Genomic DNA, 115,343 nt, shown 5'->3' with positions numbered 1-115,343 from the left:
TCAGCATCCACTCGCGGGAGGAGCAGCTCGCGGAGGCGTTGGGCGCCGTCGGCCCCGTGATCGCGGTGGGCAGACCCGGGGAGCCGCTGCCGCGGCTGGGCTCGGCGCGGTTCTACCTGCCGCTCGACGACTGGCAGCCGACGGTGCTGCGGCTGATGGAACTGTCCCAACTCATCGTGCTGCGTTTAGGGTTGGGCGACGGGCTGTGGTGGGAGGTCCAGCAGGCCCGCGACACCCAGCCCGCGCGCAAGCTCGTCCTGCTGACGCCGGGCGGACTGTCGCGGCAGGCCGAACGGCTGGAGCTGGCCGAACGGTTGGACGAACACCTGCCGACCTCGTCCCGGCTGGCCGAGGTGGCCGGGGGAGATCCCTGGACCGGCGCCGTCATCACCTTCGACCCCGAGTGGACGCCCCGGGTGCACCCGGTGGGGCCCGTGCCCCGTGCCGAGCTCCCGCGGGGCGCGCTGGTGCGCCGCGCGGCCCGCGCCGTGAAGGCCGGCTTCGTGTCGATGACCATGTTCACGCCCGCGCACCACCTGGCCCGCACCGTCAAGGACGCCCTGGCGGCCGTGGGGGTCCGCAGACGGACGATGGCCTGGCGGGCCACCTTCGCCACGCAGACGTCGTTATGGAAAGGGTTCGCGTTGGTCACGGTCCTGGCCCTGCTGGGCTGGCTCGTGGGCCGGGCGCTGCAACTCCTCGGTATCAGTTAGTGCCGTTCCGTTGCCACCATCCCGCATGACATCCCAGGAAACCGGGGATACAACAAGGCAGCGGCCAAGAGCATCCCGGTCCCACGCAATACACGGCGGGTCGACAATCTTCGGGGGAAGATCATGGACGGTCCACAGCAAGGCATGCCGACAAACGCGAGCCCGCTCGCCGCGGAGCGGCCCAGAGCAGTGACCGGGGCGGCCACCGTCGTGACGGTACTGATCTCGTTGGTGCTCGTGAATCAGGTATTGGTCACGGTGGGCAACTGGCGCATCTACTTCCTCGTCCATGACTACCTGGCCGGGAGGGCGACGGCCGCGGACCTGCTGGCCGCCGACTCCGATGTCCTCGCGAAGCTGGGGTCGTTCTGGGCGTGGGTGCTGATGGGGGGCGCGGCTGGCATCGCGTGGCTCGTCTGGCTGTGGCGGGCCCGGATCAACTCCGAGCTGATGAGCGGTGCCGCCGCGCACCGCCGGGCCCGGGGCTGGGTGGTGGGCAGCTGGACGGTCCCGGTAGCCAACCTGTGGATCCCGTACCAGGTCGTGTCGGACGTCTGGCGGGCCAGTGCCCCCCGGCGGCCCGTCCCCGTCACTCTGGTCAGCGCCTGGTGGGCGCTGTTCATGGTCGCCAACATCGTCGTCAGGCCGATCCAATGGCGCATGTCCTCGAAGTTCGACAGCGAGCAGGACGTGCTGTCCAACGCGAACGTGTCCACCCTGCTCACGGCGCTCTACGTGGTGGCCGGCCTGCTTATCATCCTCATCGTCAGGCGCGTCACCGCGTGGCAAACCCACAGGCATGCCCAGAACGCGGTGTGAGGGAACGGGGCGCGCACCGCTGCGAACGCGGCGGCGCGGGCGCCTCATGGCCGTCGCCCGCCGGTCGCGGTCCTGGCCTGTACGAGCGCACGGTGACAAAACTACGGGGGAAATGCCAGCATGGCCGGAATCAGTGACTCGTTGTGGAACGAGGACATCGGCGCGGAGAACTTCCGCGACCCGGCCTCGACTTATCACGCCGCGGTCTTCGAGCAGTACAAGCTGTGCGTGGAAATGGCCGACCGGGTCAGCTCCCGGCGCAACCTCGCCAACACCTTCTTCCTGACCCTCCACAGCACGCTGCTCGTCTTCCTCAGCACCTGGCTGTCCCAGGAGCACCACCGCGGGACTCCGGTCGCACTCGCGCTCGCAGCCCTGCTGGTCCTGCTGGGCATGTGCGCCACCTGGTGGATCACCGTCCGTTCCTACCAGCAGTTGAACAAAGGCAAGTTCGAGGTGATCGGAGCGTTTGAGGAGCGCTTGCCGGCCCGCGCCTTCGTGGCCGCCGAATGGCGTGCCCTCGGCGAGGGGCGGGACTGGCGCGTCTATCTCCCGCTCAACCGTGTCGAACGCTGGATCCCTCTCCTCTTCGCTGTGGCCTACTTTCTGGGCTTCGCCGCCGTCGCGCTGTGACGGCGGCGGCATCTGCTGCCGCCCACTCTCACCGCCACCGGAGCGGGTTAGGGTGAAGGGCAAATCGCCTCGGCTGGAAGCGGGTTGTCACATGGTCACCATCGCCGTCACCGGGCACATGGACCTGGTTGACGAGGCAGTCGGTCGGATCCGCACGGACCTCCGTGAGCTACTGGCCGACCTGCGTGACGACGCGCTGGTGGGGTGCTCGTGCTTGGCCCGTGGTGCCGACACGCTCTTCGCCGAGGAGATCCTCTCGCTCGGAGGCCGACTGTCGGCGATCATCCCGTCCCGGGACTACCGGGAAGCGGTGGTCCGCCCCGCAGACCTCGCCGAGTTCGACGCTCTGCTCGACGCCGCCGCCGAAGTGGTGGTCCTGCCATATGAGCACGCGGGCCACGCCGCCTACGAAGCGGCCAATCGCCGACTTCTCCAGGGCGCGGACCACCTCGTCGCCGTTTGGGACGGCAGCGCCCCCACAAGTCGTGGCGGCGGTACGGCAGACACCGTGGCCGCGGCCCGCCTGGCCGGGTTGGCCGTCGACGTCGTGTGGCCTCTTGGCGCGTTCAGGTCCGGCACCTGACACCTGTGCCCAGTTCGGGGCCGCCAGCAGTACGACACGGCGCTGGTCACAGCTGGCTGACATCCGGTCTGGTCGAGCGCGGCGGTGAGTGACCCAGAGGGCCTCCCGTCATTCCTCCTGGACGTCGTCATCGTCCAGCTCGACAAAGCCATGTGCGCGATGTGGTGGCCGGCCTCGGCGAGGCTCTCCGAGACCGCTTCGGTGAACGAGACGATCGCCTCGTTGTGCCGGCTCGGCACCCAGACCACCGAGGTCAGCCATGCGAGCGTCTCCCCCTCCAACGGCCGTCACACCAGTCCGCCCACAAGCTGTGCAGCCGACGCCTCGTTGAGGTGGATGCCGCGCCCCGCGAGCACCAGCCCGTGCACGACGTTGGGGTTGCGTGCGTGCCTGATCGATCCGGGCAGGAATCCCTCGTCCCGGCAGATGGTGAGTATGAGGACCCGGGGCGGCGGATGACGCGGTCCGTTGCGGACCTCGCACCACCGGGCGCACTCCAAACCCAGATCGCACCACAACTGGGCGTTGTGGACCTCGTGTTCGCCCGAGGGCTCCAGCAGCGCGAAAGGGGTGGCCGACCGCAGCAAGTCCAGCAGGGTGCCGCCGCCGGGCTTGCTCACCACAGCGCGTACCGCACGTACCAGATCGAACGACGCGTGGTGCGCACCGCCCCGTACGCAGGCGCAGCCCTGGTACGTGCACTCGCAGGGCAGCCCCCGACGTGAGCACCGCGCTCACCGGCGGCGGCCGCGCAGTCCCGATTCCACGTCCTCCAGGGCCGAGACCAGCTGCGGGCCCACATGGCTCCACGCCCACGCCCGGTCGGTGGCCGAAGCCTGCCGGGGTTCCACCTCCACCAGCATGATCAGGTAGAGATAGGTCCGGTAGAGCGCGAGCCGCAGGCGCACCGAGTCGTCGAACACGGCTTCTCCGCCGGCGCTCGCATAGCCGGTCAGGAAGGGTTTGTCGTCCTCCATGTCGGCGAAGAGCGCCAGCGAGACGAAGTCGGCGACCGGGTCGCCCCAGAACATCCGCTCGCCGTCGATCAGGCCGCTGAGCCGACGGCCGCCGGGCGGCCCCGCGAGCAGCAGATTGCCCTGCCACAGGTCGAAGTGGACCAACGCGGGCCGAGTGACATCGTCCAGTACGTCCGATGCGGCGGCGAGCGTCTCCCGGATCGCGGCGATGGTACGCGGCAGCCGTGCCGCGTACCGCTCCGCGTCGTCCAGGACGGCGCCGGTCATCGCGGTGAACGCCTCCCGCCAGGTGGACGTCAAGGGCCCCAGCGGCTGCGCGGGGTAGCCGAATCCTGGCCCGGTGACCGCGTGCAGGTGCGCCACCAGTCGGCCCAACTCCTCCCGCAGCCGCAGCCGTTCGCACTCCTCCAGGGAGTCGGCGACCTCATGCCAGGGATCCCCGGGGCACGCCGTCATGATCAGGTAGGGGTCGGCGTCGGTCTCGCCGGCGACGACCCGGGGCACGACACCGGCCTCCGCGGCTGTCGCGGCGGATTCGTAGAAGGTGACCTCGCCGGTCAGCAGGGCGCGTTCGTAGGCGAGACCTGGCCCCGAACGCGGCGGCAGCTTGAGTACCCAGTCGCGGCCCTGGTCCAGAGCGATCCGGACAACAGTGTTGTACGTACCGCCGGACAGCGGTGTGTACAGGGCCGTCTCCCTTCCCTGCACACCGGCTCTCCTCAGGACAGCCTCGGCCGCCGCAGCCGTCTCCTCGTACGACGTGCTCAATTTCGCTCCTCCGTGACGGGACCGGAAATCCGTTGTCGTGCTGCCGCCTGGCACTGCTCGATGAGCGCGATACGCGGTTCGCAGGCGCCGAGCTCGGCGCCCCAGCCCTTACCCGCCGCGGCGCAGGCAGCACCGCGAAGGGGAGGGCGCCCTCGTGCCGGGTCATGGCCCGTGTCAGCTCCTGGTCGTGCGCGAGCAGTTCCTCGACGGCGGGCTCGTCCACGAATGCCGCCTCGTCGCCGTCCGGCGCGAGCGGGGGCAGACGGTGGGACTCGAAGTCGAAACCCGCCGTCGCGACGGCTTCCCGGTGCGGCGGAGTCAGAAGTCGGCTCCTTGCCCGCCGCCGGGGCCCGCACCTAGGTTGAATGCGCTTTCATTGCAAAAAGTACCCGACCACCATGACACCGGGCAACGCATCCCCACAACTACGCGCCACCAACCGGCAGGAGAGGCTGAGCATCAGTATCAGCACCCCCACGGTGTACGACGTCGCCGCACGGGCGGGCGTCTCCATCGCGACAGTGTCACGCTTCCACCGGACCCCGGATGCGGTGCGACCCGGAACCCGGGACCGAGTGCAGGCAGCGGTACGCGAGTTGGGCTGCACTGCTCGGGGACCGGAAGCGGGCCACCGTGGCGCGGCCGTTACCTGCCGGGGTCGTCCGCCGGGCCAGCTGCGGCTGCGGCACGCGACAGACGCGGCCCCGGGCGACCCGGCACATGAGGGACTGCGCAGCATGGACTCCCGTGGGCTGCGAGCCGTCGACGGCTCGGTGCGCCCGGCACGGCGGCTGCCGGGCCGACGGCGTACCGATGAGCCGTCCAGGCTGCCTGCGGCCCCGCGCCCACCAGGGCCCCGGCGCCGGGACAGCCACGGGTAGCACCTTCCGCCGCCTTTCGGTCCACGTACGGCGCGCATCGCCGTGGGACAGACTGCCGGGCCGCGATCACGGTCAGCCGGCCCGGCGTCCTGTCCTGATGTCAGTGATCCTGGGGACTCCTGCGCTCCGCCTCTTCCAGGTATTCGGGGCAGTCGGGGTTGTGGCAGGGGGCCGGGCCCCGCACGGGCACGAAGACTCCGAGAGTCTTGTGCCGTCTCATGATGGTGGTGTCCAGGGGCTGCTTGCAGACCGGGCACACAAGCGCCCCCTGGGGACCGGTCTCATGCTCGGTCTTGGTCATTCTTCAACAGTAGGCCGCGTGGTCCCGGATCGTACGAACACGACCTGAACCACCTCCGGGCACACGGAAGCGCCTACCCGGCCGCGGGGACCGTTGGACCGGTCCCCGCTCCGCACGAGCCGCCCCGCGTCCCCTGTTTGCCTGCCTTCCTCCGGACCGACGGGATGCCGGGCCCTCCTCACTCGTCGGGGGCCGGGCTGCCGGCGTCGGCGTCGGACCGAGGCACCGCGATCGAGGCGAGGAAGCCGTCGAGCATGGCGATCTGTACGTCCGCGGGGAACCGGCCGGGGTCGAAGAGAGCCTGGACAACGAGTCCGTGGGTGAACGCGACGGCGGTGGCGGCGAGTTGCTCCGGATCGGCGGTCGCGGGCAGCTCGCCCAGGTCGCGAGCGGCTTCGAGGTGCGGCCGGATCGCCGAGCGCATCCGTGTGTAGCGGTCGGCCTGGTCCGCGCCGAGAGCATCGTCGGCGAGGGCCAGATCCCAGGAGCTGACCCAGATGCGGTTGCGGGCAGTGTCGTCCGCGGTCAGCGGCAGGATGTCCAGCAGCATGACTCCCAGGGCGGCGAGGCCCTCGGCGGGACGTTCACGCCGGGGGCGTTCCGCGGTGCGCTTCTCCAGCAGATCCAGGGCATGCGCGACCAGGGCTCGCTTGGTCGGGAAGTAGTGCATGAGCATGCCGGTCGAGACACCCATGGCGGAGGCGACGGCGCGTAGCGTAAGCCCGCCGAATCCCTTGTCGGCAAGGACGTGCCACACCGCCCGGGACACATCTTCACGGCGGGCTTCACGGTCTCCAGGTGCGGGGGGCATGCTGTTATCTTACATACCTAACGCTCGTTACGTACCTGACCTTGGAAGGTGTCCGTGTTCGCACTGCCACTCGGCGACAACGCACAGCTCCGTCCCCTGGAGCCCTGGCACGTGGAGGAGTTCCTCTCCCATATCGACCGTGCCCGACCCCTGGTGGACCCGTGGATACCCTGGGCGACGCTCAGCACCGATCTCGCCTCCGCCACGGCTGTCCTCCAGCGGTACGCCGACAGGCAGGCTGCGGACACCGCCCGGATCTACGGGATCTGGCTGGACGGCACGCTGGTCGGTGGCGTCATGTTCACCAAGTTCGACGCCGCTTCCGGGGTGTGCGAGATCGGCTGCTGGCTGGAGGCCGACGGGACCGGCCGCGGCCTGGTGACCCGGGCGTGCCGGGCGCTGATCGACTGGGCCTTCGGGGAACGCGGGATGAGCCGGATCGAATGGTGGGTCGCGGCGGGCAATACCCGCAGCATCGAGGCCGCGCGTCGCCTCGGTATGACCCGCGACGGTGTGTTGCGGCAGCACTCTCCGTACCGGGGCGTTCGGCATGACATCGAGATCTGGTCGGTCCTCGCCGAGGAGCGGAGGGTACCCGTGTCCGGCGTCAAGGCCGAGCTCGACCAGTTGATGTGCACCTTCCTCGGCGCGTTCACCAACACCGGCGGCACCCGGCCGAACGTCGACGTCGTCCGTGAGGTGTTCATTCCGCAGGGAACGATCATCCACAACACCGGGGCCGATCCCGTCGTCTACGACCTCGACACATTCATCGAGCCCCGGCAGAAGATGCTCACCGATGGGACGCTGACGGAGTTCTCCGAATGGGAAGTCACCGAGCGGTCCGAAATCTTCGGCTCGATCGCGCACCGGTTCAGCGAGTACCGCAAGTCCGGGTTTCTCGGCGGCGAGTGGTTCGAGGGCTCCGGCCGCAAGACCATTCAGTTCGTCCGGACGCCCGCCGGCTGGAAGATGAGCTCGATGGCCTGGGACGACGGGCAGGAGGCTTCCTGATCCGGCCCGACGGCGGATCGGGAACAGCCGGCTGTCTCCGATCAGCCGGTTTCCGTGTCCCGCTGCGATACGCCGGAACAGTCACACGGGGAGGTACGCCATCGGCCTCCACCCACCTCTGCCGGACCACCGCGACTACCGGCTGTCGGAGAGTTCCCCGGCACGCAACCAGGCGATCCCGTTGCCCGGCATCAACGAGGGGACGACGGACCCGGCCCCGAGCCTCGGCGCCTACCAGTACGGAGCACCGAAGTGGACGGCGGGCGCCCGCCGTTAGCGGACGCGCAACCAGTGGGGCCCGTGCCGGAAGTCCGGCTCGGGCCCCAGGTCTTCTGCCGCCGCGCGGGGCGGGACGGCACGTACTGCAAGTGGTCACGCCGTTCCCGCTGGAGCGGCACGCCGACGCGCTCACGGCGGTCGCCGACGGTTCGGTGATGAAGGCAGTGCTCACGTGCTGACACCTCGCCTCCCGTTACACACCTCCTGACGCACCAGCGTCCGCGGTGCGCCGGTGACGGCCCGACAGCGGCGCACCGGCGCGGTCGGGCCGTCACCGCCGCCCGTGCGCCTGCTCGCAAGGAAGGGCGCCGACTCATCCGGCGAGCCCCCTCAGGGCCTCCTCCGTCGCCCGGTCGTCGGGAAGATAGGCCAGCAGATGGTGGCCCGGCTCGTCGACGGCGGCGAGCTTGACGTACCGCAGCCGCAGATCGCCGGCCACCGGATGCCGGAAATGGCGTACTGCGGGATGGAACGCCGAGGTCTCCCGGCGGCCGTACCAGCGCGCCGCGTCCGGGTCGGCCAGCAGCTCCTCGGCGATCTCCGCATACCGGCTGTCCCCCGGGTGCCGGGCCACCTTCGCCCGGAACTGGCCGAGCAGGCCGCGCGCCTCCGGCTCCCAACTGGCCAGCAGCGTACGGGTCGGTGGCCAGCAGAACACCAGCCACAGCAGGTTGCGCTGCCTGGGCGCCAACCGTGCCAGGTCGGTGAGCAGCGCCGTGTACCCCGAGTTCCAGGCCAGCAGATCCCAGTGCGGATCGAGCACCACGGCCGGGTTCGGCGCCAGCGACTCCACCAGCGACAGCAGGTTCCGCGACACCCACCCCGGCGGCTGCTCGGACGGCGTGGTGTGTTCCACGAACGACATCACGTGCGCGGTCTCGTCCGGGCCGAGGCGCAAGGCCCTCGCCACCGACCGCAGCACCTGCTCGGAGGTACGGACCCGGCCCTGCTCCAGCCATGCGTACCAGGAACTGCTGATCCCGGCCAGCTCCGCAACCTCCCCGCGCCGCAGCCCGGGGGTGCGGCGCCGTGGTGAGTCGGGCAGCCCCACATCAGCGGGCGCCAGCCGCTCGCGGCGAGAGCGCAGAAACGCGCCCAGTTCGCGGGCCGGGCCATTGAGTGCGCCCCCGTTCATCCCCGTCCCCCTCGTGACGCTGATCCACCCCGGGGCCTGGCACTGTGCTCCACAGGGTGTGAGCAAGGGTAATCGGCTGCGGGGCCACTGTGATCGCCCGCAGTGGTGAGCTGGAACTGCCGGCCCGAAAGCACCGGCAGGCACGACATGAGGAGCCCCATGGACACCACCGACTCGGCCCGCACCCCCCTCCCGCCCCCTCCGGCCACCGGCACCCCCGGCCCGACCGCGCCGCCGGTGCCTGCCGCCTCGCTGCGCCTGTTGCGCGCCGCCGGTTTCGCCAGCAATTTCGACCGCTTCTGCATCACCCCGATGCTGCTGCTCATCGGCACCCAGCTGGGCGTCTCGCTGTCCACGGTGATGCTCGCCGCCGGCGGCTACTTTCTCGCCTACGGTCTGATGCAGCCGGTCTGGGGCCTGACGAGCGACCGTATCGGCCGGGTGCGGGTGATGCGGATCTCGCTGACCGGGGGCGCCGTTGCCGCACTCTGCTCGGTGAGCGCACCCGACGTAACCGTGCTGATCGTGGCACGCGCCGCGGCCGGCGCGTTCTTCGCTGCGTCCATCGCCGCATCCATCACGTACATCGGGGACACCGTGCCCGCCCCGGTCCGCCAAGGCCCGCTCAGCGAACTGATGACCGCGTTCGCACTGGGCACCGCTGTGGCCACCATCGTTGCCGGAGCACTGGCGCACTACGTCAGTTGGCGTCTGGCCTTCGCCCTGCCCGGCTTGATCGCAGCGTACCTGGCCGTCGCCCTGCGGCGTCTGCCGGAGCCGCCGCGCCCGGCGCCCGGCGCGCTGTTGGCCCCGTTCAAGGTCGTCCTGCGCTCCCGCTGGCAATGGTATGTCATGGCCGTCGCAATGCTCGAAGGCGCCGTCCTGCTGGGCTTCTTGACGTACATCGCACCGGCCCTGGAGTCCCAGGGCGCCTCGGCGACGCTGGCCGGTGCGGTGTCCGCGCTGTACGGCGTGGGCTCGATGGCCGCGGCGCAGACGGTCAAGCGGCTGGTCGGGCGCTGCACACCGGTACGGCTGATCGTAGTCGGCGGGGTGCAGATGGCGGTGGCGTTCGGCCTCGCCGCGGCCGGCCGGTCTGTGCCCGCGCTGGTGGCGTGCACGCTACTGCTCGGCGGCGGCTGGTCGTTCATGCACTCCACGATCCAGTCCTGGGCCACTGGTCTCTCCCCGGCGGCCCGAGCCACCGGCGTCGCCATGTTCGGTCTGGCTCTCTATGCCGGCAGTGCCCTGGCCAGCGCTGTCGCCGCCGGGCCCGCCGAACACCACGCGTACCAGGGAATGTTCCTGACGGCCGCGGCCCTCACTGTCCCGCTGACGGTCGCCGCCGCTGCGGGCCGCGCCCGCTACCGGGGCTGACCCGGCCCACGGGCGCCATATCCAGGTGACGGTCCCCGCACGAGCCCGACGAGTCCCAGAACCCGTGACCGGGACTGTCGGGGTGTCAGGAGTGGTAGTACACCGAGATCTTGACGGTCATCTCGTGTGTACGGGCCGACGCGCCCTGGCCGGCGCTCCCGATCGGGCCGACCTTCATCGGAGAACCGGCCGGCACCGGTCCCCCGGCCTGCGGCGTGGTCGGCCACTACGGATGGTCGTGGCCGCACGGGCTCTCACCGGTCGGGTCCGCCACGATCACCGGGGCGGCCAACGCGACGCTGCTGACCGGCGACCAGTCCTTCCTGGACCTGGCCCGCACTCCGCTGGACGCGGTGCTGCGGCACGCCGAGCACCGGAGCGCCGGGGAGATGGGCACCCTCGGCGAACACTGGCAGCCGCATCTGCGCGCGATGGGCGGCGGGTGCACACTCATGGTTCCCCAGCTGACCACCGGATCCCCGCAGGTCCTCTATAACGGCGGCCTGGCGCAGTTGCATCTGCGCTACTACGACGCCGGCGAACGGCGGCCCGGGCTGCCCGCGGACGTCGCCGCGCTCGTGTCCGACATCCGGCCCGACCACACCGTGGTGGAGCTGGTCAACCTCGGCAGCACTCCGCGCTCGTTGGTCGTACAGGCTGGTTCGTTCGCCGAACATCTCGTGTGCACCGTTCGCCTGGACGAGGGACCCGTGCAGGACGTCGACGGGCGCTACTGCGGCGTCGAGCTGCCCGGCGCCACACGGGTGCGGCTGACCCCGACCCTGACGTTGCGCGGCGGCCGGCCGACCTACCGGTCCCCGTGGGAGGTGACCCGATGACCGGCTCTGCGGCGCACGGGGCGCCGTCCCGGCTGCCCTTCGATCTGCCGCGGCTCGGGATCGGTACCGCCCCGCTGGGCGGCCTGTTCCAGGAGGTGACCGACCAGGACGCGGCCGCGACGCTGGGTGCCGCGGCCCGGGCGGGCATCACCTACTTCGACACGGCGCCGCGGTACGGCCACGGTCTCGCCGAGGAGCGACTGGGCCGTCTGCTGCCGCCGGCCGGGATCATCGAGCCGGTGATCTCCGCAAAGACCGGATGGCTGCTGCGGCCCGGGCCGGACGGCGCGCCGGGGGACGTGGTGACCGACTGGACGGAGCGCGGGATCCGCACGTCGCTGGAGTCGAGCCTGACACGCCCGCGGCGCTCGTCGGTGGACGTCCTGTACCTGCACGATGCGGACGACCACGCGGAGGTGGTCCGGCGAACGGCCTGTCCGGCGGTGCGTCGGCTGCGGGACGAAGGGCTGGTCCGGGCGATCGGGTTCGGAATGAACCACAGCGGGCCCCTCGCCTCGTACGTGGCGGAGTTCGACGTGGACGTCGCCCTCATAGCCGGCCGGTTCTCCCTGCTCGACCACGACGCGCTGACGACCTTGCTGCCGCTGTGCGTGAAGACCGGCACCGCCGTGGTCGTGGGCGGGGTCCTCAGCACCGGTCTCCTCGCCGCCCCCTTTCCCGGTGCCATGTTCAACTATCGACCGGTACCCGCGGAGGCACTGGCCCGCGCACAGCGGTGCCGCGCGCTCTGCGCCGAGTTCGAGGTCCCGCTCGCCGCAGCCGCGATCCAGTTCCCGTTCCTGCATCCTGCGGTCACCTCGGTCGTCGTCGGCTGCCGGCCCGCGACCGAGGTGACGGCGAATGCCGCGGCATCCCGGTTCCCGATCCCCGATGAGCTGTGGCACCGCCTCGCAGCGGCGGGATTCGTTCCCCCGCAGTTGCTGGGATGACGGCCCGGACAGGGCCCGGACAGGACAGGGCCCGGCCGACGGACGCGCGGCGGCGTCCGGCGTCCGGCGTCCGGCGTCCGGCGTCCGGCGTCCGGCAGCGAACGATTTCCGACATCGCGGTACCCAGCGGGCCTGGGCGGCACGTTCGCACGCCGAGTGGAGGGTCCGCCGATCGGGCGGCGGCCGCCTCGCCGCGTCCGGCTGTCGGGCGGCCCGGGGCCGGGTGCCGGGCCGCCCCGGGCTCGTCGTTGCCTTCACGTCGGTTCTGGTCCTTCATGTCGGCTCCGGTCCTTCACATCAGCTCTGGTCCCCGATCCTGGCGGTCCTGCTGACCCATTGGGACAGGGTGAGCTGCGGGGCCCCGTCCGTGCGGGCCGGACTGCGTCGGCAGGGTGCCATGTGGCGGTGCTCGGCCCGGCCGTCCCCGGAAGTCCCCCTGTGCCGGCCGGCAGTGTCGGCCAGGGCGTCGCGGAGGAGGAGCAGGTGTACGGGCAGGGCCGCACCGCAGTCGTGCCCGTCCCGGTACGTGGAGCCGGATTCCAGCTGGGCTCCCACCGTGCTCGCCTCGTCGGCCGCAGGGGCCTCGAGGCCGTGGTCTTCGGCCGGTCGTTCACCGATCGTGCGGCGCTTCTCGGTTGCAGTGAGCATGGGAGGGTGTCCTTCCTGAGCTGGGATACCGGTCACGCGGTCGTCGAGGCCACGGGGTCGGGCGTGAGTGTCCGGGAGAAGGGGACGCCGGGCCGCCGGGCGGGGGCGTCGAGGCCGCCTTCAGTCCCGCGGCTGCCGTTGGGCGCCGGTGTGTCGCTGTGCCTTCGCAAGGCGCGAGGTCCGGGATCCGGCGGAGTGTGGCCCCGCAACGGGGGCAGCTCCGGAACCGGCGAGGACATCGGGTGGCGACTGCCGCTGCCCTCCGGGAGCAGGCGTCGCTCCGGTGAGAATCCGGGCGGTGATGCCCGGGACGGGCGGCTGCGCACGCGGCGGGAGCGACCGGTCTGCCCGAGGTGCCGTCGCCGTATCGGGGACGGCCACGAACAGAACCGTCCGGCCGCCGAGAACTGCGGCGACGACCGCGGTCGTCGATGTCGATCCGGTGCTGTACCGCTCAACCGGGCAGTGGACTTCGATCATGGCGAAACCTCCGTTCGCCTTCCCACCTTCGCCCAGGAACGGCCCCCGGCGCGTCGTCCCGCCGCAGCGATTCCCGGCTACCACGGCTGCGGTATCCGCCACGACTGCCTACGACTGCGACGACGTGTACATACCGCGCCGACGCCTACAGAGGCTCCTGTGGAGGCCCGGATTCCGTTGCCGGACTGACCAGGCCGCACTGATAGGCGATGACGACGAGCTGGGCCCGGTCGCGGGCCGCCAGCTTGGTCATGGCCCGGTTGACGTGGGTCTTGGCAGTCAGTGGACTGACGAACAGACGTTCTGCGATCTCGTCGTTCGACAGCCCCAGTGCCGCGAGCCCCACGACATCGCGTTCCCGCCGCGTCAGGCACTCCAACCGCTCGTGCACACCCGCCGGGCACGGATCCGGCTGCGCGAGAAAGCGCTTGATCAGCGCACGCGTCGCCGACGGGGACAGCAGTGCCTCGCCGGCGGCGATCGTGCGGACGGCGTCGAGAAGCTCCTCGGGCCGGGCCCCCTTGCCGAGAAAGCCGCTCGCACCGGCGCGCAGAGCCTCGGCGACGTGCTCGTCGTCCTCGAAGGTGGTCAGGATGAGCACCTTCACCGCGGTGAGGTCCTCGGACTCGCTGATGAGCCGTGTGGCGTCGAGGCCGTCCATCTCCGGCATGCGGATGTCCATCAGGACCACATCGGGGCGCTCCGTACGTGTCAGTTCCAGCGCCTCCTCCCCGTTGGATGCCTCCCCCACCGTCTCCATGTCGTCGGTGGAGTCGAACAGCATCTTGAAGGTGCCCCGTAGCAGGGCCTGGTCATCGGCAAGCAGTACGCGAACCGTCATTCCCGTCTCTCCTCGGTGGTTTGCCCATCACCAGGCCGGGACGCAGCGGAAGTTCGGCCGTCACGGTGAATCCGCCCTCCGGGCGCACTCCCGCGTACAGCCGGCCCCCGACCGTGGCAGCACGCTCGCGCATCCCGATCAGCCCGTGCCCCGTTCCCGGACGGGTGTGGTCCCGTCCGGCCCGTCCGTCGTCCTCGACGGTGATCGTCAGCCGCTCGGGGCGGTAGTGCAGGAACAAGCGGGCATGGTCGGCACCGGCGTGCTTGTGCACGTTCGTCAGGGCCTCCTGGACGATGCGGTACGCGGCCAGGTCGACCGTCGGCGCCAGCGGTTCGGCGATGCCCCGCCGGGTATGGCTCACGGTCAGACCGGCGCGCTCGAACGAGGCCAGAAGCGCCGGTACGCGCGCCAGGCCGGGCATCGGGTCACGCGGCGCCACCGGGTCGTCGGACTGCCGCAGCAGCCCCACGGTCACCCGCAGTTCGTCCAGCGCGGACCGACTGGTGTCCCGGATGTCCTCCAAGGCTGCCACGATCTGTTCCGGCCGCCGTTCCACCAGATGGACGGCCACGCCTGCCTGCGCGTTGATCAAGGCGATGTGGTGCGCGACGATGTCGTGCAGCTCGCGCGCGATCCGCACCCGTTCGGCCGCCACCCGTTGCTGCGCCTCCTGCTCACGCGTGCGCTCCGCGTGTTCCGCCCGCTCCTCCACGGCCGCCACATAGGCCCGCCGTGAGCGCAGCCCGTCCCCGACCGCGGCGGGCAGCGCCGTCCACGCCAGCATCGCCGCGTTGTCGGGGGCCAGCCATGCGTGCGGGTCGCACAGCACGGCGACGCCCACCAGAACGGAAGCCGCGAATATTGCCGCGGTCCAGGTGGCACGCCGGTCGGTCAGTGCGGCCACGGTGTAGACCGACACCAGGACCGGGCTGATCACCAGAGGGCTCTCGCGGAATCCGAGCACCTGAAAGGCCACCCCGCAGCCAACCGCGACGACCAGTACGCCGAAAGGGTGTTGCCGGCGCCACACCAGCGCGGAGCAACCGACACCTGCCAGCACCACGGCAGGCCACCGCAAGGAGACCGTGTGCTCGTGCGGTACGACCGAGGAAGCCACGACCGACAACAGGAACAGCGCAGCCAGGCCCAGTGCTTCCATCACACCGATCCGGGGCCGCGTCCATCGCCTCCAACCGCTGATCACCGCCATGCCACCACCGTAGGGTCAACGGCTGCATCGGGCATCGTCGCGCGAGGCGCGGACGCCTCGCCGGGCAGGGGCATCCCGGCCACCGGTCGCTGCCCGTTCGCGAGGCCTCGCCGGCGGAAAGCGGTCCACATCGCGCTGTACGTCCTGCGGCTCCGCCTTCCCAAGGACGAACCCGTTCGGCGACGTGCGATCACTCACATGGGCGCCCTTTGTGCGGCAGCCTCGTTGAAACGTAATATCGGCAGGTCATCGCCGCGACGGGAGACAGGAAGCCGGTGCGAATCCGGCACGGTCCCGCCACTGTGACCGGGGAGTACAACCCTTCGACATGCCCCTGCGCCCTGCGCGGGAAGGCGGGGGGAGCGTCGATCCGGGAGTCAGGACACTGGCCTGTCGCGGGCCCGTTTTGAGGAGCGCGGACTCCCCAGGAGGCTCTACGTGTACTTCGGCATACCCCGCCGCCCCTGTTTCCCCCATGCCCTCCCCCGTCGTGCCCTGCGCACCGTCGCCGCGGTCGTCGCCCTGTCCACCACCCTGCTGATCGCGGGCTGTGGCACGGGCGACGAATCCGCCGGGGACCCGAAGGCCGACGCGTCACCGGTCGAGGGCTTCCCGATCAGCATCGACAACTGCGGCGTGAAGACGACGTACGTCAGACCGCCCTCGCGGGCGGTCACCATCCATCAGCATCCGGCGGAACTGATGCTCGCCCTGGGCCTGAAGGACCGCATGGCCGGCACCGCCTTCCCCGACTCGGACGTCCTGCCCGGGCTGAAGAAGGACTTCGAGGCGATACCCGAACTGGCGAGGAAGGAGCCGTCCTTCGAGACCGTCCTCGACGCGGAGCCGGACTTCGTCTACGGCGGTTACGGCAGCGCGTTCGCGGAGAACGAGGGCCGTTCCCGCAAGGCGTTCGCCGACGCCGGCATCGACACCTACCTCAACCGCGAATCCTGCGGCAAGAAGCAGGTGACGATGAGCGACACCTACGACGAGATCCGCACCGTCGGCAGCATCTTCGGCGTCCCGGACCGCGCCGACAAGCTGGTGGCCGATCTCCGGGGACGCGTCGACAAGGCCACCACGGCGGTCGAGGGCAAGGCCGAAGTGTCCGTCTTCGTGTACGACAGCGGCGACAAGACGGCTTTCACCGCGGGTGGCAAGGGCCTGGGCAGCGAGCTGATCCGGCTGGCCGGCGGCCGGAACGTCTTCGCGGACCTCGACGGCGTCTTCGGAGATGTCTCCTGGGAGCAGGTCGTGGCCCGCAGGCCGGAGGTCATCGCCATCTACGACTACGCGGGTTCCGGAAGTGTCCAGCAGAAGAAGGAGTTCCTGCTCTCGCAGCCCGCACTCGCCGATGTCCCCGCCGTCAAGAACAAGCGGTTCGTGGTGCTGCCGCTGACCGAGACCCTGGTCGGCATCCGGTCGGCGTACGCGGTCGACGGCCTGGCCCGCGGCCTGCATCCCGAGAGCTTCCGGTGACAAGGACGCCCGCGAAGACCGACGCCCCCGACGCGCCGGCGGCTCGGAGCGGGCGCCGCATGAACCGGCCGGGTGGCATCACCCTCGCGCTCACGTCGGCCGTCCTCGCGCTGCTGCTGGTGCTCTCCGCCACGGCCGGCCTGTCCATCGGCTCGGTACACGTGCCGCCCGGCCAGGTGTGGGGCATCGTGACACATGCCCTGGGCGCCGACTGGACGGATCCCGACTGGTCCCGGGCGCGGGAGACGATCGTCCTCGACGTGCGCGCACCGCGCGTGCTGCTCGGGGCCGTGACCGGTGCCGGGCTCGCGGTGGTGGGCACCGCCATGCAGGCCCTGATCCGCAACCCGCTTGCCGAGCCGTACCTCTTGGGCGTCTCCTCCGGAGCCTCTCTCGGCGCGGTCTCGATGATCGTCTTCGGCGCGAGTGTGTTCGGGCCGGTGCCGATGTCGGCCGCCGCGTTCGCCGGTGCCCTGGGCTCGCTGGTGGTGGTGTACGCGACTGCCCGCACCGGCGGACGCATCACCTCGGTGCGGCTCGTGCTGTCCGGCGTGGCGACCGCGGCGGTGCTCACCGCGGTGATGGACCTGCTGCTGCTCACCGCCGGCCGGGGCCACGAGGCCCGCGCGGTGCTCGCCTGGACCCTCGGCGGCCTCGGCGGCGTCAGCTGGGGCACGTTGTGGCTGCCCAGCGCGGCCCTGCTGCTCGGCATCGCCGTCCTCCTGGTGCAGGCACGGCACCTGAACCTGCTGCTGGCGGGTGAAGAGGCCGCCACGACGATGGGACTGGACGTGGCCCGGTTCCGGACCCGCATGTTCATCATGCTGTCCCTCGTCACCGGGGTACTGGTCGCGGCGGCCGGACCAATCGGCTTCGTCGGCCTGATGCTGCCGCACATCGTGCGTCTCTTCGTAGGCGGCGACCACCGTCGTGTGCTGCCGACGGCCGCACTGGGCGGAGCGGTCTTCCTGATCTGGGCCGACATCGCCGCTCGTACCGTCGCCGCGCCCATGGAGATCCCCGTCGGGGTGCTCACGGCGCTGTGCGGTGGTCCCTTCTTCCTCTGGCTCATGCGCCGCGACGCCCGACGGAACACCGACCCAGGAGTGGGATGAGCGCGACCGAACTCACCGTAGACGGCGTCACCCTGACCGCCGGGGCACGCCACCTCGTCCGGAACGTCTCACTGCACGCCCGCCCCGGCGAGGTGATCGGCCTGGTCGGCCCCAACGGCAGCGGCAAGTCCAGCCTCCTGCGCGCCGTCTACCGCGTCCTGCGCCCGGACGCCGGACAGGTACGGATCGATGGAACCGATGCCTGGTCCCTGCCCGTACGCAGGCTGGCACGGACCCTGGCCGCAGTGGTACAGGAGCCGACTGCCGGCTTCGACCTGACGGTACGGGAGGTCGTCGCCATGGGCCGCACCCCGCACAAGGGTCTGCTCGCCGGCGACACCGCCGAGGATGACCGGCTGATCGAGTCGGCCCTCGCAGCCGTGGACGCAGCCCTCCTGGCCGACCGCTCCTTCGACCGGCTTTCCGGCGGCGAACGCCAGCGCGTACTCATCGCCCGCGCCCTCGCCCAGCAGCCCTCGCTGCTCGTCCTCGACGAGCCCACCAACCACCTGGACATACGCCACCAGCTCGAAGTCCTCGGCATACTGCGGCAGCTCCCCGCCACCGTCCTGGTCGCACTCCACGACCTCAACCTGGCCGCGTACTACTGCGACCGCCTCCATGTGCTGTGCGACGGCGAAGTCATCGTGTCCGGCCCGCCCGCCGAGGTACTCACCGTGGAACTCCTGCGCGAGGTGTACGGGGTGGCGGGAGAAGTGGTCATTCACCCACGCACCGGGGCACCCCACATCACCTTCCTCCCCGACGCCACCGACCGCCCGGTACCGGCCGCGACGGACCACTCCGTTCCGTGAGCGGCCGGGCGCCCGCACCATCGGCATTCCCCATAGGTCCGTCAGTGCCCCGCGGGAAACACGCGATGCGCTCCAGCCCTCCCGGCCGTCCGGGTACAGCGCGTTCACGCCGCCGGGTGGGTGCCGGTCGGGAATGAGCGGTCGGCCGGTGGCCCCGTCCGTGGACGGGGGTGCCGGCCGACCGCACCGATGCCCCGGACCGGCGCTTTCACCGGTGCCCGGCGATCGGCTCAGAACACGAAAGGCCCGGGCGTCTGGGCGGAGGTCGCGTTGCATGTCGCGGTGATGCCCATGACCACGACCTTGAGGGACTTGGCCTCCAGGCTGTCCCCTGACGCGACGGTCCCACTGAGCGGGCCCGTGGACACAGGACTTCCGGCGGGAATGGCAGGGTTGGAGCTGCCGGTGAATGTCACCGCGCCCGCGCCCTTGTTGGTAAGCGTGAGTGTCGATTTGACCGAGTTCGCCCCGACGTCGATGGGGGCGGTGATGGCCGACGTCGAGAGGTCGATGGTCGCGGACGTGCCGTTCTGGGTCGCGGTGAGGGTCGCGGCGCCCGAGCCGTACAGGCCGCAGTCGAAGGAAACGGTGGCGGTCGTGGGGGTGACCGCGTCGGCCGCGGGTGCGAGCGCGAGCGTGCCCGCGGCAAGGACGGAGCAGACAGCGATTCGCCGTATGCCATGCCTCATGGTGGTTGCCCTTCGTGTGGGGGGATTTCCGGCGACGTCAATTCGCCACGTCACGCCGGAAGGACGCATTTCCCTGACATACCGTCAAGGAAAGCTTGCAGCCCCATTGAGGCATGACGCCCTGGAGACAACAAGGCACATCACCATGATTCTTGACATGCTACGACCAATCTCAGGACGGGGATCGTCGCCCCGCGATCCTCCTCGCCGGGCGAACCGCGCGGCCTCGTTCCTGATGGCCCGTAGGAACGCATACCCCCATTGCTGCCGGTCCGTTGCCCCGGAAGCGCGGCTCGGGCGGGTGAGAACGCGGGCCCCAGAAATGGCGAGGCGTCCACGCCATCTGACGAGCGACACTGGAGACGTGCTGATCATGGATGCCGTGCTGGAGACCTGCGACGCCACCGACTTTGCGCTGTGGCCCATTGCTGACCCGCCCCCAAACCACTTCCTGCCCCTGTCCGGCGAACTGTCTGCGCGAGAAATCGGCACCGCCATGGCAGTCCTGACCAGCTACAACAAGACCGATCACGAGCGCCAGACCCTCGAGCCCGAGGACAGCATGGAGCAGGTCAGCCATCTGTTGACAACAGACTGTGTCATCGCTCCCGGCGGCCTGCAGATCCGGAACACCGCCACCGGAGTCACTGCATCGCCTGGATGCTGCTTCGGTCTGGAGAACTGGCGAGACTGGCTTGACCTGATGAACGGAGAAGAGCTGTGGCTTGGCCACGATCCCACGCCGCGCGTCGAGTACGTCGGGGCGATCGCCCGGCTGTGGCCTGATGGGAATCATCAGGAAGAGCTCCCCATCGATCTGCCTCTGGCTCAGCTGCCGGAACTCCTGAGTTCGGTTCAGGACCAGCTCGTCGGTTTCCTGGCTTCCGTCGAAGAGTGGACTATCTGTCACGCTCCGCCCCTCGCCGCTGCCGTGGTCGCGAAGCTCAACGAGGACCTGGTCATCGGAGCCCCTCTCCGAGAAGGCCAAGGCCGAGACGCGCACTCGCAGGAGCCGTCATGTGGGTAGCCATGTGTCTCATGAGACACATCAAAGTCTGGAGAATGACGGCCACAGAACGGTGCTGCGCCGCACCGACGACACGGTGATCCTGTACGCCCGGTCCGGGCGGGTCGTCACCCAGCACTGGATGGACCTGGCGGTCGCCGGCATGGAGCTCCGCCCGGGCACAGCGCTGGACGGTGTTATGTGACCTGTACCGGTGTCTCAGACGCCGGATGTCTCAGGCGGCACTGGGACGCGACGCGTTCGCCACCGATAGTTCGGGAAGCGAAGGAGTAATAGGGCCGCGGCCGTCTGCGCGGCACAGATAACCTGCGCGAATGAAGCGGATTCAACGGGCCGCCGGCGTGATCGTCGGCTCAGCGGTGGGTGACGCGCTGGGTGGCCCCTTCGAGTTCGGTCCCCAGGGAGCGTTCTCCGCGCGGTTTCCCGCGCCTGGTGCCGGCGACGAGATGTGCGGAGGCGGTGGCTGGGACCCCGGCGAGGCAACCGACGACACGCAGATGGCCATCCTGGTCGCGGAGTCACTGCTGGAGCGGGGCGGGCTGGATCTGCCGGACATCTTCGCCCGCTTCCAGCGGTGGGCAGCATCAGACCCCAAGGACATCGGCCTGCAGACCGAAGACGTCCTGACCAACAGCATGCCCTGGGACCTCGCCGCCGCGATCCATTTCCAGGTCAACCAACGAGCAGCCGGAAACGGCTCCTTGATGCGGGCATCGACCTCCGCAGTCCACTTCGCGGCCGCTGGCCAAGAAGCCAACATGGACGCGGCCCGCCGGATCGCTGCCCTGACTCACGGCGACCGCGCGGCTTGGGAAGGCACCGCGATCTTCCACGAACTCATCCGCGTCGCGTTCGAGGACACCGACCCCCTCACCGCGCTCCCGGACATCCTGGCGCATGTCCACCCCGACCACCGCGGCCGCTACGCCACCGTCCTCGCGCCTGACTGGCACCCCGATCGGGCGACCGAGTTCAACGGTGCCGTCTGGCCCTGCCTGGGCTCCGCCGTCTGGGCCCTACGCACCACGGCCAGCTTCGAAGAGGCGATACGCGCGGCGATCGACCTCGGCGGTGACACGGACACCGTCGCCGCGGTGACTGGAGGCCTCGCGGGGTCGCACTACGGGCTGGATGCAATCCCCGCCCGCTGGACCCAGCCGCTCCATGTGCCCCTCCCAGGATTCGACGGCCGGGTGCTGCACCTAGCAGATCTGCTCCACCTTGCACACCGCCTCGGAGGCTGAACCGGGTGCTGCTCCGCGATGCTTCCACGAACTCCAGCCCTCAGGCCCAGTCACCTGACCAGTGGCTCCGCAAGAAGGACGACTCGATCAGCTTCGACATCGAATCCGAGCACCGGATGACCATGGGCACCCTCCGGATGCATCAGCACCGGCTTACCCAACCCCCGCCCGATCTCCCGCAAGAAGCCGCAGAACACATCAAGTCGCTCCTGCCCCTGCAACTCGCGCAGGTCAACGTCGAAATCGACGTCCGCTCCAGGCGCTGGCGCAGCGCAGCTGCCTCGGTCGCCGCGGCCTGGCGGCGGCGCTGCACGCGGGCCGCGTCGATCGCCAGCTGGTCGGCCGACGCCCCCTCCGGCTCCGGGAATGCCCAGTTCATGGCCGACGCGCCCTCGACCAGATCTCCGGAGCCCGGTGGCTGGACAGCGAACGGCACGCCCGCAATCGCTGGCGTGGCCTGGTCACCGCGCGGCAGGCGCGCCATAGCGGGCGCTGAACCAACGAAGGGGGCCGTTCCCCGCGGGAAAGAGCCCTGGCATCCCTTGCCGCTCGCTCCGCCCTCGCCCTGCGTAGGGCTGCCGAGTGGGAGACGTCGGCCTGGCGGCGTCGCTGGGTACGGGCCGCCTCGATCGGGGCCGGTACGTCGCCGGGCGCGGCTGCCGGCTCCGGGAATGCCGTTGCGCGGGAGTTTCAGTCGAGCAGGTCGTACTCTCCGGGCGTCCAGTCGGCAAAGAGAGTGAGCACCTTCTCCTTCTCTGCCCGTTCCGGCGTGGTGCCAGTGGCCGGCCACCAGCTCTCCACGTGGTGAGCGTCGACGAGGACGGACTCGCGGTACCCGCCGAAGTCGCCTGGGTCTTCGGCGACACCGATGTGGATGGGTGTGTCGTCGGGCAGGTCCTTGAGTGCTGCGCGGAGCTGGGCGGCGTTCCATACCTGCGGGGCGTGGTCAAAGACGTCGGTCATGCGCACAGAGTGCCGGGCCAGGCGGTGTTGCTGGCGGAGACACGGCTGTACCCCGGGCCAAAGCGCTGATCCGGGGTACGTGGGCCGGGGTGATGAAGAACGCATCACCGGAGGTGAACGAACCCAGCCGCGGTAAACCGTACCGTCAGTTCGCGGCGGGAGGTCTCGTAGGTGTTCAGATTAGTGCTGGTCAGCGGGCTGAAGTGGGTACGGCGATCCGTTACGAGTGACGACTTCACGTACCCGCTCTGCCCGGTGGCGCGCCCTGTAGGCAGCCTGTCGGCACGCGGGACGGTCGTAGATCGAATCACGTCGATGGCCATGCCCCAGGGCGAATCTACGACCGCACACGGGGCAGGGCGCCACGTGCTCAGTCTCCACTCCGAGGTTGCACCATTAAGCCGATCGCGACGGCCTCGGCATAGTCGCGACGCCACCGGCGCGCCGCCGCCTTGCACGCTGGGCCGCAGAACTACTTGTCGCTGCGGGCCTTCGCCGGCAGCGGCTTGGAGCAGTGGATGTACGCGCACCGGCGTACCCGCCCGGCCATGTCTCCACCGTACGCCGCGCCGGGCAGGGGGGTGCCCGGCGCGGCCCGGGTGCTATAGGGCCGTGCGGCAGGTCAGGCCGATGACAGGCCGCTGGTGTCCAGGTCCAGGCCGAACGGCTCGGGCAGGCGCAGCACCATGCCGAAGGGGTGGGGGCCATCAACGCGGGTGTAGCCGAGCCGGCCGGGTTCGGAGAACAGGGTGACGCTGCCCTCGATCCGGTCGACGAGGAGGTACAGCGGGGCCCCGTACTCGGCGTACCGGCGGCGCTTCACGACCCACGGGGGAAGGAGCGTGCGAGAGACACAGGCCGTTGCGCAGGACCGGACCGTCCGTGGCATGCGTGCCGCATGGTGCAGAAAGCGGCGCCGAGCTGGGCCTGCGCGCCCGTGCGCCCCACCTGGCCCCTCCCCATGAGCAGAACCGTGACGGACCGTTGAAGGCATGGGCGGACGCTGCGGGAAGTGCCGTCGCCTATCAACGCCTGACGGCCTGGTGAACGTCGCTCCTGGGGAATGGTGGTGCGAGAGGTGCTGTGAGGACTGGGCGTACGACGGCCTGGTCGAGGGACGCAACCGTGGTGAGGACGACTCGCCGACCATGCCGATCGGCGATCCCGACGAGGCCCAGCACCGGCGGGGAACAGCGGCGTAGGGTTCGCGCGTCGATGACCAGCGAGTCCTTGAAGTCAGTGACCCTCGGCTTGCAATCCTTCGCCTCGCAGTTGAACCGCGCCGAAATCGGGACGACCCCCGCAGCGCTGGCGGGGGTCGTACACACCAGGCCAGAGGCTAGACCGCCCTGGCTCGATCCTCCGGGTGCGGGTAGTACATGGTGACCTCTCCCTGCTCCGGGTGTTCACGGAACAGAGCGTTGTCGAGCCCGCTGCCCGCCTGGTCAATGACGTTGAGCGCCTTGTCCAGCTTCTGGCTCGGCTGTGCTTCGGGCCCGGACCGGGGGTAGGCGTTACTGCCGGATCGTCCGCATGACCACCGACGATGTCCTCCGCGAGGGCCAACACGTCGCACTCCGCCTCGGCGATCCGCCCACCCCGGTCCCCGAACCAGTGGCCACCCTCCTGCTCGACTACCTCCAGGCCCTGCCCGCCAGTACCCCAGCCATCAACCAGAACTCACCCTGGCTCTTCCCCGGCCGCCGCGCGAGCCAGCCCATGCACCCCGGCACCCTGCGCGACGCACTGCGGGCACTCGGCATCCCCGCCGAGAAAGGCCGCACCTCCGCCATCCGCCAGCTCGTCCTCCAAGCCCCAGCCCCCGTCATCGCCCAGGCACTCGGCTACCACGACAAGAGCACCACCCGCATCGCCACCGACGCCGGAGCCCCCTGGAAGAACTACGCTCCGGGCGCCCACAGCAGCCGACAGACACAGTGGAAACGGCCGAACGGATCCGGTCACAGCCACCACTCGGATCAGCCGCCGGCCAGGGCAATGAGGAACCGGGTCTCCGCATCGTCCCGCCCCGCACACATTCTGGGGACCGCAATGAGGGCGGCCAGGGCCCGGCACCAATCCAGTACACGACAAGGAGACATGCCAGGCACCAGCGCCGCCAGCTCCTCGACCCTCTGCTCCAGCACGGCCAGATCTGCAACTCCTTCAAGCACCCAGTCCACAGCATCGAAGTCCGGGTCGCCCCACGTCGGCCTCGGATCGATCGCCACCATGCGGGCGCCCGGACCAGACAGCACGTTCGCCGGATGGAGATCACCATGCACGAGCCCCACAGGCCCACTGGCTGCAAGTTCCAGGGCGGCTGCTCGGGCCTGACCGAGCACCGTCGGGGCAACCACGCCGTTCGCGCGGGCCGCCGCCAGCCTGCATTCAGCCAAATCGAACAGGAAGTCGATCCGGTGTGAGAGTGGCCGCAGTACCGAGTGCTTCCCTGACACGGGAAGCGAGACCCGCAGGTCTCGCAGCAGGACCGCGGCCTCGGGCACATTCCAAGCGAGCTGCCGCACCGGCACTCCCGGCTGCACATGCTCCAGCAGCAGGGCCCCGATGGCGAGGTCCGCCGCCAGCAGAGTGACGACCGACGGCATATCTGCCCAGGCTCGCAGGGCTTCGGCCTCCTCGCGGGCGATCAAGGGCTCTGGCGTGAGCTTCAGCCACACCGAGGCACCAGTGTCACGCTGCAAACAACGGAACACCCGCGAGGTGCCTCCGCCACCCGACGAAACAAGATCCAGATTCCAACGAGCAGCAAGTTCATCAACGAGAGTCGGCAACTCGTCACACCAACCGAGCACATCAGCGCCGAACCGAACAACGAGCCGGTCCCGGACCTCTGGCGCGACGCAGGTCAGCTCACTCAACACGTCCCCCGCAGGTGGTCGATGCAGTTCCTGTGCATCCTATGAGCACGGTCAGTGCGCGTCCCACCACATTTCACGGTCACCGAGCGTGAAGAGCAACCGCCTCAAACTACCGAATACAGCGCCCAGGATTATCGACGCTTACCAATCCCAACCTGTCGCGCTGGCGACGGCCTCTGTGTCGAGGACGGCTCCGGTGGAACACTGCGGCGGCGCCGGGATTCGCGAAAGCACAATGACTTGGCGACAAGTGCCACGCGGCCTGCAACCTTTCAGTTCGCCTTGGGCGCTCTGGCTGTTGAACCTGTGTGCCCGCCTCATCGTCGCCTGCTGGTCGGCCGCGTTCGCAACGCGCCGTCCGGCATCTGGTCGTCCTTGGCGTGATTGCCTGTTCGCCGTCGACCGCCCCGCGCTGCCTCCCGCCGCGCCTGGCTCACTCCGCCGCGCGCTCATACGGGTCCGCCGACGGCCGACCGACCGACCGCGCGCCGTCGGCGGCTGTCGTCCGGTCTCCCCTCGCCCGGTTGGCGCTTGCCCCGACTCCCCGGCTCGCACGGCCATCGGGGGCTCGTCCGGTCAGGCCTGACGTGAGCGGGCACCGGACCGCACCCTTGTGACCGACCAGCCACCCGGGGTTCACGCGGACACGGGGCCGCCCGGCGGGTCGTGGCGGATGTCCCCGCGGGCGAGGAAGTCCTGGAGCTCGCGGTGGCGGAACTGGTAGGCGATCCCGGCGGTGCGCATCAGACCCGCGTCGCAGCACCAGTCGAGGAAGCGGCCGAGGCGCCAGGGCAGTGGCTGGTCGGACCACCAGCGGCGAGTACAGAGCAGGAGAGCCACGTAGCGGACCCCAGCCGTTCCGAGGGCCGGGCCGGCGCCTGTCCTGAACAGGGGCCCGAACGCGCGCCAGGGCCTGAACAGCACGTCGAGCGCGCCCCGGTAGCCGCATCTGAACAGGCGGTTGTAGACCAGCGCGAGCACCCGCCCGCCACCGAGGCCGAACAGGGCCATGTAGATGAACACCGCCCCGAACGCGAGGACGGGGCTCAGGGCGACCGCGTAGAAGGGGACGAACCCGAGCCCGACCACGAGGCCGGTCACGAGCCCGGTCACCAGGTCGTCCCGCACCATGCGGCGCGGCGACGCGAGCCCGTGCGGCCTGCGGATCTCGGGTGCGTCCGAGAGCACGCCCGCCAGTCCGGCCCCGACGGTCGCCCCTCCGACGAGTCCCACCACCGATCCGTACACGAGCCCGATCACCAGCCCGACGACGTTCCCGATGTCGAGCACGACGATGAGCCCTCCCCAGAAGAGCCCGCCCACGAGCCCGTTCACGAGCTGGCGTCGTCCGACACGCGTTCCGACCGTGATGCGTTCCAGCCGGGACGGGATCGGCCAGGGAGGGATTCCCACGAGAAGGCTGCCTGCCGCCATGAGCGTCACGTTCCGCACGTACACGCTCCACGCGTCGAGCAGGCCCGCGGGCAGGTCGGCAACGGCCCACACCGCGATGGTCAGGAGGACGTGGACGGTGCGGGCGCGGCGGTGGCCGGTGAGCGGCCACAATTCGTGGAGCACGAGGTCGGTGTTCGACAGACGGCGTCCGGCCACCTCGCGGGCACCGGTGTTGGTGCGCAGGTGGTGGGCGAGGACCGTCATCCAAATACACACCTGCTGCCGCGTGTAGGGCGCGGCGGTGTCGTCCATCGGGGAGGCACCGCGGATGTACAGATCCAACAGGTGGTCCCGGATCTGCTCGGGGGTTCGCAGGCCGCGTTGACGGAGCTCCGCGGGATCACGAACCCAGCCGTGTTCGGGGTCGCGCTCGTCGTAGACGGCGAGCGCCAGGGTCAGCCGCCAGGGGGTGGACAGGCCCCGGGCCAGCGGGCTGTCGGGGACGGCGCGGAGTGCGTCCAGGACGGGTGCCCAGCGGTCCGGATCGATGGCCCGGGCGGTGACGAACGCCTCGGCCGCGGCCGGGCTGACAGGGGCGATGTCGATACGGGAGGCGTCCTGCGCCCACAGACTCACGTGTTCGAGAGCGGCGTACGGGGTGCTGCGGCAGGTGAGGACGAGCTGGCCCTTGGCGGTGCCGTGGAGGTAGTTGTTCATGGCCTCCAGGGCGGCCGCGGCGCGGGAACCGAGCCCGGGATCCTCCCTGCCGTCCATCTCGTCGAGGCCGTCGAGCACCGGAAGGACCAGACGGGCTCTGACGAGGGCGGCTGCCGCGGCGGGGCGTAGCCTGTGTACGCGGGCGAGCTGGTCGGCTAGCCAGTCGTCGAGCTTGGTCTGGCCGGGGTCGAAGGTGGACAACGACAGCCGTACGGGAACGGGGCAGCCCGGCGTTCGGTCGGCGAGCAGAAGCAGCATGAGGTGGAGGGCGAGCACCGTCTTACCGGCTCCGGGCGCGCCGGTGATGACGAGTCGGCCGGACCCAAGAGCGCGGTAGTAGGCGGCGACTTCCTCCAATGTGCCGTGGGGTGCCGCGTCCGCGGCCCGGTGGGCACGGGAGGGCAGGTGGACGAACTCGATGTTGATGGTGCGGTCGCTGCCGCCGAGAAGTCTCTGGCGGGCTTCCTCCTCGCGTTGCCTGATGTCGACGGCGAGGCGGTCGGCGAGCCCGGCGGCATCGGTGTCCTCCCGGGCCTGGGAGGACCTGGCCTGGTCCATGCCCGCTACCGTCAGCATCAGACCGACCATCCCGACCGCCAACCCGCCTGGGTCCACGTCCCCGGTTCCCGCCCGGACGGCTATGGCGACCGACACCACCAGCGCCGACACCGTCAGCGCCGACCAGCCCCACCGCGTGAGGCGTACGGTGTCGGACATCCCCCTGGTCACCTGCCGCGTGAGCGGAAGCGGAAAGCGGCGGCCACGGCGAGAGTGCCCAGGACGGCGGACCCCGCGGCCAGCGGAACCAGACTCCTGGTGCCCCGGCTCCCGGTCTCGGCCATGGCGCCGGAGGGGTCGGCCGAGCCTTCCGGGGTCGTGTCCGTCCTCGCGTCGTCGCTCGGGTTCCGTGACCCGGCAGTGCCCGAGGTGGCCGTATCAGCCTTTCCGGACGGGGCCGGACCCGTCGTCGTTCCCGACCCGGTGACGTCGAACGACGCCACGACGTTGTTCTGCTTGGGATCCAGCCCACACGACAGGTCGAGCTTGACGGTCACGATGCCGCCGCTCGCGGTGACGTGCGCGGTGAGGTCGCCGACGCTGATTCTCGCCCCGCCCGGTCGGGTAAAGGCGCGCGACGGTGCGACACCGGTCGCCTTGACCTGGAACGGTCCGGACGCCGGAACGCTGGTCCTGGCCAGCTGGAACGGCACGCCGAGGTCGGTCTCGAGGCCCGGCGCCGTCACATGCACCTTCGCGTCCACCGTGCCCGTGATGGTCTTGATGCCCGCCTTCCGCAACTCTCGCGCGTCAGCCGCGTTGACCGGCACCGCCGCACGGATGACGAACTTCGGTGTGGGCATGCCGACCGTCGCCGACTTCGGGACGTCCGAGTCGATCTTCACGGTGCCTCGCCGCTCGTCGGCCATCGGAACCGAGCAGGTGTACCGCAGTGTTCGCGACACGGGCTCTGCGGCCACGGGTACGACTCCGAAGACTCCCGCGCTCGTGCCCACGACCCCTGCGGTCACCACAAGTCCCCAGGCCCCACGGGCCACCGGACCTCTCAGAACGGAGCGGGATGCCGCTTGCTGCTCGCACGGTTTCTGGATCAGTTCGACGTTCGCCATCTTGTCCCTCAGTCAGGTACTCGGGCCTCCGGCACGAAGCCCACGGATTCCTCCACCAGGTGGAACGGCCGCGGGGCGACCCCTCTCGGTCGGCGAGGACCCGCCCCGCCCGAGCGCACAGTCGGGTCCCGCAACCAACCGTAGGATTGGATCGCACGCCCGGAATTGCGCGTGCGCGTAGGAAAGTTGACACCACGCGCAACACAACGAGTTCCACGCACACATGTGCGTATCGAGCCGCTGACGCACTGCCTGGATCACACCGCCGTCCACTAGACTGTTGCGGCACTACCGGAGCCTCATGCCATGAGCGTGATACCCGACTCCGGTTGTGCGCACTGTGAGAAGGCCGCGGTGAAAGGTGTTTCGATGGCCTTGAAAACCTACACGGTGATTTCCTGCACGACCCGGGACGTGACGTCGCGTGAGCGCGCCCAATTCTGGGGCGAGCACGTGACGTCGTATCAAAGCCAGATGGGCTACGGATACCCACGCACCGACGACTTCCGCGCGGGAACGATCCGCCAGCGCACCGCCACCTATCAACTCGTCCAGTGGTGGTCGGACACGATCAAGTACACCCGGACCACGAGCCAGGTACGGCACAGCCCGGACGAGGACTACCGCTTGCTGCTGCCGGTCGCCGGAGAGCTGCTGCTGCGCCAGAACGGCCAGGAGCTGCGACTGGTCCCGGACGCCGGGTGCCTGCTCACCTTCGGCGCGCCGTTCGAGGTCCTGCAGGCCGCCTCAACGCGGGCGTTCATCATGTCGATCCCCGCCCAGGAGGTGAACGGGCGGTTGAACCGGTCGTCGCCGCTCACCCTGGGCCTCGACCTCCGCTCGGGTCTGGGCCGGGTGGTGGGCGACATGCTGACCGGCCTGCACGAGGAGCGCGACGCCCTCGCAGGCGGCCAGTTCGACGCGGTGTCGGAACGCCTGGTCGAGCTGTTGTGCATGCTTGCCGCGGGGGACGACCGCCCCACCCCGCCCGGTCACCTGACGGAGGTGGAGACCGTGGTCCGCCGGTACGCCCGCGAGCACGCTGCCGACCCCCACCTGACCGGCGCCACCATGGCGCGAGCCCTGGGCTGGTCGCTGCGCCAGGTACAGCTGGCTCTGCAACAAGCCGGGACGACCCCCCGCGCACTGATTCGCGAGGAGCGGCTGCGATTGGTACGGGACCGGCTGCGGGCGCCCGCGTACCGGTACATGACCATCACAGAGCTGGCATATGCGTCGGGATTCTCCTCCTCCAGCGCGCTCAGCACGGCATTCCGGCAGCGCTTCGGGGTGTGCCCGCGCGAAATGCGTCACGCGGGATTCCCGTCCGCCGGTGATACACAACGGAGCTGACCGAAATCCGTTGGACTTCCGGTCTGACCGGTAACAGCGGCAGGTCCACGGACGCAACGGTAAATCATGGCGCCCAACCGCTTTTCGGATAGCCGGAGCGGTCTCGAACCGGATGCCTCCGAAGCCCGGTAATCCCTACACGAAAACGATCACGGGAGAATTCCACAATCCTGGACCCCCAGCATCTCGGCGTCGGATCGTCCCGCCCCAGCCAGGTGAACCACAACGTGTTGCGGGGCCCGACGACGCGCCGGGCGGTGCTGTCGCGCACAGTGGAGGCCGCGTGGTGGATGACCGCTTCCGGCACATAGGCCAGCCGGCAGCCGCACCGGGGTCGTCGCGGGGGACGTCGGCGTAGTCGATGGCCTGTCCGATGCGCTGCCGCTGCCCGGCTGCTTGGCGGCTCCGGTAACCAGCCGCGTTGGTCTCACACCGCGTGACGACGGTTCGCCGACTACTGCGGAGAAGCACAGGAGGCAGCGGCTGGAGGGGGCGGACTGGTTGGGGGGCGTTATTGACATAGGCGTACGGCGAGGAGTTGGGCGTTCCGGCCGTGGAGGGTTCCGGGTCGATGGTGGTGAAGCGGCGGTTGGCGGGGCATGGGTGTGGTCGCGTGGGTTCATCCGGCCGCCTATGTATGGGTTTCACGGTGCGGGGGCCTGCCGGTGCGGGACCACGTGCCACCAACCATGGCCGGCTCCGCAGAAACCCGCCAGGCCTGACCGCAGACGCGCGGAAGGGGAGAACACTACCCGCCCGATCCGCCCCGAATACCGAAGTTCAACACTGCGTAGTCAGCACCAAGTCAGCACGGGACAGGTGATCAGGGGTGCTGACATGCGGTTTCAGGTCAGCACCAAACCAGCACGGGAGTCAGCACCGGGGCAATGAACCATGCCTAATAGCGCAATCCTGACGGGCGCCTGCCGGCCTTCAATACGGTCCTCGAAGCAGTCTCGACGTGCCTGTCATAGTGGCCCCGCGCACACCCGGCCCGAGAACTATGGTGTCCCACCACATGTGCCTCTGACCTGCCCATTCCTACGGTGTGGCGACACGAAACCGTCCCCGCCAACCGCCCGGAAGTGGTGTTCATGGCTGCCTCGGCATCCGCCCCGCCGACCACCCGCTCGCTCAAACGCATCGTCGCCGCAAGTCTCATCGGGACCACCATCGAGTGGTACGACTTCTTCCTGTACGGGTCAGCTGCCGCGCTGGTCTTCAACAAGCTGTTCTTCCCCGAGTCCGACCCGCTCGTCGGCACGCTCCTCTCCTTCCTCACCTATGCAGTCGGCTTCGCCGCCCGGCCGCTCGGTGCCCTGGTGTTCGGGCACTACGGCGACCGGCTCGGCCGCAAGAAGCTGCTGGTGCTCAGCCTGCTGATGATGGGTGGGGCGACGTTCGCCATCGGGCTGTTGCCGACGCACGCCACGGTCGGGTCCGCAGCCCCCGTGCTGCTCACCGTCCTGCGTCTGGTGCAGGGCTTCGCCCTCGGTGGGGAGTGGGGTGGGGCCGTGCTGCTGGTGTCGGAGCACGGGAACGCCGAGCGGCGCGGGTTCTGGGCCTCCTGGCCGCAGACTGGGGCGCCGGCCGGGCAGTTGCTCGCCACCGGGGTGCTCTCCGCGCTCACCGCGCTGCTGTCGGACTCGGCCTTCGGGGCGTGGGGCTGGCGCATCCCCTTCCTGCTCTCCGGTGTCCTGGTGGTCATCGGCTTGTGGATCCGTCTCTCCGTCGACGAATCGCCGGTGTTCAAGGCCGCGCTGGCACAGGCCGAACAGCGCAGGTCGGCTGCCGGGGCAGCCGAGAGGATGCCGCTCGTCGCCGTACTGCGGCACCACTGGCGCGATGTGCTGATCGCGATGGGGGCCCGGATGGCGGAGAACATCAGCTACTACGTCATCACGGCGTTCATCCTCGTCTACGCGACCACGGCGGCGGACCTGGACAAGCAGACGGCGCTGAACGCCGTGCTCATCGCCTCGGCCGTCCACTTCGCGGTCATTCCGATGTGGGGCGCGTTGTCGGACCGGATCGGGCGCAGGCCCGTCTATCTGGTCGGTGCGGTCGGCGTGGGGCTGTGGATGTTCCCGTTCTTCGCGCTGATCGACACGCGTAGCTTCGGAAGTCTGCTGCTCGCCGTCACCGTCGGGCTCATCTTCCACGGTGCGATGTACGCGCCTCAGGCGGCCTTCTTCTCGGAGATGTTCGCGACCCGGATGCGTTACTCGGGTGCGTCGATCGGGGCGCAGTTCTCTTCGGTCGCGGCCGGTGCTCCGGCGCCGCTCATCGCCACCGCGCTGCTGGCGGACTTCGACAGCTCGACGCCCATCGCGCTGTACGTCATCGCCGCGGCGCTCATCACCGTGGTGGCGGTCGGATGCGCCAGGGAGACCAGGAACCGGGACCTCGCGGACATCGAGGGGGCAGGCGCGGAGCCGGACGCAACCGCGGCACTGCCGGCCGACGCCCGTACCGTCTGAGCCGTGTTCGGAGGGAGGGCCGGGTGCCCCGGCCCTCCCTCCGAACACGAAGGTCACTCCTGGGCGGTGGGTTCGAACCAGGTGGGCTCATCGGTGAGGGACTGCTTGATCCTGAACAGCGAGAACTCGTTCAACGGCGGCAGCGCGTCCAGCGGGAACCAGTCCACCGCCAGCGACTCGTCGTCGTTGACACGGGCCTCGCCGCCGGTCGCCCGGCAGCGGAAGGTGACGTCCAGATACTGGCAGCGGTCACCGTTGGCGTACTGCACCGGTTTCAGGGCCTGGGTGAGCACCACTCGCTCCGCCACACAGCTCACGGCGGTCTCTTCGTACACCTCCCGCTCCACCGTTGCCGCCGGCTGCTCACCCGGCTCGCAGATGCCGCCGATGAGCGACCACTTGCCGGTGTCGGAGCGCCGTCCGAGAAGCACTCGGCCCCCGTCGTCGAAGACCACGGCGGTGACGCCCGGCAGGAGAAGCAGCTGCTGACCCGCGGTGGCGCGGATCTCGCGGATAAAATCTGGAGTAGCCATGGGACCCGACCCTACGCGGCGCGCGAACGGTTTCGCCGCAGCCGTACCGACCGGACGGCGACCCAGCCGAGTCCCGCCACGGCGAGCAGGGCGAGGACGCCCTCGGGGAGTGTGCCCATCCGGGTCGCGGGCGTGAGCGAGGACCTCAGCGGCACCTCGTCCACGAGCGCGTCCGGGGTGAACAGCTTCGACTTCCGGACGATGGTCCCGTCCGGGCGGATGACGGCGCTGACCCCGCTGGTGACGGGGACGACGACGGACCTGCTGTGCTCGACCGCCCGCACCCGGGACATGGCCAGCTGCTGGTAGGTCATCTCACTGCGCCCGAAGGTGGCGTTGTTGCTGGGTACGGCGATCAGTTGGCCGCCATGCATGACCGTGTCGCGTACGGCGTCGTCGAACGCCGCCTCGTAACAGGTCACGAGCCCCACGTTCGTACCCGCCAGGTCGAAGACGCCGACCTTCTTCCCCGGGCCGAAGTCGCGCTGCACCCGGTCCACGTCGGAGCTGAAGAGCCGTACGAAGGAGCGCATCGGGATGTACTCGCCGAACGGCTGGATGTGGCGCTTGTCGTACGTGTCGACAGGCCCCTTCTTGGGATCCCACTGGATGAGGGTGTTGCGCAGCTTGCCGGTGTCGGGATCGAGCACCGCCCCGATGACGGTGGGGACGCCGATCGCCTTCACGGCGTCGTCGATCACGATCCGGGCGTCCGCGTTCCGGTAGGGATCCAGGTCGGAGGAGTTCTCCGGCCACAGGACGAAGTCGGGCTGGGGCACCTTGCCCGCCTTCACCTCCTGGGCGAGCTGCTCCGTGCGGCGCACATGGTTGTCGAGGACGGCGCGGCGCTGGGCGTTGAAGTCGAGTCCGAGCTGCGGCACGTTGCCCTGGATCGCGGCGACGGTCGCGGTGCCGTCCTCCGCCGAGTCGTCGACGAGCGGCAGTGCGGCGAACGCCGCGGCGACGGGTACGAGGACGGTCGCGGCCGCCGCGGCGACGGCGGCCCGGGGCACCGCACGCGTGCTGCGGTAGGTACGGAACTGACGTACCGCTTCGTAGAGACCGAAGCCGCACAGCACCACGGCGAAGGAGAGCAGCGGCGTGCCGCCCACGGCCGCGAGCGGCAGGAACACGCTGTCCGCCTGCCCGAAGGCGATCTTCCCCCACGGAAAGCCGCCGAACGGGATCCTGGCCCGGATCCCCTCGTCGAGGGCCCAGACCGCGGCGGCCCACAGCGGCCAGCAGGCGAGGCGGGAGACGGCGGCGATGCCGATGCAGCCGACCGCGATGAACAGTGCCTCGGCCGCGGCGAGCGCCAGCCACGGCACCGGACCCACCTCTTCGCCCGTCCAGTGCAGCAGCGGCAGCATGAACCCCAGCCCCGCGAGGAGGCCGAGGCCGAATCCGGCGCGCAGTCTGCGCTCGTGCAGCACCCAGCCGAGCAGCGCGAAACCGGGCAGAACCAGCCACCACAGGGGGCGCGGCGGGAAGCTCAGGTAGAGCAGCGCTCCCGCGATCACGGCGGCGGCGGGCCGTACGAGCCGTGGCAGCAGCCGTCTCCCCCCTGGCACGGGGGCGGGTGCGGGCTGTTGCGGGTCGTCGACTGAGGTGATGGTGGCGCTCACCCCGCGGAGTCTACGGTGGTCGACAGTGCACCGGCAGCCCTCCCGGGGACGGCACCCTTCGCGCCGGATCGTTTCGCCACTTTCCCGCACAGATCCGGGCCGCTACCGATACCGTGCCCGGCGGTCCCCGCCGATCGTCCGTATCCGGCCGTCGCAAACGCGGCGGTCGCAGGTCGGGACGGACGTGACGATTGCGCCGGCGGAGCGGGGCCGGGCAGGGGAACAAGGGACCGCTTCGGGCGGAGCCGGTGCCGTGTTTCCCGCCGCCTGCGCGATCCGGTCGTTGATCAGCGGAGCCGGACGGGAGACAGACCCGGCTGCCGGCCGGCGACGATACGGCAGGGGCGGACAGTACGGACGGGATGCGTGGGCCGGACGGTGCCGCCGAGGGACCAGGCGCGGACGGTGGGGGGTACGGCGGCCCCGGCGGGACAACCGGCCGCACACGGCCGACGGAGCGCACCCCGCGCCGGAGGCCGCGGGCCAGGTCCTGGGTCAGGCCCCGGCCGACGCACCGGTCGTCGACAGGTGCAGGCGCTCGCGGATGAACCGTACGCCCGTTTCCGCGTCGTCGACCGTGATGGTGAACGTCCGGCCGTCACCGAGCCGGAGCACCAGGCCCTCGCCCCTGCGGACCACCACGGCCGTGCCCTGCTCGGGGCGCCAGCGGTAGCCCCAGCCACCCCACTGCCGCGGAGTGACCCGGGGCACGAACTCCGCGCCCACCACTTGGGCCAGCAGAATCCGGCGACGCGGCAGGCCCATGTGGCCGCAGCGCACCTCCAGGGCGTCCCCGTCGACCCTGACGGCCACGTTCACGAAGGCGAGGGTGCCGAACAGCATGAGCAGTCCAGCAGCGACACAGCCGATCACGGCCATCAGCAACGGGGCGATGCCGGAGGTCCAGTTGGAGGTGACGGCCAGCTGGACGCCGAGTGCCAGGCAGGCGGCGCCCGCGGCAGCGAGCACCCACTGGGCCCGGTTGGTGGCCCTGCCGATCCATACGTCGGAGTGGGGTTCTGCTCCGGGGCGCCTCGGTTTTCGGGGGTGGTCCCTCATGTCAAGCAGCGTACTCACGAATCCGCGCGCCGGGCATGGGCCGGAGACCTCGCTCCGGGTCAGCGGGCGGGGCTGACGGCCTCCAGCAGCTTCCCCTCGGCGTAGGCCAGAGCGGCTTCCGGCAGGTCGGCGGCGCGCCCGTCGAGGAGGACGGTGAGACCGCCCGCCGGTTCGGCCGACGGAGCGGGTGCCACCCCGATTCGGCGCAGTGCCTGGGCGGCGACGGCCCCTGCGGAACCGTACAGGGCGACGGGGGGCAGACCGGGCTGCCGCACGGCGGCGCGGATGCGTTCGGCGACCAGCTCGTAATGGGTGCAGCCCAGCACCACGGCCCGGACATCGCGCGGGGTGAGCGCTGCGGCCGCGGCGACGGCCCGGTCGATCGCCGGCTCGTCCGCATGCTGCACGGCATCGGCGAGACCGGGACACGGGACCTCGGTGACGGCGACGGAGCGGGCGAATTCCCGGATGAGTCCACGCTGGTACGGGCTGCCGGTGGTGGCGGGCGTGGCCCAGATCGCGACGGGGCCGCCTCCGGCGACGGACGGTTTGATGGCGGGAACGGTGCCGATGACCGGCAGCACGGGTTCCAGCTCGGTGCGGAGCGCCGGAAGGGCGTGCACGGATGCCGTGTTGCAGGCGACGATCAGCGCGTCGGGCCGGTGGGCGGCCGCCGCGCGGGCCACGTCCAGCGCGCGGACGGTCACGTCCTCGGGGGTGCGCGGCCCCCAGGGCATGCTGCCGGGGGCGGACGAAAGCACCAGATCGGCGTCGGGCCTCAGTCGGCGTACCGCGGCGGCGGCCGCAAGCAGGCCGATTCCGGAGTCCATGAGCGCGATCTTCACCCGGTCACCATAGTCGACCGCCCTTGCGGTCCTGTCGCAGTGGGGCAGACTGCGGCGAATGAGTGCCATTGCCTGGATCGCCGTGGGTTCGCTGGCCGCATGGGTGTGGCTGCTGCTGGGACAAGGGTTCTTCTGGCGGACCGACCAGCGGCTGCCGCGCCGGGAGGCTCCGGATCGCTGGCCGTCCGTGGCGATCGTCGTGCCCGCGCGTGACGAAGCCGACATTCTTCCGGTGAGTCTGCCGTCGCTGATGGCGCAGGACTACCCGGGGGCCGCGGAGATCTTCCTCGTCGACGACTGCAGCGAGGACGGCACCGGGGACGTCGCCCGTGCGCTGTCCGTACGGTACGAGGGTCTGCCGGTGACGGTGGCGTCGCCCGGCGAGCCGGAGCCGGGCTGGACGGGCAAACTCTGGGCCGTGCGGCACGGCATCTCGCTGGCCCGGGCCCGGGAACCGGAGTACCTGCTGCTGACGGATGCCGACATCGCGCATGAGCCGGACAGCCTGCGGGAGCTGGTCGCCGCCGCGGTGTCGAACGGGTTCGACCTGGTCTCGCAGATGGCCCGGCTGCGGGTGTCGAGCGTCTGGGAGCGGCTGGTCGTGCCGGCCTTCGTCTACTTCTTCTCGCAGCTCTATCCGTTCCGGTGGGTGAACCGGGCGGGGGCGCGGACGGCCGCCGCGGCCGGCGGGTGTGCGCTGCTGCGGACCGCGGCGGCGGACCGGGCGGGGGTGCCGGAGTCGATCCGGCAGGCGGTGATCGACGATGTGAGGCTGGCCCGGGCGGTGCAGCGGAGCGGCGGGCGGATCTGGCTGGGGCTCGCGGAGCGGGTGGACAGCGTGCGGCCGTATCCGTGCCTGGGCGATCTGTGGCGGATGGTGTCGCGGAGCGCGTACGCCCAGCTGCGGCACAGTCCGCCGCTGCTCCTCGGGACGGTGCTGGGGCTGGCGCTGGTCTATCTCGCGCCGCCGGTCACCCTCGTCGTCGGGTTGCTGGGCGGTGATCCGGTGGCGGCGTGGGCGGGCGGCGCGGCGTGGGCGGTGATGGCCGGGACGTACATGCCGATGCTGGGTTTCTACCGGCAGTCACTGTGGCTGGCGCCCCTGCTGCCGTTCACCGCCGCGCTGTATCTGCTGATGACGGTCGATTCGGCGGTGCAGCACCACCGGGGGCGGGGCGCGGCCTGGAAGGGGCGTACGTACGCCCGTCCCGAGGCCGCGCCGGACCGGTGAGCGGAGCCGGCCGGGGCCGATGGCCGCAGTGACGGCCGGACCTCCGGGGGGTCATTTACGGCCGGGTGTCCAGTTCATCCCCCACCCGTAGGCGTAGTCGATGGTGCGCTGCGGGCTCACTCCGCGCTCGGGTACGAGATAGCGGGCCTCGCGCTGCACCGTGAGGTCTCCCCCGTTGTTGGTGAGGAGCGCGAGCGCGCAGACGGTGGACGGGACGGTGCATTCGTCCAGCGAGAAGTCGATCGGCGCGCCGTGCTGGGGCTGGAGGGTGACGGTGGCGTGGAGATCGGCGAAACTCCGGGCGCCTTCATAGATGGTGACGAAGATCAGGACACGGCGGAACCTGTCCTTCTGGTCGAGGTTGACGGTGAGGTTCTCGCCGGTGGCCACGGCCCCGGTGCGGTCGTCGCCGTCGAGATGGATATAGGGGGCCTGCTGGAGCGCGCCGAACGCGTTTCCGAGGGCCTGTACGACTCCCTTGCGGCCGTCGGTGAGTTCGTAGAGGGCGCACAGATCAAGATCGAGGTCCGCGTGGTTGGCGACCGCTCTGCCGAGTTTGCTTCCCCAGCCCGTGAACTGTTTGCGCACTTCCCAGTTGAGATTGACCCGGAGAGCTCCCGAAGTGCCGCCCTGTTTGGCGAGGGAGACCGATGGCGCGTCCTTGGTGAGAGTCACCTTGGACAGTCGGACGGGCGGGGCCGCCGGAGGTGCGGGCGGGGGCGGAGGCGCCGTCGGCGGTGCGGGAGGAAACGACGGAGCGGGCGGTGACGGACGGTCAACCCGCGTTCCGTGCTGTGTCTGTTGGGGTGACAGGGGTTGTTGATACGGCTGGGGCCGCTGCGGTTTATCGACAGAAATGCCGAAGTCCGTCGCGAGACCTTCGAGACCGGTGTCGTATCCCTGGCCTACGGCGCGGAATTTCCAGGCGCCCTGCCGTCGGTAGAGCTCGCCGAGAATGAACGCGGTCTCGACCGTCGCGTCCGCGCTGTCGAAACGCGCGATCTGCGAGCCGTCCGCCGCGTCCGTGACCCGTACGTACAGCCCTGTCACCCGCCCGAACGTGCCCCCGTCCGCGGAGGCCGCCAGGACCACGCGGTCGATGGCCGGCTCGACGCGCGCCAGGTCGACCGCGAGGCTGTCCGTCACTCCGTCACCAGTGGTTCGCTTGCCCTCGTGGCGTACCGCTCCGGATGCGTGGGAGGGCTGGTTGTAAAAGACGAAGTCGGCGTCGCCGCGCACCTTTCCCGACACGAGAAGGAGCGCCGAGCCATCGACGTCCGGCGTCCCCGGGGAGACGCGCCACCCCAATTCGACCCGCACGGCGCGAGCCGCCACCGGAACATTGGCGCCTTTTAGCATGGTCATGCTCGCCCCCATCGCGAGTCCGGCTACCCGAAGGCTCTTCTCCACCAACCTAATCCCCCACCAGCCGCGGAGCACACAGCGGTGCGGTCACCGTCCGGCCGGCCCGCCACCACCCCCGGAAACTCGCTCCTTACACGATCCCAATGCCGCCAGGCGCCCTATTTTCCCAAGTTCGCTGGCATGGGGGAACGAAGTTCACTGACCACACGCAGAACAACCCTCTTGTCGGGCTCCCCAACGGGAGCCCCTTGCCGGAGGGCTCCCGTGTGGAAACCAGAGGCCGCGGGCCAAGCCACCCCTCCACCCCGATGGGCGACAGGGTGATCCCCCTCCGACGGAATGGGCATGCCGGACATGCCAGCCGAATTTCGGGGCGACCGGGCCCTTCCCTTCATCTCGCGGCGCATCCGGGCAGGCGAAGCGCGGTCACCTTGACGATTCGTGCCCGGTCTCGCCAACCCGTTGACCTCGGGGCAGCACTGACTTAATATCATCCGTACACCAATGATTGACGTACGGATCAATTGTCATCCCTTGCATCGCCTCTGCCTCGGCACCTTGCCCCTCCCCCATGTCAACGTCAGGAGCCCCTATGCCTGCATTCCCTTCTCCCGCCCATATCGTCGTCGTGGGCGGCGGTATCGGCGGCCTGGCCTCAGCTCTGGCCATCGCCCGCGCCGGCCGCGACGTCACACTCGTGGAACGGGCAGCCCGGTTCGGTGAGATCGGGGCCGGCCTCCAGCTCGCCCCGAACGCCTCACTCGCTCTTGAAGAGTTGGGGGTTCTCGCCACTGTCCAGCGCACCGCGGTCGCCCCGCCACGTCTGGTGATGATGGACGCCTTGTCGGGGGACCAGATCACCGCTCTCGATCTCCGAAGCGCCGACTACAAAGAGCGGTTCACGCATCCCTACCTCGTCACACACCGCACCGACCTGCATGCAGCCCTGCTGGCTGCCTGCCAAGAACACCCCTCGATCACACTGCGCACGGGACACACCGTCACCCGCGCCGACCAGGATTCCTCCGGCGTGCGACTGCGCTTCGCCGAGTCGTCGGAGGTGCTGAGCGCCGACGCGGTCGTCGCCGCGGACGGACTCCGTTCGAGCCTGCGCCAGGCGCTGGTGGGCGACGGGGATCCGATCTGCTCCCGATACGTGGCCTTCCGGGGGGCGCTGCCCACCGGCAAGATGACCGGCCGGATGTCCCAGCACGCCGCCTCGGAAGCAGTGATGGTGTGGGCCGGTCCGCGTATGCACCTGGTGCAGTACCCGGTCCGCCGTGGCGAGCTGTACAACCAGGTCGCCGTCTTCGAGAGCGACAACTACACGCCGGACTCCGACGACTGGGGAACGGAGGCCGAGCTCGAGGAGCGTTTCGGCAAGGCGTGCCAGGCTGTGCGCGACTCGCTTCCTCTGGTCTCCCGCGAACGACGCTGGCCGTTGTACGACCGGCTGCCGATCGACAACTGGGTCCACGGCCGGATCGTGCTCCTCGGTGACGCCGCCCACCCCATGCTGCAGTACCTGGCTCAAGGGGCCTGTCAGGCGTTGGAGGACGCTGTCGCCCTGGGACGGTCACTGGCCCGGTTCCCCGACGCGGCGGATGCGTTCACGGCGTACGCGGCACAGCGCCGGGAGCGTGCGGCACGGATTCAGACCAACGCGCGCCGCTTCGGCGAGATCTGCCACCTGGACGGCATGGGAGCGACGCTGCGCAACGTCCTGTTCTCGTCCCGCACGCCCGAGGACTTCCACGACATCGCCTGGGTGTGGTCTCCGGCCCCGGCTGCCCTCGCCGCCTCGTGAGCCCCGATCAGGATCACCGTGAGGATGTCATGAACGACGAACTCGCCTACAAGGCGCTGAAGGGCCTGGGGGCCGCGCCGCTGTGGCGGTTCTACGGGAACCTCTTCCCGGCCGAGCCGCACAGCCGTGCCGTGCCCTGGCTGTGGAGCTGGCAGGAGCTACGGCCCCACCTGCTCCACTTCTCCAGGACGCTCTCTCTCGACGAGGCCGAACGACGGGTTCTCATGCTCGTCAACCCTGGTCTGACCGACCCGCCGGCCACCGTCAACACGCTGTATGCGGGGCTGCAGATCATCCTTCCCGGAGAGACCGCGCAGGCTCACCGGCACACCTCCAACGCCTTCCGCTTCATCTTGGAGGGCAGCGGTGCCTGGACGACGGTCAACGGTGAACGCGTCTTCATGTCCCCGGGCGACCTGCTACTCACGCCGGGCTGGCACTGGCACGACCACACCCATGAGGGCGATGCGCCGATGATGTGGCTGGACGCTCTCGACTACCCGCTCGTCAATGCGCTGGAGGCTGGCTTCTACGAGCAGTACCCACAGCGCCTCCAGCCGGTGACTCGTCCCGATGACGCGGGCAGTCGCCAGTTCCTGCACGGCAGGCTCACCCCTGCCTGGCTCTCCCAGGACGGGCCCAACTCCCCCGTCACCCGCTACACCTGGGAGGAAACCAGCCGCGCGCTGGATGCGATCGCCGACACAGCCGAGGGCAGCGACGTGGACGGCGTCGTCCTGGAGTACACCAACCCCTGGACGGGCGGCCCGGTGATGCCCACCATCGGCTGCCGCATCCAGCGGCTGCGCCCGGGCTTCGACGGAGTCGGCCGCAAGCAGACGACATCGACCATTTTCAGCGTCGTACACGGCGAAGGCTCCACGATCGTCGACGGGGTCCGCTTCGACTGGTCCGAGAACGACACGTTCGCCGTCCCTGGCTGGGCCTCCTACCGCCACCTCAACACCTCGTCCTCCCGCGACGCCGTTCTCTTCTCCTACAGCGACGAACCGGTCATGCGGTCGCTCGGTCTCTACCGCACCGAAAGCGCCGACCCCGGCGCCTGACCCCTCCACCTCGAACACCTCACAAGGAGGTCCTCATGCGCCTGGCGCTGTTCAACAAGGGACGGCTCGGCCTCGTCGACGGGGACGAACTCGTCGACGTGACCGACCAGTTCGCCACGTACGATCCCCACTCCCTCGCCGGTGCGCTCCAGCAGCACATCGAGATCGCCGCCCGCGCCGACGATGCTCCGCGCGTCGACCTCACCGCATGTGCCCGCGTGCCGCTCTCCGAAGCCACACTCGAAGCTCCGTTGCCGCGCCCTGGCAAGATCGTCGGTGCGCCGGTCAACTACCTCGACCACAAGGCCGAGATGGCGTACACCACCTCGGTCGCCGACCTCGGCGTGTTCCTCAAGGCGAACTCCTCTGTCATTGGACCTGGCCAGGACATCGTTCTGCCCTACTCCGACAAGCGCACCGACCAGGAAGGCGAGCTGGGGGTCGTCATCGGGCGCACCGCCTCCCACGTCAGCGTCGACGACGCACTCGATCACGTCTTCGGCTACACGTGCGTGCTGGACATCACGGTCCGTTCCGGCGAGGACCGCTCCACCCGGAAGTCGTTCGACACGTTCACCCCTATCGGCCCTTGGATCGTCACCGCGGACGAGATTCCCGACCCGGACTCCCTCGATCTGCGCTGCGACGTGGGGGGTACCACCCGTCAGCGGACCAACACGGCGCACCTGATCTTCGGTGTACGGGAGCTCATCGCATACACCTCGTCCGTGATGACGCTGTATCCCGGTGACGTGATCGCGACGGGCACTCCGGCCGGCGTCGGACCGCTCAGCCACGGAGACCGCGTAGTCGTGGAGATCGAGCGTGTCGGTCGCCTGGAGGTCGGTGTCGACGGCAGCCGGGCCACCTCCTACGAGCAGCGACCGGGCCGCCGGAGCCGCTGACCCGGCGGCGCGTGCCGCAGTGGTGCCGCCTGACCATAGACTCACGGGCGAGCCGCTCGCCCCATCAGGCGGCACCATCCAGCAGCAAGGCATACGGAGAATCGTGGCGCGCGCACTCGACCTGGAGAACTACATCGGACATCTGATCCGGCGGGCGGAGCAGGTGCACACAGCGTTGTGGAGCCGGCACGTCTCTCGCGGGATCACCTCCCAGCAGTTCTCCGTCCTCAATGCCCTCAGCCGCGAGCCCGGCGTCGACCAGCGCACGCTCGCACGCCTCACGTCCCTGGACCGGTCCACAGTCAACCTGATCGTCCGCCGTCTGACCGATCAGCAGTACGTCAGCCAGGTGCGGGACGAGGAAGACCGTCGACGCACCCTGCTGAGGCTGACCGACGAAGGAGCCGAACTACTGAGCTCCCTGATTCCCCCCGCCGAAGAGATCAACGAACAGCTCCTGCAGTCCCTCCCCGCTGATCAGCGGCCTCTGGCCGTTGACATTCTCCGTCGCATCGCGCTCCTGGGCGACGAACTGAACACCGGCGAGCGATAGCGCACACCGGGAGCCGGAGCCATTGACCGGATGAGGAGTCTCGCTGTGCCCCACGAACACACCACCGTCACACCACCGCGGCACCGCCACCAGCGCCCGCACCTGACCCTGAGCGAACTGGCCCGCAAAGTGGACATGCCGGTCTCCACCGTGCACCGCATGCTGGGAGACCTTCTCGCCTGGGGCGCGCTGGAACGCGACGAGCAGGGACACTATCGTGTCGGGCTCCGCCTGTGGGAGGTCGCCTCCCTGGCGCCCCGCGGCCAGGGGCTGCGCGAGCGCGCCCTGCCCTACCTGGAAGATCTCTGCCAGATGACCCGCGAGAACGTACAACTGGCCGTACGGGAAGGCACGGACGCCGTTTTCGTCGAGCGCATCGGCGGCAGCAGAGCGGTTCCCACGCTGACGCGCGTCGGTGGACGTCTGGCCATCACGGCCACCGGGGCGGGCCTGGTCCTGCTCGCCCATGCCCCCACCTCAGTTCAAAATGAAGCACTGGCCCGCCCCCTCTCCCGTCACACGCCCTTCACCCTGACGGACACCACACAGATCAGACGGGTCCTCGCGCAAGTACACGCTCGTGGTTACGCCGTGAGCGACCGCCAACTGTCACTCGACACGCTCTCGGTCGCGGCGCCGGTCGTGGGCGTCACCGGGGAGATCGAAGCCGCGGTGTCCGTCGTCGTACGACACGGGTCCATGCCCACAGGGGCACTGGCCGACCTCGTCCGTACCAGTTGTCGCGCCATCTCGCGAGCACTCCCCCCATCCGTTCCCTGACCGGCACGTGGCCGGGAACCATTCGTTTCCCGGCATGCGGAAACGGGCCTGGCCACCCCTCCCGGCGACTCGGAACATGTCTGGACCGACGGCCGAAAACAGACTGCCTCGCGTGTCGCTCTTCAGGCCTCGTCGGCTACACCGCAGTCGACAATGGAGTGCTGCCATGTCCATCTTCCACGTTTGCCCCGCCTCTCGGTGGGCCGCCCGATGAGCGCCACTTTGCGAGAGGCCCTGGACGAGGGGCCCATGAGCCGTTTCCAGTGGAGCGCGATCGCGGTCTGTGTGCTCCTCAACACACTCGACGGATTCGATGTACTGGTCATGTCCTTCACAGGCAAGACCGTTTCCGGCGAGTGGCACCTCACAGCCGGCAACCTCGGGGTGCTCCTCAGCAGCGGCCTGGCCGGAATGGCCCTGGGCGCGCTCCTCGTCGCCCCCAGGGCGGACCGGGTCGGCCGACGGCCCATCATCCTGGCCGGACTGTCCGTGGCCGCCCTCGGCATGCTGCTCTCATCGACCAGCCAGAACTGGCAACAGCTGGGGGCGCTCCGGCTCGTGACGGGCGTGGGTATCGGCGCAGTCCTGGCCTGCAGCAACGTGATCGCCGGTGAGTTCGCCTCACAGCGCTGGCGCGGGCTCGCGGTCAGCCTCAACTCGACGGGGTACGCCGTCGGCGCCACGGTGGGCGGCCTCTCGTCCGTGGTCCTCATCGACCACTACGGCTGGCGGTCGGTCTTCCTCTCCGGCGGGCTCGCCACGCTCGCCATCATCCCGCTCGTCTACTGGTGCCTGCCCGAATCCCTCGACTTCCTCGTCACCAAGAGGCCTCCGAACGCACTGCAGAGAGTCAACGCCCTTGCCCGGCGCATGGGGCACGCCGAGCTCGACACTCTTCCGGCCATCACTGCGGGCGACACCTCGCAGACCGGCTTCCGTGGCCTGCTCGTCCGTGGACTGCGAGGACCGACCCTGGTGATGTGGGGTGCGTTCTTCCTGGTGATGGCCGCCTTCTACTTCGTCACCAGCTGGACCCCCACGCTGCTGGTGGAAGCCGGCATGTCCTCGGCCCAAGGGCTGACCGGCGGCACGCTGCTCAACCTGGGAGGAGTCTTCGGAACGGCTCTCCTGGGTGTGCTGGCTGCGCGGTACGCGCTGATCAGCGTGGTGCGGAGTTATCTCTTCGCGGCCGCAGTCCTGATCGCCGCTTTCGCTGCCTCTACCAGCCTGCTGACCCTCGCCTTCTGCCTGGGCGCGGTCATCGGCGTAGCCGTCAACGGATGCGTCGCGGGGCTCTACGCCCTCACGCCGGGCATGTACTCGACGAAGCTGCGTGCGACCGGTGTCGGAGCGGCCATCAGCGTCGGTCGGGTCGGAGCCATCCTCGCGCCTTCAGTCGCAGGGTGGTTGCTGGACGCCGGGTGGGCACCGCGGTCCTTGTACGTCGCCACCGGTGCGGTCTTCGCCGCGGCGGGCCTGCTCCTGTTCGCCATGCGAGCCAAGCGGCCCGCACCCGAAGTGGCGAGCACGACGGAACCCGCGCCGTCCGGGGCGTAGGCCGACTGTGATCGGCTGCCGCCGTCCGTTCGGGACCGACCCGTCTCAGGGCGAGGCCGGAGCGGAAGGGCGGCAGGCCCCTTCCCGTAGAAGTGGTGCGAGGCGAGGTCCATGTGCGCCGCCGGCAGGCCACGCATCCGTCTCGGCGGAAGCCCGAGCCGGTCGTCGGGGCCCGGACCGGGCCCGGACGGGACCGGAGTCCTGGGACGAGCAGCCGGCGGTGCGGGTCCTGGCCCCTCATTTTGGACACCGGAGAGACTTGGATCCTGATGGTCCAGGAGAACGGGGTCCCCGTGGGGATGAAGCACTGCCCTGCCGGGTTCAAGGCGGACGCTGTCGCGTTGTCCCGGTCGAGGCCGGGAGCGGTGATCAAGTCGGTCGCCACTGATCTCGGGGCGAACACCGAGACACTGCGGAACTGGGTCCGGGCCGCCGACGGACGGCGTCCCGGTTCACGCTCTGTGCCCCCGGCCGCTGCACAGTCTGGCGGTGACACTCCCCGGGCGGACTCGGCCGCCGCGCCAGGTGGAACTTTCGTCGTTGTCCGTCGCGACCAATGGCTGACGCGGAGCAGGTTGAGGGGGCCTTAACGTAGCCGGGTGACTCGTGTGGAATCTACGGCCCTCAAAGCATCGGCTCGCCAGGCACTTGCGGCGAGGCTGCGTTCGGCGACCCCGCGGCTGGCCGCCCCGGGCAGGGCTCTCTTGGCTCCCGGAATGTGGTCTCCCTGGCGCATCGTGGGCGAATCGCTGCTGAGCGTAGCGTTCGGGCTGCTGGGAGCAGGTCTCGCAGCCCTGGGCAACGGCGGCACCGTACGGATCGCTGCCACCGGACTGGCGATCGCGGCGCTGTCACTTTTGCGCCGGACACTGCCCACGACCGTGCTGCTGGTGACCGCCGTCGGCTCTGTCCTGTTGGGCGGTCTCGCTCCGTTGGTCCTTGTTGCCGCCTGGTCGGCGGGGCGGCGGATCGACGTGGTCGGCAAGGCCGTCGGCACCTTCGCCCTCGCATACATCCTCAACCTCGGCCTGGCAGTCGTGCAGGCGCTGCCCCATCTCTCGCTGCCCCGCTTGGTCTTCAGCGTCCTGTGGCCGCTGGTCGCGATCATCGTGCCCGGCCTGGCCGGCCGCTACCGGTCGCAGCACCGTACGCTCACCGACACGCTCCGGGAGTACGACGCCCAGCAGCAACGCGAGCGCGCGTTGATCGCCGGACAGGCCCGGGCGCGGGAGCGCCAGCGCATTGCGCAGGACATGCACGACAGCCTCGGCCATCAGCTGGTGCTCATCTCGGTGCACGCGGGCGCGCTGGAGGTGGACCGCGAGCTGACCGGACGGCAGCGGGAGGCAGTGGGGGTGCTGCGCGAGGCGTCGGTGGCCGCGATGCACGAGCTGCGCGAGGTGATACAGGTGATGCGGGACAGCACGGGGGCTCCCCACCAGGACCGCACCACCCCAGGCGTCGCGGCTGCGGCGGCGGAGGAAGCCACGGCGCTGTCGCGCGGGGTGGCGGGCATCGAGGGCCTGGTGGAAACGTCCCGGAGCACGGGCGTGGCCGTGGAGCTGCGGCACTCCGGCGAGCCGCGCACGCTCCCTCCGACCGCCGATCACGCGGCGTACCGCATCGTCCAGGAGGGCCTGACCAACGCCCACAAGCACGCCCCGGGCGCCCCGATCACCGTCGAGCTGCGGTATGAGCCGGACTCGCTGGTCGTGGAGGTCGCCAACGGACCCGCAACCGGGACGACGGACAACGGCCGGGACGTGGTGAGCGGCGGCCAGGGGCTGACCGGGCTCGGTGAGCGGACCCGGCTCATCGGGGGCATGGCGCACGCGGGCCCGACGGCGGACGGCGGCTTCCGGCTGGCGGGCGTGCTGCCGTACACATCGCCGGAAGGCGGTATCCCGAGCCCCGAGCCCGGCAACGTGGCGACGACGTTCGTTGATCCGACAGGCGCCTTTTGGCAGCAGACTCCGGGGGACTCCTTGGACGAGGGTGGTCCCGTCGTGAACGGGAACGGTCTGAAGGAGCTGGCCAAGGCAATGAGCAGGAAGAACAGAAGCGGCATAGCCATCGGCTGCGGGATGGCGGTACTGATCCCTCTGGTACTGGTGATCGCCGCCATCGGCGTCGGGGGATACGTCCTCCTGGAGAAGGCGGAAAAGGCCAGGATCGAGCCGAAGCAGTACGACGCGGTGAAGGTGGGACAGTCCGAGGCAGAGATCCGCAAGCAGTTGCCCAAGGAGAACTCCTTCGTGACCGACGGCCTGGAAATGGGTGCGCCGCCCGTGCCCAAGGGGGCGGAATGCCTCAGCCTGACTTCCACGGAGTCCAGCAACAATCCGGACATGGAGCCGGTCTTCCGGTTCTGCTTCAAGGACGGCAAGTTGACCGAGAAGAAGTCCTTCGAGGTGAGGAACTGAGGAGTGCCGGGCGCTCGATCAGGGATGATCGGGCGTTCGATCAGGGATGATGGTGAGTGACCGCAGGTAGACACTCAAGGACCGCGCAGGAGAGTCATGATCAGGGTTCTCGTCACGGATGACGAGCCGCTCATCCGGGCAGGCGTCAGGATGATTCTCTCCTCCGCCGACGACATCGAAGTCGTCGCCGAGGCGGTGAACGGCCGTGAGGCGGTCGAACTGGCCCGGACCCGCCGCGTGGACGTCGTGCTGCTCGACATCCAGATGCCGGTCATGGACGGACTGACGGCCCTGGCCGAGCTGCACCGGACCGTACCTGACACGCGGGTGCTGATCCTGACAACCTTCGGGGAACAGCAGAACGTACTGCGCGCCCTGACCGGGGGCAGCGTGGGTTTTCTGCTCAAGGACTCGGCGCCCGCGGAGCTCATGCGCGCGGTCCGGGCTGCCGCAGCCGGAGACGCATACCTGTCGCCGGGTGCCACCCGCCGTGTCGTGGACTCGTTGGCGTCCGGCCGGAGCGCCCACCGTGCCGAGCAGGCCCGCCGCCGGCTGGAGGCGCTGACCAACCGCGAGTTGGAGGTCCTGGCGCTGCTGGGTGAGGGCCTGTCCAACGCGGACGCCGGTCGGCGGATCCATATGAGCGAGGCCACGGTCAAATCGTACGTGAGCCGAATCCTGACCAAGCTGGGCTGCGAGAACCGGGTGCAAGCCGCATTGCTGGCACGAGACGCCGGCCTGGAACCTGACCCCACCGCTCGATGACGTCGATGCAGAGCCCGCTGCGGGTGGATCTCAACGCACAGGTCCGAGCCTCACGCATCGCCTGGCAGACCCTCCCACCGGAACTGCCCCCGGGCCCACCTGGGGCGTCTGGACAGAGAGGTTCTGCTGTTCGACGGGGCCAGGTGCGCTACGGCGGCGCCTCAGCCCTGGCCGGATTTCTCGGCTCCTCCCCCATCCGCAGATACCAGCTGATTGGGCGCTGTCTGCGGCTTCCCCCCATCAGCCTGGCAGCGCACGTCATCCACCGAACGGTGGCCAGGAAACCGACATCGCATGCCGGACGGTACAGCGGCGTGTGCACTGCCCCGCATCACCGACTGAGGGCCCGCCCTGCCCCCGGTACCCATCTGCATTCTCAACAGCACCCAGACCCCCAGGCCCCCAGGTCAGCCACTACCAGGACCTCGATCGCTTCGTCCAGATCGGCTCGCTGACCAAGCCGCTCACCGGAACGCTGCTCGCCCAACTGACTGAAGCAGGCGTGCTCCAACTCGACGACCCACTCGACCGATTCCTCCACATACCTGCCGGGACCGGCATCACCCTGCGGCACATCCATTCCAGGTCGCCCGCAGCGCTCCGATCGAGTCGGCTGAGACGGTGGTGGCGAACGGTCTGCCAGGGTGAGTGCCGTGTTTAGGCCGGGCGGGGTGTGTCACGGGGCCGTGTCCCGGAACCGGCGGGCGAGACAGCTGAACCAGGTCTGCTGGGAGGTGGCCGCGAGCTGTGACTCGGGAGCGAACGGGTCGAAGGCGTAGTGAGTTGTCCGCAGCAGTCTTTGACGGACCCTCGGCTGGACCTGCCCGAAGATCCGCGCCCCGGAAACGGCCGACCGCTGGACCTGGCTCGTCCTCGCCGCCTACACCCGACTCCGCCTCGCCCGCCCGCCGGCAGCCGATCTCCGAAGGCCGCGGGAGAAACCGAGCCCGCCGGGCCGGCTCACTCCAGCCCGCGTCCGCCGCGATTCTCGGCGCATCCGCCCGAACACCGTCTGTCCGGCCCGAGCACCGAAACCCTCCCGCTCCGGCCCCGAACGACCACCAGGCCACAAAACACCTGGCCCACCCCACGCTACGACGTGCACTCAGCCCGCAAAACGGACACCGCGAAACCGAGGACCAAGAAGTCCACGACGCCAGGGCCCGCCGCACATTAAAGATCAAGCTAGTGAAGACAGCTGCGGCGCGAGGCAGATTGCGAGCTCCGGGCCGGGGCGTCACTTCAGCTCCATGAGGACGTCGGCGCGGTCGTAATAGCCGGCCACCGGGAGACGGTTGCGGGTGATCCTGATGAACCCGGCTTCCTCGTACAGGTGGATGGCGGGAGCCAGCTTGCCGTTCGTACCGAGAAACAGCCGGGCCGCATCAAGTGCCTGGGCACGGTCGATCGCTGCGGCTACGAGCTGGCGGCCGATGCCGCGTCCTTGCGCAGCGGGGGCCACGGCCATCTTCGCCAGCTCGAACACGGCCTCCGGATAAGCCAAAAGTGCAACGCACCCGACAACGGTGCCGCTGCCCTGCTCGCGCGCCAGGAGCACATCACCACCTGGACCCACGATGCGGCCGAACGGATCTCCGAGAACCGCCCGGTCCTCTTCCTGCAGGGTGAATAGGTGGGAGATCCACTCCTCGTTCAACGCGCGGAACGCGTCGGCATCACTTTGTGAGGCGATCGAGGAGACCACGGTGGGAGCAGAGGTGTACGGCATGAGGCGGGTTTCCCTTCGGGTGTAGCTCCCCGCCAGCCTCCGGTCCCACTTACCCATATGTCCAATACAAACAGTGGCCCCTATCAATAAGCTTGAAATATGGATCAGCGAATCGAGCTCCGCCACCTGCGGTACTTTCTGGCTGTGGCCGAGGAACTCCACTTCGGCCGTGCCGCCCAGCGGCTGAACATCGCTCAGCCCGCCCTGTCCCAGCAGATCAGACAACTCGAGAAGATCGTCGGTGTTGAGCTGTTCCGGCGGACCTCTCGAAGCGTCCGCCTCACAGACGCGGGAGCGACGTTCCAGCCACGGGCGAGGGACCTTCTGGACCGTCTGGCGGCCGACCTCGACGAGGCCGGCCGTGTCGGGCGCGGTGAGGCCGGCCGCCTGGATGTCGCCTTCATCACTTCCGCCACCGCGATCGTCAGCGAACGGCTCCGTGAGTTCTCCCGCTGCCGCCCAGACGTCCAGGTCAAACTGCACGACGGCTTCACCGTCGATGTCCTGTCGGCTCTGGAGCGGGGTACGGCCGACATCGGGATCGTGCGTGATGCCGAGAAGCGAGACGACATCGACCTTTCCCTGCTGACAACGGAACGGTTTGTCGCCGTCATCCCCACAGAACACCCCGCCGCAAGGGCTGATCGTGTGGAAGCAACGGCGCTGGCCGCTGACCCGCTGATCCTGTTCCCGCGTTCAGCAGGAGCCCAGGCGTTCGACGTGAACACGCAGCCGTTGCGGGACGCCGGCATCGACGTCCAGGTCGCGCAAGAGTGCTCGAACTGGCACACCATCATCATGTTCGTCGCCGCTGGCCTTGGCGTCACCATCGCCCCCTACAGCGTCACGGCGCTGCTCCCCGCAGGCGCCCGACGCCTTGAACTCGACGGGCCTCCCACAATGAGCCGGATCCTCATGGCTACCCGCCGAGGAGACGACCGTCCCCTCGTACAAGCCTTCATCGCAGCTTCTGAGTCCGTGGCAGGTCGTGGCCACGACCGCACGACGAGAGCCGGGCCGTGATCAGGCGGTTGTGTGAGCGGGCGAGGGCGGCCAGCCGGTCGCGCTGCTCCCGGTCGAGCACCCAGCCGAGGGGGTTGTGCACGGTCGGAATCGTGTAGATCGCACGGACGGCCCGGGTGCGGCACAGCTGATCGAGTACGTCGAGGTCGTCAGCAGGACATTGCGCGGCACTGTATCGATCCCCCGCCCCAGCAGATAGTTCGCCACGATCGCCCGGTCGTGGCGGTGTCCGCCCGGCAGGTGCTGGCGCAGCAGCGCCTCGACGTCTCCCGGCATCGCCGTCGTGCGCAGGGCCAGCCGCAGCTGGTCGGCCTGCCCGGGGGCCAGGGGCTGGTTGAACGACACTCGTGGACGACGGCCTTGCAGGAGGACGGTCACATGCGGCACCTGCTGTCCGTCGCGGAGGCAGATGGGAGATGAGCTCCATTGTATCCAGGACAATTAATGGATCGTCCTGGCTCACGGCTCGTAGCCTCGGTGAGTCCGAACCCAGGTGAAACGGAGTAACCCGGCATGACCGTACGCATCGAGCGGGACGACCAGCTCGTAGTGATCACCATCGACCGGGAGCAGAAGCTCAACGCCCTGGACTATCCGACGATCGACGCGCTGCTCGCACAGCTCGACCTCATCGACTCCGACGACAGCATCCGGGCGGTCGTCCTGACCGGCGCCGGGCGCAGGGCGTTCAGCGCGGGCGCGGACATCCCTTCGCTTGCGGCCAGCATCGCCGGCGGGCCCGAACGTGCGCTGCGCGAGATCGTCCGCCGGGGCCACACGCTGACCCGGCGGATCGAGGAGTTCCCCAAGCCGGTGATCGTCGCGGTCAACGGCCTCGCCTACGGTGGTGGCTGCGAGATCACCGAGGCCGCCCCGCTCGCGATCGCCGCCGAGCACGCGACCTTCGCCAAACCCGAGATCTCCCTCGGCTTTCCGCCCCCCTTCGGCGGCTCCCAGCGCCTGCCGCGGCACGTCGGTCGCAAGCGCGGCTTGGAGATGATCCTGACCGGCGACCCGATCCCGGCCGCCCGAGCAGCCGAGCTGGGTCTTGTCAACACCGTCGTACCGGCCGACGAGCTCATGGACGCCGCGCGGGACCTGGCCGCGCGGATCACCAGGCACGCACCGACGGCCGTAGCGGCCTGCCTGCGCGCGGTCACCCGTGGTATCAACCTGCCGATCGACGAGGGCCTGGCGGTCGAGGCGGCCTGCTTTGCAACCACCGTCCCCACAGACGGAGTACGGACCGGCCTGCGCCGGTTCCTCGACCGGACGGCCGTAACCGACCGAACCTGACACGCTCGACCGCGGCCTCCTTGGGCGCGCCGGTCCGGGCCGGAATGTGCGAGGACCTGCCGACCTTCAGAAGGTCCAGTGGTTGCCGACGGGAGGCCGGGGTCAAGCAGGACAGTCAAGCCAGGCCCCGCGGTGGCGGCCCATTGGGGGGCTTGCTGGACACCCATGCGATCGGGCCTGACTTCAGGGCCGCTACAGAATCCGGTTCAGCTCACTGGCTGCACGGGGTTTCGAGACCTACGGCATCACGACAGTCAGTGATGTACCAATCAGCTCAAAACCGAGCTTCTCGTAGACGCGGCGGGCCGGATTCGCATCGCTCACGACGAGCGAAATGTCGGCCAGCCCGTCGGCCGCAGCAGCGCCGAGCACCTGACGCAGCAGACTGGCGCCAAGGCCCGCGTAGTGGGCTTCGGGCCGGCGGAACACATCCGCGACCCACGGCAGTCCGTCACGGTCGGTGATGATCGCCCCAGCCACGACACGGTCCGTCTCGTCCACGACCAAGGCGCTGCACGGAAGGACCGGCCCGAGAACGGAGCCCGCCAGCATCGGTGCCAGGAGCTCGTTGAGCGCTTCTTCGTCGCTGCCCGAGTGGTGGTCGGGATGATCGGCAGAAAAGGCGGCCCGCCATGCCGGGAACACCGCGTCGGCATCGAGGTCGCAAGGGACGGCCCGAAGTCCGTTTCCCAGGGCGCATGATGACCAGTCGGCCGGTGGCGGACACGCGACCAGGTCCCTCCGCATTTCATGGGCGTGCCGCATCACCCGTGCGCCACGGCGCAGCAGTTGCTCACCGAGTTCCACGGATCCCGAGACTGCCCATCCGGACATTGCGGAGACGATGGTGTCCACGGGGTCGGGGCCGACCACTTCGGCCAGGTCCGCCCACGGGTGCCCCTCCCGAACACCCTGCAGATAGGTCAGGACCGGCACACCCTGCCCATTGGTCAGGGTGTCGCGCTGCTCGTCGTTCTCAGTCACTCTTCATCCTTGAAAGATCATGTGTACTTTGGCGCGAGCATTCTGCGGTTCCGCATCCGGGACCGCAACAGAATTTCCGCCTGCACGTGGGTCCGGCCTCCCGGCCGCAGCGTCCCCGTAGCTTTACGGCGCAGGTATGCCGTATGCCGGCACTGGCAGTGTCGGATCCGGGCACGGGCGCAACTCCTCAGCTCTCGTCGGCTCTCGATGGATGTCCCGGACGGTACGGACTGTAAAGTGATGCAATCAAGAAATTGTCCTAGATACAGGGATGGTGGCCGTGCGGGTCGAGCGATTCCGGTCCATCGCAGACGAGATCGCCACCGCCATCCGCGCCGGGACCGTCCCGGCGGGCACGCGGCTGCCCACCCACCGGAATCTCGCACGGGAGCGCGGCATCGCGCTGGCGACGGCCACGAAGGTCTACCGGGAGCTGGCGGCTGCCGGGCTGGTAGTGGGTGAGCCGGGCAGGGGTACCTATGTCCGCGACCTGAGCGGGTTCGGCGACAGCGACCCCCGCCGCCTGCCCACCGGGGCCCGGCTGGCCGACCTATCCCGGCGTGAAGCTCCTTGCCGGAGTCCGCCGTATCGAGCTCGCCCCCGTCCCCTGCGGTCCTGCCGGTACCGACCTCGACGGACTCGAGGCGCTCTGCCGAGAGCGCCCGGTCTCGGCGATCTATGTGATGCCGGACCTGCACAATCCCCTCGGGTTCACACTCGATGCCGCAGCCCGGGACCGGATCGTCGAAATCGCCCGTCGATACGACTGTGTCCTCGTCGAGGACGGCACCTACGGCTTCCTCGTCCCGGACGCGCCGGCGCCACTGCAGGTCCTGGCTCCGGAGCGCACCTTCTACGTCGGCAGCCTGTCGAAGAACCTCTCCACCGGACTGCGCGCCGGACACATCGTCGCACCACGACAGCACCTGTCCACTCTCACCCGGACGCTTCGGGCATCCAGCTGGGGAGTATCCAGCATCGCCACCGCCCTCACCACGCGATGGCTGCGCGACGGAACCGTCGCCCGCCTGGAGAAAACCCGACGTGAGGACGCCCGCCAACGCCAGGCCATCGCCCGCCGAGAGCTCACGGGCCTCGGCCTCGTATGTCACCCCGGCTCCTACTGGGGTTGGCTGCCTCTGCCCGACGAACTCAGAAGCGACGTCGTCGCCCACCGCCTCGCCGAAAACGGGGTCCTCGTTTCCACAGCCGAAGCCTTCGCAGCAACACGGCACGCGCCCAACGCGATACGTCTTGCACTGGCCACACCAGGCATCGACGTACTCAGCGCTGCACTCAGACAGATCCGGGAAGCGATTCGGCTTGCCCGAGCCGACCAGCAGCTCTCCGCCCGGCGCCACCGCCACCGCGCGGACAGGTGCGGGGAACGACAGGGCGGGAGCGGCCTGCCGGCCGGTGGCCAGGTCCCATACCCGCACCGTCTTGTCGTCGCTGCCGGTGAGGGCGATGGGGCGAGTCCGGAGGCACTGGCCAGCCAGGCTCAGGACGAGGGACAGCGTCAGGGTGCGCCCATGGGGCCGGGCGTAGCCGAGGAGCGAGCCGAGGGTGCCCGGAGGGTTGTCGGCAGGTGGGGTGTCATCCGTCATCGGCTGCCTGTTTTCTCCTGCTCCCGGCCGCGTCCATGGCCGCTGGAGGGCGGCTTGGGACGCGGCAGGAGACCTTCGAGGCGGTCGGCTGCGGCTTCGCTTCCGCCCGCTGCCCGGAACGAGAGGCCGATCGCGCGCGCCGCATCGCGGTATCCGGTGGCCTCGTCCAGGACGGTGCCGACGGCGTCGGCGATCCGTCGGGCGTCGGCACGGCCGAAGCGCAACCGGACGCCTGCGCCCGCTGCGGTGACCTGGCCCGCGACAATGGGCTGGTCGTCTCTGATGGGAGCGACTACCAGAGGTACGCCGTGCCACAGCGCCTCGCAGACGGTGTTGTGTCCGGCGTGGCAGACGACGGCGTCCACTCGGGCGAGCAACGGCAGTTGGGGGATGCATGGACGTAGCAGGATGTTCTGGCCCGCCTTGGTCACAGTCCTGGCGGGGTCGGCGACGACGGCGCGTGTTCCGGGCATGCCGGACAGTGCCTGGACTGCGGCGTTCAGGAACGGCCCGCTCGCGTCCGCGTTGGCGGTGCCCAGGCTGACGAGGACGGTGTGCTCCGCCCCCTCCAGCCATTCCCAGGGGAAGTCGGCCGATGCCGGCCGGTCGGTGACGGACGGGCCCACCAGCCATACGTGTTGGGGTAGTGGGGCCGGGCCCAGCAGGGCACTGGTGGTGTAGGCGAGGGTGCCGTGCGGGGACATCCTCGGGTCGGCTGTGCCCCTCCCGTCCGCGATCCGGTCGCGCAGCGCCTCGATGAGGCCGTCGAGCCAGGCCGCTACCTTGGGCATGCCCGCGAGTGGGTCGACGAGTTCGGCTGAGGTGGTCGCGGAGGTGACCCAGGTCAGGCCGAGCGATTCGGCGACGATGCCGCCCGCGACGGTCTGCTGGTCGGCGATCACGATGTCCGGGGCGAACTCCTGGATGGCGTTGCGTATTCGAGGGGCCATGTGGTCGGCGAGCGGGATCAGGAATCGCTCCCACAGGAACTGGAAGGCTGCGGGGCCCTTCAGGTTGGCGGTCCGGCCCGCGATCTCCTCGTCGTTGTGCGGCTCCGGGTCGGGTGGCGGGCAGGGGAACACGCGTGCGTCGGGTCCGGCCAGGCGGTGAATCAGGTCGGCAGGTCCGGCCCAGGCGATGTCATGGCCTCGTGCGGCGAGCGCGGCTGCGGTGCTGACCGAAGGGTTGATGTGGCCGACCAGGGGTGGCACGACGAACAGGAACCGGCTCATCTAGCCCGCCTTCAGGGGTGTGTGGGTGTCGTCCTGGAGCCAGTCCAGGATCAGGTCGGCTGTCTCCTTCGTGCGCTCCACGAGCACCGAGTGCCCCTGGTCGGGCAGGACGACGGTGCGGCAGTTTTCGAGAGTGGCGGCCAGGTGGGCGGCTTGGCCGGAGAGTTTGGAGTTGGCGCCGTACAGGGCGAAGACGGGGCAGCGGATGTCGGCGAGCCCGTCGCCGAGGATACGGCTGCGCGGGATGTCCTCGCCCAGTGTGGTGCGGTCCAGGAGGCGTCCGGCGAGCTGGAAGGGGCGCGCGTTGCGCTCGGGATCCTCGGCCAGCCAGGTGCGTACCTCCTTGATCACCAGTCCGCCTTCTTCGCCGGTGAGGCCCTCGGCCATCTTCTCGGCCCACGACTTCACCGGCGGTTCGGACTCGATCGCGATGACGGACCTGACGCGGTCGGGCCGGGCGGCGGCCAGCCCGTAGGCGATGGCGCCACCGAAGGAGTTGCCCACGATGTGCGCCGGGCGGTCCTCACCGAGGACGTCGAGGAGTCCGTCCAGGTCCGAGACGAAGTCCTCCAGGCGGTAGCCTGTGGCAGGCCGGCTGGTCCGCCCGTGCCCCCGCAGGTCGTACATGAGGACGTCCATGCCCTGCCCGGCGAAGGCGGGGCCGAGCGAGAAGTAGTAACTCGCCAGGCTGTCGATGAGCAGACCGTGGACCAGTACCACAAGGGGTGGTGGGTCTTCGGCCGGCGGACCGGCCGCGGACATGCGCTGTACGTGGATGTCGAGTTCGCCGACGCGGATCTTCGCCATGTGTCAGACCGCCTCGGTCGCGGGCATGGTGGGGAGGGAGGCCACGACGTGGTGCACCAGGTCACCCACGGTCAGCGCGATGATCTCCTCAAGTCCACGCTCCGCGATGAATGCGGCGAGGTTGACGGTGTCGCCGTAGTGTTCGCGCAGTGCCGTGGACAGCGTGACCAGGTCGATGCTCTCCAGTTCGAGGTCGTCATGGAATCGGGTGTTCATGGTGATCTCGGCGTCGGTGAACTCGTACTCGCCGAGCACCTCCTGCAGCATGCCGGTGACCTCGTCCAGCACGGTCAGTTCGGGGAGGGTGGGTAGTACGACACGGTGGCCTTCAGCGGTCATCGTCGCTCTCCTCATCGTGGGCGGTCGTCCAGGCGACGACGTAGTTCCTGGTGGGCAGTCCGGGTGGGTTGCGGACCGTACGGTGATGGACGTGGTAGGTGTCGCCACCGGTGCGGACGGTCAGTGCCGTGCCGGTGGCAGCGTGAATCCCGAAGTTCTTCGGGGCTCCGGCCAGGCCGGTGCCGCGGGCCTTGCCGACGGCCTCCTTGGCGGTCCAGAAGCGGGTGAACCACAGGGACTCGGATTCACCGGTGTCGCGGACCAGTGAAGCGAGCAGGTCCCGCTCCTGAGCGCCGAGCGCCGCCTCCAGAGTTCCGTCCGGACGCCCGATCGCCTCCTCGATGTCGATGCCGCAGGGGCCGCGTCCGGCGATCGCGACCGCGGCCTCTGCGCGGTGCGCGAGGGAGACGTGGAGGTCAGGGAGGGTACGGCCGTACGCGCCGATAATGTATGGGCGGCCTGTGGGGTCGTTGGCGACCCGTAGTTCCGAGGGGTAGATTCCGCCGCTTCCTGCGTTCCACAGCCGTCGGCGCACCGCATCCTTGACCGCGATCCGGCCAAGCAGCCACTGGCGCCGGCCACGGGGAGCGTGCGCGTCGTAGGCGGTACGTTCCTCGCCGGCCAGCATGTTCCGCATGATGAGCTCGCGGGTGGCCAGGTCGGGCCAGCGTTCGTGAAGCAGGACCCAGCCGCCGGGCTGCGGCTCGGAGAGGGTGTGGTGTTCCGGTTCCCGGTCCACTCGGCGGATATGCGGATCGCTGTCGAACCGGCGGTCGCGCCAGCCTTTGAATTCGGCCCATACGCGGCCGTGTCGGACCAGTTGCATGTCGGCTTCGAGCGTGGTGTCGGTGACGGAGACGATGCGGATGAGGCAGTCGAGCCGGTCACCTGGCACGGGGTGCGCGCCGTGGAAGCGGATTTCTCGCACGCGTACGGGAAAGACGGTGGTGCGGTTGGGTAGTTGGGACATGATCCAGTAGCCGAGCAGCTGGCCGACGTTGTCCAGCAGGGCTCCCGGGGCGGGCGGGGTGGTGATGACTCCTCGGACGTGCGCGTCGCCGATCGCGGTCAGTTCGGTGACGCCCTGGAAGCGGGGGCCATGGAACATCCAGCGTCGGGTGTACAGCTCTCGGGCCGTCAGGTCGCAGGGGCGTTCTTTGTCCTTGGGGAAGGTCCAGGGGGCGGTCGGTCGGGGATCGTGGTCCCGTGCGAGTTCGACGGTGGCCTGGGCGTACGGGCCGAGGGTGGTCGTCATCCGGGTCGCTGCGGAGGGGTGCGGAGGCTGGGGGGTGACGTGGACGGGGATGTCTGCTGCGGGGACGGCGGTGATCCACTGGCTGAGCCGGACGTCATGGACGGCCACTGCGCGCAGGCCGGGTGCTGCCTGCTCGGCGAAGTCCATGAGGTGTCTGATGACGGTGGTGCCGGGTACGACGGGCCAGCGGTCCGCCGGATCGGCCTGGGGTGGTTGCTTGAAGAAGCAGTGGTCAAGCAGGTAGGGCATGGTGTCGATCGAGACCCGCAGCGAGGTCCGAAGTTCACCTGGGGTGGCTGGTGGCGGGCCGGCGGGAGGTCCGGCCGGCCGGGGTGCGGGAACGTGGGTGGCGGCCCGAGGCGCGGTGGATCGGGGGCCGCTGTGGTGGCCCGCGGTGAGGACATCCACCGCGAGCGCCGCGGTGTCGTCGAGGAGGGCGGAGAAGTCGGCGGCCAGTGGGTTCTCGGCGGCGAGGGCGTCGAGGGCGGAGGCCCGCGCGCCGTGCGCCGTCCGGCGCGGCGGGGCCAGGGCGGCGCCCACCGCCGTGCGTGTGGGCTCGTCGAGGGAGATCAGCGCGCCGCCGAGGTCGAGCCGGACCGGGCGGTGTGCGCTCTTGCGCGCAGGAGTGGGGCGGAGTGCGGTCGTGTCCGGCTCGGCTCCGTCGGCCCACAGGGCAGTGGCCACGCGATGCAGCTGGGGAAGGCCGGAGCGGTGCGGGGAGTGGGCGGTGACCACGAGGTGGTCAAGGCCTCGCAGTGTGTCCGCGATCAGCGAGCCGACTTGGCCGGCTCCGAGTTGGACGAAGGCGCGGAAGCCGGCCGCGTACATGGTCTCGATCAGCTGGCGGAAGCGGACCGGTTCCAGAAGGTGCCGCACGAACAGCTCGCGTATCTCATCCTGTCGCGGAGGGTACTCCCCCACCGTGGTGGCGGACCAGACCGGCAGCCGCGCGGGGTGCAGCGTGTAGGTGTCCGCCGCTTTCCGTATCGGGTCCAGATAGGGCCGGAGCATGGGTGTGTGGAAGCCTGACCGGAACGGCAGGACCTGCGAGACCGCGCCCTTTTCGCGGAAGCGGTCGACGAATTCGTCGACCGCGGCCGACGGTCCGCAGATCATGGACTGGTGGGGGGCGTTGTCGTGCGAGAGGACGACCTGCGTCTGTCCCTCCAGGGCTTTCATGACGCGACCGGCGGGCGCACCGATCACCGCGAAGGCCAGGCCCGGCACACGCAGCGCGTCAGGATCGAATGAGGCCAGGAAGGCGTCGACCTCCTTCGGGGCGTGGATTCCGGCGACGGCCATGGCGGTCCACTCGCCGAGGCTGTGTCCGGCGAGCGCGTCGGGCGCGATGGCCATCCGCTCCAGTGCGGCGTGCAGGAGGCGGCCGAGTTGGAATACGCCAGTGCCCTGGCGGCCGATGTCGCCGACTTTGACGTCGGTGCCGGAAAGCGACCACGGCAGGCCGAAGTGGCGTGCGATGTCGTCGCAGTTGGTGTCGAATTCGGCTTCGAGCCCGGGAAAGATGAAGGCGAGACGGCCACCGGTGTCGCCCAGCAGCGGTTCGGGGACGAACCACAGGTCGTTCCTGCCGCGCCATGGCCGGCCCCGGTCGACCACCTTGCGGGCCAGCGCCAGGCGTTTGGCCGTCGGGTCCACCACACCGAGCCGTATGGGGCCGGCGGGCTCGGGCCCGGTCTCGTCCGAGGCGATGGTGAGGAGGGCTGCGTCATCGTGGTTCAGCATGCGTGCGAGTTCGGCGGGTGATGCGGCTGCCAGCCGGAGCACCCGTTCGGGCTCGCGCACCACGGCTGCGGGTCCCCCGGTGCCGGACACGGCGGCGATGGAGGTGGGCTGTTCCAGGACGACATGGGCGTTGATGCCGCCGAAGCCGAAGGCGTTGACCGCGGCGCGGCGTACGGGGCTGCGGGTGTCGGCCACCCACGGTACCGCGGCGTCCACGGTGGTGAAGCGGGTGCGGGCGAGTGCCGGGTGCGGGTCGTCGCAGTGCAGGGTCGGCGGGAGAACGCCACGGTGGACGGCGAGTGCGGCCTTGATGAGCCCGGCGATCCCTGCGGCCGGCATGGTGTGGCCGATCATGGACTTCACCGAGCCGATCACGCCGCGGGGCATGTTGTCCGGCGGGCCGAAGACCGCGGCGACCGTTTGCAGTTCGGCGGTGTCGCCCGCTGGGGTGGCGGTGCCGTGGGCTTCGAGCAGCCCGACGGAGCCGGGCTCGGCGGGATCCCGGCCGGCACTGCGCCATGCCTGGCGGATCGCCTCGGCCTGGCCCGCGGAGTCCGGGCTGAGCAGACTGCCGGTGCGGCCGTCGCCCGCCACGCCGGTGCCGGTGATCACGGCGTAGATCCGGTCGCCGTCGCGCTCGGCGTCGGCGAGCCGTTTGAGCACCACGACGCCGGTGCCCTCGCCGATGAGCACCCCGTCGGCGTCCCGGTGGAACGGCCGGATGCGCTCGCTCCGGGACAGGGCACCGAGTTGGGAGAACACGCTCCACAGCGTGATGTCGTGGCAGTGGTGGACTCCCCCGGCCAGGACGACGTCGCACCGGCCGCTCTCCAGCTCGTGGGCCGCGTGGTCGACTGCGATGAGTGAGGAGGCGCACGCGGCGTCCACCGTGTAGGCCGGGCCCCGGAGGTCCAGACGGTTGGCCAGCCGGGAGGCGGCCAGGTTGGGCACGAGTCCGATGGCCGACTCCGGTGCCTCGGGGCCCAGTTGGTCAGTGAAGGCGCGGCGCACCCGATCGAGGCGCTGTTCCTCGATGTCCGGCAGGAGTTCCCGCAGCGTTCGCACGAGCTGGCCGGCGGTGCGCACCCGCTGGTCGAGGCGGACCAGGCCAGGGGTGAGATAGCCGCCGCGCCCCAGGATCACCCCGGTGCGGCGCCGGTCGGCGAAGAGCCGGTCGGCGCCGCCCGCATCCTGGACCGCCTGGGACGCCACCCGCAGCGCGATCAGTTGGTCGGGCTCGGTGGCCTGCACGGAGGCGGGCATGACACCGAAGGCGGTGACGTCGACGTCGGCGAGGTCGTCGATGAAACCTCCGCGCCGGCAGTAGACGCGGTCAGCACGGCGTTCGGCATCCGGGGCGTAGTACGCGGCGTCCCAGCGGGCCGCCGGGACTTCGGTGATCGCGTCGACGCCGTGGACAATGTTGTGCCAGTACATGTCGAGGTCGGGCGCGCCCGGGAAGAGCACTGCCATGCCGACGATGGCGATCGGGCAGGTTCTGGGCATCGTGGCGGTCACCACCCCGAGGCGGTGTAGATGACGGCGGTACTCTCCTGCGGGCCCCAGGCCAGTTCGCGCAGCAGGCTGGTGGCGCCCTCGTCGGGGTCGATGAGGCGGATGCCGCGTGCCGCGTAGCTGCGCATCAGCTCCGGGGTGACCATGCCGTGGTTGGTGCCGGTGGGTGCCCACGGGCCCCAGTGGACGGTGAGCCCGCGGCGGCCGGTCCCGTCGCTCCAGTCGCGGCCGAGGGTTTCGAGGGCGTCGTTGGCGGCGGCGTAGTCGGTCTGGCCGCGGTTGCCCAGGGTGGCCGCGATGCTGCCGAACAGCACTGCGAGGCGGGGGCCGTGCGAGAGTCCGCCGACGGCGTCGAGCACGGTCCTGGCGCCGTCGGTCTTGGTGCTGAAGACCCGGTGGAAGGATTCCGGGGACTTCTCGGCGAACAGCTTGTCCTCGATCACACCGGCCGCGTAGACGATTGCGTCGAGTCTGCCGTGTTCGGTGTGCACGTTCTTCACGGCACGGTGCACGGCTTCGGCGTCGAGCACATCCACGCAGTGGTAGCGCACGCAGCTGCCCAGCCGGGTGAGTCGGCGGACGGTGTCGCGGACCTCGCGCTCGGCCTGGATCCTTCCGATCTCCCGCTCGACTTGAGCCGGGGACTTCAGGCCTCCCGCGATGAGTGCGGCTCGCAGTTCGGCGTCGGTGATGGCTGCCGTCGCTGGGGCTTCCTCCGGGGAGGGCAGCGGGGTTCGGCCGAAGAGTTCCAGGCGGCAGCGGGCGGCAGTGGCGAGCGTGGTGGCGAACCGGGCGGTGATGCCCCGTGCCCCGCCGACGAGGAGCACCACCGACTCGTGGTCGAGTCCGAGAGCCGCGGCCTCGGCGGCTCCGTCGTCGGAAGGCCCGGCTCCAGTGCTGCCCAGAACGCCGCGGTCGGTCTCGGTCATCCGCAGCCCGCGGCGGGTGTGCCCCGTGCGCAGCACGACCGGCTCGCGGTCGGCAGCGGTCAGCTCCGCAACGATCGCGTCGGCCGCGGTGGACAGGTCTGTTCCGGCGGGCTGTTCGACGACGCGGACGATGGTCTGCGGGTACTCCCGGGACAGCGAGCGGAAGAGTCCGCGCAGCCCTTCGGAGGCGCCGGCGGCCAGCAGCCAGCGCGGGCCGGTGGCCAGAACAGACTGGTAGAGGGGGACCTTGCCGGGCAGCACCGGCTCGTGGGCCGGGCCGCCGTCCGGGGAAGCGAGGTGGATCAGGCCGTCGAAGCGGCCGCCATCTATCCCGGTAGCGGTCACCGCCCGGGCACCGTAGAAGTCGAGCCGCTCGGTGACGGCCACTGCGAGCGGACCTTCACCGGTGATCAGGAAGGTTCGTCCGGTGAGTTCGGTGGGCTCCAGGGCGGCGGGCGTGAGGTCGAACTCGGTCATCACGAGCCGTTTGGGGGCCGTGACGACTGCTTCGATGTCTGCGGGTGGTACGGCCGGGGCGACCGCGGTGGGCTCGGCGGCAGCGGTCTCCAACGGTGGGGTGTCGTCCTGCCGTGCGGCGACGATCAGTTCGGCGATGCCCGCCGCAGTACGCGCCTTGGCCAGTTCCTCCATGTCTGCGCCGTCGGCGTCGGGCAGGTGGAGCCGTCGGGCCAGCTGGCCGGCGATCTCGGCCCGCTTGATGGAGTCGACGCTCAGGTCGGCCTCCAGGTCCAGGTCGGGTTCGATCATGTCCGCCGGGTAGCCGGTTCGTTCGCCGATCACCTCCAGGACGGCCGCGAGGACCGCGTCCGAGGTCAGCTCGGCCGGCTCGGGGTCCGGTGCGGGCTGCGGAACGGCGGGCGCGGGGGCCGCCGCCTCGGCGGGTTCGGCAGGCGCGGGCAGCGGGTTCGCGGTCAGCTCACGGGGTGCGTGCTCCACGGGCGCCGGGCCGGGCCGGGCACCGGGGCCGGCGCCGAGGTAGCCCAGCAGGACGTCGCGCTGAGCGGCCAGCATCTCCCGGCTCGTGCGCAGGAATTCACTGATGAGTACCTCGCTGCCGGTCCCCGCCGCACCCTGGGCGATGTCGGTGTGGAGCATGTGCCCGTGGTCCCCATGTTTGCCGGAAAGGGTGGTCACCAGGGCCTCCGAGATGCGTTGGGCGGGGTGCAGGGCTGTGGCGGCGATGGCACCGTCGGCGGTGCGTACGAGGTGGCCGTCGACGGTCCAGCCCGCGCGCCTGCGCCGGGGGACCTGGGCGGCGTCGACTGCGTCGCGGCCCTGGAACAGCCAACCGGTGCGTACATCGGCCCCGGCGACGGCGAGTTCGGCGAGCGCGGCAAGGAAGCCGGACAAGCCCGTGCCGTGCCGGGCTTCCAGGGTGACGGTACGGTGCGGGAGGTCGCCGAGGATTTCGGTGACCTGCCGGGTCAGCACTGCGCCGGGGCCCGTCTCGACGAAGATCCGGGCGCCTGCCTCATACATGGCCTCGATCTGCTCCACGAAGCGGACCGGCGCTCCGATCTGAGCGGCCAGTTCGGCGCGTATCGCCTCGGGGGTGGTGGGATAGACCGCGGCGGTGCGGTTGGACCACACCCGGATCGACGGCGTTTCCAGTGGCACCGAGGCCAGTGTCGCTGCGAAGGCATCGCCCGCGGCGGCGACCAGGGTGCTGTGGAAGGCGCAGGCCACAGGGATCCGTGTCGCCTTCAGCCCCTGCGTGCGCAGCCGCTCCACGGCGGTCTCCACGTCGTCGGTGGGGCCGGATATCACCGTCTGGCGGGGTGAGTTGTGGTTGGCGACGACGACGGACTCGCCAACGCCTGCCGTTTCCAGGGCGGCGGTGACCTGCGATGCCGGGGCGGTGACCGCGGCCATGGTGCCGGGGTCATCGGCGCCGCAGGCGGCGAAGACGGATTCGGCGCGTGCCCTGCTGCACCGGAGCAGTTCCTCGGGACCGAGGGCGCCGGCTGCGGCGAGGGCGGCGAGTTCGCCGTAGCTGTGTCCGGCTGTCATGTCCGGGCGGACGCCGGCCCGGCCGAGCAGATGGTGGGCGGCGAGTGCGGTGATACCGAGCGCGGGCTGGGCGACGCGGGTGTCGGTGACGCGGTCGGCCTGGGCCTGGCGCCCGGCCTCGTCGAAGCCGGCGGGTGGGAAGAGGGCCGCCGCGGCGGGCTCGTCGAGACGCAGGAAGCGCTGGAGTTCGGGAAAGGAGACGAACAGGTCGGCGAACATACCGGGGCGCTGGCTGCCCTGCCCGGGGAAGAGAAAGGCGATCTCGCCCGGTTCGGTGCCGTCCGCGAGGTGGATGCCGTCGTCGGGGGCGTGCTCGCCGTCCATGGCGCGGCGCAGCGCTGCCGTCAGCTCCGGTACGGAGGAGACGAGTACGGCGATATGGGTGGGCAGGCCGCGCACGGCCGCGAGGTCCGCGTGCCGGGAGGCGGCCAGGGCGAGGTCCCGTAAACGGGGAGCCTGATGCGCCGTGTGGTCGGCCTCGGCGAGAGCGAGGAGTTCCCGGGCGGCCTGGGCGGCAGCCTCTCGGTCGGCGCCTCGGAAGGTGAACAGCTCGGCGGGCCACTCGTCGCGGGCGTGGGTGGGTGGGGCGCCGTCGTCGTGAGCGCGCACGACGACGTGGAAGTTGGTTCCGCCGAAGCCGAAGGCGCTGACGCCGGCCACGCGTTCGGCGGGTGGCACGGGCCAGGGCCTGGCCCGGGTGTGGAAGACGAAGGGGCTGGTGCGTTCGTCCCAGGCGGGGTTCGGCTGCCGCAGGTGGAGCGTGGGGGGCTTGACGCCGTGATGCAGCGCGAGCGTGGTCTTGATCAGTCCGGCAAGGCCTGCCGCGCACTTGGTGTGGCCGATCTGGGACTTCACCGAGCCGAGGGCACAGCCGCCGGGGTCTGCTCCGGCCTGGGTGAAGATCTCGGTCAGGGCACTCAGTTCGGTGCGGTCACCGACGACGGTGCCGGTGCCGTGGGCCTCGACCACGCCGACCTCGGCCGGTGAGATCCCGGCGTTTCGGTAGGCACGCGTGAGTGCCCTGCGCTGACCGTCGATGCGCGGCGCGGTGAGGCCGAGGGCCCGGCCGTCGCTGGAGCTGCCGACGCCCTTGATGACAGCGTAGATCCGGTCGCCGTCGCGTTCGGCGTCGGCAAGCCGCTTGAGGACCACGCAGGCCACACCCTCGCCGAGCGCGATGCCGTCGCCGGAGCGGTCGAAGGGCGCGGAACGGCCGGAGGGGGACAGTGCGTGTGCCGAGGCGAAGAGCAGGTAGTCGTTGATGCCATTGTGCAGGTCGGCGCCGCCGCACAGCACCAGGTCGCTGGTGCCGGCCGTCAGTTCTTTGCAGGCCACGTCGACTGCGGCGAGGGAGGAGGCACAGGCGGCATCGACCGTGTAGTTGGCCCCTTGGAGATCGAGGCGGTTCGCGATCCGTCCGGCGATGACGTTGGCGAGGATGCCTGGGAAGGAGTCCTCGGTCAGGTGCGGCAACTGGGCGTCCAGCTCGGGCGGAAGCTGTCCGACGTAGGAAGGCAGGACCGTGCGCAGTGTCATGGCGTTCGACAGGTCGCTTCCGGCCTCGGCTCCGAACACCACGGAGGTTCGGTCCCGCTGAAAGGGGCGGTCGGCGTAACCGGCGTCGGCGAGTGCGCGCCGCGCCACGTCGAGGGCCAGCAGCTGGACGGGTTCGATGCTCGGCAAGGAGGCGGGCGGGATGCCGTAGTCCAGGGGCTCGAAGGGGATCTCGGGCAGGAAACCGCCCCAGCGCGAGGGGGTGTGTTCCCCCGCCCCGTCCTCGGCGTAGTAGGCAGAGGGATCCCAGCGCGAGGCGGGCACCTCGGTGACGGCATCGGTGCCGGATAATACGTGTCCCCAGAACGACGCCAGATCGGGGGCCTTGGGGAACACGCAGGCCATCCCGACGATGGCGATATCCAATGGCTCGGGGGTGACAACCGGCTGGTCCGGTCCGGTGTCGAGGGCAGCCTTGCGTCGGTCGAGGAAGGCCTGCGCGCCGCTGGTGACCGAGACGTGCAGCGCGGCAACGGTGGTGACCTGCGATCGCAGGACGGCTACCTGGCCAGCCATGAACATGCCCTCGGAGAGCTGCCGGTCCTCGTCGACCTCGCACAGTTCTTCACCGACACGTTCGATGCCCTTGCTCGCCAACCGCAGTCGGCCGACGTTGAGTTGCTCCAGGCGCACCCAGGCATCGCGGCTGGGTACGTCATCGGTCCGCAGCTGCTCCTTGAAGGCCGCGAACTCGTCGGTGAAGGGGCTGCGCACACAGCGGGTGGCATGACCGGGGGCCGATTCCAGCAGTTCGGTGTGCTCGGCGTCGACCATCTGCTGCTGGAAGAGCGGCTGTACCGCGCCTGCTGAGACGGCCTCCTCGGTGAAGAGGTACGCGGTACCCATGAGGACTCCGGTCGCGACGCCCTGCGCGGCGAGGGGGGCGGTCATGGCGGCGACCATGGCTGCGGATCGCGCGTCGTGCACGCCGCCGGCGAACAGCAGTTGGAGTTCGGCGGCGGTGCTCTTCCCGGCAGCGGCGAGGAAGTCGTCCACCACGTCGAGCTGCGCCTGCCACAGCGGGAAGCTGGCGCGGGGGCCGATATGGCCGCCGCATTCGGAGCCTTCGAAGACGAACTTGTGTGCACCCGAGTCAAGGAACTGGCCCAGCAGTCCGGGCGAGGGCACGTGCAGAAAGGTCGAGATGCCGGCCTCTTCGAGAGCCACGGCCTGCGCGGGACGACCGCCGGCGATGATGGCGTGCGAGGGGCGGACCTCCCGGATGACCTCCAGCTGGGCGTCCTTGATCTCCTCGTCGGCGAAGCCGAGGACTCCGACACCCCAGGGCGCGCCGCCCAGGGCGCTGCGGGTCTCTTCCAGCACCGTGCGGGTCCGCTCCGCTCCGGACACGGCGAGCGCGATGAACGGCAAGGCGCCCTCTGCGGCCACGGCGGCGGCGAATGCCGCCTGGTCACTCACCCGTGTCATTGGCCCCTGAACAACAGGGAGTCGAGTGCCGAAAGCACGGCTGCCCATGCTGTCCGGTCCGAGTACGGGCGTGCCGTCGGAGAGCGCGCTGCTCACCGCGGCGCGTATGCCACGGATCGCTGCGCCCAGTGTGCCCCAGCGCCGTTGGAAACGGACCGGCAGGAACGCATCCTGGCCGATCTCCAGAGGGGGTGCGGCACGGTCCGAGGCGGGGGCACGTCGCCGCAGCACGCGCAGGCCGTCGTCGACGACGGTCTCCGAGCCGTCGAGTCCGCCGAGTGCGCTGGTGATTTCCGCGGGGAGTTCCGCCTCGGCGAGCAGCGCGGTCTGGGTGTCGAGGACCACGCCGACGGCGCCGCCGGCGACCGCTGCCGCCGCGGTGTGCGTGCCGATTCCGCCGCAGGCCCATACCGGCAGACCGTCGGCCTCGTCCGCGAGCAGCTGCTGCAGCAGCACGAACGTGCTCAACTCGCCCACCCGGCCGCCGCCTTCATGGCCGCGGGCGATCAGTCCGTGAGCCCCGGCCGCCACGGCGTCTCGCGCCTCGGAGCCGGAGGTCACTTCGGCCAGCACACGGCGCCCGGGGAAGTCGGCGGCGGTCGTTGCCGCCCCGGCGGCGAGGACCACGGTGTGGACACAGTCGGGAAGATCCGGCGCGGGGACGCCGTGCCCCTTGCCCAGCCGTACGCCGAACCCGGAGCGTGCCCACTCGGCAGCCAGGCCCAACTGTTCACGGGCGGACCGGGCATCACCCGTCAGGTCGAGTACTCCCAGTCCGCCCGCACGTGCGGCGGCTGCGGTGAACCGTGCCGACGCGACACCGAACGGATGCACTGCGAGGACGAGATCAGCCGTCGTGGACCTACCACGATCAGTACCAGCACAGGGCGTGCGCATGGAAACACTCCAGGGGACAAGGAGGCGCGCGAAATCGAATATCCAGAAACGACGCCAGTCGCTCTCTGTGCAGGACGCGCGAAAACACGCGGGCCTGACTCGGTGTCGAAAAGAGGAGCGATCTGTCGCGAATCAAGCGCCTCAGGAAGGGTGGGGGTAAGGCGTTCGAGGGCAGGCAGCCGTGACCCTACTACGGAGTACGACAATCCACTCGACTTTCTCGGTTACAGCTTGACATCGATGGACCGAATTGACGGGACATCAAGTTCACGACACTTTTTGACGCAAACGACACCGAAGCGAATTATCAAAGTTGCAACAAAATTTCCGAAATCACCCGAACGCGCCATTATGAATCCACATGCCTGATCCGCATTCATTCCTCACGGCAACCGCACCCCGCAACGCGGGAGACAAGGGCCGCCCCGCAGCCCCCGGCAGCAGCACGACGAGGGCCATGACACCTCACCATGCCGCCGGAATGCCACAATACATCCATATATGAATGCCCCACCTTGCGATGGACCGAATCCGACGCCGCACACCGATCCACCAGGGATTACGGGGCAGCCCTTAAACACCCGGCATCTGGCATCTGGCATCTGGCATCTGGCATCTGGCACGCCATGGGCGCCCGCAACACATAAATTCCGCCAACCCTGGCTCACGCATCTATACCAATGAAGGCAGAGGCGGCGTGATCGTTCACCCACGCCGATCACCGGATCCAGCCCCACAGAAGTCGCGAGAAAGACCGCCACGCCGGCCTGTTGAACGATCTCTCGGATCGCCACTTTCACTGTTGACACATGCTGGCCACTTGGGATACGGTCCGCCGAATTGGCGCGCAACCCCCCACTCAAACGGCTTCCGCTTCGGTGGCTTGAAGCGGGAGCCAGAAGGAGACATTTAAATGTCTAGCCTGCTCAAAAGTCGAGTTTACAGTTCCCCAAGATATTGACGCGTGCAGCGATTGGTCTGGCAGCGGGAGTTCTGCTCGCGGAGGACGTGACCGCGGGCCGATTTCACGGACACCACCGACGCCCCCGCCACCACACACCGTCGGGCTCCTGAACTCCCGCTGCGCCGCCCCAACGGACCGTGACCTGGACATCACCCGGGCCGTGTACCGGACAGCAGTCGACCGCGGCGTCACCGACAAGGTGCTGTTCGTCGCGTCCGATACGGGCTGGGCACAGTCGCACGTGAACAATCTGAATGTGGCGACCGCGACTCGCTCGGTTCCTTCCAGCAGCGCCTGAGTCAGGGCCGGGCACCGCGGAAGAGTGCATGAGCCCGATGCACGCCATCAACGCGCCCCTGGCCCAGACCATTCCCAACGACGCCGGCAACCCGGACCTCACGGCGGGCGAACTGCGCGGAGCGTGCAGCGATCAGCCGTCCTCACACACTCCAGGAGTGAAGCATGCGCTCATCAAGAGCCCGCAGACACCTCGTGTCCCTTTCCCTCGCGGTGGCTGCCGCCTGTCTTGCGGTCCCGGCTGCCCCGGGTGCGTACGCTGCGGACATCGAGCCGACGGCCGCCGGCACGTATGTGGCACTCGGCGACTCGTACGCCGTCGCGCCCGGCACACGCGAATACGACAACCCTGACGACCCGTGCCGTCGTGGACCGTCGACGTACCCCCGGTTATGGGCTCAACATCACTCCTCCTACTCTTTCGTGGAGGCGTCGTGCTCCGGGGCGACCACCACGGAGCTGACCAGCCAACAGGTGCCGCAGCTCACCACGGACACCACACTGGTGACAGTGCAGGTGGGCGGCAACGATGTCGGTTTCGTCGATGTGCTGAAGAACTGCATCCTCACCATCGACGACAAGGACTGCATCGCCGGGGTGGAGGCCGCAAAGGCCGCCGCGACCAGCAGTCTGCCGAGCGCCCTGACAAGCACATACGCGGCGATTCGAGCAAAGGCGCCCGACGCCGAGGTTGTGGTGGTGGGCTACCCGCGGCTGTACACGATCGGTGGCAGTTGCGGTATTTTCGGGCTGAGCGACCGCGAGCGGACGGCACTCAACTCCGCCGCCGACACCCTCGCCTCAGTCCTGGCGGCCGAGGCCGCAAAGGCCGGGTTCACCTTCCTCGACCCGCGTGCCGCGTTCGACCCGCACACTATCTGCTCCAACGGACAGACCTGGGTGACGAGCCTGGAGTGGGACAAGATCGACGAGTCCTACCACCCCAATAAGGCCGGGCACAGCGAGGGATACCTGCCGTTGCTGAACGCAATCACGGGCTGATCGCGGCACTCTGTTCGGCGGTTCCGGACACGCCGCCGCATTCGTGGGTCCGGTGGCACAACTGCTGGCGCCGAATCACCGGCTGGTGCACGAGCACGTGCAGCCCCTGGCTCAAAGGGCTGCGCACTACCTCGACTTCGTGATCGCCTCTGAAGGTCACCTGTGGCTCGCGTCCCTGCTCAACCAGTTCGGTAACGAGGGGTATGCCGCCGGCTCGTAACCCGGCTGACGGCAACTGCCGCGACAATGCCCATATACCGACAGGAGCAGCGCCATGACCGCCGAGGCCGACAGCATCCCCCGCATCGCTATCGTAGGAGCCGGCCTCGGCGGTCTCATCTGTGCCCGCACCCTGCAGAGGCACCACCGCGCTGTCACCGTCTTCGAACGTGAGAGATCCAGCGACGTCCGCTCACCGGGCGGCACCTTCAGCATGCAGCCCGGCATGGGCCAGGACGCCCTGTGCGCGGCAGGCCTGCTCGACATCACTTCCCTTGCCCGCCCCGAAGGCCGGGAGGTGCGCATCTTCGACAGCGATGCCACGCTGTTGCATCGCTTGCCGCCTGCCGACGAGAGGACCGGGGCGCCGGGCATGGACTGCGACCGGCTTCGTCAGCTGCTCCTCAGCACCCTCCTTGAAAGCACTGTCTTGTGGGGAACCTCCGTGGACCGGGTCGTACCGCTGCCCGACGGCACCAGCTGCGTCCACCTCGGCAACGGTATGACCGAGGACTTCGACCTGGTCATCGGCGCCGATGGCGCTTGGTCGAGCACCCGGCGGGCTCTCTCCGAGGCGGTTCCAGCCTATCTCGGCAGGATGTTCGTCGAGGCGTACATCAACGATGCGGAGACTCGTCAGCGCAGCGTCCTGCACCTGATCGGAAGCGGCAGCATGGTCGCGAAAGAGGGCACCAAGGCCATAGTGGCCCGACGCCACAGCAACGGCCGCGTACGCCTCCGCGCCACATTTCATGCACCAGAGACTTGGCACACCGCACTCGACCACGCAGACGCCGGGATGGTGCTCGCCCGCCTGCTGGAGATGTACGACGGCTGGGACGACCAGCTGCTCGACCTCCTTCGTGTCAACGACGGCGGCTTCGTCAACCGTCCCCTGTACGCCCTGCCCGTCCGGATGTGGGCCCACGTCCCAGGCGTGACCCTGCTGGGGGATGCCGCCCATCTCATGCCGTCGTTCGATGTCGGTGCCAATCTGGCCCTGCTGGACGGCGCGGACCTCGCCGAAGCGCTCGTCACCGAGGGCAGCGTCGACGAAGCTGTGCGCGCCTACGAGAACGCGATGTCGGCGCGCTGGATCGAGAACGCCGAGCGCACCGCATCGCGCCAGTGACCACAGTCGTCCGGGAATCAGCTGCACTGCCCTGGCTTTGGAGGGCCTGGGGGCCGCGCCGCTGTGGAGCTTCTACGAGAACCTGTTCCCCGCCCAGCCGCGCAGCCGCACCTGGAGGAAGGCCCGGCTCGATCGTAGACCGACCGGGCAGCCGGCCAAAGTCGAACTGCGCGATGTGTTCGACGCGATCCTCTACATCAACCGCACGGGAATCCCCTGGAAATATCTCCCCCACGACTTCCCGAACCACGGCACTGTCTACGCCTACTACGCCGCCTGGCGCGACGAGGGAATCTTCGCCCAGCTCAACTACGACCTCACCGGGCCGGCCCGGGTAAAGGAGAGGCGCAAGCCCGAACCGACCGCCTCCGTGATCGACACCCAGAGCGTGAAGACCTCCAGCAACGTGCCCCTGACCAGCCAGGGAGCCGACGCCGGGAAGAAGATTGCCGACCGGAAACGAGGCATCCTCACCGACACGATCGGGCTCCTCCTCGCCGTGACAGTCACCGCCGCGAGCCTTTCCGAAAACGCCGTGGGAATGCAACTCCTCGACCAGGCCAAGCAGACTTACCCGACCATCTCAAAAAGCTGCGTCGACAACGGCTTCAAGAACGCCGTCGTCGAGCACGGCGCGATCCTGGGAATCGACGTCGAGGTCGTCGAAAGAGACCCGGAAATCCGCGGCTTCCACGTCGTCAGAAGACGCTGGGTCGTAGAACGCAGCATTGGATCGATCACGGTGCACCGCCGCCCGGCCCGCGACTACGAGACCCTCACCGCCAGTTCTGAAGCGTGAGCCATCTCGCCTCGATCGGCAACCTCGCCAAGCGCATAACGGACGAGACCACACCCACCTGGGGCGCGTCTGCGATCCGGCGGTCGTTCCGCCCCACGAGACGGGCTTCACACCTGATTGCACCTGCCAGTCAATATCTCGTGGGACAAACAAATCGTGGAGAACATTCTGGAGCCGGTCAAGGAAGGTGCGCACCTCCCTGTCCGTGGCTCAGGCGACCTGCTTGGTACCGAGGTTGGGGGTGAGGCGGAGACAGACACAGGCGGCATAGCAGGAGGGCTTGTTCTCCCGAAACCAGGAGCGTCACCGCCGAGCCAGAAGCCCCGGTGGCCACCGCGCAAACTCTCGGTGGTGGCCACTGGCAGGCCACGATTCCCGTCAGTGATCTCCTGATAGTCACAAGGTTCCAGGCGCTCGGGTCGAGGCCCTCCGTCCCTGGCAAGTGGCACGCGGGTGTAGCCCTTTGCAGTCCATCCGTAACGTCTCGTCAGCCATGAGGGCCGCCCACGGAAAAATCCCAGCTACTAACGGAAGCTTTATCGATGTTCTAGCAGGTCAGGCGGTCAGAACCAGCATAAAACGGATGACCCCAAGATTAGGGCTCCCCAACCAGCACATCGTGGGCTTAACTTAGGTGCTATGACCTCCCCCCGCTCCACCTACGGCGGCGGCTACTTCGCCGCACCGTCGTTCCCCGACACTCCGATCTACGACTCCCTGGTCGCGGAGCGGGGCACCCCTCAGATCGCTCCGATCCGAGTGCCTGCCGCCTACGACACCGGCAACAGCTACCTGCCGGCTCTCCCCGCGGCCCTGCCGGCCCTTCCCGCGGCACCCTCCCCGCCCGGCCCGTCGTACGGCTACCAGCAGCCGGCCCAGCAGGGTTACGCGCCGATGCAGCCCGCTCAGCTGCAGCAGGCCCCGGCGCCGTACATCCCTCAGCAGCCGTCCGCGGCCCGCGGCGGATACCAGGCGGCACCCCAGCCACCGCAGCAACAGCATCGGCCCGCCCCGGGTACCGGGTACGAGGCGATGCGTCCGGCATCGCCGCGTCCCGCCCCGGCGCCCTCTCCCTACGAGGACCCGTACAACCGCCCTTACCAGGGCCGGGGGTACTGAGCCGGGAGTCGCAGACGGTCGCACCGAGGTCGTCGTCGAGCCATGGGGACTCGTCGGCGGCCTCGGTGTTCCCGCACCGGGCCGTCCCGGCCCTTCTCGGCCGGTACGGCCCTCCCTGGTCGCACACGTACCCCGGACGGACCGTCAGTCTCCGTCGCAGGACGGGGAACTCATGAGGGCGGCCGGTGCGTTGTCGGGGTGAGGCTGCTCTCTCTTCGCCCTTTCGGCGCGCGAGGCGTGCCGTATCGCGTCAAGACGGATACGGAAGGGGGTGCGGGACGGTGCGAGCGGTTTCGGGAGTGTGGCGATGGCGGCGCAACCCTCTGTGCCGCGCCACTGACCGGCGCGAGGCATGGGTGGCCCTGGTCGCGCTGCTTCTCATGGTGCCGGTGGCGCCGGCGCTGGGCTGGGTGTGCGGATCGCTCACCGACGACGCCCTGCAGAAATCGGTGCGGGTCCAGCAGGCCCGGCGTCATGCCACGACCGCCGTCGTGCTCCATCGGTCGCCGGAAGCACCGCGTTTCGCCGCCGACCCCGAGGTGTCCTCGGAGCGCACCTCGCAGACCCTGGTGGTGGCACGCTGGAAGGCTCCGGACGGCACGGACCGCCGCGGTACGGTGACCACCCTCTCCCGGAGGGCGGAGCCCGGGGCCGAGGTGGAGATCTGGACGGACCTCGACGGCCGCCCCGTGCTGCGGCCCATGGACGCGCCGACGGCACATACGCACGCGGCGCTGGCCGGGTTCGGGGCGATGCTGCTCACCGTCGGGCTGATCGAGGGCGGCCGCCGCCTGATCGTCCGGCGCATGGTGCGGGCACGGTACATCCGGATCGACCGCGCCTGGGCCGAGGCCGGTCCGGACTGGGGCAGGACCGGGACCGGCAGCTGATCGGCTGCTGATCGGGGCAACTCCCGGCCGCCGCGCGCGCTACGGTGGACCGGCCCGCCCGCTCACTCGGCGGGCGGCCCCGGGGTTCACCGCTGCCAAAAGGCCGGTGACCCGGGCATCACACACGCACGAGGCGGGGACACAACAGCGCCATGGCACAGGGCACGGTCCAGGTGACGCACACCGGTACATCGCGGTGGCGGCGCCGCACAGGCGAATACACCTCCCTCACCGCAGCCCTGGAGGCCGCGGCGGACGGTGATGTCCTCACCGTCGCGCCGGGCACCTACCGGGAGAATCTGGTCCTGCATCGCGCCGTGACCCTGCGCGGACCCGAGGGCTCGGCCGGCTCGGTACGGATCGCGCCGGCCGACGGGGTGCCGTTGACCGTCCGCGCCTCCGCCGTCGTCTCCGACCTGCATGTGGAGGGCCAGGACTCGACGGCCCCGGCGCTGCTCGTCGAGGACGGCGCGCCCGAGCTCGCGGATCTGCGGATCGTGACCCGTTCCGCCGCGGGGATCGAGGTGCGCGGTACGGCCCGGCCCACCGTGCGCCGCTGCACGGTCGACAACCCCGCCGGGGTCGGCGTCGCCGTACTCGACGGCGCGGGCGGCGTGTTCGAGCAGTGCGAGGTCGTCTCGGCCGGCCAGTCCGGTGTCTCGGTCCGTGACGGCGCGCATCCGCGGCTGGAGCGCTGCCGGATCCACCACGCGTCGGGCGCGGGGCTGAGCGTCACCGGCGAAGGCAGCGGTCTGGAGGCCGTCGGCTGCGAGGTGTACGAGATCAAGGGCAGCGGAATCCAGGTCACCGCCCGTGCGGCCGCCCACCTCACCGAGTGCACGGTGCACCGTACTTCGGCGGACGGCGTCACGCTCGACACCGACGCCGTCCTGACGCTGGCCGACTGCGACATCCACGACATCCCGGAGAACGCGGTGGATCTGCGTTCCCGCTCGGTCCTCACCCTGACCCGCTCCACGGTGCGCCGGTTCGGCCGGAACGGTCTCTCGGTCTGGGATCCCGGCACCCGCGTCGACGCCAACCAGTGCGAGATACATGACAGTACGGGTGACTACCCGGCGGTCTGGGTGAGCGACGGGGCGACGGTGATACTGGACTCCTGCCGGGTCCATGACGTACCGGACGCCATCTTCGTGCTCGACCGGGGGTCGCGCGCCGATGTCGTCGACAGCGATCTCTCCCAGGTCCGCAATACCGCGGTCTCGGTGAGCGACGGGGCGACCGCCCAGCTCGACGACTGCCGCATCCGTGAGGCGTCCACCGGCGCCTGGTTCCGCGACCACGGCAGCAGCGGCACGCTGAACAACTGCACCATCGACGCCGCGCAGACCGGAGTGATCGTCACCAAGGGCGCGGACCCGACGATCGAGCGCTGCACGGTCACCTCGCCCGCCGAGGCCGGTTTCTATGTCTCCGCCGAGGGCCGCGGCACCTTCCACAGCTGCCGGGTCACCGGGAGCGAGGGCTATGGCTTCCATGTGATGGACGGCTGCCGTACGACGCTGACCCATTGCCGTACCGAACGGTGCGCCCGCGGTGGCTACGAGTTCGCCGAGGGCGGCACCCACGGAGACGGGCAGGGGGCGGGGCCCGTCGTGGAGGACTGCACGAGCGACGAGAGCGCGCTGCGCTCCCCCGTTCCCCCGGCCCCTGCCGTGCTGACGGCGACCCAGTCGGCACCCGGGCTGCTCGGCGCGGTGCCCGGACCGCGGGCCACGGAGCCCGCCCCGGCCGAGGTGCCCGCCGCCGTACCGGTGCGCGCGTCGGACGCCGTTCTCGGAGAGCTGGACGCGCTGGTGGGCCTGGACAGCGTGAAGCGGGAGGTACGCGCCCTCACCGACATGATCGAGGTGGGCCGTCGACGCCGGGAGGCCGGGCTCAAGGCTGCGTCGGTCCGGCGGCATCTCGTCTTCACCGGCTCCCCCGGTACCGGAAAGACCACGGTGGCCCGGCTCTATGGCGAGATCCTCGCCTCGCTCGGGGTGCTGGAGCGGGGCCATCTGATCGAGGTCTCCCGCGTCGACCTGGTCGGCGAGCACATCGGCTCGACGGCCATCCGCACCCAGGAGGCCTTCGACCGGGCGCGCGGCGGGGTGCTGTTCGTCGACGAGGCGTACGCCTTGTCGCCCGAGGACTCCGGCCGGGACTTCGGCCGGGAGGCGATCGACACGCTCGTGAAGCTGATGGAGGACCACCGGGACGCGGTGGTCGTCATCGTCGCCGGATACACCCATGAGATGGAGCGGTTCCTCACCATCAACCCCGGGGTGGCGTCCCGTTTCTCCCGGACCATCACCTTCAGCGACTACGAGCCGGCCGAACTGCTGCGGATCGTCGGGCAGCAGGCCGAGGAGCACGAGTACAGCCTGGCCTCCGGGACCGGGGAAGCGCTGCTGAAGTACTTCACGGAGCTTCCCAAGGGCCCGGCGTTCGGCAACGGTCGGACGGCGAGGCAGACCTTCGAGTCGATGGTGGAACGGCACGCGGGCCGGGTCGCCCAGCTCGCCGAGCCGAGCACGGACGACCTCAGCGTGCTCTACCCGGAAGACCTGCCCGAACTCCCTTGAGTCCGCGGGGTCTTCGCGGTCCCCTCCCCGTCGGCCTGGCGGGGCAGGACCGGGGCGAGCCGGTCCAGCAGCGCGGCTCGTTCCTGGGCGAAGACGGGGTCCGCCTGGTAGTCCGAGTGCCCCAGTACCGGCTCGGGCAGCGGATGCTCGGGGGTACGCCCGTAGACCAGGGGGTCCTTCAGCGGCCCCCGGTCCACCTCGGGCTCCGGTCCCTCGTCGAGCCGGACCCGGCCGCCGATCGGATCGGTGGCCCGCCAGAGGTTGCGCCAGCAGTGCACGGACCGGTGCAGCCCCTGTAGCGGTCCGGGGCCGAAGTAGGCAGGAAACCAGCGCGCGTAGAGCCGCTCGATCGGCGAGCCGTAGGTGAGCAGGGCGACCCGGCTCCGGGTCTCCGCGGGCAGTTGCCAGACCGCGGACGCGGCGAGGACACTGCCCTGGGAGTGGCCGGAGATGACGAGCCTGCCGTGGGTGAGGCGGGTCCAGCCGGACATCCGTGACGTCAGATCGGGCACGGCGCGCTCGGCGTAGCAGGGCGGTGCGAAGGGGTGGGCGGCGCGCGGCCAGAACGTACCGACGTCCCACAGGATGCCGATGGTGCGCCGGGCCGAGGCGTCTCGATAGGCACGCCGTCCCCAGGTGACGAAGAGTATGAAGCCGAGTCCGATCATCCAGGAGCCGGTCGACTGGGCCGCTTCCGCCACGGACTCGATGAACGGGCCGCTGCCCTTCCCCGCCCGGCCGGGCACCTCGCCGCTCGCCCAGGCCCCCCCGACCGCCGCCGCACCGAGCAGCAGCGTGGCGCCGGAGACCGGGCCGAGAATCCAGGGCGCCGAGTCGGTGAGGGCCGCCGTGGCCCGGATGCGGGCGATCTGCCGGGTCCGGGCGGCGTCCGGCCGTTCCTGCCCGTACTCCCGGTCGATCTCGGGTTCCAGGGCACGGGCTGTGAGCCAGGTGCGTACGAGCAGCACGGCGCCGGGGACCGCGAGCAGCACCAGGAGTACGGGGATGACCGAGGCCTGCCAGCTGAGCAGCACCGGCGGCCCCTCGATGACGGCGCTCGGGCCCATGCCCGGGGTGCCGGAGCCGTCGAGCCAGTCGGCGACACGTTGGGCGACCCCGCCGGTCATGACGCCGCCGAGTGCGCAGGCGAGCATGGCGACCACCGGTCCGCCGAGTCCGTACATGACGGTGCGGGGTTCGGGAACCTTTCGGTACAGGCCGAGCGACACCACGGCGAGAGCGACGACGAGCGTTCCCTGGCCGAGCGTGATGATGCTGAAGGCGGCGTCGCCGGGCAGGGCGCCCGTCGAGACCCAGGCGGGGCGCGACCATGCCGCGTACCCGGCGGCGAGGGCGAGCAGGGCCAGAGCGGCGCCGGGCAGATAGGTGATGAGGGCCCGGTCGAGCCGGTTGTCGAGGCGCCGTTCGCTGCGGCCGCGGCGGCAGACGACCCACAGCACGACGAACGCGCCCAGGACGAGCGACGCTTCGATCAGCCGGCCGAGGATCCCGGGCACCGGGCCGGTGACGGCGCGGTCGTGGCGGGCCGCGGCGCCCGCGACCGACGCGGCGACGGTGAGGAATCCGGCGGCGGTGTGGGCGGCACGCAGCCGGGCGACCAGTCGGCGGCCGTACCAGAATCCGGGCCGGCCGAGGGCCGGGCGGCCGGCGGCCGGGGCGCCGGAAGGGGTGGGGACGTGCGCGGTCTCCGGGTCGGCGTCGTCCGGTTCCGATCCGGTGAACGGGCGCTGCGATTCGTATGCGCTCCACGTCCGGTTGGACAGGAACCAGAGCAGACCCACCAGGGCCGTGGGTACGAGCGCGGCGAGAGCGAGCCGCCGGCCGGGCTGGGACCACCAGCCGCCCTGTGCCGTCGACAGGAAGCCGAGCCAGGACCGCTTGTCCGAGCAGTCCGGCACGCCCGCGCACTGCCAGGCCGTCAGATCGAGCGCGACCTCGCACGCCGCCGCGGTCAGCAGGACCGTGAGGCTGAGCGCGACGAGCCGGACGAGGACCCCGTACAGGCGCACCGCCCGGGTGCGGCCCCGGGCGGTGGGGCGCATCCAGTGGGCGAGATTGACCACCATGAAGGGGAGCAGCAGCAGCCACAGGGCGCGGGAGCCGTTGCCGGAGGTGAGGTTGGACCAGCAGTAGGCCTCGGCGATGGGCCGGTCGCGGTACCGCTCCGGGTGCTGTTCGGCGTCCATGTCCCCGGCCCGCCGGTACATGGCGGCGGTCGCGTCGCCGGTGACCCGGACCGGACGCGGGTCGTCGAGCATCTCCTGCGGGGTGGCTCCGCCCACGCCGTGGACCAGCAGTTCCAGCGCGGGCCCCGGACTCTGCGGGGCCTGGTTGGGAGGTGGCACTGGAGTGACTCGCTCTCTCGGTCGTGGGGGGAAGTGCTGATGCACAGTCGTCAGAATCGTGGCAGCGGGCCGGTGCACGCACCGCTCTCACGGAATCTCCCCAGTGCGGCGGCCGGCCACACCGCATGGCAGGATGACCCCGTTCGAAGAGACTGTCGCACGGCCAGAGGGAAGGACCGGACCGGCGTTGAGCGAGAATCAGAACCTGCTCGCGGAGCAGCGGCGCGCCCTGATCCTCGACGAGGTACGCAGGCGTGGCGGGGTCCGGGTCAATGAACTCACCCGCAGGCTGAACGTCTCGGACATGACCGTCCGCCGGGATCTGGACGCGCTGGCCCGCCAGGGTGTGATCGAGAAGGTGCACGGCGGGGCCGTTCCGGTGGTCGAGGCCAGTACGCACGAGCCCGGTTTCGAGGCCAAGTCGGCACTGGAACTGACCGCCAAGGAGGACATCGCGCGGGTGGCCGCGGGCATGGCGGTACCCGGCAGCGCCATCGCGCTCTCCGGCGGTACGACGACGTACGCGCTCGCCCAGCAGCTGCTGGACGTACCGGATCTGACGGTGGTGACCAACTCGGTGCGGGTCGCCGATGTGTTCCACTCCGCGCAGCGGCCGGGGGCCGCGGGCGGGGCGCGGACCGGGGCCGCCACGGTGGTGCTCACCGGTGGCGTGCGGACGCCGTCGGACTCCCTGGTCGGCCCGGTCGCGGATCAGGCGATCGCCTCGCTCCACTTCGATGTGCTGTTCCTCGGTGTTCACGGGATCTCGGTGGAGGCCGGGCTCTCCACGCCGAATCTGGCGGAGGCCGAGACCAACCGGCGTTTCGTCCAGTCGGCGCGGCGTGTGGTCGTGGTGGCGGACCACACCAAGTGGGGCACGGTGGGCCTGAGTTCGTTCGCGGCACTGGAGCAGGTGGACACGTTCGTCACGGACGCGGGTCTGTCGGCCGCCGCCCGCGAGGAGATCGAGGAACATCTGCCCGGCCTGCTGGTGGCGGGCCGGATCACGGACGACGCCTCCTGACGGCCCGGGGGATCACGCCGTGGCCGTCTTCCGGGTCGAGCGCTTCACGCCCTTGCCCGCAGCCGAGTGCTGGCGCCGGGTGACGGACTGGGAACGGCACGCCGCGCATGTACCGCTGACCAGGATCACCGTACCCACGGGGCTGCCGACCGGGGCGGGGACCGTCTTCGTGGCACGCACGGGTGTGGGGCCGTTGAGGTTCGACGATCCGATGGAAGTGGTGCGCTGGACCCCGCCCGCCGCCGGGCGCGCGGGGATGTGCCGACTGGAGAAACGCGGTTCGCTGGTGCGGGGCCGGGCGTCGATCGATGTGTATCCGACGGATTCCGGATCCCATGTGGTGTGGGTGGAGGAGCTGAGTGTCCGGCTGCTGCCGCGGTGGGCCGATCCAATGATCTGCACAGCGGGCCGCCGCGTCTTCGGCCGGGTGCTCGACGGCATGCTGGACCGTCCGGCCAGGACGTAGCCGCAGCGTCGCCGCGCGCGGCGGGGTGGCTCGCGTGCCGCCGTTCGGATCCCTCCGACGGGCCCTGGGGGGGCTTTCCGGTGGAAGAGTCGGACGGGTGACCGAATCCTCCGGTGGTACGCGGCTGCGGTGTCTGGTGACCGGTGCCTCCGGGTACATCGGCGGCAGGCTGGCGCCCGCACTTCTTTGGGACTTCCGGCGAGCGGAGGAGATCGTTCCGGGCGAGCTGCTGCGGCTGCGTGCCGAAATGCGACTGCCCGGTCGTGCCCGGCTCGAATGGTCGGTGGGCCGTGACGGGCGCGGCCGGACGGTCTGCCGGCAGCGGGCCCTGTTCCGTCCGCGCGGACTTCCCGGCCCCGCCTACTGGTGGAGTATGCGGCCGTTCCACGCGGTGGTGTTCGGCGGAATGGTGCGCAACATCACCGCGGCCGCACGGACGGTCCCGCAACGCCCGGCCACATGACTTCCGTACGAACAAAGACATCTGATGGTTCGACAGCTATGGTGTGCGCGACTCCGTACACCGCCGGCCGACCGCACGGGAGGTGCGATCCATGGCACGCCGACTCCGTTCCGTGGACCTCGATTTCATCGAGTCCGCCCCACTGCGACTGGTCTTCACCGCCGAGGTGCGCGCGCATCCCGAGACGGTCTACCGTGCGCTCGCCGACGATGTGGCGGGCTGGCCCAGCTGGTTCACCTCGGTGACAGCGGCCCGCCCGACCGAGGACGGCGCGGGCCGCGAGGTCCGGATCAGGGGCGGCACGGTGCTGCGCGAGTCGATCCTCGCGGCGGACCCCGGCGAGCGGTACACCTATCGGGTCGACGAGTCCAGCACCCCTGGCCCGAAAGCCCTGCTGGAGGAGTGGCGGCTCACTCCGGCCGGGACCGGGACGCGGGTGCGGTGGACGTTCGCCGCCGACGGTTCCGCGGCCTTCCGGTTCGCCCTGCGGCTGGGCCGGCCGGGGATGGGCCGGGCGTTCCGGGAGGCGGTGCGCAATCTCGACCGGCGGCTGGGCGGGGCCGCGGCCTGAGAGCCTGTCGGGTGACCTCTGATCGGGCGGCCACGCCCTGGCACGCACGCTTCCCGATCGAAGGTCACCCGACAGGCTCTGAGCCCGGCCGCGGGGCGCGCGCCGGATCGCGTCCGCGCTATCCGGGCCAGTTGCCGCTGCTCAGGAAGGCGTCGATGGTCCGTGTGTACGGGGCGATGTCCAGGCCCTGTTCGGCGAGCCAGCTGTCGGAGTAGTACTTGTCGAGGTAGCGGTCGCCCGGGTCGCAGATCAGGGTGACGATGCTGCCCGTGCTGCCCTGTTCGACCATCTCCGCGACCAGTTTGAACGCACTCCACAGCCCGGTGCCGGTGGAGCCGCCCGCCTTCCGGCCGATGGCCTTCTCCAGGGCGCGCACGGCCGCGACGGTGGCCGCGTCCGGCACCTTCATCATCCGGTCGATGGCACCGGGCACGAAGCTCGGCTCCATCCGGGGCCTGCCGATGCCCTCGATCCGGGAGCCGCAGTCACTGGTGGCCAGGAGGTCGTGGTGGGTCCAGCCGTCGAAGAAACAGGAGTTCTCCGGGTCGGGCACGCAGATTCGGGTGTCGAACTGCATGTAGTGCACATAGCGGGCGATGGTCGCCGAGGTGCCGCCGGTTCCGGCCGTGGCGACGATCCACGTCGGCTCCGGGTAGCGCTCCAGCCTCAGCTGCTGGTAGATCGACTCGGCGATGTTGTTGTTGCCGCGCCAGTCGGTCGCCCGTTCGGCGTAGGTGAACTGGTCCATGTAGTGACCGCCGGTGCCGGCGGCGAGCGTGGCCGACTCCTCGTACAGCTTCCGCGAGTCGTCGACGAAGTGGCAGCGACCGCCGTGGAACTCGATCAGGCGGCACTTCTCGGGGCTGGTCGTGCGGGGCATCACGGCGATGAACGGCACACCGATCAGCTTGGCGAAGTATGCCTCGGAGACGGCCGTCGAACCGCTGGACGCCTCGATCACCGGCCTGCCCGGCCGGATCCAGCCGTTGCAGAGCCCGTAGAGGAAGAGCGAGCGGGCCAGCCGGTGCTTGAGGCTGCCGGTGGGGTGCGTCGACTCGTCCTTGAGGTAGAGGTCGATGCCCCAGGCCTCCGGCAGCGGGAAGCGCAGCAGATGGGTGTCGGCGGAACGGTTGGCGTCGGCCTGGACCTTACGGACGGCCTCCTTGAGCCAGGCCCGGTACTCGGGGTCGGAACGGTCGACGTCGATGGTCGCCGCGGACCGGCCTTCGTCTGTGTGCTCACTGTGGCCCATCAACGCGTTCCTCCTCGTATTCACCGGACTCTCCGCCGTCAACGATATTCCCCCTACCTGCAGAAACGTTCACTTTGATGTTCCATAGCCGAGCCTTGGCCCGGACGGCCAAAACGGTCGCCGGATTGCTCCCGGACGCGGCCTGGCGTGCCGGTGCCGACTTGTGCAGACTGCCCATCAGAAGCATTCCGAAGGGGGCGAAGCAGTCATGCCGGAAACCGAGTTCAGTGCGACGGGGGTACGGATCGAGCGGTGGGCCCGCTCGCTCACGAGGGCCGGGCAGGTGATCGTCAAGGACGGAAGGCTGGCCCTGCTGACCAGTTACGGACGGGAGATCGACAGCGCCCCGGTGGCGGCGGTGAGCGCGGGCAGGCCGTGGTTCGCCGGAGGCGGGGCGGCCGTGGCGCGCTTCAACGGGACGCGGTACCGGCTGACGATGGGGCAGCGCAATCACGGTCCGGACACGGCCGGACCGACCAGGAAATTCCTCGAAACGCTGCACAGCGCCGGCGGCCGCATGATCTGACGGAGTGGCGCGGCCGGAGCATCGCAAGTTGCGAAGCCTCCTCCCCTGAGCGACATTGGTCACACATCACTCATGGTTCACCGGCTGTGACACTGCGATCCGCCACTGCCGGTCGGGAATCAGCAGCCGGCCATCTGCTGGATCCGTCCCTCCGTCTTCTTCCGGACCTATTTCGGGGAGTCGCAGCCGTGATCAGCGAGCCAAGCAGGCACTGCACGGTGGAGCTCCAGGCCCTGCCGTCGCGGATCGGTCAGGTCCGCAGAATCGTTTCGGCGCAGTTGCGCTACTGGCATCTCGATCCGTTGATCGACCATGCGGCGCTCGGCGTCACCGAACTGCTGACCAATGTCCACCGGCATGCCCAGCCGGACAAGTCGTGCACCGTCGAGATAGAGCTGCTGCTCGAACGGCTGACGGTGTCCGTCCACGACCACGACCCACGGCTGCCCACCGTGCGCGAGCCCAGCGCGTCCAGCACCTCGGGGCGCGGGCTCGCGCTGATCGCCGCGGTCAGCGAGAGCTGGGGCGTCCGCCCGGCGGGCGGGGCCGGCAAGGCCGTCTGGTTCACCCTTCCGGCCCCTCCTCCCCTGTTCACCACGCAGCCGCCGCACTCGGTGTACGGGGCGACCACGGACGGGCCTTTCGAGCCGGACGCCGTCACGTACCTGGAGAGCCGTACGCCCTCCGTCGCCCGGTCGGCAGTGGTCGGGTAACGGGAACAGGGGAGCGGGGTGCCGGACGGCGCCCCGCTCCCCCTCTTTCGTGCGGTACTCGGCGGCGAACTCGCGGAGCACGTCCGGCCGAGCCGCCCGACGGGCCGGCCGCCACCCCGCCGGCGCCTTTCACCGCGGGCATTCACCCGGAGGAAGCCGGGCCCCTCCGACGACCGAGGAGAGCGCGGCCGCCCATGGCCCTCGTCACCCGAGCGCGGCCAGCGGATCGTCCAGCACCGGCTGCCAGGCCAGCTCCGCCGCGCCCACCAGGCTGTTGTGGTCGAGAGTGCACGGCAGGATCGGCACACTGCCGCTGCGCCCCCACAGGCTGCGGTCGGCCACCACCGCGCGCAGCCGCTCCGGATCCGCGTCGAGCAGGGCCCGGTGCAGCCCGCCGAGGATGATGCGGTCCGGGTTGAGGATGTTGACCAGCCCTGCGAGCCCGAGGCCGAGCCGGTCGATCAGTTCCTCGGCCGCGCCCCGTACGGCCGCGTCCTCGTACTCCGTGCGCAGCAGATCACCTGCCTGCTTGAGCAGCGACTCCTCCGGACCGGGTTCGCGACGGGCGGCGGTCAGGAAGGCGAGCGGGTCCGTCTCGACGTCCAGGCAGCCACGACCGCCGCAGTGGCACGGGCGGCCCTCGGGATGCACCGTGAGATGGCCGACCTCCAGCGCGAGTCCCGAACTCCCGGTGTGCAGACGGCCGTCGACGACCAGCGCACCGCCCACGCCGCGGTGGCCGGTGGCCACACAGAGCAGATGCTGGGCGCCGCGCCCGGCACCGTGCCGGTGTTCGGCGAGCGCCGCGAGGTTGACGTCGTTCCCGGTGAACGCGGGTCCGGGGATGCCTGCTTCCCGTACATGCGCGGCGAAGATCTCACGCACCGGGGCGCCCGCGGGCCAGGCGATGTGCAGCGGGTTGAGCGCGTTGCCCTCCGGTTCGGCGACCGCGGACGGCACGGCGAGGCCCGCACCGACGCAGCGCAGTCCACTGTCCCGCAGCAACCGGGCACAGGCGTCGACCACATCACCGATGACCTGCGCCGGGTCCGCGGTGACGGCGGCGCAGCTCGGGGTGGTGGCGACGAGCCGCCCGCCGAGCCCGACGAGCGCGGCCCGGAACCCGTCGGCGTGCACCTGCGCGGCGATGGCGACGGGCCCGGACTCCCGGATGGCCAGCCGGTGCGACGGGCGGCCCTGCGAGCCCGCGGCCGAGCCCGGCCGGGAGTCGACGCGGATCAGGCCGAGTGCCTCCAGCTCCGCGGCGACCGCACCGGCCGTCGCGCGGGTGACCCCGAGCTCGGAGGTGAGGACGGCGCGAGTGGGCGCGCGTCCGGTGTGGACCAGTTCCAGCGCGGGTCCGAGCGCGCTGCGGCCCCTCTCCAACTTTGTCCGGGTGGTGGTCCCCTTGCCGTTCATGGGGGCGAGTCTCCCATGATCCGCGGGTGCCGCCGACGCCCCGGTGGCGCACTTGTACCCCTTGCGGCCGCTACGGACAACCGTCTTGCGCCCGTTGTCCGGACGCCCCTATGCTGAGTTTGTGCCGCAACTAAACAAATTGCGGACGGCACTGCCGGGGGGACCGGGCGGAAACACCGCGCCACCTTCGTCGGCCCGCCTCCGTACCGCGCTGACCGTGTTCTTCGCCCTCGACGGCTTCCTCTTCGCCGGCTGGGTGGTCCGTATCCCGGCCATCAAGCACCAGACCGGTGCCTCGGCCTCCACCCTGGGCCTCGCCCTGCTCGGCGTGTCCGCCGGGGCCGTGGTGACCATGATGTTCACCGGCCGGCTGTGCCGGCGCTTCGGCAGCCATCCGGTGACCGTGGTCTGCGCCGTCCTTCTCTCCCTGAGCATCGCCCTGCCCGCGCAGACGCATTCGGCGCTCGCGCTCGGTCTGGTGCTGCTCGTCTTCGGCGCCGCGTACGGCGGGGCGAACGTGGCGATGAACAGCGCGGCGGTCGATCTGGTCGCCGCCCTGCGGCGTCCCGTGATGCCCGGCTTCCACGCCGCGTTCAGCCTCGGCGGAATGGTCGGCGCCGGGCTCGGCGGGCTGGTCGCGGGCGGCCTCTCCCCCGCCACGCACCTGTTCGTCCTCACCGGGGCCGGACTCCTGGTCACCGCGGCGGCCGGACCGGTACTGCTGCGCCACCCGGCGCCGAGGTCCGCATCCACGGCCGACGACGCAGGAAGGCCGCAGGGGCCGGGCGGGCGGGCCCGCCGCATGGTGCTGCTGTTCGGCGTGATCGCGCTCTGCACCGCGTACGGGGAAGGTGCGCTGGCCGACTGGGGCGCCCTCCATCTGGAGCAGGACCTGCACGCCCACCCGGGCGTCGCCGCCGCCGGTTACTCCCTGTTCGCGCTGGCCATGACGGCCGGTCGGCTCAGCGGCACCGCGCTGCTCGAACGACTCGGCCAGACCCGGACCCTCGTCGCGGGCGGCGTGACGGCCGCCGCCGGGATGCTGCTGGGCTCACTCGCCCCGACCACCTGGTCGGCACTTCTCGGTTTCGCCGTCACCGGTCTCGGTCTGGCCAATATCTTCCCTGTCGCGGTCGGCCGGGCTGGTGAGCTGGCCGGGCCCGGCGGGGTGGCCGCCGCGTCGACGCTCGGCTACGGCGGGATGCTGCTCGGACCGCCCGCGATCGGCTTCCTGGCCGACTGGTTCTCCCTGCCCGTGGCCCTCACCACGGTGGCGCTGCTGGCCATCGCGGCCGCCGCGCTGGGTTACGGAGCACGCAACGCGGCGCACGCCTGAGAGAGCGGCCGGCCGCGCCGCGGAGACACCCGGACTCACCCTGCCCCGGAGCCCCTGCGCCGGCACAGTCAGCGCCATGGAGATCTCGGATCACATCAATACCCCGGCCGCCGAGGGGCAGCTGCCGGCTGCCGCCGCGCGGGAAGCCGGAACAGGTGCGCCCGTGCCGACCTGTCCGGACCGGCCGGTACGCGATCTGCTCCGGCACACCGGCAAGGTCCATCGCTGGGCAACAGCCTTCGCCGTCGAGGGCCACACCTCGTACCACCCGGACGGCAAGGAACCCGATCTGGACGGGCCGCAGTTGCCCGACTGGTTCCGGGCGGGCCACGGCCTCCGGGTCGCCACGGCGGAGGAGCTCCGTCTGACGCTCTGGACTCGGCTGCCGCTCACGGCGGTCACCGTGACAGGTGCCCCGGAGCCGGCCCGGCTCCGGGGCGAGAACTCCGGAGTCACCTGGTCCTGACGGGCGGTCCGGAGCGGGCACGGCACCGGACGAGACGCTCAGCCCACCGGCCCGTGCAGCACGCCGTGCTGGTCGCCGCGACGGCGAGGGACCGGTCCGCCGCGGCCGAGGCATCCGCCGCTCAGAAGGTGTCCCTGCGCGACTGACCACCTGTCGAGGGGGAACGTGCGGTGGCCGACGGGGAGTTCCCGCCCGTCGGCCACCGCACGCGAGAACATCGGACATGGGTCGGCGGAGCCGTGGCCCGGTCAGCCGAGCCAGCCGGGGCGTACGAGCCCCGATTCGTAGGCGAACACGACCAGCTGGGCCCGGTCGCGGGCGCCGAGCTTCACCATGGTGCGGCTGACGTGGGTCTTGGCGGTCAGCGGGCTGACAACCAGCCGGCGGGCGATCTCGTCGTTGGACAGCCCGATGCCGACGAGTGCCATCACCTCCCTTTCCCGATCGGTGAGTTCACTCGGCCCGGCGGCCACCGCAGGCTCCTTGGACCGGGCCGCGAACTCGGCGATCAACCGGCGGGTGACCCCCGGCGAGAGCAGGGCGTCGCCGGCCACCACGGCACGTACCGCCCGCAGCAGCTCCTCCGGTTCGGTGTCCTTGACGAGGAAGCCGGACGCGCCGGAGCGGATCGCCTCGAAGACGTATTCGTCGAGCTCGAAGGTGGTGAGCATGACGACCTTCACGTCGCCCAGTCCGGCGTCCCCGGTGATGGCCCGGGTGGCTGCGAGGCCGTCGAGGCGCGGCATCCGGATGTCCATCAGCACGGCGTCCGGCCGCAGTTCGCACACCTTGCGTACGGCCTCCTCGCCGTCGGCGGCCTCCCCCGCCACCTCGATGTCGGGCTGGGCGTCCAGCAGGGCCCGGAAGCCTGCCCGTACCAGCAGCTGGTCATCGGCGAGCAGTACGCGGATCACGGTGTCTCCTCCTCGTGCGCGGCCGGGCCGGGTGCGCCGGACAGCAGCGGAAGCTCGGCCAGCACCCGGAAGCCGCCGCCGGCCCGGGGCCCGGCCCCGATCGTGCCACCGAGTGCGGCGGCCCGCTCCCGCATGCCCGCCAGCCCGTTCCCGCTGCCGCCGGCGTCGTTACCGGTGGCGGGGCCCTCGTCGTCGATACGGAGCCGGATGCGGCCGGGCTCGTAACCGATACAGACCTGCGCGGTGCGCGATCCGGAGTGCCGGACCACGTTCGTCAGGGCTTCCTGCACGATCCGGAACGCGGCGAGATCCGCTCCCGGCGGTACGTCACGCCGCTCCCCGTCGGTCCTGGTGGTGACGGTCAGTCCGGCGCTCGCGGCCTGTTCGACGAGCTCGGGGAGCCGGTCGATGCCGGGGGCCGGGGTCCGGGGGGCGTCCCCGGGGGTGCGCAGGGTGTCCAGGACCTGACGGACCTCGCCCAGCGCCTCCTTGCTGGCGGCCTTGATGGTGGTGAGGGCGGTACGGGCCTGCTCGGGGTCGGAGTCGAGCAGCGCGAGCCCGACGCTCGACTGGACGTTGATGACGGAGATGCTGTGGGCCAGGACGTCATGGAGTTCGCGCGCCATCCGCAGACGCTCCTCATCCGCCCGGCGCTTCTCGGCGGCTTTCCGCTCCGCGCGCCGGTCCGCCCACTGCTCACGGCGTACCCGTACGAACTCTGCGGCGGCGACGATGGCCACCGCCCAAGCGGCGATGCCCAGTTCCTGCCCCCAGGACGCGGCGTGGTCGCCGGAGGGCGGCAGCCGGCGATAGAGCCAGTGGACCACCAGGACGTGCCCCAGCCACACCATGCCGACAGCCGTCCAGGCCGCCCGCCGGTGCCCGGCGACCACAGCTCTGAAGCAGCCCACGGCGACGGCCAGGAAGACCGGCCCGTACGGGTACCCGGCCGCCAGATAGACCATCGCCGCGGCCGAACTCCCGAAGACGGCCGCCACGGGGTGGCGGTGGCGCAGCAGAAGCACGGCAACGGCCAGGAGGAGCAGCAGCCGCGCGAAGAGGTCCAGCGGCGCCCGCTCGCCCATCTGGCTCCGGGCCGCGATGGTCGAACCGATCACGACGACGGCGCCGAGCAGGACCGTCGACGGCCAGGGCAGCCGGGAGGCGGAGTGACCCGATGCCGCCGTCAGCCACCGCGGCGGCTCGCCGTGGCCCCGGTGTGAGCGTTGCTCTTCCATGGCGGCCACGCTAAGGGCTGTCCCGTAATCCCTGGTGGATCAGCGCGCGGCGTCAGATGCGGTGCATCGCAAGGCGGAGGGACGTCCGCATACTGGATGTATTCGGACGTTCCGACAACGCGGCGAGGATGGGGCCTCCCCTGCTCGAGCGCAACCGAGAGCTTGGGGAAGTAACAGTCGTCGTGCGCCCGCCAGGGATTACGGGACAGCCCTTAGACGGCGGTCCGTGGCGCAGGCGTCAGCCCGGCGTGGTGACTGCCCGTACTCCCTGTGGAGTACGGCGTACGGGGGGCGCAGGATGATGGAGCCCGACCGTGCGGGCCAGCTCGGTGACCGCCTGCCGGAAGAAGAGCTCGCGTGCCTCGACCACCCGGTTGAACTGGCCGAAGACCTCGAAGGAGACCAGCCCGAACACCTGCGACCAGGCGGCGATCAACGGGACGGCGACGCCCGGAGGGAGGCCGGGGGTGAAGTCGGCGACCATCCGCTCGGCCTCGGGGCGCAGCTCGTCGATGAGCGGCGGCACGGCGAGGCCGTCCGTGCGGTACGCCTCGCCGACGACGGCGATCAGGACGCGGCCGACACGGGCGGCAGGGCCGATCGTGGCCTGGGGGGCGGTGTAACCCGGCACGGGCGAGCCGTAGATCAGGGCGTACTCATGGGGGTGCGCGAGGGCCCAGTCGCGCACGGCGCAGGCGACGGCGGTCCAGCGTGCGAGGTGGGGGGCTGCGTTGGCGACAGCAGCCCGATGGGCGGCCTCGGCGGTCTCGCCCACGGAGTCGTACGCGTCGACGATCAGGGCTGTGAGCAGTTCGTCCCGGCTGGGAAAGTAGCGGTAGAGCGCGGAGGACGCCATACCGAGCTCCCGTGCGACGGCGCGCAGCGAGAGCTTCGCAGCACCCTCCGCCGCAAGCTGCTTCTTCGCCTCGTCCTTGATGGCGGCGGTGACCTCGATGCGGGCCCGCTCCCTGGCTCCTCGGACAGCACTCATGGTCTTCAGTCTGCCACGGGTGAAGAGCGCCGATCAATAACGAGAGCACCGCTCTTGCTTTTGAGCACCATTCGCGCGCACACTGATCTCAAGCGAGAGCACCGCTCTCAAATTTTCGAGGAGTCGCCATGTCTCAGCCGTACTACCTTCAGGGCAACGCCTTCAATATCCGGCTGAACAGCGTCATCGGCTGGCTCGCCCGGCGCGGCGTCAGCCTTCTCGGCACGGCCGAGTTGTCGGTGCGCGGCCGCAGGAGCGGTCAGATGCAGCGCATCCCCGTCAACCCGCACACCCACGAGGGAGCGCAGTACCTGGTTTCCGCGCGTGGCCATTCCCAGTGGGTGCGCAACATGAGGGTGGCCGGTGGTGGCGAACTGCGGGTGGGCCGGAGGATCCGCGCCTTCACGGCCACGGAGATCGCGGACGACGCCCGGAAGGCGCTGATCCTCCGCGCCTACCTGGAACGATGGGGCTGGGAGGTCAACCAGTACTTCCAGGGCATCACGGCGAAGTCCACGGACGCCGAACTCCTGGCCGCCTGCCCGGACCACCCCGTCTTCCGGATCGCCGTCGAGGGCTGACCGCCCGGCCGCTCCCGTCCTCGACGGCACCCGCCCCGCCCTTCGACGGCATCCCTCCCTGGACGGCGCCAGGTCCTAACGGTCCATCGCCGAGAGCGCCCGCTGTGCCAGCGGATGCGTACGGACCAGCTCGGCCAGCGAGGTCGTCCCCCGGGTGACCCCGGCGAACGCGTTCCAGGCCGGGCGGAACCCCGTCAGTACCGCGTGCAGCACCCCGGGCCGACGCTCGAACAGCTTCAGCATGCGCCGCCCGACGCCCATTTCGACCCCCAGGCCGGCCTTGATGGCGAAGGCGTAGTTCAGCGCCTGGCGCCGGGCGTCCACCGCATCGTGCGACTCCGCGATCCGGACCGCCCACTCACCGGCGAGCCGCCCCGACCGCAGCGCGAAGGAAATGCCCTCGCGGGTCCACGGCTCCAGCAGCCCCGCCGCATCGCCGCACACCAGCACCCGCCCGCGCGACAGCGGCGAGTCGTCGCTGCGGCAGCGCGTCAGATGCCCGGAGGAGATCTTCGGCTCGAACCCGGCAAGACCGAGCCGGGCGATGAAATCCTCCAAGTAGCGCTTGGTCCCCGCCCCGTCACCCCGCGCCGAGATCACGCCGACGGTGAGGACATCGCCCTTGGGGAACACCCAGCCGTAACTGCCGGGCATGGGGCCCCAGTCGATGAGCACCCGCCCCGCCCAGTCCTCCGCGACCGTCGCCGGAACCGGGATCTCCGCCTCCAGACCGAGATCCACCTGGTCGAGCTTCACCCCGACATGGGCTCCTATCCGCCCCGCGCTGCCGTCGGCACCGACGACCGCGCGGGCCAGGACCGTCTCGCCACCGGACAGCACCACGGCGACCGTGCGCCGGTCGGGTACCGCGGCGCCGTGCTGTTCGACCCTCGTCACCGTCACTCCGGTCCGGAGTTCGGCGCCCGCCTTCTGCGCCTCCTCGACCAGTCCCGCGTCGAACTCGGGGCGGTTGATGAGCCCGAAGAGCATCCGCTTGGAGCGCCGGGTGCGTGCCAGCCTGCCGTTGAGCGAGAACGTGACCGCGTGGATCCGGTCCCGCAACGGCAGTTCGAATCCAGGTGGCAGCGAATCACGCGAAAACCCGATGATGCCGCCGCCACACGTCTTGTAGCGGGGCAGTTCCGCCTTTTCGAGGAGCAGTACCCGTCGGCCCGCGACCGCCGCCGCGTATGCCGCGGAAGCTCCGGCCGGTCCACCACCGACTACGACGACGTCCCACACGGACGACTCTTCGTGCTCATGCCCGGCGTCTGCGTTCTCGCTGCTCACGATGTGCTTCTGCTCCCGATCCCACCAATGGCCCATGCTGCTCACGGCATCCTACGGCGCGCCGCGCCCGGAACCCGCTGTGGGAGGATCGACCGCGCCTTCGGCCGCCATGCAACGCCGCACACTCGGTGTACATGTAGCCGGATTCGTACACATAACGTCGCACCCACGAGGAGCGTGCCCATGACCGCCCGTCCGATCTCCGAGACCATTGCCTCGCTGATGCCCCGCGCCAAGACGGAGCTGGCCGAGCTGGTGGCCTTCCAGTCGGTTGCGGATCCCGCGCAGTTCCCGAAGAGCGAGTGCGAGGCGGCCGCGAGCTGGGTCGCCGACGCGCTGCGCGCCGAGGACTTCCAGGATGTCGCCCTGCTCGACACGCCCGATGGCACGCAGTCGGTGTACGGCTGCCTGCCCGGCCCGGCCGGCGCCCCGACCGTACTGCTCTACGCGCACTACGACGTGCAGCCGCCGCTCGACGAGTCCGCCTGGCTCTCCCCTCCGTTCGAGCTGACGGAGCGGGACGGCCGCTGGTTCGGCCGCGGCTCGGCGGACTGCAAGGGCGGCTTCATCATGCACCTCCTCGCCCTGCGCGCCCTCAAGGCGAACGGCGGTGTCCCGGTCTCCGTCAAGGTCATCGCCGAGGGGTCCGAGGAACAGGGCACCGGCGGTCTGGAGCGGTACGCGGAGGCGCACCCCGAACTGCTGGCCGCCGACACGATCGTCATCGGCGACACCGGGAACTTCCGGGTCGGTCTGCCGACGGTCACCGCGACGCTGCGCGGCATGACGATGCTGCGCGTCACGCTCGACACCCTCGAAGGAAACCTGCACTCCGGACAGTTCGGCGGAGCCGCCCCGGACGCGCTGGCCGCGATGATCCAGCTGCTGGCGTCGCTGCGCGCCGAGGACGGCACCACGACCGTCGACGGGCTCGCCACCGACACCGAATGGGACGGACTTCAGTACCCGGAGGCCGAGTTCCGCAAGGACGCCAAGGTCCTCGACGGCGTCGGACTGATCGGCACGGGCACGGTCGCCGACCGGATCTGGGCCCGGCCCGCCGTCACCGTCATCGGTATCGACTGCCCGCCGGTGGTCGGCGCGACCCCCTCGCTCCAGGCGAGCGCACGGGCGCAGGTCAGCCTGCGCGTGCCGCCGGGCCAGGACACCGCCGCGGCGACCGAGCTGCTGACCGCCCATCTCGAGGCACACGCTCCCTGGGGAGCGAGGGTATCGGTGGAACAGGTCGGCCAGGGCCAGCCGTTCCGCGCCGACACCTCCAGCCCGGCCTACGCATCCATGGCGCAGGCCATGGAGGCCGCGTACCCCGGCGAGAAGATGCAGACGTCCGGCATGGGCGGCTCAATCCCCCTCTGCAACACCCTCGCCGCCCTCTACCCGGAGGCGGAGATCCTTCTGATCGGCCTGAGTGAGCCGGAAGCACAGATCCACGCGGTGAACGAGAGCGTGTCGCCCGAGGAGCTGGAGCGTCTGTCGCTGGCCGAGGCGCTGTTCCTGCGGAACTACGCGGAATCCAAAAAGATCTGACGCACCCCGTCACTGTCCACGCCGGCACCGGCCACGGCCTGCTTCGGGCACGGGCGATCCCCCGCCGCCGAAGCGGCCGCGGCGCTCCGCGCCTCAGCCGACCGGGACTCCGGCCTCCAGGTTGAGCACGGTCGACCGCTCCCGGGCGCGCAGCGCCCAGCACAGCCGTTCGTACCGGGTGGGAGGCAGCATGCCGGCCGCCTCCTTCTCGGTGACGAAGCGCCAGCCCCGCAGTTCCTGGCCGGGCAGAAGCAGCCGTTCGGCGTCCGCGCGGGGCAGCAGACCGCCGTCGAAGAGCAGCCGCAGTCCTCCGTAACCGGGGGGTTCCGGCGCTTCCCAGTCGATGACCAGCAGTTTCGGCACCCGGTCGAGGTGGATTCCTATCTCCTCGGCCACCTCGCGGATCCCGGCCCGGGCCGGTGCTTCGCCGGCCTCGACCACTCCGCCGGGAAACTCCCAGCCGGGCTTGTACGTCGGGTCGACAAGCAGTACCCGGTCGTGTTCGTCGAAGAGCAGCACGCCGGCCGCGACGGTCTCCGCGGTCGGCTCGGGTGTCTGCACGATCTCGCACGCGCCCGCCGCCCCGGTGCGGATCGCCTCGGCTATGTGCTCGGCCGTCTCGTACGGAGTGAGCGCGCTGGTGTCGATGGTGTGGGCGTCCCCGGAGAGCCAGCCGAGCGCCGCCCGGAAGGGCTCGATGTGCTCGTACGCCCACTGCCGGATGCGTTCGCTGTGCTCGGGGTCGTCGGCGAACTCCACCCGGTCGGCGATCCGTTTGCGCAGGATCGTTTCCTCAGGTGAGAGCAGGACATGGCGCACCGGAATGCGGCGGGAGGCGAGCCCTCCGAAGATCTCGTCGCGATACTCCTGCCGCAGCAGCGTCATCGGCACCACCAGCACCCCGGACACCTCGGCCAGCAGAGCCGCTGCGGTGTCCACCACCAGACGCCGCCAGATCGGCAGGTCCTGGAAATCCGTCACCTCGGCAAGTCTCTTCTGGGGCAGCAGATACCGCAGCCCCGCGCCGATCAGCTCGGGGTCGTAGAACGTGCTGTTCGGGATCAGGTCGACCAGCTCGCGCGCCGCGCTCGTCTTCCCCGCGCCGAACGCGCCGTTGATCCAGACGATCATTCGTACTCCAAGACAGGAAGGCCGCTGAACAGGGACGGAGCAGCATTGTGCAGGTCATCTGGGAGCGGCATGGGAAAAGGAGGCGTCCACAACCCCGCACCCACTACTTCTTTCTCCCATACGCGCTGAAGGTACTCCCCGATTCTCTCCTCCATCGCAACCGTCACCTCGCTGTACACGCCCTCCACACCCTGAAGCTCATGCCCCATTCGGGCCTCCACTGCCACGCGCGGCATGTCACCCGGCTCATCCAGCTTCGCCTTGTGCCAGTGCCGCAACCGGTAGATGTCCTGCCCTGCCATCTCCGAGACCGCCGGAAAGGTCACAGACGCCGCGGCTACGGCTTCCCAACAGCGAGTTGAAGTTGCGAGAGCTGTTCGAGAAGCTGCAGGCCAAGCACGGGACGGTGCTTGTGGTCGTTGACCAGCCGGCTTCTATCGGCGCCCTGCCCCTCGCGGTGGCCCGCGATGCGGGCTGCCAAGTGGCCTACCTTCCCGGGCTGACGATGCGGCGGACCGCCGATCTGTATCCGGGCGAGGCCAAGACCGATGCCCGTGACGCGTTCGTCATCGCCGACGCCGCCCGAGCGATGCCCCACACCCTGCGGACTGTCGATACCGCTGACGAGACGGTCGCAGAGCTGGCCGTGATCGTCGGGTCCGACGACGACCTGGCTGGCGAGTCCACCCGGATCGCCAACCGGCTCCGCGGCCTGCTCACCCAGATCCATCCGTCGCTGGAGCGGGTCCTGGGACCGCGCATCCAGCACCCGGCCGTGCTCGGAGTGCTGGACCAGTTCGGCTCACCCGCCCAGATCCGCAAGGCAGGAAGGCGACGACTGATCACGCTGATACGGCCAAAGGCTCCCGCATGGCAGAGCGACTGGTCGAGGACATCTTTGCCGCACTCGACGAGCAGACCGTCGTCGTCCCGGGCACCGACGCGGCCGCGCTGATCGTTCCCAGCCTCGCCAGTTCGCTACAAGCTGTCCTTGACCAGTGCAAACTCCTTGCCGCAAGAATCGAGGAACTCCTGGAAGCCCACCCTCTTTCCCAGGTCCTGATCTCGATGCCCGGCACCGGGATCAGGACCGCCGCCCGCATCCTCATCGACGTCCTCTTCGCCATGCTCCGCGACGGCACCTTCTACCAGCCGTCCACACCCGTCACGGCTTGACGAAAACCATAGAGGCACCTTTTGGAAGACCACCGTCATTCGATCGCGCGCACCATCGCCCGCTGCGCGGAAGCGGCACCAACCCTGTCCGCCCTCCACCGCCCCCAGGCTCGGATGAGCGAGTCGACGCCATCTCGGCCAGACGGTTGGGCGAACGCCGATACGACATCCCCATAAGCGAAAATCGAGAGGCACGGTTGATGCTCATGGAAGCAACGACGAGATCACCTGAGAGATCGAGGAGATGACATGCGGCGCCTGCTCGTTCAGATAGAAATGACCGCCCGGGTAGGTCTGCAGTGCGAAGTTGCCCTCCGTGTGCTCACCCCATGACTGCACTTCGTCGATGGTCACCTTGGGGTCGTCGATGCCTGTGTATGCGCGAACAGGAGCGGTGAGACGAGGCCCGGGGATGTAGCGGTAGGTCTCGACCGCCCTGTAGTCGCTTCGGATTGCCGGCAACACCATACTCAGCAATTCGTCGTCGCCGAACACTTCCGCTCCGGTGCCGTTGAGTTTCCTGAGCTCGGCGATCAAGCCGTCGTCGTCACGGAGATGCACGGACTCCGAACGGTACCGGGAAGGCGCGCGTCGTCCGGACACAAAAACCACGAGCGGCACGATTCTCTTCTGCTCGCACCGACGGGCAAGTTCGAAGGCGAGAGTGGCGCCCATGCTGTGACCGAACAGCGCCAGCGGCCGGTCGGACCAAGGCAGCACCTCTTCAAGCAGCGCATCCGCCAGTTCGGGAATCGAGTCGATGCATCGCTCCTGGCGACGGTCCTGGCGCCCCGGGTACTGGACGGCGAGCACGTCCACGCTGGGCGAGAGTGCTTTGGAGAGAGGGAAATAGAAGGATGCGGATCCACCGGCGTGCGGTAGACACAACAATCTGACCCGTGCGTCCTCCACCGGGTGGAACCGGCGGATCCACGGGCTCGTTTCAACGATATTCGCGGTCATCTGACGTCCCTTCGTGCCAGCGCGCGGAATTTCCTTGGAAATCTCGCAGCTTCCTGTTCTTCACTTTTGTTCAGAGCAACTTGTCGAGGTAGGCGAACACCTCGTCAGCCGTGGCATCGTGGAGCTGCTCATCCTCCTGCTGCGGCCCGCCGCCTCGCCAACTGGCGGCCAGGGCCTCCAGGCGTCCGACAACAGCCGCTCTGGCTTCATCACCAGCCTTGATGTCCTGCAGCGTCTCCTCCAACTCGCCGAGTTGGCCGAGCGCACGTTCAACGGGTGTCGGTGAGCCTGCAACCAACTCACTCCGAAGGAATTCGGCAAGCGCCGACGCGTTGGGGTGGTCGAAGGCGATAGCCGCTGGCAGGCGCAGCCCGGTTGTCGCGTTCAGGCGGTTGCGCAGCTGAACGGCGAGGAGCGAATCGAAGCCGATCTCCTTGAATCCTGTCGACGGTTCGACCGCCTGTGCTCCGGAGTGACCCAGTACCGCTGCCACCGTGGAGCGCACCAATTCCAGTAGTACTTGCTTTTGCTGTTCCGGTGCCAAGTCGGCGAGCCTATCGGCCAGCGGGGCCTGGTCGGTGGTCGACCGGGCCGGGGCGGGGAACAGGCCGGAGAAGATGGTCGGAGGCTCGTCCGCCTTCGCTGCCATGCGCAGCGCCCCGGTATCGAGTCGTACCGGGGTCAGAGCCGCCCGCCCGCTTTGCAATGCCGCATCGAACAGTGCCAGCCCCTCAGCGTCCGACAGTGGCACCACTCCCTCCACACGCATGCGGCCTCGCTGTGCTTCGTCCAGGTGACCGGTCATGCCACTGGCTTCGGCCCACAGGCCCCAGGCCAACGAGAGCGCCGGCCTGCCCTCGGCCCTGCGGTGTTCGGCCAGGGCGTCCAGGAAGGCGTTGGCAGCCGCATAGTTGGCCTGGCCGGGACTGCCGATGACTCCGGCGATGGAGGAAAACAGCACGAAGGCGGAGAGCGGCAGGTCTCGTGTCAGCTCGTGGAGGTGCCAGGCGGTATCGGACTTCGGGCTCAGGGCGGTGGTAACCCGCTCCGCAGTAAGAGTTTCCGCCATGCCGTCGTCCAGAGCACCGGCCAAGTGCATGATGCCGGTCAGCGGATGCTCCCCTGGAACGGACTCAAGGGCTGCGCGCAGCGCCTCCCGGTCCGCGGTATCGCAGGCGGCGACCCTCACCTCCGCGCCCAGGGCAGCGAGCTCCCCGCGCAGCGCGGCTGCGCCTGGAGCCGCCTCACCGCGCCTGCTGAGGAGCAGCAGATGCCGTACTCCGTGGCTCACGACGAGGTGACGGGCGAGCAGGGTGCCCAGCGTGCCGGTGCCTCCGGTGATCAGCACGGTTCCTTGCGGGTCCAGGGTGACGGGTGGCGCGTCGGTGGCCGGGGTACGGGCGAGTCGGGGTGCGTAGAGCCGGCCCCGGCTCAGTGCGAGCTGGGGTTCGCCGGCTGCCAGGTTTTCCAGCGCGGGAGCGGCGGCCTGGGGCAGGGGTTGGGTCCCCTCGAGTTGGAGGATCGCGACGCGGTGGGGGTGTTCGGACCGGACGGACCGGAGTAAGCCGTGAACGGCGGCGTCGACGAGCCCAGCCTGCAGGGCGCTGCGGGTACACACGACCAGCCGCGAGGCGGCGAACCGGTCGTCCGCCAGCCATGTCTGGATCAACGCCAGGGCAGCGTGGACCGCACGGTGCACCGCTTCGGGGATTCGGTCGCCGGCCTGCGCCGGGAGCTCGGCGAACACCAGATCGGGGGCGGCCGCTTCGTCCACGAGCAGGTTGTCCAGCACCCCGGACAGCCGGGCCCCGGCGTCCGTCCACAGCACAGCAGTGGTAACCGCTGGCGTACCCGCTGAGACAGGCAGCTCGGCCCACTCCAGGTGGTGCAGTGGCATGGTGCCGAGGGACGAACGCACGGCGGCCAGTTGCTCAGGGGTAATCGGCCGCACGACCAGCCGGTCGACGGTGGCGACCGGCGCCCCGCTGGGATCCGTCAGGGACAGCGACACCGTGTCGGGCCCGGCCGGGGTGATCCGTACCCGCAGTTCGTGGCTGCCAGTGCGATGTACACGAACCCCGCTCCAGACGAACGGCAGGCGGATGCCCTGGGCCGGATCGGACGCCGCCTCCAGCGCCAGCGCGTGCAAGGCCGCGTCCAGCAGCGCCGGGTGGATGCCGAAGCCTCCAGCAACGGACTCGGGGCCGGGTTGGCTGACTTCCGCGTAGTACGCATCATCGAGCTGCCAGGCGGCGCGCAGCCCCTGGAAGACCGGACCGTATCCGTAGCCGCACGCCGCGAGCCGCGGGTAGAAGTCTGTGCCGTCGAGGGCAACGGCGTCCGAAGGCGGCCAGACCGCAGTGTTCGCAGGCGGCGGCGTGGAATTGCCGGGCCGGAGAGTGCCGACCGCTCGTCGGGTCCATTCCTCCATTGCGGGATCATCCGCCATGGCGGACGCCGGGCTGGTGTGAAGGGTCACCGGACGTCGGCCGCCCTCGTCGGGAGCCCCCGCCAGGACCTGCAGGTGAATCGTCCCCTCGGTCGGGACGACCACCGGGCTTTCCAGGGTGAGCTCTTCCAGCTCGGGGCAGTCCAGCAGACGACCGGCGTGCAGGGCGAGTTCCAGCAGGGCGGTGCCGGGGAGCAGCACCACACCGTTCACTGCGTGGTCGGCCAGCCAAGCGTGTTCGTCGAGCGAGAGCTGCCCGGTGAGCACGGCGCCTTCGTCTCCCGCCAGCAGGACCTGCGCTGTCAGCAGCGGATGGTCTGCGGATGCCCAGCCCGGTTCCGGCACACCCGCGGGCCGACTCGGCTCCAGCCAGTAGCGTCGGCGTTGGAAGGGATAGGTGGGCAGGTCCATGGCGACAGGCCCACGGCCGGCGAAGAGGGTGTGCCAGTCGACGGGGGCGCCGAGCACGTACGCCTCTGCCAGGGACTCCACCAGACGCTGCCGCCCGCCCTCCTTGCGGCGGAGGGTGCCGATGGCCGCGTACGCCGCTGGGTCGCCCACGGCGTCCAGGGTTTCCTGGACCGCCTGCCACAGCACTGGGTGGGCGCTGCACTCGATGAACAACTGGTGTCCGCGCTCGGCGAGAGTGGTGACGACTTCCTGGAACCGGACGGTTTGCCGCAGGTTCCGGTACCAGTACGCCGCATCGAGCGGGGTCTCGGCGTCCAGACGTGCCGCAGCGGTGGTGGACCAGAAGGGGGTCTGCGGCTCCCGGGGCACGAGTTCGGCAAGCGCGATCTGCAACTTGTCTTCCAGCGACTCGACCTGCGGCGAGTGCGAGGCGTAGTCCACCGGGATGCGTCGGATCCGAATACCCTCGGTGTCACAGTGAGCGGTCAGCTCGTCCAGTGCCTGCGGGTCCCCTGAGAGCACCACCGCACTGGGCCCGTTGATCGCGGCGAGGGTGATCCGCTCCTCCCAACGGGCGGCCAATTCGACAGCGCGGTCGGCCGACAGCGACACCGATACCATCCCGCCCTGCCCGGCGAGCGAGGTGAGAGCACGGCTGCGCAAGGCCACCGCTCGGGCGGCGTCCTGCAAGGTCAGCGCACCCGCCACGCAGGCCGCCGCCATCTCGCCTTGCGAATGACCCATCACGGCCGCGGGTTCAACGCCGACGGCCTGCCACAGCGCCGCGAGCGAGACCATCACCGCGAACAGAGCGGGCTGCACGACGTCGACCCTGTCCAGCGAGGGGGCACCGGGTGCTTCGTTGAGCACATCGAGCAGGGACCAACCGGTTACCGGCTCCAGAGCCAGCGCGCACTCCCTCAGCCGTTCGGCGAACACCTCCGAGTCGGCCATCAGCGCCAACGCCATGCCTGCCCACTGGGACCCCTGGCCAGGGAAGACGAAGACGGGATGGACGGGGCCGTCGGCCACCCCCTGGACGAGGCCGACCGCTGGAGCCCTACTGACCAGTGCGGCCAGTCCGGCCTCGATCTCGGCACGGCTTTCACCGAGGATCACGGCGCGGTGCTCGAACTCGGCACGGGTGGTGGCCAGCCCCCGTGCTATGCCATCGAGTTCGCGATCGGGTTCAGCGGCCAGCAAGTCCAGCAGTCGGCGGGCCTGCTCCCGCAAGGCGGCTTCGCTACGAGCTGAGAACACCCATGGCAATACAGGGCCGAGCCGTACCGGCGTGTTCTCTTCCTCGGGAAGCGGGACATCGGTCGGCGGAGCCTGTTCGAGGATGAGGTGGGCGTTGGTGCCACTGACGCCGAATGAGGAGACCGCGGCCCTGCGCGGCCGGTCCCGATCCGGCCACCGACGCCCCTCGGTCAACAACCGCACACCACCGGCCGACCAATCCACATGCGGCGACGGCTCATCCACATGCAGCGTCGCCGGCAACAACCCACGCCGCAAAGCCTCCACCATCTTGATCACACCACCGACACCCGCCGCCGCCTGCGTATGACCGATATTCGACTTCAACGACCCCAACCACAAAGGATCACCCGAACCCCGACCCCGCCCATACGTCGCGATCAGCGCCTGCGCCTCAATCGGATCACCCAACCGCGTCCCCGTCCCATGCCCCTCCACCACATCCACATCCGACGCCGACAACCCCGCATCCGCCAACGCCGCACCAATCACCCGCTGCTGCGCCGGACCACTCGGCGCCGTCAACCCATTCGACGCACCATCCTGATTGACCGCACTGCCACGGATCACCGCCAAAACCCGATGCCCGTTACGCCGCGCATCCGACAACCGCTCCAACAGCAACAACCCGACACCCTCAGCGAAACCCGTCCCGTCCGCCGCCGCCGCAAACGCCTTACACCGCCCATCAGCAGACAACGCCCGCTGCCTGCTGAACTCGGTAAGGACTGTGGGGGTGGCCATCACGGTGACGCCGCCGGCCAAAGCCATGGAACACTCACCACGCCGCAACGCCTGCACCGCCAGGTGCATCGCCACCAGCGACGACGAACACGCCGTGTCCACCGTGAACGCCGGCCCTTCGAGACCGAAGGTGAAGGAGATCCGTCCAGAGGCGATGCTCGCTGCGCTGCCCTGGCCGAGGTACCCCTCGAAGTCCTCCGGCGGGCGGCGAAGCCGTGTTCCGTAGTCGGTGTACATCAGTCCGGCGAACACACCGACGGGCTTTCCGCGCAAGGTTTCTGGCACGATTCCGGCGCGCTCGAAGGACTCCCACGCGGTGGTCAGCAGCAGGCGCTGCTGCGGGTCGATTGCCAGCGCCTCACGTGGCGAGATGCCGAAGAATGCCGGGTCGAAGAAGCCCGCATCGTGCAGAAAGCCGCCACTGCGTGTGGTGGACTTGCCGATTCGCTCGGGGTCCGGGTCATACAGGTCATCGACTCCCCACCCCCTATCCGCAGGGAACTCCCCGACCGCGTCCCGCCCGGCGCTGACCATCTCCCACAGCTCGTCAGGGGAACGCACCTCGCCGGGGTAGCGACAGCCCATGCCCACGATGGCGACGGGTTCTCGGCGGTCGGACTCCATCTCCTGCAAACGGCTGCGGACCTCCATCAAGTCGGTCGTCGCACGCTTGAGATAAGCGCGGAGCTTGTCCTCGTCCGCCATGGGCGATGCACTCTCCTCAGGTTGTCGCGACAGGTGGGCCGCCACTGGGACAGTTCGGCTCGACGCCCCGTCGAGCGCCCGACGAGCAGGCATGCGGGGTCACACGGTCTCGAAGCTAAGCCGGTGATCTAGGCCTGACCTAAAAGGGCTTTGAAACGTGCTGCCCCTGGTGGCGGCGCATCCAGGCCTGAGGCAGCTGGGGAGGTTCTGCCGCTTCCCGTTCGGTCTGCGCTTGATCGCGGACCGTGGAAGGGCTGTTAGTGTCGAAGCGTGCAGCCTCATCCAACAACAACGGAGACTCCGTTATCGAGCGGCCGTGGCTCTGAACTGACCGCACACTGCGCAGCCTTCCTACCAGGCGATCCACCACGCAACGGACTGCTGGCCTTCATCCCCGACGGCGCAGCGCAGTTGCCCGCCGTGGGCACGCCTGCCCGATTGCCGGTGGTCACCCCCCAGGGATCCGGAGTCGGTGTCCGCACCGTGGACGCGGTCGTACTTCCGGTTGCGGAGGCTCTTCCGCACCTGCTGACGGCGGACGCCGCGTCGGCCAGTGGTTCGGTGGCCTTCTGGGGCGCCGCCGCCAGGTTCGCGTTGGGCCTGACGGTTCGCGGTCTGCTGATCCCGGAAGTGTCGCAAGGCGGTTTCGACGCCTGGCGAGCGGGGCCCATCGCAGAGGAGGACACCACGTGGCTGCGCCGACTGGCTGCCGCCATGCCCGCCGAGGCACACGCTGTGCCGCTGCCGGCGACCTCTCCTGTACAGCTTGCCCGGCAGGAGCCTCTGCTGCGCGGTTTCGTCGACGCAGTCGCCGACGCCATGCCGAGGACCAGAGCCGCGCCGCTGGCCACCGGAAGTCGGGCTTTCGCGGACACGATGCCGCAGCGGATCCCTGAACTGCGCTACTGGGCCGATGAGATCGCCGCAGATCTCGAAGCCGGACTGCGGGTCTCTCTGCGCGTGGAACTGCCCAGCGGCGCCCACGGCGGCCCAGACCAGGACACCTCGGCCTTCCGGGCCGTCGTACAGCTGCACAGTGCCCGTAACCCCTCGCTCGTCACGGACCTGACACAGGCCTGGAACGATGCTGTCGCTCTCTTCGGCCCACGCGCCCGGGAGGCCGTGCGAACCCTGCTCTGCCGGGGGGCCCGGGCCTGGCCACCGCTGGACCGATTGACCGGTCAGCCGGTTCCTGGCGAGCTCGCCCTGAACGACGACGAGTTGTACAGCCTTTTACACGACTCCGCGGAAGCCCTCACGGCTACCGGCATCGACGTGCACTATCCCAAAGACCTGATTCGCGACCTCACCTCCGCGGCGCTCATCGAGCCTGCACACAACCCCAGGGGCCACGTCCCTTCGCGCTTCACTCCAGAACTACTACTGCGCTTCCGCTGGCATCTGGCCATGAACGGTGATCCGCTGAGCCAGGACGAGATGGACGCACTCGCCGAAGCGCACAGACCCGTGGTACGGCTGCGGGACCAGTGGGTGCTGGTGGACCGCGAGTTGATACGGCGGTCCCAGGAGCCGGAATCGATGCCTCTGGGAGCGATAGACGGTCTGTCCGCGCTCCTCACCGGCACGACGGAAATCGACTCGCAGACCATTGCCGTAGAGCCCGGCGGCTGGCTGGCGACGATCCTCCGGCGCATCAAGAACAACGGGCAGCACGCGCTGCCGGATCCGCCCGCGGAACTGCGGGCGACCCTGCGCGGCTACCAGCTTCAAGGCCTGGCCTGGATGGACCGGCTGACCTCCTCCGGTCTCGGCTGCTGCCTCGCCGATGACATGGGGCTGGGGAAGACCATCACTCTGATCGCGCTCCACCTGCGTCGGCAAGAGGACTCGGCCACGGCCGGTCCCACCCTGGTGGTCTGTCCTGCCTCGCTCCTCGGCAACTGGGAGAAGGAGATCCGACGCTTCGCCCCCGGCGTCCGAACGCGCCGATACCACGGCACGCGCCGGACACTGGACGGTCTTGAGACGGGCGAGTTCGTGCTCACCACTTATGCGACGATGCGTCAGGACATCTCGGCCCTGGCCACCACGACATGGGGGCTGGTCGTCGCCGACGAGGCGCAGCACATCAAGAACCCGGCCGCAGCGACAGCGCGCGCGATGCGGACCGTCTCCAGCGGCGTCCGTGTCGCCCTGACCGGCACCCCCGTGGAGAACAACCTCAGCGAGCTGTGGTCAATCCTGGACTGGACCATACCCGGCCTGCTTGGCAGTCTCAGCGACTTCCGCCGGACCTTCGCCATTCCCATCGAGCGCGGCGACGACCCTGCCGTCGCGGAACGACTGGCCTGTCTGGTGCGCCCGTTCCTGCTGCGCCGACGCAAGTCAGACGCCGACATCGTCCCGGAACTCCCGCCGAAGACCGAGACAGATCACGCGGTGCACCTCACCCGCGAACAGGCGGCGCTCTACGAGGCCGTGGTGCGCGAGTCCCTCGACGCCATCTCCGGCACGAGCGGACGGGGACGGCGCAGCCTCGTACTCAAGCTGCTCACGGCCCTCAAGCAGATCTGCAACCACCCCGCCCAATACCTCAAGGAGAGCAGCCCCAAGTTGCCGGGGCGTTCGGGTAAATTCGCCCTCCTCGACGAACTGGTCGACACCATCGTCGCTGAGGGCGGTGCAATTCTGGTCTTCACCCAGTACGTCACCATGGCCCGGATGATCCTGCGCCACCTCGAAACACGAGGCACCACCGCTCAGCTCCTGCACGGCAACACGCCCATCGAACGGCGAGAGGAAATGGTGGCCCGCTTCCAGCGAGGTGAAGTCCGGGTCTTTGTCCTGTCGTTGAAGGCTGCGGGCACCGGCCTCAACCTCACCCGCGCCGGGCATGTCATCCACTTCGACCGATGGTGGAACCCGGCGGTCGAGGCCCAGGCCACCGACCGCGCGCACCGCATCGGCCAGACACTGCCGGTACAGGTTCACCGGCTGATCACCGAGGGAACGGTGGAAGAACGTGTCGCCCAGCTGCTGGCGGCGAAGGGAGCGCTCGCCGATGCCGTCCTCGGCTCAGGGGATACCGCGCTGACCGAACTCTCAGACACCGAGCTCAGTCGGCTCGTGGCCCTTCGGAGGTCCTGATGGACGACAACACACCAGGTCAAGACGGTTTGCTTGACACACTCGCCCACTACCCGGGGATCGGTGCCGAGGAAGTCTTCGCAGACGCGGACCGCGAGCCGCTGCCTGTACTGCCCCCGCTGCCGGCGCGGCCCAGCTCCCCCCATGTGCTCGACGTCCACCAGACGACGGGCGTCGATCCTCAAGGTCTTGAACTACTCCTCGCGGATGCGGCTGCCAGAGCTCATCGAATGCTGACCTCGGCCTGGCAGCACCAGGAGGCGACAACTGGCGACCTCTGGCAGGACTCGGTGCGTCTCGCGACAGCACACCGCGACGAGGAGGTCTTCGCTCGCCTCTGCAAGGGAACCGGTCGGCTGCCGATGGAGCTCAATTGTGCTGTACGTGCCTGGGAATTCGGCGGAGAAGCAGGACTCGACGTGCTGGAGAGGATGTGGCTTCCGGCGAAGAAAGTGTTGAACGAGGCCCTCGCGGCACTTCGCGCAGAATGGGTTGGACCGGGGCCCCTATATCTGCGCCCATGGGGCAATCGCATAACCGTCGACGGGCTGGATGTGCAGATTCGCCTTGGAATGAACGGAGAGTGGTATCCCTATGCGCGCGAACACGGAGCGTGGTGGCCCTGCGGCCTGACCGAACAACTCCCCTATATGGCATTGCAGTCAGCACTAGCCAGTAGACAAGACATAAGCTAGCTTGTAATTACCTAAGTTAAGTAAAAGTTTGGTGAGTGCCATCGTCCGCCGGCTCACCGCATCATCCGGAGACCGCGCGTCAGTGCCCCTTCGCGCCACATCCGTCAACAGAGCAGGCCAGGGGCACAAAGCAATACACGCCCGCACTGGAGCGCGCGGAGCGGTCGGTGCACCGCGCGTGACGGGCACGGAAGACCCCTCATTCCTGAGCTCCCCCAAGGTGCAGAGCCTGATGGCTGCGCTGCTCGTCCGAGTCGGCCAAGTCGTTTCCCGGGACCAACTCATGGCCGAGATATGGGTGGATGAGGCCCGCGGCGAGCCGACGCGTCACTCTATGTCTACGCCTCCCAACTCCGGAAATTTCTCCGTGCGACCAGCCCCCGAAAGAGCCTGCTCATCACCCGCCCGGGAGGCTATATGTTGGACGCCGACCCCGTTGAGATAGATGCCAACAATTTCCGGCAGTTAGCCGAGCACGGCCGCGGCCAGTTTCGCGTCGGCCAGTACGAATCGGCCGACGAGTTCTTAGAGGCTGCGCTCCGGTTAGGGCGAGGTTCTGTTTTCGGCGACTTGCAGCAGGGCCCGGTGGTGCATGCGTATGCAACCTGGCTCGGGGAGTCCCGTCTCGAATGCATGGAACTCCTTTCCGAGTGCTCCCTGCATCTCGGCCGACACCGCGAAGTGGTTGGCTCGTTGTTCTCGCTCATTGCCGAACATCCACTGCGCGAGGCCTTCTACCGACTTCTCATGATTGCCCTGTACCGCTCGGACCGGCAGGCCGATGCCCTGGAGGTCTACCGGGCAGCACGTGCCCGACTCAGTTCGGAAATCGGTCTCGAGCCCTGCCGTTCACTCCAAGACCTACACAACACGATCCTGGCCGGCAGTACCTCTCTTGACGAACTCATGGCGGCTTGAGTCGACACACCCCGCCCCCGTACCTTCAGTCGGTGACCGCCCATGCAGCGGCCGCCGATCCGGGGTCCGGCGAGTCCAACGCAGGGGCTTTCTCCTCCAGTTGGCTCAGATGCTCCAGGACGTCATCCACCAGGCGAGTAACCAAGCGGAGTATCTCCTTGCGGTCGCGCTCACTCCAGGACGTGATGGCATCGGATAGCCAGGCCATGACCACACCCCGGTAGCGAGCGGCGATCGCCGCTCCCGCCGGGGTGATGGCGACCAGTCTGGCGCGCCGGTCGTCGGCATCGACCACGCGCCTCACCAACTGCTTCTTCTCCAACTTCTGCACATGCCGCGTTACGTGGGGGGCTTCCACCTGCATGCTGGACGCGATCTGACCGATCCGCAGCGGCTCCCCCGCGGCCTCCAGAACGCCCAGGATCGTCAGTGAGGGACGTTCAAGTGTCGTGTAGGAGAGTTCCGCCGCGCGCGCGTAGAACCGTCCACTGTTGAAGACAGCGGTCAGCCGGGCCAGTTTGGGGACCAGATCGCCCATGTCCTCACGATCGTCAGCCATGAGTTGGTTGCAACCTCCCAGATAATTACCTAACTTAGGTAAGCAACTTGCTCGCGTCACACTACCCATCAAGAAAAAGTCAATGATACCCCAAGATCACCCCACCGCGCCTCAGGTCCGGCCTCGGCGGCAGCGCGCCACGCCGGTGAGCCGACCGCCCGCCCTCATCGTCTTAGCCCTGTGCATCGCCACAGGGGCCGGGTCGATGCAGCAAAGCGCAGTGCTGCCTCTGCTGTCCAGATTGCAAAGCTCTCTGCATACCACACTCACAGGCGCCACCTGGGCCTTCACCGCCAGCCTCCTGTGCGGCGCGATCGCCACTCCTCTGGTCAGCCGCTTCGGGACGATGTATGGACGGCGCCTGCTTCTGCTAATAACGCTCGTCCTCCTCGCCATCGGCTCGGTCGCGGGTGGACTCGCAACGAGTCTGCCGTTGTTCATCATCGCACGCGTCCTTCAGGGAGTTTCCGTGGCTGCGCTACCGCTGGCCATCGGGGCAGTGCGTGAACTGCTGCCACCCGCCCGCACCGCCAGCGGAATCGGCGTGCTGAGCGCGACAATGGGAACCGGAGTCGGCCTTGGTTTCATGATCAGCGGCTTAGTGGCCCACTACACCAGCGGCTACCGCGCCGTCTTCTGGATCAGCGCAGCGGTGGCAGTCATCGCGATCGTGCTTGTGGCAGTGGCGGTGCACGACCTCACCCCGCCCGTTGGTGGAAAGCCCGACATCCTGGGCGCCGCCCTGCTCGCGGCTCCACTAGTGTGCCTCCTGCTCGCCATCAGTCAGGGAAGGGCCTGGGGTTGGAGCTCCGGGCCGGTGCTGGGGCTGCTGGCGGCTTCGGTGGTACTGGGGGCATCGTGGGTCGTCGTCGAACGGCGAGCTGCCGACCCGCTGATCGCCATCGGCCTGGTCACTCACCCGGCCACGATCGGCGCCAGCCTGATCTCGGCGCTCCTGAGCTTCGCGCTCTTCAGCGGCTTCACCTTGCTGCCGAACTTTACGGAAACCCCCACGGCCGCCGGTTACGGCTTCGAGGCGTCCGTACTGCAGGCTGCTCTCTATCTACTTCCAACATCGCTTCTCATGCTGATTCTGTCGCTGGTTGTCGGGCGGTTCCTGCGGCGCTTCTCCGCCGCCACCGTGGTGGCCGCGGGAGCAGCGATCGCCACGCTGCCGGAACTGTGGCTCCTCGTGAGGCATGACCGCCCCGCCGACATCTACATAGCCGCCACACTGCTTGGGCTGGGCATAGGCCTTGCGTTCCCGGCCCTGGGAACACTGGCCATCGAGCATGTAAATCCGGCCGAGACCGCCGTGGCCAGCGCCGTCAACAGCATCGCCCGGTTCGTCGGCGGCGGCGTCGCGGGAGCGGTGAGCGGCGCGGTGCTGTCGGCCGACACCATCAAGGGGTCGAGGCTGCCCACGGTGCACGCCTATGAGGTGATGTTCACGATCGCCGCCTGCTGTGTCGCCGCCGCAGCGGTCATCGCGGGTATCTCAGGCCTGATGGGCCGCACCGCCACCAGTCGGCACGATCGAGCGGCCGGCTGAGGGCCGATGAGGCGGAGCGTCGACCGCCGGTGCAAGCGTTGATCAACGCGGGCGGTACGGCGCCCCGGTCTGCTCCCGGCGGAACACCGTAGTCCCGGACCATTTCGGCGCACACCGCGGATGTACAAGGACGTCTTTAGAATCCCTTCAAAACCCTCTCGGACGATAACGGTGTGGACCGCTGACCCATCGATCCGAGAGACAAAAGGCCGTGAGTAAGCTCAGGACATGGCGAGAGATCTCGCGCGGCGAAACTGATGACGTCGTACTTGTCGTCGATTTCGACGCGACAGGCCGCAACGAAGCCCGCTTCTCAGATTTGATGGGGAATCTCAAAATCCCCGTCACCTGTTGGGAGACCGTTCCCCAAACCCTGTTCACAGGTTCACCCCCCGCAGTCGACGGCTTCGTCGACGGGTGGACGGAAGAGGTCCGCTCGAGTGGGAGGCGAGTCACGGCTGTCATGGGATTCTGCGTGGGAGGCGTCTACGCGGCGGCGCTCGCCGATCGCGCGAGGGAATGGCAGAAGGAATGTCCCATGGTCATTCTCTTCGATCCCGAGAAGGCGTCCGGAATCACCCTGTACTGGCAGTTCCACAAAGTCATCGGCACGATGGATTTAGTACTACTGAGGTTGAACTCGTGGTGTCGTAGGGGCTGACGGCTGGCCGTTGGCTGCGGTATCACCGGAGGCATGCGGTATCCACAAGAGGGCGGGCTGACCTCCGAACGCCAGCAGTTCCGCGAGGAGTTGCGGCTCCGGGCGGCCGAGCGGTTCACCCAGGGCGAGGCGAGCTCGGTAATCACCAAAGACCTGCGCGTCAGCGTCCGCTCGGTGCAGCGATGGCGACAAGCGTGGGACGAGGGCGGTCCACGTGCTCTGCGGCCTCGGGGCAGGCATCGTCAGAGCTCCTCTCGTGAGCCCCATCTGATCTGCTGTCACCTCTCCCCGCATCTCGGGGGAACCTCAGATGTGAGAGTGGGCTCGTTTCAGCCGTGAGGTTGGAAAGTGCCGCCTGGTCGGTGACGTGGCGGCGGGCGACGTTCAGAGTGGGGACTGTAAAACGTTCGGCTCTGGCCCGTAGTCGGTGGTAGCCGTGAGTGACGGCATGTCATGATCGGGCTGTGTCTGATCTCAACTCCCTTGTTGGGACCGTGTTTTCGGGATTGTCAGCGCTGATGGTAGAGGACGTGGCGGGCGGGGGTGAGGTGATCCTGGTGTCCGCGCGGACGCGGGGCGGCCCGATACCGTGCCCGGCCTGCGGGACGCCGACGGGGAAGGTGCACGGCTTTCACACCCGCACGCTCGCGGACGTCCCGGTGGACGGGCGGCGGGTCAGGGGCTCGGTCCGGCTGCGGCGTCTGGTGTGCCCGGTGCTGGACTGTCCGCGGCAGACGTTCCGCGAGCAGGTGCCCGGGGTTGTGGAGCGCCACAGCGCCGCACCAACCGCTTGACTGCCCAACTCGGCGCTGTAGTGAAGGAGTTAGCGGGCAGAGCGGGCGCCCGCATCTCTCGTTTCCTGGCGATCCCGGTCTCCCGTTCGTCCGCGCTGCGCACGCTGAGGGCCCTGCCGGTGCCGGCGGTGCGCGTCCCGCGTGTCATCGGGATCGACGACTTCGCGCTCAAGCGCCGCCACCGCTATGCCACCGTGGTCATCGACGCCGCCACCGTCACTCACGGCTACCACCGACTACGGGCCAGAGCCGCTCGTTTGACAGACCCAGGTCAGGCCGGTGCCTATGAGGCAGCCGTCGATGAGGTGCGGTCGGTACTGGGTCTTCTTGAGGCTGCGCCTCACGGCGGCGGCGAGCTGGTCGAGGTTCGCGGCGGCGAGGTTACCGATCGCCCGTTTCACCAGGGACCAGATGCCTTCCTGCGGGTTGAGGTCGGGTGCGTAGGACGGGAAATGGAAGACGGTCAGCCAGTCCTCGTTCGCAGCAATGAAGTCCTTCATCTGCGGCATGAGATGGGTGCGCAGGTTGTCCCAGACCAGGACGATGGGGCCTTTGAGCTGGTTGTGCGCCCGCACGATGAGGTCGCGGTAGCCCTGCCAGGTGAATCCCCTTGGGTTCGCCCTTGCGGCCCCGGTGGACGCGAAAGCTGTAGATCAGCCTCGACCGGTCTCCGCGTCGGAAGCAGACCTTTCCCGCCATCGAAACCCGTCCGGAACCCCTGCCCCGGACACGGACTACCGGCGTCTGACCGATGCGGCCCCAGGACCTCGCGCGTGGCGGCCTCAGCGACTGGCTTGCCTCGTCCTCACAGACGATCCAGGCCCCGCGGGCCGCCGCCGTACTTTTACCCGCGGCCACACCTCCTTCTTCCACAACTCCACAGCTCCGTCGTCACGTTCGATCGCCCGGCGGGCCGGCTGCTGCCACGACCAGCCATGGCGCTTAAGCAGCCGCCATGTCCCCTCCACCGTGTAGCCGACGTGGAACAACCGTCCGATCAGAGTCTTCACCCGGGCCAGTGTCCACCGCTGGTCAGCCCAGCCATGGGCGAGCGGACCGCGCTCCAACTCCCGCTCCAGTTTGGCAATTTGGTCTATCGAAAGCCTCGGACGCCCTGGCGATCCCTTCGACCGGACACCCTCTTCACCCCGCTCACGCCACTGACGGCGCCAGCGCTCCACCGACCGCTCGCTCACCCGCAGCGCGGCCGCGATCTCCCGGTTCTTCGCGCCGCTCTCGAAGCGACCGACCGCTTCCAGCCGGACCCGCTCTCTTGCCGCCCTCTTGGCATCAGTCAAACCGCCGCCCTGCGCATATCTCACACCCCACAGCTACCGACCCGACTCAGTCGATGTCAGACGAACGGCCCGACATCACCCAATCAAGTTCAGTAGCGCCGGGGGTCGCTCCTTGTTCCCATGGGAGACGAATGGGAGAAAGATCTTACCCATCAAGGCTAAGTAAAGCTGGATTAAGCTAACTTAGGCTAGTGTCTCGCGCCTCAAATAGCGACTCTAAGTATGTAGAGTGTTTTTATGTCGCCTTCTGGTCCGCGTGCTGTGGAGATCGTTCTGTCGGGTGAGGAGCGTGCCGAGTTGTCGCGGTGGGCTGCCGGGGCGGTGGCTCCCAAGCTCGCGGAGCGAGCTCGGATGGTGCTGGCCTGTGCGGATGGCCGGTCAAATGCCGCTGTGGCTTTGGAGTTCACGGTGACGTCGGCGACGGTGGCCAAGTGGCGTGGCCGTTTCGCCCGCCGCCGGCTGGACGGTCTCGCGGATGAGCCGCGGTCCGGGCGGCGCAAGGCTGAGTTGGTGCTCACCGGGGCTGAGCGGGCAGAACTCACCCGCTGGGCGAGGCGGGCGAAGACGGCCCAGTACCTCGCGTTGCGGGCGAAGATCGTGCTGGCCTGCGCGGACGGTGCGACAAACGTGCAGGTCGCGGCTGAACTCGGTGTCGCTCAGGCGACGGTGAACCGCTGGCGCGCACGGTTCACCGAAGACCGCATCGACGGACTGGCCGACGAGCCGCGTCCGGGCCGGCCTCCTTCGATCCTGCTGGACCGGGTCGAGGACGTCGTGGTGACCACCCTGGAGTCCACGCCGAAGGACGCCAC

91 protein-coding genes, 10 pseudogenes and 1 riboswitch (1 of these 102 running past the window's edge) are annotated in these 115,343 nt (G+C 69.5%); of the genes and pseudogenes, 59 read left to right on the top strand and 42 right to left on the bottom strand.

All coding sequences use genetic code 11. The annotated features are described in order from the left end of the window. The 4 genes from ACF08M_RS15875 to ACF08M_RS15860 all read left to right on the top strand — a co-directional run. A protein-coding gene (locus ACF08M_RS15875) for a transferase (protein ID WP_392185835.1) crosses the window boundary here: on the top strand, positions 1 to 713 show its end. It extends 802 nt beyond the left edge of the window; 713 of the gene's 1,515 nt are visible here — the last part of the coding sequence; its start codon lies beyond the left edge, outside the window; it ends in the stop codon at positions 711 to 713. Between the two features lie 144 nt (positions 714 to 857). Continuing rightward, positions 858 to 1,532 (top strand): DUF4328 domain-containing protein, encoded by a 675-nt coding sequence (locus ACF08M_RS15870; RefSeq protein ID WP_392185834.1) that lies wholly within the window; start codon positions 858 to 860, stop codon positions 1,530 to 1,532. A gap of 120 nt (positions 1,533 to 1,652) precedes the next feature. Then, positions 1,653 to 2,165 carry a hypothetical protein gene (locus tag ACF08M_RS15865; protein WP_392185833.1) on the top strand — a complete coding sequence of 171 codons (513 nt, stop codon included), beginning with the start codon at positions 1,653 to 1,655 and terminating at the stop codon, positions 2,163 to 2,165. A 91-nt stretch (positions 2,166 to 2,256) separates the two neighbouring features. After that, positions 2,257 to 2,748, top strand: a complete 492-nt coding sequence (locus ACF08M_RS15860) for a hypothetical protein (RefSeq protein ID WP_392185832.1) — start codon at positions 2,257 to 2,259, stop codon at positions 2,746 to 2,748. Between the two features lie 287 nt (positions 2,749 to 3,035). On the opposite strand, the gene ACF08M_RS15855 is transcribed toward ACF08M_RS15860, so the two are convergent. Together ACF08M_RS15855 and ACF08M_RS15850 are read right to left on the bottom strand one after the other, a co-directional pair. Continuing rightward, a complete protein-coding gene (locus ACF08M_RS15855; protein ID WP_392185831.1) occupies positions 3,036 to 3,371 on the bottom strand; it encodes a hypothetical protein in 336 nt (111 codons plus the stop codon). Positions 3,372 to 3,482: 111 nt separating this feature from the next. Then, complete coding sequence (locus ACF08M_RS15850; protein ID WP_392185830.1) at positions 3,483 to 4,493, bottom strand: phosphotransferase family protein; 1,011 nt, start codon at positions 4,491 to 4,493, stop codon at positions 3,483 to 3,485. Positions 4,494 to 4,957: 464 nt separating this feature from the next. On the opposite strand from ACF08M_RS15850, the pseudogene ACF08M_RS15845 reads away from it, so the two are divergent. Next, positions 4,958 to 5,122, top strand: a pseudogene (locus tag ACF08M_RS15845) (LacI family DNA-binding transcriptional regulator); the annotation flags it as partial. A 352-nt stretch (positions 5,123 to 5,474) separates the two neighbouring features. On the opposite strand, the gene ACF08M_RS15840 reads toward ACF08M_RS15845, so the two are convergent. Together ACF08M_RS15840 and ACF08M_RS15835 are read right to left on the bottom strand one after the other, a co-directional pair. After that, complete coding sequence (locus ACF08M_RS15840) at positions 5,475 to 5,675, bottom strand: hypothetical protein (RefSeq protein ID WP_392185829.1); 201 nt, start codon at positions 5,673 to 5,675, stop codon at positions 5,475 to 5,477. Between the two features lie 178 nt (positions 5,676 to 5,853). Beyond that, complete coding sequence (locus ACF08M_RS15835) at positions 5,854 to 6,486, bottom strand: TetR/AcrR family transcriptional regulator (RefSeq protein ID WP_392185828.1); 633 nt, start codon at positions 6,484 to 6,486, stop codon at positions 5,854 to 5,856. A 54-nt stretch (positions 6,487 to 6,540) separates the two neighbouring features. Here ACF08M_RS15835 and ACF08M_RS15830 point away from each other — a divergent pair, with 54 nt between their 5' ends. Further along, on the top strand, positions 6,541 to 7,500 hold the full coding sequence (locus ACF08M_RS15830) for a GNAT family N-acetyltransferase (RefSeq protein WP_392185827.1): 960 nt from the start codon (positions 6,541 to 6,543) through the stop codon (positions 7,498 to 7,500). Positions 7,501 to 8,092: 592 nt separating this feature from the next. Here ACF08M_RS15830 and ACF08M_RS15825 read toward each other — a convergent pair. Continuing rightward, complete coding sequence (locus ACF08M_RS15825; protein ID WP_392185826.1) at positions 8,093 to 8,914, bottom strand: helix-turn-helix transcriptional regulator; 822 nt, start codon at positions 8,912 to 8,914, stop codon at positions 8,093 to 8,095. A gap of 159 nt (positions 8,915 to 9,073) precedes the next feature. Here ACF08M_RS15825 and ACF08M_RS15820 point away from each other — a divergent pair, with 159 nt between their 5' ends. The 3 genes from ACF08M_RS15820 (at position 9,074) to ACF08M_RS15810 (ending at position 12,080) form a co-directional block, all read left to right on the top strand. Next, on the top strand, positions 9,074 to 10,291 hold the full coding sequence (locus ACF08M_RS15820) for an MFS transporter (RefSeq protein WP_392185825.1): 1,218 nt from the start codon (positions 9,074 to 9,076) through the stop codon (positions 10,289 to 10,291). Between the two features lie 110 nt (positions 10,292 to 10,401). Continuing rightward, positions 10,402 to 11,130 (top strand): hypothetical protein, encoded by a 729-nt coding sequence (locus tag ACF08M_RS15815; RefSeq protein ID WP_392185824.1) that lies wholly within the window; start codon positions 10,402 to 10,404, stop codon positions 11,128 to 11,130. Continuing rightward, entirely contained in the window at positions 11,127 to 12,080 is a 954-nt protein-coding gene (locus ACF08M_RS15810; protein ID WP_392185823.1) for an aldo/keto reductase, read from the top strand. Before ACF08M_RS15815 ends, ACF08M_RS15810 begins: the two co-directional genes overlap by 4 nt. Positions 12,081 to 12,377: 297 nt before the next feature. Here the strand turns inward: ACF08M_RS15810 and ACF08M_RS15805 are convergent, their stop codons facing one another. From ACF08M_RS15805 to ACF08M_RS15795, 3 genes are all read right to left on the bottom strand, one after another. Further along, on the bottom strand, positions 12,378 to 12,728 hold the full coding sequence (locus ACF08M_RS15805; protein ID WP_392185822.1) for a zf-HC2 domain-containing protein: 351 nt from the start codon (positions 12,726 to 12,728) through the stop codon (positions 12,378 to 12,380). A 625-nt stretch (positions 12,729 to 13,353) separates the two neighbouring features. Beyond that, a complete protein-coding gene (locus ACF08M_RS15800; protein WP_392185821.1) occupies positions 13,354 to 14,049 on the bottom strand; it encodes a response regulator in 696 nt (231 codons plus the stop codon). Further along, positions 14,021 to 15,259 carry a sensor histidine kinase gene (locus ACF08M_RS15795; RefSeq protein ID WP_392185820.1) on the bottom strand — a complete coding sequence of 413 codons (1,239 nt, stop codon included), beginning with the start codon at positions 15,257 to 15,259 and terminating at the stop codon, positions 14,021 to 14,023. Before ACF08M_RS15795 ends, ACF08M_RS15800 begins: the two co-directional genes overlap by 29 nt. 226 nt (positions 15,260 to 15,485) lie before the next feature. Then, positions 15,486 to 15,668: riboswitch (cobalamin riboswitch) on the top strand. 29 nt (positions 15,669 to 15,697) lie between these two features. Here ACF08M_RS15795 and ACF08M_RS15790 point away from each other — a divergent pair. From ACF08M_RS15790 to ACF08M_RS15780, 3 genes are read left to right on the top strand one after another with little or no spacing between them, the layout of a single operon-like run. Next, the gene (locus ACF08M_RS15790) at positions 15,698 to 16,741 is read left to right on the top strand and encodes an ABC transporter substrate-binding protein (RefSeq protein WP_392185819.1); all 1,044 of its coding nucleotides are present in this window, start codon (positions 15,698 to 15,700) and stop codon (positions 16,739 to 16,741) included. A gap of 59 nt (positions 16,742 to 16,800) precedes the next feature. Continuing rightward, entirely contained in the window at positions 16,801 to 17,856 is a 1,056-nt protein-coding gene (locus ACF08M_RS15785) for a FecCD family ABC transporter permease (protein ID WP_392185818.1), read from the top strand. Continuing rightward, complete coding sequence (locus ACF08M_RS15780) at positions 17,853 to 18,671, top strand: ABC transporter ATP-binding protein (protein WP_392185817.1); 819 nt, start codon at positions 17,853 to 17,855, stop codon at positions 18,669 to 18,671. Before ACF08M_RS15785 ends, ACF08M_RS15780 begins: the two co-directional genes overlap by 4 nt. Positions 18,672 to 18,901: 230 nt before the next feature. On the opposite strand, the gene ACF08M_RS15775 is transcribed toward ACF08M_RS15780, so the two are convergent. After that, complete coding sequence (locus ACF08M_RS15775; protein ID WP_392185816.1) at positions 18,902 to 19,360, bottom strand: hypothetical protein; 459 nt, start codon at positions 19,358 to 19,360, stop codon at positions 18,902 to 18,904. A 364-nt stretch (positions 19,361 to 19,724) separates the two neighbouring features. On the opposite strand from ACF08M_RS15775, the gene ACF08M_RS15770 reads away from it, so the two are divergent. From ACF08M_RS15770 to ACF08M_RS15760, 3 genes are all read left to right on the top strand, one after another. Next, positions 19,725 to 20,387: a hypothetical protein gene (locus ACF08M_RS15770; RefSeq protein WP_392185815.1), complete on the top strand. Its 663-nt coding sequence runs from the start codon at positions 19,725 to 19,727 to the stop codon at positions 20,385 to 20,387. Further along, positions 20,380 to 20,571 carry a hypothetical protein gene (locus tag ACF08M_RS15765; RefSeq protein WP_392185814.1) on the top strand — a complete coding sequence of 64 codons (192 nt, stop codon included), beginning with the start codon at positions 20,380 to 20,382 and terminating at the stop codon, positions 20,569 to 20,571. The genes ACF08M_RS15770 and ACF08M_RS15765 overlap by 8 nt, the downstream gene beginning before the upstream one ends. A 130-nt stretch (positions 20,572 to 20,701) precedes the next feature. Next, positions 20,702 to 21,631 carry an ADP-ribosylglycohydrolase family protein gene (locus ACF08M_RS15760; RefSeq protein WP_392185813.1) on the top strand — a complete coding sequence of 310 codons (930 nt, stop codon included), beginning with the start codon at positions 20,702 to 20,704 and terminating at the stop codon, positions 21,629 to 21,631. Positions 21,632 to 21,681: 50 nt separating this feature from the next. On the opposite strand, the pseudogene ACF08M_RS15755 reads toward ACF08M_RS15760, so the two are convergent. The 6 genes and pseudogenes from ACF08M_RS15755 to ACF08M_RS15730 form a co-directional block, all read right to left on the bottom strand. After that, positions 21,682 to 21,882, bottom strand: a pseudogene (locus ACF08M_RS15755) (hypothetical protein); the annotation flags it as partial. A gap of 439 nt (positions 21,883 to 22,321) precedes the next feature. Next, positions 22,322 to 22,594, bottom strand: coding sequence for a DUF6225 family protein (locus tag ACF08M_RS15750; protein WP_392185812.1), 273 nt, complete (start codon positions 22,592 to 22,594; stop codon positions 22,322 to 22,324). Between the two features lie 622 nt (positions 22,595 to 23,216). After that, positions 23,217 to 23,420, bottom strand: a pseudogene (locus ACF08M_RS15745) (Uma2 family endonuclease); the annotation flags it as partial. 1,153 nt (positions 23,421 to 24,573) lie between these two features. Further along, positions 24,574 to 25,476 carry an aminoglycoside phosphotransferase family protein gene (locus ACF08M_RS15740; RefSeq protein ID WP_392185811.1) on the bottom strand — a complete coding sequence of 301 codons (903 nt, stop codon included), beginning with the start codon at positions 25,474 to 25,476 and terminating at the stop codon, positions 24,574 to 24,576. A gap of 636 nt (positions 25,477 to 26,112) precedes the next feature. Beyond that, positions 26,113 to 28,305 carry an NACHT domain-containing protein gene (locus ACF08M_RS15735; RefSeq protein ID WP_392185810.1) on the bottom strand — a complete coding sequence of 731 codons (2,193 nt, stop codon included), beginning with the start codon at positions 28,303 to 28,305 and terminating at the stop codon, positions 26,113 to 26,115. Between the two features lie 8 nt (positions 28,306 to 28,313). Beyond that, positions 28,314 to 29,066, bottom strand: coding sequence for a DUF6801 domain-containing protein (locus ACF08M_RS15730; RefSeq protein WP_392185809.1), 753 nt, complete (start codon positions 29,064 to 29,066; stop codon positions 28,314 to 28,316). A gap of 519 nt (positions 29,067 to 29,585) precedes the next feature. On the opposite strand from ACF08M_RS15730, the gene ACF08M_RS15725 reads away from it, so the two are divergent. Then, on the top strand, positions 29,586 to 30,569 hold the full coding sequence (locus ACF08M_RS15725; protein ID WP_392185808.1) for a helix-turn-helix domain-containing protein: 984 nt from the start codon (positions 29,586 to 29,588) through the stop codon (positions 30,567 to 30,569). 1,094 nt (positions 30,570 to 31,663) lie between these two features. Continuing rightward, positions 31,664 to 33,049 (top strand): MFS transporter, encoded by a 1,386-nt coding sequence (locus ACF08M_RS15720; RefSeq protein ID WP_392185807.1) that lies wholly within the window; start codon positions 31,664 to 31,666, stop codon positions 33,047 to 33,049. A gap of 53 nt (positions 33,050 to 33,102) precedes the next feature. Here the strand turns inward: ACF08M_RS15720 and ACF08M_RS15715 are convergent, their stop codons facing one another. The 4 genes from ACF08M_RS15715 to ACF08M_RS15700 form a co-directional block, all read right to left on the bottom strand. Then, positions 33,103 to 33,582: an NUDIX domain-containing protein gene (locus tag ACF08M_RS15715; RefSeq protein ID WP_392185806.1), complete on the bottom strand. Its 480-nt coding sequence runs from the start codon at positions 33,580 to 33,582 to the stop codon at positions 33,103 to 33,105. Positions 33,583 to 33,593: 11 nt separating this feature from the next. After that, complete coding sequence (gene lnt, locus ACF08M_RS15710) at positions 33,594 to 35,207, bottom strand: apolipoprotein N-acyltransferase (RefSeq protein ID WP_392185805.1); 1,614 nt, start codon at positions 35,205 to 35,207, stop codon at positions 33,594 to 33,596. Between the two features lie 495 nt (positions 35,208 to 35,702). Beyond that, positions 35,703 to 36,266, bottom strand: a complete 564-nt coding sequence (locus tag ACF08M_RS15705; protein WP_392185804.1) for a hypothetical protein — start codon at positions 36,264 to 36,266, stop codon at positions 35,703 to 35,705. A gap of 59 nt (positions 36,267 to 36,325) precedes the next feature. Then, positions 36,326 to 37,111, bottom strand: coding sequence for a glutamate racemase (locus tag ACF08M_RS15700; protein ID WP_392185803.1), 786 nt, complete (start codon positions 37,109 to 37,111; stop codon positions 36,326 to 36,328). 58 nt (positions 37,112 to 37,169) lie between these two features. On the opposite strand from ACF08M_RS15700, the gene ACF08M_RS15695 reads away from it, so the two are divergent. Continuing rightward, positions 37,170 to 38,342, top strand: a complete 1,173-nt coding sequence (locus tag ACF08M_RS15695) for a glycosyltransferase (RefSeq protein ID WP_392185802.1) — start codon at positions 37,170 to 37,172, stop codon at positions 38,340 to 38,342. Positions 38,343 to 38,393: 51 nt separating this feature from the next. Here ACF08M_RS15695 and ACF08M_RS15690 read toward each other — a convergent pair whose 3' ends face one another. Then, positions 38,394 to 39,719 (bottom strand): TerD family protein, encoded by a 1,326-nt coding sequence (locus ACF08M_RS15690; RefSeq protein ID WP_392185947.1) that lies wholly within the window; start codon positions 39,717 to 39,719, stop codon positions 38,394 to 38,396. 580 nt (positions 39,720 to 40,299) lie between these two features. On the opposite strand from ACF08M_RS15690, the gene ACF08M_RS15685 reads away from it, so the two are divergent. The 11 genes and pseudogenes from ACF08M_RS15685 to ACF08M_RS15635 form a co-directional block, all read left to right on the top strand. Beyond that, positions 40,300 to 41,514, top strand: a complete 1,215-nt coding sequence (locus ACF08M_RS15685) for an FAD-dependent monooxygenase (protein WP_392185801.1) — start codon at positions 40,300 to 40,302, stop codon at positions 41,512 to 41,514. A 29-nt stretch (positions 41,515 to 41,543) separates the two neighbouring features. Then, on the top strand, positions 41,544 to 42,581 hold the full coding sequence (locus ACF08M_RS15680; protein WP_392185800.1) for a cupin domain-containing protein: 1,038 nt from the start codon (positions 41,544 to 41,546) through the stop codon (positions 42,579 to 42,581). Positions 42,582 to 42,616: 35 nt separating this feature from the next. Next, on the top strand, positions 42,617 to 43,486 hold the full coding sequence (locus ACF08M_RS15675) for a fumarylacetoacetate hydrolase family protein (protein ID WP_392185799.1): 870 nt from the start codon (positions 42,617 to 42,619) through the stop codon (positions 43,484 to 43,486). Between the two features lie 103 nt (positions 43,487 to 43,589). Next, complete coding sequence (locus tag ACF08M_RS15670) at positions 43,590 to 44,039, top strand: MarR family winged helix-turn-helix transcriptional regulator (protein WP_392185798.1); 450 nt, start codon at positions 43,590 to 43,592, stop codon at positions 44,037 to 44,039. A gap of 45 nt (positions 44,040 to 44,084) precedes the next feature. Beyond that, the gene (locus ACF08M_RS15665) at positions 44,085 to 44,819 is read left to right on the top strand and encodes an IclR family transcriptional regulator (protein WP_392185797.1); all 735 of its coding nucleotides are present in this window, start codon (positions 44,085 to 44,087) and stop codon (positions 44,817 to 44,819) included. Positions 44,820 to 45,068: 249 nt separating this feature from the next. Then, positions 45,069 to 46,376: an MFS transporter gene (locus tag ACF08M_RS15660; RefSeq protein ID WP_392185796.1), complete on the top strand. Its 1,308-nt coding sequence runs from the start codon at positions 45,069 to 45,071 to the stop codon at positions 46,374 to 46,376. Between the two features lie 269 nt (positions 46,377 to 46,645). Then, positions 46,646 to 46,966: a transposase gene (locus ACF08M_RS15655; protein ID WP_392185795.1), complete on the top strand. Its 321-nt coding sequence runs from the start codon at positions 46,646 to 46,648 to the stop codon at positions 46,964 to 46,966. A gap of 126 nt (positions 46,967 to 47,092) precedes the next feature. After that, positions 47,093 to 48,799, top strand: coding sequence for a sensor histidine kinase (locus tag ACF08M_RS15650; protein WP_392185794.1), 1,707 nt, complete (start codon positions 47,093 to 47,095; stop codon positions 48,797 to 48,799). A gap of 96 nt (positions 48,800 to 48,895) precedes the next feature. Further along, positions 48,896 to 49,564 (top strand): response regulator, encoded by a 669-nt coding sequence (locus ACF08M_RS15645; protein ID WP_392185793.1) that lies wholly within the window; start codon positions 48,896 to 48,898, stop codon positions 49,562 to 49,564. Positions 49,565 to 49,880: 316 nt separating this feature from the next. Next, positions 49,881 to 50,225: a serine hydrolase gene (locus ACF08M_RS15640; RefSeq protein ID WP_392185792.1), complete on the top strand. Its 345-nt coding sequence runs from the start codon at positions 49,881 to 49,883 to the stop codon at positions 50,223 to 50,225. A gap of 142 nt (positions 50,226 to 50,367) precedes the next feature. Next, positions 50,368 to 50,741 (top strand): annotated as a pseudogene (locus ACF08M_RS15635) (transposase); the annotation flags it as partial. A gap of 60 nt (positions 50,742 to 50,801) precedes the next feature. Here the strand turns inward: ACF08M_RS15635 and ACF08M_RS15630 are convergent. Continuing rightward, a complete protein-coding gene (locus tag ACF08M_RS15630) occupies positions 50,802 to 51,293 on the bottom strand; it encodes a GNAT family N-acetyltransferase (protein WP_392185791.1) in 492 nt (163 codons plus the stop codon). A gap of 99 nt (positions 51,294 to 51,392) precedes the next feature. Between ACF08M_RS15630 and ACF08M_RS15625 the strand changes: the two genes are divergently transcribed. Continuing rightward, on the top strand, positions 51,393 to 52,316 hold the full coding sequence (locus tag ACF08M_RS15625) for a LysR family transcriptional regulator (RefSeq protein ID WP_392185790.1): 924 nt from the start codon (positions 51,393 to 51,395) through the stop codon (positions 52,314 to 52,316). Here the strand turns inward: ACF08M_RS15625 and ACF08M_RS15620 are convergent, their stop codons facing one another. Continuing rightward, positions 52,317 to 52,694 carry a hypothetical protein gene (locus ACF08M_RS15620; protein WP_392185789.1) on the bottom strand — a complete coding sequence of 126 codons (378 nt, stop codon included), beginning with the start codon at positions 52,692 to 52,694 and terminating at the stop codon, positions 52,317 to 52,319. It abuts the gene before it with no gap. A gap of 135 nt (positions 52,695 to 52,829) precedes the next feature. Between ACF08M_RS15620 and ACF08M_RS15615 the strand changes: the two genes are divergently transcribed. Further along, positions 52,830 to 53,612, top strand: a complete 783-nt coding sequence (locus ACF08M_RS15615) for a crotonase/enoyl-CoA hydratase family protein (protein WP_392185788.1) — start codon at positions 52,830 to 52,832, stop codon at positions 53,610 to 53,612. Between the two features lie 237 nt (positions 53,613 to 53,849). Here the strand turns inward: ACF08M_RS15615 and ACF08M_RS15610 are convergent, their stop codons facing one another. Beyond that, positions 53,850 to 54,548: a GNAT family N-acetyltransferase gene (locus ACF08M_RS15610; RefSeq protein ID WP_392185787.1), complete on the bottom strand. Its 699-nt coding sequence runs from the start codon at positions 54,546 to 54,548 to the stop codon at positions 53,850 to 53,852. A 319-nt stretch (positions 54,549 to 54,867) separates the two neighbouring features. Between ACF08M_RS15610 and ACF08M_RS15605 the strand changes: the two are divergent. Further along, positions 54,868 to 55,020, top strand: a pseudogene (locus tag ACF08M_RS15605) (PLP-dependent aminotransferase family protein); the annotation flags it as partial. 136 nt (positions 55,021 to 55,156) lie between these two features. Then, a pseudogene (locus ACF08M_RS15600) lies at positions 55,157 to 55,807 on the top strand (aminotransferase class I/II-fold pyridoxal phosphate-dependent enzyme); the annotation flags it as partial. 392 nt (positions 55,808 to 56,199) lie between these two features. Here ACF08M_RS15600 and ACF08M_RS15595 read toward each other — a convergent pair. From ACF08M_RS15595 to ACF08M_RS15575, 5 genes are read right to left on the bottom strand one after another with little or no spacing between them, the layout of a single operon-like run. Further along, positions 56,200 to 57,435: a glycosyltransferase gene (locus ACF08M_RS15595; protein WP_392185786.1), complete on the bottom strand. Its 1,236-nt coding sequence runs from the start codon at positions 57,433 to 57,435 to the stop codon at positions 56,200 to 56,202. After that, positions 57,436 to 58,242 carry an alpha/beta fold hydrolase gene (locus ACF08M_RS15590; protein ID WP_392185785.1) on the bottom strand — a complete coding sequence of 269 codons (807 nt, stop codon included), beginning with the start codon at positions 58,240 to 58,242 and terminating at the stop codon, positions 57,436 to 57,438. It lies immediately after the preceding gene. Between the two features lie 3 nt (positions 58,243 to 58,245). Further along, positions 58,246 to 58,581 (bottom strand): acyl carrier protein, encoded by a 336-nt coding sequence (locus tag ACF08M_RS15585; RefSeq protein ID WP_392185784.1) that lies wholly within the window; start codon positions 58,579 to 58,581, stop codon positions 58,246 to 58,248. Beyond that, a complete protein-coding gene (locus ACF08M_RS15580) occupies positions 58,571 to 63,085 on the bottom strand; it encodes a beta-ketoacyl synthase N-terminal-like domain-containing protein (protein WP_392185783.1) in 4,515 nt (1,504 codons plus the stop codon). The genes ACF08M_RS15585 and ACF08M_RS15580 overlap by 11 nt, the downstream gene beginning before the upstream one ends. An 8-nt stretch (positions 63,086 to 63,093) precedes the next feature. Next, positions 63,094 to 69,933, bottom strand: coding sequence for an SDR family NAD(P)-dependent oxidoreductase (locus tag ACF08M_RS15575; RefSeq protein WP_392185782.1), 6,840 nt, complete (start codon positions 69,931 to 69,933; stop codon positions 63,094 to 63,096). A gap of 1,426 nt (positions 69,934 to 71,359) precedes the next feature. Here ACF08M_RS15575 and ACF08M_RS15570 point away from each other — a divergent pair. The 7 genes and pseudogenes from ACF08M_RS15570 to ACF08M_RS15540 all read left to right on the top strand — a co-directional run bounded on the left by ACF08M_RS15570 (position 71,360) and on the right by ACF08M_RS15540 (position 78,943). Continuing rightward, complete coding sequence (locus ACF08M_RS15570; protein ID WP_392185781.1) at positions 71,360 to 72,196, top strand: SGNH/GDSL hydrolase family protein; 837 nt, start codon at positions 71,360 to 71,362, stop codon at positions 72,194 to 72,196. Positions 72,197 to 72,248: 52 nt separating this feature from the next. Continuing rightward, positions 72,249 to 72,416: a hypothetical protein gene (locus ACF08M_RS15565; protein ID WP_392185780.1), complete on the top strand. Its 168-nt coding sequence runs from the start codon at positions 72,249 to 72,251 to the stop codon at positions 72,414 to 72,416. A gap of 54 nt (positions 72,417 to 72,470) precedes the next feature. Beyond that, on the top strand, positions 72,471 to 73,547 hold the full coding sequence (locus ACF08M_RS15560) for an FAD-dependent oxidoreductase (protein ID WP_392185779.1): 1,077 nt from the start codon (positions 72,471 to 72,473) through the stop codon (positions 73,545 to 73,547). A gap of 61 nt (positions 73,548 to 73,608) precedes the next feature. After that, positions 73,609 to 74,591 (top strand): annotated as a pseudogene (locus ACF08M_RS15555) (IS5 family transposase). Positions 74,592 to 74,985: 394 nt separating this feature from the next. Further along, positions 74,986 to 75,465, top strand: a complete 480-nt coding sequence (locus ACF08M_RS15550; RefSeq protein WP_392185778.1) for a DUF6643 family protein — start codon at positions 74,986 to 74,988, stop codon at positions 75,463 to 75,465. A gap of 281 nt (positions 75,466 to 75,746) precedes the next feature. Beyond that, positions 75,747 to 76,355, top strand: coding sequence for a hypothetical protein (locus tag ACF08M_RS15545; RefSeq protein WP_392185777.1), 609 nt, complete (start codon positions 75,747 to 75,749; stop codon positions 76,353 to 76,355). A 152-nt stretch (positions 76,356 to 76,507) separates the two neighbouring features. Beyond that, positions 76,508 to 78,943, top strand: a complete 2,436-nt coding sequence (locus ACF08M_RS15540) for a right-handed parallel beta-helix repeat-containing protein (protein WP_392185776.1) — start codon at positions 76,508 to 76,510, stop codon at positions 78,941 to 78,943. Here ACF08M_RS15540 and ACF08M_RS15535 read toward each other — a convergent pair. Further along, the gene (locus tag ACF08M_RS15535) at positions 78,913 to 81,309 is read right to left on the bottom strand and encodes a hypothetical protein (protein WP_392185775.1); all 2,397 of its coding nucleotides are present in this window, start codon (positions 81,307 to 81,309) and stop codon (positions 78,913 to 78,915) included. The two genes, ACF08M_RS15540 and ACF08M_RS15535, sit on opposite strands and share 31 nt — an antisense overlap. Positions 81,310 to 81,496: 187 nt before the next feature. Here ACF08M_RS15535 and ACF08M_RS15530 point away from each other — a divergent pair, with 187 nt between their 5' ends. The 4 genes and pseudogenes from ACF08M_RS15530 to ACF08M_RS15515 all read left to right on the top strand — a co-directional run bounded on the left by ACF08M_RS15530 (position 81,497) and on the right by ACF08M_RS15515 (position 83,833). After that, entirely contained in the window at positions 81,497 to 82,333 is an 837-nt protein-coding gene (locus ACF08M_RS15530) for a DeoR/GlpR family DNA-binding transcription regulator (RefSeq protein WP_392185774.1), read from the top strand. Between the two features lie 19 nt (positions 82,334 to 82,352). Continuing rightward, complete coding sequence (locus tag ACF08M_RS15525) at positions 82,353 to 82,799, top strand: SRPBCC family protein (RefSeq protein ID WP_392185773.1); 447 nt, start codon at positions 82,353 to 82,355, stop codon at positions 82,797 to 82,799. Between the two features lie 46 nt (positions 82,800 to 82,845). Beyond that, positions 82,846 to 83,262, top strand: a pseudogene (locus tag ACF08M_RS15520) (DUF2867 domain-containing protein); the annotation flags it as partial. Between the two features lie 91 nt (positions 83,263 to 83,353). Beyond that, a complete protein-coding gene (locus tag ACF08M_RS15515; RefSeq protein WP_392185772.1) occupies positions 83,354 to 83,833 on the top strand; it encodes an SRPBCC family protein in 480 nt (159 codons plus the stop codon). 118 nt (positions 83,834 to 83,951) lie between these two features. Here ACF08M_RS15515 and ACF08M_RS15510 read toward each other — a convergent pair whose 3' ends face one another. Beyond that, the gene (locus tag ACF08M_RS15510) at positions 83,952 to 85,085 is read right to left on the bottom strand and encodes a PLP-dependent cysteine synthase family protein (protein WP_392185771.1); all 1,134 of its coding nucleotides are present in this window, start codon (positions 85,083 to 85,085) and stop codon (positions 83,952 to 83,954) included. A gap of 208 nt (positions 85,086 to 85,293) precedes the next feature. Here ACF08M_RS15510 and ACF08M_RS15505 point away from each other — a divergent pair, with 208 nt between their 5' ends. Both ACF08M_RS15505 and ACF08M_RS15500 read left to right on the top strand, forming a co-directional pair. Then, positions 85,294 to 85,611: a hypothetical protein gene (locus ACF08M_RS15505; protein ID WP_392185770.1), complete on the top strand. Its 318-nt coding sequence runs from the start codon at positions 85,294 to 85,296 to the stop codon at positions 85,609 to 85,611. Positions 85,612 to 85,799: 188 nt separating this feature from the next. Next, entirely contained in the window at positions 85,800 to 86,324 is a 525-nt protein-coding gene (locus ACF08M_RS15500; RefSeq protein ID WP_392185769.1) for an ATP-binding protein, read from the top strand. Positions 86,325 to 86,528: 204 nt separating this feature from the next. On the opposite strand, the gene ACF08M_RS15495 is transcribed toward ACF08M_RS15500, so the two are convergent. After that, positions 86,529 to 87,743: an ROK family protein gene (locus ACF08M_RS15495; RefSeq protein WP_392185768.1), complete on the bottom strand. Its 1,215-nt coding sequence runs from the start codon at positions 87,741 to 87,743 to the stop codon at positions 86,529 to 86,531. 121 nt (positions 87,744 to 87,864) lie between these two features. Here ACF08M_RS15495 and ACF08M_RS15490 point away from each other — a divergent pair, with 121 nt between their 5' ends. Then, entirely contained in the window at positions 87,865 to 89,079 is a 1,215-nt protein-coding gene (locus ACF08M_RS15490) for an MFS transporter (RefSeq protein WP_392185767.1), read from the top strand. 76 nt (positions 89,080 to 89,155) lie between these two features. Continuing rightward, on the top strand, positions 89,156 to 89,545 hold the full coding sequence (locus tag ACF08M_RS15485; RefSeq protein ID WP_392185766.1) for a hypothetical protein: 390 nt from the start codon (positions 89,156 to 89,158) through the stop codon (positions 89,543 to 89,545). A gap of 248 nt (positions 89,546 to 89,793) precedes the next feature. On the opposite strand, the gene ACF08M_RS15480 is transcribed toward ACF08M_RS15485, so the two are convergent. The 3 genes from ACF08M_RS15480 to ACF08M_RS15470 all read right to left on the bottom strand — a co-directional run bounded on the left by ACF08M_RS15480 (position 89,794) and on the right by ACF08M_RS15470 (position 92,688). Then, positions 89,794 to 90,459: a response regulator gene (locus ACF08M_RS15480; protein ID WP_392185765.1), complete on the bottom strand. Its 666-nt coding sequence runs from the start codon at positions 90,457 to 90,459 to the stop codon at positions 89,794 to 89,796. Continuing rightward, positions 90,456 to 91,697 carry a sensor histidine kinase gene (locus ACF08M_RS15475; RefSeq protein ID WP_392185764.1) on the bottom strand — a complete coding sequence of 414 codons (1,242 nt, stop codon included), beginning with the start codon at positions 91,695 to 91,697 and terminating at the stop codon, positions 90,456 to 90,458. The genes ACF08M_RS15480 and ACF08M_RS15475 overlap by 4 nt, the downstream gene beginning before the upstream one ends. A 238-nt stretch (positions 91,698 to 91,935) precedes the next feature. Further along, a complete protein-coding gene (locus ACF08M_RS15470; RefSeq protein WP_392185763.1) occupies positions 91,936 to 92,688 on the bottom strand; it encodes a TetR/AcrR family transcriptional regulator in 753 nt (250 codons plus the stop codon). Between the two features lie 128 nt (positions 92,689 to 92,816). Here ACF08M_RS15470 and ACF08M_RS15465 point away from each other — a divergent pair, with 128 nt between their 5' ends. Beyond that, positions 92,817 to 93,269 carry a nitroreductase family deazaflavin-dependent oxidoreductase gene (locus ACF08M_RS15465; RefSeq protein WP_392185762.1) on the top strand — a complete coding sequence of 151 codons (453 nt, stop codon included), beginning with the start codon at positions 92,817 to 92,819 and terminating at the stop codon, positions 93,267 to 93,269. A gap of 75 nt (positions 93,270 to 93,344) precedes the next feature. Here ACF08M_RS15465 and ACF08M_RS15460 read toward each other — a convergent pair whose 3' ends face one another. Beyond that, positions 93,345 to 94,559 (bottom strand): geranylgeranyl reductase family protein, encoded by a 1,215-nt coding sequence (locus ACF08M_RS15460; RefSeq protein WP_392185761.1) that lies wholly within the window; start codon positions 94,557 to 94,559, stop codon positions 93,345 to 93,347. 183 nt (positions 94,560 to 94,742) lie between these two features. Between ACF08M_RS15460 and ACF08M_RS15455 the strand changes: the two genes are divergently transcribed. Further along, positions 94,743 to 96,107: a dipeptidase gene (locus ACF08M_RS15455; RefSeq protein ID WP_392185760.1), complete on the top strand. Its 1,365-nt coding sequence runs from the start codon at positions 94,743 to 94,745 to the stop codon at positions 96,105 to 96,107. 93 nt (positions 96,108 to 96,200) lie between these two features. On the opposite strand, the gene ACF08M_RS15450 is transcribed toward ACF08M_RS15455, so the two are convergent. Both ACF08M_RS15450 and ACF08M_RS15445 read right to left on the bottom strand, forming a co-directional pair. Continuing rightward, on the bottom strand, positions 96,201 to 97,238 hold the full coding sequence (locus ACF08M_RS15450) for an NUDIX domain-containing protein (RefSeq protein ID WP_392185759.1): 1,038 nt from the start codon (positions 97,236 to 97,238) through the stop codon (positions 96,201 to 96,203). Then, positions 97,235 to 97,540, bottom strand: coding sequence for a hypothetical protein (locus tag ACF08M_RS15445; protein WP_392185758.1), 306 nt, complete (start codon positions 97,538 to 97,540; stop codon positions 97,235 to 97,237). Before ACF08M_RS15445 ends, ACF08M_RS15450 begins: the two co-directional genes overlap by 4 nt. A gap of 41 nt (positions 97,541 to 97,581) precedes the next feature. Here ACF08M_RS15445 and ACF08M_RS15440 point away from each other — a divergent pair. Further along, positions 97,582 to 98,387: pseudogene (locus ACF08M_RS15440) on the top strand (IS110 family transposase); the annotation flags it as partial. Between the two features lie 231 nt (positions 98,388 to 98,618). Here ACF08M_RS15440 and ACF08M_RS15435 read toward each other — a convergent pair. Both ACF08M_RS15435 and ACF08M_RS15430 read right to left on the bottom strand, forming a co-directional pair. Next, complete coding sequence (locus ACF08M_RS15435; protein ID WP_392185757.1) at positions 98,619 to 99,377, bottom strand: thioesterase II family protein; 759 nt, start codon at positions 99,375 to 99,377, stop codon at positions 98,619 to 98,621. A 70-nt stretch (positions 99,378 to 99,447) separates the two neighbouring features. Continuing rightward, entirely contained in the window at positions 99,448 to 104,946 is a 5,499-nt protein-coding gene (locus ACF08M_RS15430) for an SDR family NAD(P)-dependent oxidoreductase (RefSeq protein WP_392185756.1), read from the bottom strand. A gap of 270 nt (positions 104,947 to 105,216) precedes the next feature. Here ACF08M_RS15430 and ACF08M_RS15425 point away from each other — a divergent pair, with 270 nt between their 5' ends. From ACF08M_RS15425 to ACF08M_RS15415, 3 genes are all read left to right on the top strand, one after another. Continuing rightward, a complete protein-coding gene (locus tag ACF08M_RS15425; protein WP_392185755.1) occupies positions 105,217 to 108,054 on the top strand; it encodes a DEAD/DEAH box helicase in 2,838 nt (945 codons plus the stop codon). Continuing rightward, a complete protein-coding gene (locus tag ACF08M_RS15420; protein WP_392185754.1) occupies positions 108,054 to 108,749 on the top strand; it encodes a hypothetical protein in 696 nt (231 codons plus the stop codon). Before ACF08M_RS15425 ends, ACF08M_RS15420 begins: the two co-directional genes overlap by 1 nt. A 417-nt stretch (positions 108,750 to 109,166) precedes the next feature. Continuing rightward, a complete protein-coding gene (locus tag ACF08M_RS15415; protein WP_392185753.1) occupies positions 109,167 to 109,667 on the top strand; it encodes an AfsR/SARP family transcriptional regulator in 501 nt (166 codons plus the stop codon). A 25-nt stretch (positions 109,668 to 109,692) separates the two neighbouring features. On the opposite strand, the gene ACF08M_RS15410 is transcribed toward ACF08M_RS15415, so the two are convergent. Beyond that, positions 109,693 to 110,226, bottom strand: coding sequence for a MarR family winged helix-turn-helix transcriptional regulator (locus ACF08M_RS15410; RefSeq protein WP_392185752.1), 534 nt, complete (start codon positions 110,224 to 110,226; stop codon positions 109,693 to 109,695). Between the two features lie 82 nt (positions 110,227 to 110,308). Between ACF08M_RS15410 and ACF08M_RS15405 the strand changes: the two genes are divergently transcribed. The 4 genes and pseudogenes from ACF08M_RS15405 to ACF08M_RS15390 form a co-directional block, all read left to right on the top strand. Further along, entirely contained in the window at positions 110,309 to 111,778 is a 1,470-nt protein-coding gene (locus ACF08M_RS15405) for an MFS transporter (protein WP_392185751.1), read from the top strand. A 211-nt stretch (positions 111,779 to 111,989) separates the two neighbouring features. Then, positions 111,990 to 112,439, top strand: a complete 450-nt coding sequence (locus ACF08M_RS15400; RefSeq protein WP_392185750.1) for a hypothetical protein — start codon at positions 111,990 to 111,992, stop codon at positions 112,437 to 112,439. Positions 112,440 to 112,472: 33 nt separating this feature from the next. Next, positions 112,473 to 112,778, top strand: coding sequence for a helix-turn-helix domain-containing protein (locus ACF08M_RS15395; protein ID WP_392185749.1), 306 nt, complete (start codon positions 112,473 to 112,475; stop codon positions 112,776 to 112,778). 155 nt (positions 112,779 to 112,933) lie between these two features. Continuing rightward, positions 112,934 to 113,448: pseudogene (locus tag ACF08M_RS15390) on the top strand (transposase family protein); the annotation flags it as partial. Positions 113,449 to 113,469: 21 nt separating this feature from the next. Here ACF08M_RS15390 and ACF08M_RS15385 read toward each other — a convergent pair. Further along, the gene (locus ACF08M_RS15385; RefSeq protein ID WP_392185748.1) at positions 113,470 to 113,808 is read right to left on the bottom strand and encodes a transposase; all 339 of its coding nucleotides are present in this window, start codon (positions 113,806 to 113,808) and stop codon (positions 113,470 to 113,472) included. A gap of 207 nt (positions 113,809 to 114,015) precedes the next feature. Further along, positions 114,016 to 114,555, bottom strand: coding sequence for a winged helix-turn-helix domain-containing protein (locus ACF08M_RS15380; RefSeq protein ID WP_392185747.1), 540 nt, complete (start codon positions 114,553 to 114,555; stop codon positions 114,016 to 114,018). Positions 114,556 to 114,768: 213 nt separating this feature from the next. Here ACF08M_RS15380 and ACF08M_RS15375 point away from each other — a divergent pair. Next, a partial coding sequence (locus ACF08M_RS15375; protein ID WP_392185746.1) for a helix-turn-helix domain-containing protein occupies positions 114,769 to 115,343 on the top strand: 575 nt, incomplete at its 3' end.

This window comes from Streptomyces sp. NPDC015032, from assembly GCF_043080425.1.
GTDB lineage: Bacteria > Actinomycetota > Actinomycetes > Streptomycetales > Streptomycetaceae > Streptomyces.
The sequence above is the reverse complement of the archived record's forward strand: the minus strand, read 5'-3'. Positions and strand labels throughout refer to the sequence as shown.

What these genes read in the sequence shown, in the direction of transcription:
- ACF08M_RS15405 (WP_392185751.1), top strand. Translation starts at nt 110,309, where the DNA reads ATGATACCCCAAGATCACCCCACCGCGCCTCAGGTCCGGCCTCGGCGG.
- ACF08M_RS15820 (WP_392185825.1), top strand. Translation starts at nt 9,074, where the DNA reads ATGGACACCACCGACTCGGCCCGCACCCCCCTCCCGCCCCCTCCGGCC.
- ACF08M_RS15795 (WP_392185820.1), bottom strand. Translation starts at nt 15,259, where the DNA reads ATGGCGGTGATCAGCGGTTGGAGGCGATGGACGCGGCCCCGGATCGGT.
- ACF08M_RS15570 (WP_392185781.1), top strand. Translation starts at nt 71,360, where the DNA reads ATGCGCTCATCAAGAGCCCGCAGACACCTCGTGTCCCTTTCCCTCGCG.
- ACF08M_RS15810 (WP_392185823.1), top strand. Translation starts at nt 11,127, where the DNA reads ATGACCGGCTCTGCGGCGCACGGGGCGCCGTCCCGGCTGCCCTTCGAT.
- ACF08M_RS15445 (WP_392185758.1), bottom strand. Translation starts at nt 97,540, where the DNA reads ATGGCAGGGCAGGACATCTACCGGTTGCGGCACTGGCACAAGGCGAAG.
- ACF08M_RS15435 (WP_392185757.1), bottom strand. Translation starts at nt 99,377, where the DNA reads ATGACCGCGAATATCGTTGAAACGAGCCCGTGGATCCGCCGGTTCCAC.
- ACF08M_RS15705 (WP_392185804.1), bottom strand. Translation starts at nt 36,266, where the DNA reads ATGAGGGACCACCCCCGAAAACCGAGGCGCCCCGGAGCAGAACCCCAC.
- ACF08M_RS15645 (WP_392185793.1), top strand. Translation starts at nt 48,896, where the DNA reads ATGATCAGGGTTCTCGTCACGGATGACGAGCCGCTCATCCGGGCAGGC.
- ACF08M_RS15590 (WP_392185785.1), bottom strand. Translation starts at nt 58,242, where the DNA reads ATGGCGAAGATCCGCGTCGGCGAACTCGACATCCACGTACAGCGCATG.
- ACF08M_RS15870 (WP_392185834.1), top strand. Translation starts at nt 858, where the DNA reads ATGCCGACAAACGCGAGCCCGCTCGCCGCGGAGCGGCCCAGAGCAGTG.
- ACF08M_RS15785 (WP_392185818.1), top strand. Translation starts at nt 16,801, where the DNA reads ATGAACCGGCCGGGTGGCATCACCCTCGCGCTCACGTCGGCCGTCCTC.
- ACF08M_RS15800 (WP_392185821.1), bottom strand. Translation starts at nt 14,049, where the DNA reads ATGACGGTTCGCGTACTGCTTGCCGATGACCAGGCCCTGCTACGGGGC.
- ACF08M_RS15650 (WP_392185794.1), top strand. Translation starts at nt 47,093, where the DNA reads ATGTGGTCTCCCTGGCGCATCGTGGGCGAATCGCTGCTGAGCGTAGCG.
- ACF08M_RS15585 (WP_392185784.1), bottom strand. Translation starts at nt 58,581, where the DNA reads ATGACCGCTGAAGGCCACCGTGTCGTACTACCCACCCTCCCCGAACTG.
- ACF08M_RS15780 (WP_392185817.1), top strand. Translation starts at nt 17,853, where the DNA reads ATGAGCGCGACCGAACTCACCGTAGACGGCGTCACCCTGACCGCCGGG.
- ACF08M_RS15655 (WP_392185795.1), top strand. Translation starts at nt 46,646, where the DNA reads ATGGTCCAGGAGAACGGGGTCCCCGTGGGGATGAAGCACTGCCCTGCC.
- ACF08M_RS15865 (WP_392185833.1), top strand. Translation starts at nt 1,653, where the DNA reads ATGGCCGGAATCAGTGACTCGTTGTGGAACGAGGACATCGGCGCGGAG.
- ACF08M_RS15615 (WP_392185788.1), top strand. Translation starts at nt 52,830, where the DNA reads ATGACCGTACGCATCGAGCGGGACGACCAGCTCGTAGTGATCACCATC.
- ACF08M_RS15395 (WP_392185749.1), top strand. Translation starts at nt 112,473, where the DNA reads ATGCGGTATCCACAAGAGGGCGGGCTGACCTCCGAACGCCAGCAGTTC.
- ACF08M_RS15455 (WP_392185760.1), top strand. Translation starts at nt 94,743, where the DNA reads ATGACCGCCCGTCCGATCTCCGAGACCATTGCCTCGCTGATGCCCCGC.
- ACF08M_RS15775 (WP_392185816.1), bottom strand. Translation starts at nt 19,360, where the DNA reads ATGAGGCATGGCATACGGCGAATCGCTGTCTGCTCCGTCCTTGCCGCG.
- ACF08M_RS15625 (WP_392185790.1), top strand. Translation starts at nt 51,393, where the DNA reads ATGGATCAGCGAATCGAGCTCCGCCACCTGCGGTACTTTCTGGCTGTG.
- ACF08M_RS15415 (WP_392185753.1), top strand. Translation starts at nt 109,167, where the DNA reads ATGTTGGACGCCGACCCCGTTGAGATAGATGCCAACAATTTCCGGCAG.
- ACF08M_RS15735 (WP_392185810.1), bottom strand. Translation starts at nt 28,305, where the DNA reads ATGTCCGACACCGTACGCCTCACGCGGTGGGGCTGGTCGGCGCTGACG.
- ACF08M_RS15840 (WP_392185829.1), bottom strand. Translation starts at nt 5,675, where the DNA reads ATGACCAAGACCGAGCATGAGACCGGTCCCCAGGGGGCGCTTGTGTGC.
- ACF08M_RS15690 (WP_392185947.1), bottom strand. Translation starts at nt 39,719, where the DNA reads ATGGGGGCGAGCATGACCATGCTAAAAGGCGCCAATGTTCCGGTGGCG.
- ACF08M_RS15760 (WP_392185813.1), top strand. Translation starts at nt 20,702, where the DNA reads ATGAAGCGGATTCAACGGGCCGCCGGCGTGATCGTCGGCTCAGCGGTG.
- ACF08M_RS15560 (WP_392185779.1), top strand. Translation starts at nt 72,471, where the DNA reads ATGACCGCCGAGGCCGACAGCATCCCCCGCATCGCTATCGTAGGAGCC.
- ACF08M_RS15720 (WP_392185807.1), top strand. Translation starts at nt 31,664, where the DNA reads ATGGCTGCCTCGGCATCCGCCCCGCCGACCACCCGCTCGCTCAAACGC.
- ACF08M_RS15695 (WP_392185802.1), top strand. Translation starts at nt 37,170, where the DNA reads ATGAGTGCCATTGCCTGGATCGCCGTGGGTTCGCTGGCCGCATGGGTG.
- ACF08M_RS15860 (WP_392185832.1), top strand. Translation starts at nt 2,257, where the DNA reads ATGGTCACCATCGCCGTCACCGGGCACATGGACCTGGTTGACGAGGCA.
- ACF08M_RS15430 (WP_392185756.1), bottom strand. Translation starts at nt 104,946, where the DNA reads ATGGCGGACGAGGACAAGCTCCGCGCTTATCTCAAGCGTGCGACGACC.
- ACF08M_RS15685 (WP_392185801.1), top strand. Translation starts at nt 40,300, where the DNA reads ATGCCTGCATTCCCTTCTCCCGCCCATATCGTCGTCGTGGGCGGCGGT.
- ACF08M_RS15510 (WP_392185771.1), bottom strand. Translation starts at nt 85,085, where the DNA reads ATGGGCCACAGTGAGCACACAGACGAAGGCCGGTCCGCGGCGACCATC.
- ACF08M_RS15465 (WP_392185762.1), top strand. Translation starts at nt 92,817, where the DNA reads ATGTCTCAGCCGTACTACCTTCAGGGCAACGCCTTCAATATCCGGCTG.
- ACF08M_RS15515 (WP_392185772.1), top strand. Translation starts at nt 83,354, where the DNA reads ATGGCACGCCGACTCCGTTCCGTGGACCTCGATTTCATCGAGTCCGCC.
- ACF08M_RS15630 (WP_392185791.1), bottom strand. Translation starts at nt 51,293, where the DNA reads ATGCCGTACACCTCTGCTCCCACCGTGGTCTCCTCGATCGCCTCACAA.
- ACF08M_RS15660 (WP_392185796.1), top strand. Translation starts at nt 45,069, where the DNA reads ATGAGCCGTTTCCAGTGGAGCGCGATCGCGGTCTGTGTGCTCCTCAAC.
- ACF08M_RS15595 (WP_392185786.1), bottom strand. Translation starts at nt 57,435, where the DNA reads ATGAGCCGGTTCCTGTTCGTCGTGCCACCCCTGGTCGGCCACATCAAC.
- ACF08M_RS15825 (WP_392185826.1), bottom strand. Translation starts at nt 8,914, where the DNA reads ATGAACGGGGGCGCACTCAATGGCCCGGCCCGCGAACTGGGCGCGTTT.
- ACF08M_RS15580 (WP_392185783.1), bottom strand. Translation starts at nt 63,085, where the DNA reads ATGCCCAGAACCTGCCCGATCGCCATCGTCGGCATGGCAGTGCTCTTC.
- ACF08M_RS15450 (WP_392185759.1), bottom strand. Translation starts at nt 97,238, where the DNA reads ATGATCGTCTGGATCAACGGCGCGTTCGGCGCGGGGAAGACGAGCGCG.
- ACF08M_RS15410 (WP_392185752.1), bottom strand. Translation starts at nt 110,226, where the DNA reads ATGGCTGACGATCGTGAGGACATGGGCGATCTGGTCCCCAAACTGGCC.
- ACF08M_RS15835 (WP_392185828.1), bottom strand. Translation starts at nt 6,486, where the DNA reads ATGCCCCCCGCACCTGGAGACCGTGAAGCCCGCCGTGAAGATGTGTCC.
- ACF08M_RS15575 (WP_392185782.1), bottom strand. Translation starts at nt 69,933, where the DNA reads ATGCGCACGCCCTGTGCTGGTACTGATCGTGGTAGGTCCACGACGGCT.
- ACF08M_RS15750 (WP_392185812.1), bottom strand. Translation starts at nt 22,594, where the DNA reads ATGACCGACGTCTTTGACCACGCCCCGCAGGTATGGAACGCCGCCCAG.
- ACF08M_RS15420 (WP_392185754.1), top strand. Translation starts at nt 108,054, where the DNA reads ATGGACGACAACACACCAGGTCAAGACGGTTTGCTTGACACACTCGCC.
- ACF08M_RS15680 (WP_392185800.1), top strand. Translation starts at nt 41,544, where the DNA reads ATGAACGACGAACTCGCCTACAAGGCGCTGAAGGGCCTGGGGGCCGCG.
- ACF08M_RS15550 (WP_392185778.1), top strand. Translation starts at nt 74,986, where the DNA reads ATGACCTCCCCCCGCTCCACCTACGGCGGCGGCTACTTCGCCGCACCG.
- ACF08M_RS15725 (WP_392185808.1), top strand. Translation starts at nt 29,586, where the DNA reads ATGGCCTTGAAAACCTACACGGTGATTTCCTGCACGACCCGGGACGTG.
- ACF08M_RS15805 (WP_392185822.1), bottom strand. Translation starts at nt 12,728, where the DNA reads ATGCTCACTGCAACCGAGAAGCGCCGCACGATCGGTGAACGACCGGCC.
- ACF08M_RS15485 (WP_392185766.1), top strand. Translation starts at nt 89,156, where the DNA reads ATGGAGATCTCGGATCACATCAATACCCCGGCCGCCGAGGGGCAGCTG.
- ACF08M_RS15540 (WP_392185776.1), top strand. Translation starts at nt 76,508, where the DNA reads ATGGCACAGGGCACGGTCCAGGTGACGCACACCGGTACATCGCGGTGG.
- ACF08M_RS15505 (WP_392185770.1), top strand. Translation starts at nt 85,294, where the DNA reads ATGCCGGAAACCGAGTTCAGTGCGACGGGGGTACGGATCGAGCGGTGG.
- ACF08M_RS15495 (WP_392185768.1), bottom strand. Translation starts at nt 87,743, where the DNA reads ATGAACGGCAAGGGGACCACCACCCGGACAAAGTTGGAGAGGGGCCGC.
- ACF08M_RS15715 (WP_392185806.1), bottom strand. Translation starts at nt 33,582, where the DNA reads ATGGCTACTCCAGATTTTATCCGCGAGATCCGCGCCACCGCGGGTCAG.
- ACF08M_RS15470 (WP_392185763.1), bottom strand. Translation starts at nt 92,688, where the DNA reads ATGAGTGCTGTCCGAGGAGCCAGGGAGCGGGCCCGCATCGAGGTCACC.
- ACF08M_RS15475 (WP_392185764.1), bottom strand. Translation starts at nt 91,697, where the DNA reads ATGGAAGAGCAACGCTCACACCGGGGCCACGGCGAGCCGCCGCGGTGG.
- ACF08M_RS15675 (WP_392185799.1), top strand. Translation starts at nt 42,617, where the DNA reads ATGCGCCTGGCGCTGTTCAACAAGGGACGGCTCGGCCTCGTCGACGGG.